Source organism: Mycolicibacterium aurum, assembly GCF_900637195.1.
In the GTDB taxonomy this organism is placed as follows: domain Bacteria; phylum Actinomycetota; class Actinomycetes; order Mycobacteriales; family Mycobacteriaceae; genus Mycobacterium; species Mycobacterium aurum.
Genome location: NZ_LR134356.1, coordinates 4,534,357 through 4,646,984, shown reverse-complemented (window position 1 = coordinate 4,646,984; position 112,628 = coordinate 4,534,357). Strand labels below are relative to the sequence as shown.

Annotated in this window: 118 protein-coding genes (2 of these 118 only partly in view); 61 read left to right on the top strand and 57 right to left on the bottom strand. The window is 67.6% G+C overall.

Features of this window, described 5'->3' with window-relative positions:
- Positions 1-1,065, top strand: partial view of an RNA 5'-3' helicase PhoH2 gene (locus tag EL337_RS21780; RefSeq protein ID WP_232786920.1) — the 3' portion only. Its footprint begins 306 nt before the window's first position; only the last 1,065 of its 1,371 coding nucleotides appear in the window; the start codon falls outside the window, past its left edge; its stop codon occupies positions 1,063-1,065.
- 91 nt (positions 1,066-1,156) lie between these two features.
- Entirely contained in the window at positions 1,157-1,870 is a 714-nt protein-coding gene (locus EL337_RS21775; protein WP_083443282.1) for a polysaccharide deacetylase family protein, read from the top strand.
- A 15-nt stretch (positions 1,871-1,885) separates the two neighbouring features.
- Here the strand turns inward: EL337_RS21775 and EL337_RS21770 are convergent, their stop codons facing one another.
- From EL337_RS21770 to glpX, 3 genes are all read right to left on the bottom strand, one after another.
- A complete protein-coding gene (locus EL337_RS21770; protein WP_048635211.1) occupies positions 1,886-2,107 on the bottom strand; it encodes a hypothetical protein in 222 nt (73 codons plus the stop codon).
- A 138-nt stretch (positions 2,108-2,245) separates the two neighbouring features.
- Positions 2,246-3,673 carry a class II fumarate hydratase gene (locus EL337_RS21765; protein WP_048635210.1) on the bottom strand — a complete coding sequence of 476 codons (1,428 nt, stop codon included), beginning with the start codon at positions 3,671-3,673 and terminating at the stop codon, positions 2,246-2,248.
- A gap of 23 nt (positions 3,674-3,696) precedes the next feature.
- Positions 3,697-4,758 carry a class II fructose-bisphosphatase gene (gene glpX / locus EL337_RS21760; RefSeq protein ID WP_048635209.1) on the bottom strand — a complete coding sequence of 354 codons (1,062 nt, stop codon included), beginning with the start codon at positions 4,756-4,758 and terminating at the stop codon, positions 3,697-3,699.
- Positions 4,759-4,812: 54 nt separating this feature from the next.
- Between glpX and EL337_RS21755 the strand changes: the two genes are divergently transcribed.
- On the top strand, positions 4,813-5,550 hold the full coding sequence (locus EL337_RS21755) for a DUF4245 domain-containing protein (RefSeq protein ID WP_048635208.1): 738 nt from the start codon (positions 4,813-4,815) through the stop codon (positions 5,548-5,550).
- A gap of 15 nt (positions 5,551-5,565) precedes the next feature.
- Positions 5,566-6,363 carry a dienelactone hydrolase family protein gene (locus EL337_RS21750; protein ID WP_048635207.1) on the top strand — a complete coding sequence of 266 codons (798 nt, stop codon included), beginning with the start codon at positions 5,566-5,568 and terminating at the stop codon, positions 6,361-6,363.
- On the opposite strand, the gene EL337_RS21745 is transcribed toward EL337_RS21750, so the two are convergent.
- The 3 genes from EL337_RS21745 to EL337_RS21735 are packed head-to-tail and all read right to left on the bottom strand — an operon-like array spanning position 6,364 to position 9,240.
- A complete protein-coding gene (locus EL337_RS21745) occupies positions 6,364-7,575 on the bottom strand; it encodes an AI-2E family transporter (RefSeq protein WP_048635206.1) in 1,212 nt (403 codons plus the stop codon).
- A 40-nt stretch (positions 7,576-7,615) separates the two neighbouring features.
- Positions 7,616-8,455 (bottom strand): SDR family NAD(P)-dependent oxidoreductase, encoded by an 840-nt coding sequence (locus tag EL337_RS21740; RefSeq protein ID WP_048635205.1) that lies wholly within the window; start codon positions 8,453-8,455, stop codon positions 7,616-7,618.
- Complete coding sequence (locus EL337_RS21735) at positions 8,452-9,240, bottom strand: SDR family NAD(P)-dependent oxidoreductase (RefSeq protein ID WP_048635204.1); 789 nt, start codon at positions 9,238-9,240, stop codon at positions 8,452-8,454. Before EL337_RS21735 ends, EL337_RS21740 begins: the two co-directional genes overlap by 4 nt.
- An 89-nt stretch (positions 9,241-9,329) precedes the next feature.
- Here EL337_RS21735 and EL337_RS21730 point away from each other — a divergent pair, with 89 nt between their 5' ends.
- Complete coding sequence (locus EL337_RS21730) at positions 9,330-9,794, top strand: SRPBCC family protein (RefSeq protein WP_048635203.1); 465 nt, start codon at positions 9,330-9,332, stop codon at positions 9,792-9,794.
- Between the two features lie 11 nt (positions 9,795-9,805).
- Here the strand turns inward: EL337_RS21730 and EL337_RS21725 are convergent, their stop codons facing one another.
- Positions 9,806-10,402, bottom strand: a complete 597-nt coding sequence (locus tag EL337_RS21725; RefSeq protein ID WP_048635255.1) for a dihydrofolate reductase family protein — start codon at positions 10,400-10,402, stop codon at positions 9,806-9,808.
- Between the two features lie 162 nt (positions 10,403-10,564).
- Here EL337_RS21725 and EL337_RS21720 point away from each other — a divergent pair, with 162 nt between their 5' ends.
- The gene (locus EL337_RS21720; protein WP_053086874.1) at positions 10,565-12,895 is read left to right on the top strand and encodes a putative bifunctional diguanylate cyclase/phosphodiesterase; all 2,331 of its coding nucleotides are present in this window, start codon (positions 10,565-10,567) and stop codon (positions 12,893-12,895) included.
- On the opposite strand, the gene EL337_RS21715 is transcribed toward EL337_RS21720, so the two are convergent.
- From EL337_RS21715 to EL337_RS21680, 8 genes are all read right to left on the bottom strand, one after another.
- Positions 12,892-13,770, bottom strand: a complete 879-nt coding sequence (locus EL337_RS21715) for a formylglycine-generating enzyme family protein (RefSeq protein WP_048635202.1) — start codon at positions 13,768-13,770, stop codon at positions 12,892-12,894. The two genes, EL337_RS21720 and EL337_RS21715, sit on opposite strands and share 4 nt — an antisense overlap.
- Positions 13,763-14,683 (bottom strand): HAD family hydrolase, encoded by a 921-nt coding sequence (locus EL337_RS21710; RefSeq protein WP_048635201.1) that lies wholly within the window; start codon positions 14,681-14,683, stop codon positions 13,763-13,765. The genes EL337_RS21715 and EL337_RS21710 overlap by 8 nt, the downstream gene beginning before the upstream one ends.
- Positions 14,684-16,234 (bottom strand): arylsulfatase, encoded by a 1,551-nt coding sequence (locus EL337_RS21705; RefSeq protein WP_048635200.1) that lies wholly within the window; start codon positions 16,232-16,234, stop codon positions 14,684-14,686.
- A gap of 89 nt (positions 16,235-16,323) precedes the next feature.
- The gene (locus EL337_RS21700; protein ID WP_048635199.1) at positions 16,324-17,055 is read right to left on the bottom strand and encodes an alpha/beta fold hydrolase; all 732 of its coding nucleotides are present in this window, start codon (positions 17,053-17,055) and stop codon (positions 16,324-16,326) included.
- A gap of 44 nt (positions 17,056-17,099) precedes the next feature.
- Positions 17,100-18,224: a 3-beta-hydroxysteroid dehydrogenase gene (locus EL337_RS21695; protein ID WP_048635198.1), complete on the bottom strand. Its 1,125-nt coding sequence runs from the start codon at positions 18,222-18,224 to the stop codon at positions 17,100-17,102.
- Positions 18,225-18,287: 63 nt separating this feature from the next.
- Positions 18,288-18,500 carry an exodeoxyribonuclease VII small subunit gene (locus tag EL337_RS21690; protein ID WP_048635197.1) on the bottom strand — a complete coding sequence of 71 codons (213 nt, stop codon included), beginning with the start codon at positions 18,498-18,500 and terminating at the stop codon, positions 18,288-18,290.
- A complete protein-coding gene (xseA, locus tag EL337_RS21685) occupies positions 18,497-19,768 on the bottom strand; it encodes an exodeoxyribonuclease VII large subunit (protein WP_048635196.1) in 1,272 nt (423 codons plus the stop codon). The genes EL337_RS21690 and xseA overlap by 4 nt, the downstream gene beginning before the upstream one ends.
- Complete coding sequence (locus tag EL337_RS21680; RefSeq protein ID WP_048635195.1) at positions 19,765-20,358, bottom strand: lipid droplet-associated protein; 594 nt, start codon at positions 20,356-20,358, stop codon at positions 19,765-19,767. The genes xseA and EL337_RS21680 overlap by 4 nt, the downstream gene beginning before the upstream one ends.
- 52 nt (positions 20,359-20,410) lie before the next feature.
- Here EL337_RS21680 and EL337_RS21675 point away from each other — a divergent pair, with 52 nt between their 5' ends.
- Both EL337_RS21675 and EL337_RS21670 read left to right on the top strand, forming a co-directional pair.
- Positions 20,411-21,412, top strand: a complete 1,002-nt coding sequence (locus tag EL337_RS21675) for a 4-hydroxy-3-methylbut-2-enyl diphosphate reductase (RefSeq protein WP_048635253.1) — start codon at positions 20,411-20,413, stop codon at positions 21,410-21,412.
- A gap of 48 nt (positions 21,413-21,460) precedes the next feature.
- On the top strand, positions 21,461-23,209 hold the full coding sequence (locus tag EL337_RS21670; RefSeq protein WP_048635194.1) for a penicillin-binding transpeptidase domain-containing protein: 1,749 nt from the start codon (positions 21,461-21,463) through the stop codon (positions 23,207-23,209).
- On the opposite strand, the gene EL337_RS21665 is transcribed toward EL337_RS21670, so the two are convergent.
- The gene (locus EL337_RS21665; protein WP_126316648.1) at positions 23,206-24,291 is read right to left on the bottom strand and encodes a DUF6542 domain-containing protein; all 1,086 of its coding nucleotides are present in this window, start codon (positions 24,289-24,291) and stop codon (positions 23,206-23,208) included. The genes EL337_RS21670 and EL337_RS21665 overlap by 4 nt on opposite strands.
- An 82-nt stretch (positions 24,292-24,373) precedes the next feature.
- Here EL337_RS21665 and ychF point away from each other — a divergent pair, with 82 nt between their 5' ends.
- Positions 24,374-25,447 carry a redox-regulated ATPase YchF gene (gene ychF, locus EL337_RS21660; RefSeq protein WP_048635367.1) on the top strand — a complete coding sequence of 358 codons (1,074 nt, stop codon included), beginning with the start codon at positions 24,374-24,376 and terminating at the stop codon, positions 25,445-25,447.
- Positions 25,448-25,473: 26 nt separating this feature from the next.
- Here the strand turns inward: ychF and EL337_RS21655 are convergent, their stop codons facing one another.
- Together EL337_RS21655 and EL337_RS21650 are read right to left on the bottom strand one after the other, a co-directional pair.
- Complete coding sequence (locus EL337_RS21655; protein WP_048635357.1) at positions 25,474-26,076, bottom strand: class I SAM-dependent methyltransferase; 603 nt, start codon at positions 26,074-26,076, stop codon at positions 25,474-25,476.
- 92 nt (positions 26,077-26,168) lie between these two features.
- The gene (locus tag EL337_RS21650) at positions 26,169-26,717 is read right to left on the bottom strand and encodes a TetR/AcrR family transcriptional regulator (RefSeq protein WP_048635356.1); all 549 of its coding nucleotides are present in this window, start codon (positions 26,715-26,717) and stop codon (positions 26,169-26,171) included.
- A gap of 187 nt (positions 26,718-26,904) precedes the next feature.
- Here EL337_RS21650 and EL337_RS21645 point away from each other — a divergent pair, with 187 nt between their 5' ends.
- Positions 26,905-28,125: a cytochrome P450 gene (locus EL337_RS21645; RefSeq protein WP_048635366.1), complete on the top strand. Its 1,221-nt coding sequence runs from the start codon at positions 26,905-26,907 to the stop codon at positions 28,123-28,125.
- A gap of 131 nt (positions 28,126-28,256) precedes the next feature.
- Positions 28,257-29,117, top strand: coding sequence for a DUF4344 domain-containing metallopeptidase (locus EL337_RS21640; RefSeq protein WP_048635365.1), 861 nt, complete (start codon positions 28,257-28,259; stop codon positions 29,115-29,117).
- A gap of 22 nt (positions 29,118-29,139) precedes the next feature.
- Here EL337_RS21640 and EL337_RS21635 read toward each other — a convergent pair whose 3' ends face one another.
- A complete protein-coding gene (locus EL337_RS21635; protein WP_048635355.1) occupies positions 29,140-29,634 on the bottom strand; it encodes a nitroreductase family deazaflavin-dependent oxidoreductase in 495 nt (164 codons plus the stop codon).
- 44 nt (positions 29,635-29,678) lie between these two features.
- The gene (locus tag EL337_RS21630; RefSeq protein WP_048635354.1) at positions 29,679-29,915 is read right to left on the bottom strand and encodes a hypothetical protein; all 237 of its coding nucleotides are present in this window, start codon (positions 29,913-29,915) and stop codon (positions 29,679-29,681) included.
- Positions 29,916-30,040: 125 nt separating this feature from the next.
- Between EL337_RS21630 and EL337_RS21625 the strand changes: the two genes are divergently transcribed.
- Entirely contained in the window at positions 30,041-30,541 is a 501-nt protein-coding gene (locus EL337_RS21625; RefSeq protein WP_048635353.1) for a hypothetical protein, read from the top strand.
- 2 nt (positions 30,542-30,543) lie between these two features.
- On the top strand, positions 30,544-31,011 hold the full coding sequence (locus EL337_RS21620) for an SRPBCC family protein (RefSeq protein ID WP_048635352.1): 468 nt from the start codon (positions 30,544-30,546) through the stop codon (positions 31,009-31,011).
- A 35-nt stretch (positions 31,012-31,046) separates the two neighbouring features.
- Here EL337_RS21620 and EL337_RS21615 read toward each other — a convergent pair whose 3' ends face one another.
- Both EL337_RS21615 and EL337_RS21610 read right to left on the bottom strand, forming a co-directional pair.
- Positions 31,047-31,619, bottom strand: coding sequence for a hypothetical protein (locus EL337_RS21615; protein WP_048635351.1), 573 nt, complete (start codon positions 31,617-31,619; stop codon positions 31,047-31,049).
- Between the two features lie 102 nt (positions 31,620-31,721).
- Complete coding sequence (locus EL337_RS21610; RefSeq protein ID WP_048635350.1) at positions 31,722-32,396, bottom strand: guanylate cyclase; 675 nt, start codon at positions 32,394-32,396, stop codon at positions 31,722-31,724.
- A gap of 42 nt (positions 32,397-32,438) precedes the next feature.
- Here EL337_RS21610 and EL337_RS28785 point away from each other — a divergent pair, with 42 nt between their 5' ends.
- Positions 32,439-32,600 (top strand): hypothetical protein, encoded by a 162-nt coding sequence (locus EL337_RS28785; RefSeq protein WP_170216930.1) that lies wholly within the window; start codon positions 32,439-32,441, stop codon positions 32,598-32,600.
- Here the strand turns inward: EL337_RS28785 and EL337_RS21605 are convergent.
- The 4 genes from EL337_RS21605 to EL337_RS21590 all read right to left on the bottom strand — a co-directional run bounded on the left by EL337_RS21605 (position 32,567) and on the right by EL337_RS21590 (position 38,784).
- The gene (locus EL337_RS21605; RefSeq protein WP_232786924.1) at positions 32,567-33,376 is read right to left on the bottom strand and encodes an adenylate/guanylate cyclase domain-containing protein; all 810 of its coding nucleotides are present in this window, start codon (positions 33,374-33,376) and stop codon (positions 32,567-32,569) included. The two genes, EL337_RS28785 and EL337_RS21605, sit on opposite strands and share 34 nt — an antisense overlap.
- Before the next feature lie 91 nt (positions 33,377-33,467).
- Positions 33,468-34,796 carry an HNH endonuclease signature motif containing protein gene (locus EL337_RS21600; RefSeq protein WP_048635349.1) on the bottom strand — a complete coding sequence of 443 codons (1,329 nt, stop codon included), beginning with the start codon at positions 34,794-34,796 and terminating at the stop codon, positions 33,468-33,470.
- 131 nt (positions 34,797-34,927) lie between these two features.
- The gene (locus tag EL337_RS21595) at positions 34,928-37,867 is read right to left on the bottom strand and encodes an aminotransferase (RefSeq protein ID WP_048635348.1); all 2,940 of its coding nucleotides are present in this window, start codon (positions 37,865-37,867) and stop codon (positions 34,928-34,930) included.
- A gap of 56 nt (positions 37,868-37,923) precedes the next feature.
- Entirely contained in the window at positions 37,924-38,784 is an 861-nt protein-coding gene (locus EL337_RS21590; RefSeq protein ID WP_048635347.1) for an alpha/beta fold hydrolase, read from the bottom strand.
- Positions 38,785-38,885: 101 nt separating this feature from the next.
- On the opposite strand from EL337_RS21590, the gene EL337_RS21585 reads away from it, so the two are divergent.
- From EL337_RS21585 to EL337_RS21525, 13 genes are all read left to right on the top strand, one after another.
- Positions 38,886-39,491, top strand: coding sequence for a TetR/AcrR family transcriptional regulator (locus tag EL337_RS21585; RefSeq protein ID WP_197724139.1), 606 nt, complete (start codon positions 38,886-38,888; stop codon positions 39,489-39,491).
- Between the two features lie 91 nt (positions 39,492-39,582).
- A complete protein-coding gene (locus tag EL337_RS21580; protein WP_048635346.1) occupies positions 39,583-40,056 on the top strand; it encodes a VOC family protein in 474 nt (157 codons plus the stop codon).
- A 166-nt stretch (positions 40,057-40,222) separates the two neighbouring features.
- The gene (locus EL337_RS21575; RefSeq protein WP_048635345.1) at positions 40,223-40,990 is read left to right on the top strand and encodes an MlaE family ABC transporter permease; all 768 of its coding nucleotides are present in this window, start codon (positions 40,223-40,225) and stop codon (positions 40,988-40,990) included.
- A complete protein-coding gene (locus tag EL337_RS21570) occupies positions 40,987-41,841 on the top strand; it encodes an ABC transporter permease (RefSeq protein ID WP_048635344.1) in 855 nt (284 codons plus the stop codon). Before EL337_RS21575 ends, EL337_RS21570 begins: the two co-directional genes overlap by 4 nt.
- Positions 41,842-41,844: 3 nt before the next feature.
- A complete protein-coding gene (locus tag EL337_RS21565) occupies positions 41,845-43,308 on the top strand; it encodes an MCE family protein (RefSeq protein ID WP_048635343.1) in 1,464 nt (487 codons plus the stop codon).
- Between the two features lie 61 nt (positions 43,309-43,369).
- Entirely contained in the window at positions 43,370-44,401 is a 1,032-nt protein-coding gene (locus EL337_RS21560) for a virulence factor Mce family protein (protein WP_048635342.1), read from the top strand.
- On the top strand, positions 44,398-45,771 hold the full coding sequence (locus EL337_RS21555; protein ID WP_048635362.1) for an MCE family protein: 1,374 nt from the start codon (positions 44,398-44,400) through the stop codon (positions 45,769-45,771). Before EL337_RS21560 ends, EL337_RS21555 begins: the two co-directional genes overlap by 4 nt.
- Complete coding sequence (locus tag EL337_RS21550) at positions 45,768-47,117, top strand: MCE family protein (RefSeq protein WP_048635341.1); 1,350 nt, start codon at positions 45,768-45,770, stop codon at positions 47,115-47,117. Before EL337_RS21555 ends, EL337_RS21550 begins: the two co-directional genes overlap by 4 nt.
- Complete coding sequence (locus tag EL337_RS21545) at positions 47,114-48,268, top strand: MCE family protein (RefSeq protein ID WP_048635340.1); 1,155 nt, start codon at positions 47,114-47,116, stop codon at positions 48,266-48,268. Before EL337_RS21550 ends, EL337_RS21545 begins: the two co-directional genes overlap by 4 nt.
- A 1-nt stretch (position 48,269) precedes the next feature.
- On the top strand, positions 48,270-49,730 hold the full coding sequence (locus EL337_RS21540) for an MCE family protein (RefSeq protein ID WP_048635339.1): 1,461 nt from the start codon (positions 48,270-48,272) through the stop codon (positions 49,728-49,730).
- A complete protein-coding gene (locus EL337_RS21535; RefSeq protein WP_048635338.1) occupies positions 49,694-50,410 on the top strand; it encodes an Rv1363c family protein in 717 nt (238 codons plus the stop codon). The genes EL337_RS21540 and EL337_RS21535 overlap by 37 nt, the downstream gene beginning before the upstream one ends.
- Positions 50,407-51,108 carry an Rv1363c family protein gene (locus EL337_RS21530; protein ID WP_170216929.1) on the top strand — a complete coding sequence of 234 codons (702 nt, stop codon included), beginning with the start codon at positions 50,407-50,409 and terminating at the stop codon, positions 51,106-51,108. The genes EL337_RS21535 and EL337_RS21530 overlap by 4 nt, the downstream gene beginning before the upstream one ends.
- 22 nt (positions 51,109-51,130) lie before the next feature.
- A complete protein-coding gene (locus EL337_RS21525; RefSeq protein WP_048635336.1) occupies positions 51,131-52,393 on the top strand; it encodes a hypothetical protein in 1,263 nt (420 codons plus the stop codon).
- An 18-nt stretch (positions 52,394-52,411) separates the two neighbouring features.
- Here the strand turns inward: EL337_RS21525 and EL337_RS21520 are convergent, their stop codons facing one another.
- Positions 52,412-53,083: a TetR/AcrR family transcriptional regulator gene (locus EL337_RS21520; protein ID WP_048635335.1), complete on the bottom strand. Its 672-nt coding sequence runs from the start codon at positions 53,081-53,083 to the stop codon at positions 52,412-52,414.
- A 68-nt stretch (positions 53,084-53,151) separates the two neighbouring features.
- Between EL337_RS21520 and EL337_RS21515 the strand changes: the two genes are divergently transcribed.
- The 4 genes from EL337_RS21515 to EL337_RS21500 all read left to right on the top strand — a co-directional run bounded on the left by EL337_RS21515 (position 53,152) and on the right by EL337_RS21500 (position 58,072).
- On the top strand, positions 53,152-54,606 hold the full coding sequence (locus tag EL337_RS21515) for a carotenoid oxygenase family protein (protein WP_048635334.1): 1,455 nt from the start codon (positions 53,152-53,154) through the stop codon (positions 54,604-54,606).
- Positions 54,607-54,679: 73 nt separating this feature from the next.
- Entirely contained in the window at positions 54,680-55,591 is a 912-nt protein-coding gene (locus EL337_RS21510; RefSeq protein ID WP_126316646.1) for a hypothetical protein, read from the top strand.
- A 95-nt stretch (positions 55,592-55,686) separates the two neighbouring features.
- Positions 55,687-56,208: a DoxX family protein gene (locus tag EL337_RS21505; protein WP_048635332.1), complete on the top strand. Its 522-nt coding sequence runs from the start codon at positions 55,687-55,689 to the stop codon at positions 56,206-56,208.
- Positions 56,209-56,329: 121 nt separating this feature from the next.
- A complete protein-coding gene (locus EL337_RS21500) occupies positions 56,330-58,072 on the top strand; it encodes a DUF3556 domain-containing protein (RefSeq protein WP_048635331.1) in 1,743 nt (580 codons plus the stop codon).
- Positions 58,073-58,198: 126 nt separating this feature from the next.
- On the opposite strand, the gene EL337_RS21495 is transcribed toward EL337_RS21500, so the two are convergent.
- Positions 58,199-58,990, bottom strand: a complete 792-nt coding sequence (locus EL337_RS21495) for a FadR/GntR family transcriptional regulator (RefSeq protein ID WP_048635330.1) — start codon at positions 58,988-58,990, stop codon at positions 58,199-58,201.
- A 196-nt stretch (positions 58,991-59,186) separates the two neighbouring features.
- On the opposite strand from EL337_RS21495, the gene EL337_RS21490 reads away from it, so the two are divergent.
- From EL337_RS21490 to EL337_RS21475, 4 genes are all read left to right on the top strand, one after another.
- Complete coding sequence (locus EL337_RS21490) at positions 59,187-60,506, top strand: acetyl-CoA hydrolase/transferase family protein (RefSeq protein ID WP_048635329.1); 1,320 nt, start codon at positions 59,187-59,189, stop codon at positions 60,504-60,506.
- Positions 60,507-60,609: 103 nt separating this feature from the next.
- Positions 60,610-61,755: a thiolase family protein gene (locus tag EL337_RS21485; RefSeq protein WP_048635328.1), complete on the top strand. Its 1,146-nt coding sequence runs from the start codon at positions 60,610-60,612 to the stop codon at positions 61,753-61,755.
- 56 nt (positions 61,756-61,811) lie between these two features.
- A complete protein-coding gene (locus tag EL337_RS21480; RefSeq protein ID WP_048635361.1) occupies positions 61,812-62,558 on the top strand; it encodes an enoyl-CoA hydratase-related protein in 747 nt (248 codons plus the stop codon).
- A 28-nt stretch (positions 62,559-62,586) separates the two neighbouring features.
- A complete protein-coding gene (locus EL337_RS21475; RefSeq protein ID WP_048635327.1) occupies positions 62,587-63,729 on the top strand; it encodes an acyl-CoA dehydrogenase family protein in 1,143 nt (380 codons plus the stop codon).
- Between the two features lie 57 nt (positions 63,730-63,786).
- Here the strand turns inward: EL337_RS21475 and EL337_RS21470 are convergent, their stop codons facing one another.
- From EL337_RS21470 to EL337_RS21460, 3 genes are all read right to left on the bottom strand, one after another.
- On the bottom strand, positions 63,787-64,503 hold the full coding sequence (locus EL337_RS21470; protein ID WP_048635360.1) for a fasciclin domain-containing protein: 717 nt from the start codon (positions 64,501-64,503) through the stop codon (positions 63,787-63,789).
- Positions 64,504-64,630: 127 nt separating this feature from the next.
- Entirely contained in the window at positions 64,631-65,218 is a 588-nt protein-coding gene (locus EL337_RS21465; protein WP_048635326.1) for a TetR/AcrR family transcriptional regulator, read from the bottom strand.
- Complete coding sequence (locus tag EL337_RS21460) at positions 65,215-66,174, bottom strand: SDR family NAD(P)-dependent oxidoreductase (protein WP_048635325.1); 960 nt, start codon at positions 66,172-66,174, stop codon at positions 65,215-65,217. The genes EL337_RS21465 and EL337_RS21460 overlap by 4 nt, the downstream gene beginning before the upstream one ends.
- A 79-nt stretch (positions 66,175-66,253) precedes the next feature.
- Between EL337_RS21460 and EL337_RS21455 the strand changes: the two genes are divergently transcribed.
- Genes EL337_RS21455 through EL337_RS21445 form a run of 3 tightly spaced genes read left to right on the top strand, consistent with a single transcriptional unit; the run spans position 66,254 to position 68,691 of the window.
- A complete protein-coding gene (locus tag EL337_RS21455; protein WP_048635324.1) occupies positions 66,254-66,775 on the top strand; it encodes a gamma carbonic anhydrase family protein in 522 nt (173 codons plus the stop codon).
- A 57-nt stretch (positions 66,776-66,832) separates the two neighbouring features.
- Positions 66,833-67,978 (top strand): NAD(P)H-binding protein, encoded by a 1,146-nt coding sequence (locus tag EL337_RS21450; RefSeq protein ID WP_048635323.1) that lies wholly within the window; start codon positions 66,833-66,835, stop codon positions 67,976-67,978.
- Positions 67,975-68,691, top strand: coding sequence for a CPBP family intramembrane glutamic endopeptidase (locus EL337_RS21445; RefSeq protein ID WP_048635322.1), 717 nt, complete (start codon positions 67,975-67,977; stop codon positions 68,689-68,691). Before EL337_RS21450 ends, EL337_RS21445 begins: the two co-directional genes overlap by 4 nt.
- Here EL337_RS21445 and tet(V) read toward each other — a convergent pair.
- Both tet(V) and EL337_RS21435 read right to left on the bottom strand, forming a co-directional pair.
- Positions 68,688-69,950: a tetracycline efflux MFS transporter Tet(V) gene (gene tet(V) / locus EL337_RS21440; RefSeq protein WP_197724289.1), complete on the bottom strand. Its 1,263-nt coding sequence runs from the start codon at positions 69,948-69,950 to the stop codon at positions 68,688-68,690. The two genes, EL337_RS21445 and tet(V), sit on opposite strands and share 4 nt — an antisense overlap.
- A 132-nt stretch (positions 69,951-70,082) precedes the next feature.
- Complete coding sequence (locus tag EL337_RS21435; RefSeq protein ID WP_048635321.1) at positions 70,083-70,901, bottom strand: enoyl-CoA hydratase; 819 nt, start codon at positions 70,899-70,901, stop codon at positions 70,083-70,085.
- Positions 70,902-71,025: 124 nt separating this feature from the next.
- On the opposite strand from EL337_RS21435, the gene EL337_RS21430 reads away from it, so the two are divergent.
- From EL337_RS21430 to EL337_RS21420, 3 genes are read left to right on the top strand one after another with little or no spacing between them, the layout of a single operon-like run.
- Positions 71,026-72,120, top strand: a complete 1,095-nt coding sequence (locus EL337_RS21430; protein WP_048635320.1) for a CaiB/BaiF CoA transferase family protein — start codon at positions 71,026-71,028, stop codon at positions 72,118-72,120.
- A gap of 34 nt (positions 72,121-72,154) precedes the next feature.
- Positions 72,155-72,907, top strand: a complete 753-nt coding sequence (locus tag EL337_RS21425; RefSeq protein ID WP_048635319.1) for a 3-hydroxyacyl-CoA dehydrogenase — start codon at positions 72,155-72,157, stop codon at positions 72,905-72,907.
- A 28-nt stretch (positions 72,908-72,935) separates the two neighbouring features.
- The gene (locus EL337_RS21420) at positions 72,936-73,928 is read left to right on the top strand and encodes an NAD(P)H-dependent flavin oxidoreductase (protein ID WP_048635318.1); all 993 of its coding nucleotides are present in this window, start codon (positions 72,936-72,938) and stop codon (positions 73,926-73,928) included.
- An 89-nt stretch (positions 73,929-74,017) separates the two neighbouring features.
- Here the strand turns inward: EL337_RS21420 and EL337_RS29195 are convergent, their stop codons facing one another.
- Both EL337_RS29195 and EL337_RS21410 read right to left on the bottom strand, forming a co-directional pair.
- Complete coding sequence (locus EL337_RS29195) at positions 74,018-74,149, bottom strand: hypothetical protein (RefSeq protein ID WP_109860276.1); 132 nt, start codon at positions 74,147-74,149, stop codon at positions 74,018-74,020.
- 107 nt (positions 74,150-74,256) lie between these two features.
- Positions 74,257-74,766 (bottom strand): DoxX family protein, encoded by a 510-nt coding sequence (locus EL337_RS21410; RefSeq protein ID WP_048635317.1) that lies wholly within the window; start codon positions 74,764-74,766, stop codon positions 74,257-74,259.
- A gap of 194 nt (positions 74,767-74,960) precedes the next feature.
- Between EL337_RS21410 and EL337_RS21405 the strand changes: the two genes are divergently transcribed.
- The 4 genes from EL337_RS21405 to EL337_RS21390 all read left to right on the top strand — a co-directional run bounded on the left by EL337_RS21405 (position 74,961) and on the right by EL337_RS21390 (position 79,670).
- A complete protein-coding gene (locus EL337_RS21405) occupies positions 74,961-77,267 on the top strand; it encodes an MMPL family transporter (protein ID WP_048635316.1) in 2,307 nt (768 codons plus the stop codon).
- A complete protein-coding gene (locus EL337_RS21400; RefSeq protein WP_048635315.1) occupies positions 77,264-77,953 on the top strand; it encodes a TetR/AcrR family transcriptional regulator in 690 nt (229 codons plus the stop codon). Before EL337_RS21405 ends, EL337_RS21400 begins: the two co-directional genes overlap by 4 nt.
- Entirely contained in the window at positions 77,934-78,572 is a 639-nt protein-coding gene (locus EL337_RS21395) for a class I SAM-dependent methyltransferase (protein ID WP_048635314.1), read from the top strand. The genes EL337_RS21400 and EL337_RS21395 overlap by 20 nt, the downstream gene beginning before the upstream one ends.
- A 108-nt stretch (positions 78,573-78,680) precedes the next feature.
- A complete protein-coding gene (locus EL337_RS21390) occupies positions 78,681-79,670 on the top strand; it encodes an IS481 family transposase (RefSeq protein ID WP_126316644.1) in 990 nt (329 codons plus the stop codon).
- Here the strand turns inward: EL337_RS21390 and EL337_RS21385 are convergent.
- The gene (locus EL337_RS21385) at positions 79,667-80,383 is read right to left on the bottom strand and encodes an NAD-dependent deacylase (protein WP_170216928.1); all 717 of its coding nucleotides are present in this window, start codon (positions 80,381-80,383) and stop codon (positions 79,667-79,669) included. The genes EL337_RS21390 and EL337_RS21385 overlap by 4 nt on opposite strands.
- 36 nt (positions 80,384-80,419) lie before the next feature.
- Here EL337_RS21385 and EL337_RS21380 point away from each other — a divergent pair, with 36 nt between their 5' ends.
- Positions 80,420-80,785 carry an Rv1152 family transcriptional regulator gene (locus EL337_RS21380; RefSeq protein WP_048633484.1) on the top strand — a complete coding sequence of 122 codons (366 nt, stop codon included), beginning with the start codon at positions 80,420-80,422 and terminating at the stop codon, positions 80,783-80,785.
- Here EL337_RS21380 and EL337_RS21375 read toward each other — a convergent pair whose 3' ends face one another.
- Both EL337_RS21375 and EL337_RS21370 read right to left on the bottom strand, forming a co-directional pair.
- Positions 80,786-81,622, bottom strand: a complete 837-nt coding sequence (locus EL337_RS21375) for a class I SAM-dependent methyltransferase (protein WP_048633483.1) — start codon at positions 81,620-81,622, stop codon at positions 80,786-80,788.
- Between the two features lie 25 nt (positions 81,623-81,647).
- Positions 81,648-82,490: a class I SAM-dependent methyltransferase gene (locus tag EL337_RS21370; protein ID WP_048633482.1), complete on the bottom strand. Its 843-nt coding sequence runs from the start codon at positions 82,488-82,490 to the stop codon at positions 81,648-81,650.
- Between the two features lie 31 nt (positions 82,491-82,521).
- On the opposite strand from EL337_RS21370, the gene EL337_RS21365 reads away from it, so the two are divergent.
- Positions 82,522-82,965 (top strand): PPOX class F420-dependent oxidoreductase, encoded by a 444-nt coding sequence (locus EL337_RS21365; RefSeq protein ID WP_048633481.1) that lies wholly within the window; start codon positions 82,522-82,524, stop codon positions 82,963-82,965.
- A 17-nt stretch (positions 82,966-82,982) separates the two neighbouring features.
- The gene (locus tag EL337_RS21360; protein ID WP_048633480.1) at positions 82,983-83,168 is read left to right on the top strand and encodes a DUF5302 domain-containing protein; all 186 of its coding nucleotides are present in this window, start codon (positions 82,983-82,985) and stop codon (positions 83,166-83,168) included.
- 1 nt (position 83,169) lies between these two features.
- Here the strand turns inward: EL337_RS21360 and EL337_RS21355 are convergent, their stop codons facing one another.
- From EL337_RS21355 to EL337_RS21310, 10 genes are all read right to left on the bottom strand, one after another.
- Complete coding sequence (locus EL337_RS21355; protein WP_048633479.1) at positions 83,170-84,471, bottom strand: acyltransferase family protein; 1,302 nt, start codon at positions 84,469-84,471, stop codon at positions 83,170-83,172.
- A 35-nt stretch (positions 84,472-84,506) separates the two neighbouring features.
- Positions 84,507-85,664, bottom strand: coding sequence for an MFS transporter (locus tag EL337_RS21350; RefSeq protein WP_053086845.1), 1,158 nt, complete (start codon positions 85,662-85,664; stop codon positions 84,507-84,509).
- Between the two features lie 178 nt (positions 85,665-85,842).
- Complete coding sequence (locus tag EL337_RS21345; RefSeq protein WP_048633478.1) at positions 85,843-87,474, bottom strand: monocarboxylic acid transporter; 1,632 nt, start codon at positions 87,472-87,474, stop codon at positions 85,843-85,845.
- Positions 87,471-87,821 (bottom strand): DUF485 domain-containing protein, encoded by a 351-nt coding sequence (locus EL337_RS21340; RefSeq protein ID WP_048633507.1) that lies wholly within the window; start codon positions 87,819-87,821, stop codon positions 87,471-87,473. Before EL337_RS21340 ends, EL337_RS21345 begins: the two co-directional genes overlap by 4 nt.
- A gap of 183 nt (positions 87,822-88,004) precedes the next feature.
- Entirely contained in the window at positions 88,005-89,747 is a 1,743-nt protein-coding gene (locus EL337_RS21335) for a sodium/solute symporter (RefSeq protein WP_048633477.1), read from the bottom strand.
- Entirely contained in the window at positions 89,744-90,118 is a 375-nt protein-coding gene (locus tag EL337_RS21330; RefSeq protein ID WP_048633476.1) for a DUF485 domain-containing protein, read from the bottom strand. Before EL337_RS21330 ends, EL337_RS21335 begins: the two co-directional genes overlap by 4 nt.
- Positions 90,111-90,914: a LytR/AlgR family response regulator transcription factor gene (locus EL337_RS21325; RefSeq protein ID WP_048633475.1), complete on the bottom strand. Its 804-nt coding sequence runs from the start codon at positions 90,912-90,914 to the stop codon at positions 90,111-90,113. Before EL337_RS21325 ends, EL337_RS21330 begins: the two co-directional genes overlap by 8 nt.
- A 3-nt stretch (positions 90,915-90,917) precedes the next feature.
- A complete protein-coding gene (locus EL337_RS21320; RefSeq protein WP_048633474.1) occupies positions 90,918-92,147 on the bottom strand; it encodes a sensor histidine kinase in 1,230 nt (409 codons plus the stop codon).
- A gap of 268 nt (positions 92,148-92,415) precedes the next feature.
- Entirely contained in the window at positions 92,416-93,099 is a 684-nt protein-coding gene (locus EL337_RS21315; protein ID WP_126316642.1) for a GAF and ANTAR domain-containing protein, read from the bottom strand.
- 450 nt (positions 93,100-93,549) lie between these two features.
- The gene (locus EL337_RS21310; protein ID WP_048633472.1) at positions 93,550-93,852 is read right to left on the bottom strand and encodes a DUF732 domain-containing protein; all 303 of its coding nucleotides are present in this window, start codon (positions 93,850-93,852) and stop codon (positions 93,550-93,552) included.
- Positions 93,853-94,006: 154 nt separating this feature from the next.
- Between EL337_RS21310 and EL337_RS21305 the strand changes: the two genes are divergently transcribed.
- Entirely contained in the window at positions 94,007-94,582 is a 576-nt protein-coding gene (locus EL337_RS21305) for an HhH-GPD-type base excision DNA repair protein (RefSeq protein ID WP_048633471.1), read from the top strand.
- A gap of 70 nt (positions 94,583-94,652) precedes the next feature.
- Here the strand turns inward: EL337_RS21305 and EL337_RS21300 are convergent, their stop codons facing one another.
- Together EL337_RS21300 and EL337_RS21295 are read right to left on the bottom strand one after the other, a co-directional pair.
- Positions 94,653-95,036: a recombinase family protein gene (locus EL337_RS21300; protein WP_048633470.1), complete on the bottom strand. Its 384-nt coding sequence runs from the start codon at positions 95,034-95,036 to the stop codon at positions 94,653-94,655.
- A 31-nt stretch (positions 95,037-95,067) separates the two neighbouring features.
- Positions 95,068-95,727 carry a nitroreductase family protein gene (locus EL337_RS21295; RefSeq protein WP_048633469.1) on the bottom strand — a complete coding sequence of 220 codons (660 nt, stop codon included), beginning with the start codon at positions 95,725-95,727 and terminating at the stop codon, positions 95,068-95,070.
- A gap of 51 nt (positions 95,728-95,778) precedes the next feature.
- Here EL337_RS21295 and EL337_RS21290 point away from each other — a divergent pair, with 51 nt between their 5' ends.
- Complete coding sequence (locus tag EL337_RS21290; protein WP_066835917.1) at positions 95,779-95,925, top strand: DUF1059 domain-containing protein; 147 nt, start codon at positions 95,779-95,781, stop codon at positions 95,923-95,925.
- Positions 95,926-96,007: 82 nt separating this feature from the next.
- Here the strand turns inward: EL337_RS21290 and EL337_RS21285 are convergent, their stop codons facing one another.
- The gene (locus EL337_RS21285; protein ID WP_048633468.1) at positions 96,008-97,027 is read right to left on the bottom strand and encodes an Rv1157c family protein; all 1,020 of its coding nucleotides are present in this window, start codon (positions 97,025-97,027) and stop codon (positions 96,008-96,010) included.
- Between the two features lie 64 nt (positions 97,028-97,091).
- Entirely contained in the window at positions 97,092-97,694 is a 603-nt protein-coding gene (locus tag EL337_RS21280) for a hypothetical protein (protein WP_048633467.1), read from the bottom strand.
- A gap of 168 nt (positions 97,695-97,862) precedes the next feature.
- Here EL337_RS21280 and EL337_RS21275 point away from each other — a divergent pair, with 168 nt between their 5' ends.
- A complete protein-coding gene (locus EL337_RS21275) occupies positions 97,863-99,095 on the top strand; it encodes a mannosyltransferase (RefSeq protein ID WP_083443141.1) in 1,233 nt (410 codons plus the stop codon).
- Here the strand turns inward: EL337_RS21275 and EL337_RS21270 are convergent.
- Positions 99,043-99,324 carry a 4a-hydroxytetrahydrobiopterin dehydratase gene (locus EL337_RS21270; RefSeq protein ID WP_048633465.1) on the bottom strand — a complete coding sequence of 94 codons (282 nt, stop codon included), beginning with the start codon at positions 99,322-99,324 and terminating at the stop codon, positions 99,043-99,045. The genes EL337_RS21275 and EL337_RS21270 overlap by 53 nt on opposite strands.
- 27 nt (positions 99,325-99,351) lie before the next feature.
- Between EL337_RS21270 and EL337_RS21265 the strand changes: the two genes are divergently transcribed.
- The 3 genes from EL337_RS21265 to EL337_RS21255 all read left to right on the top strand — a co-directional run bounded on the left by EL337_RS21265 (position 99,352) and on the right by EL337_RS21255 (position 100,525).
- A complete protein-coding gene (locus EL337_RS21265) occupies positions 99,352-99,744 on the top strand; it encodes a (deoxy)nucleoside triphosphate pyrophosphohydrolase (protein ID WP_048633464.1) in 393 nt (130 codons plus the stop codon).
- Between the two features lie 150 nt (positions 99,745-99,894).
- The gene (locus tag EL337_RS21260) at positions 99,895-100,230 is read left to right on the top strand and encodes a hypothetical protein (protein WP_048633463.1); all 336 of its coding nucleotides are present in this window, start codon (positions 99,895-99,897) and stop codon (positions 100,228-100,230) included.
- A complete protein-coding gene (locus EL337_RS21255; RefSeq protein WP_126316640.1) occupies positions 100,208-100,525 on the top strand; it encodes a hypothetical protein in 318 nt (105 codons plus the stop codon). Before EL337_RS21260 ends, EL337_RS21255 begins: the two co-directional genes overlap by 23 nt.
- Positions 100,526-100,531: 6 nt before the next feature.
- Here the strand turns inward: EL337_RS21255 and EL337_RS21250 are convergent, their stop codons facing one another.
- Positions 100,532-100,804 carry a hypothetical protein gene (locus EL337_RS21250; RefSeq protein WP_048633506.1) on the bottom strand — a complete coding sequence of 91 codons (273 nt, stop codon included), beginning with the start codon at positions 100,802-100,804 and terminating at the stop codon, positions 100,532-100,534.
- A 124-nt stretch (positions 100,805-100,928) separates the two neighbouring features.
- Positions 100,929-101,096, bottom strand: a complete 168-nt coding sequence (locus EL337_RS21245; protein ID WP_109860152.1) for a hypothetical protein — start codon at positions 101,094-101,096, stop codon at positions 100,929-100,931.
- 55 nt (positions 101,097-101,151) lie between these two features.
- Between EL337_RS21245 and typA the strand changes: the two genes are divergently transcribed.
- Positions 101,152-103,053, top strand: coding sequence for a translational GTPase TypA (gene typA / locus EL337_RS21240; protein WP_048633505.1), 1,902 nt, complete (start codon positions 101,152-101,154; stop codon positions 103,051-103,053).
- Positions 103,054-103,232: 179 nt separating this feature from the next.
- The gene (locus EL337_RS21235) at positions 103,233-105,059 is read left to right on the top strand and encodes an ABC transporter family substrate-binding protein (RefSeq protein WP_048633504.1); all 1,827 of its coding nucleotides are present in this window, start codon (positions 103,233-103,235) and stop codon (positions 105,057-105,059) included.
- On the opposite strand, the gene EL337_RS21230 is transcribed toward EL337_RS21235, so the two are convergent.
- Positions 105,043-106,278 (bottom strand): chloride channel protein, encoded by a 1,236-nt coding sequence (locus tag EL337_RS21230; protein WP_048633461.1) that lies wholly within the window; start codon positions 106,276-106,278, stop codon positions 105,043-105,045. The two genes, EL337_RS21235 and EL337_RS21230, sit on opposite strands and share 17 nt — an antisense overlap.
- 61 nt (positions 106,279-106,339) lie before the next feature.
- Between EL337_RS21230 and mshB the strand changes: the two genes are divergently transcribed.
- From mshB to EL337_RS21210, 4 genes are all read left to right on the top strand, one after another.
- Positions 106,340-107,194 carry an N-acetyl-1-D-myo-inositol-2-amino-2-deoxy-alpha-D-glucopyranoside deacetylase gene (gene mshB, locus EL337_RS21225; protein ID WP_048633503.1) on the top strand — a complete coding sequence of 285 codons (855 nt, stop codon included), beginning with the start codon at positions 106,340-106,342 and terminating at the stop codon, positions 107,192-107,194.
- Between the two features lie 114 nt (positions 107,195-107,308).
- Positions 107,309-107,770, top strand: coding sequence for a hypothetical protein (locus tag EL337_RS21220; protein ID WP_048633460.1), 462 nt, complete (start codon positions 107,309-107,311; stop codon positions 107,768-107,770).
- A gap of 93 nt (positions 107,771-107,863) precedes the next feature.
- On the top strand, positions 107,864-110,443 hold the full coding sequence (locus EL337_RS21215; RefSeq protein WP_048633459.1) for a bifunctional FO biosynthesis protein CofGH: 2,580 nt from the start codon (positions 107,864-107,866) through the stop codon (positions 110,441-110,443).
- 117 nt (positions 110,444-110,560) lie between these two features.
- Positions 110,561-111,469 (top strand): fumarylacetoacetate hydrolase family protein, encoded by a 909-nt coding sequence (locus tag EL337_RS21210; RefSeq protein WP_048633458.1) that lies wholly within the window; start codon positions 110,561-110,563, stop codon positions 111,467-111,469.
- A 41-nt stretch (positions 111,470-111,510) separates the two neighbouring features.
- Here EL337_RS21210 and EL337_RS21205 read toward each other — a convergent pair whose 3' ends face one another.
- Positions 111,511-112,056: a YceI family protein gene (locus tag EL337_RS21205; protein ID WP_048633457.1), complete on the bottom strand. Its 546-nt coding sequence runs from the start codon at positions 112,054-112,056 to the stop codon at positions 111,511-111,513.
- Between the two features lie 97 nt (positions 112,057-112,153).
- Between EL337_RS21205 and EL337_RS21200 the strand changes: the two genes are divergently transcribed.
- A protein-coding gene (locus tag EL337_RS21200; RefSeq protein WP_048633456.1) for a glycoside hydrolase family 16 protein crosses the window boundary here: on the top strand, positions 112,154-112,628 show its 5' portion. Its footprint extends 278 nt past the window's final position; the window shows 475 of its 753 coding nt (coding positions 1-475); it begins with the start codon at positions 112,154-112,156; the stop codon falls past the right edge of the window.

The following is a 112,628-nucleotide window of genomic DNA, read 5'->3' as shown; positions in this document are numbered from 1 at the left end:
ATGCAGGTCGAACTCAATCACAGCGATCCGTCGGTGCTGCCCGCCGGCTTCCGCAACGACAGCAACGACGCCCGAATCCTCACTGTCGCAGCCAATCTCGCCGCGGAGGGTAAGCGGGTGACGCTGGTGAGCAAGGACATTCCGCTCCGGGTCAAGGCGGGAGCGGTCGGCCTGCTCGCTGACGAGTACCACGCGCAGGACGTCATCACCTCCGGCTGGACGGGTATGGCCGAGGTGGAGGTGCCCAGCGAGGATATCGACACGCTGTTCGCCGAAGGTGAGATCGACCTGGAAGCTGCCCGAGACCTGCCCTGCCACACCGGTATTCGGCTTCTGGGCAGCAACTCGCACGCTCTGGGTCGAGTCAATCCCGACAAGCGGGTGCAGTTGGTGCGCGGTGACCGCGAAGTGTTCGGCCTCCGGGGAAGGTCAGCCGAACAGAGGGTTGCGCTCGATCTGCTGCTCGACGAGTCCGTCGGCATCGTGTCGCTGGGCGGCAAGGCCGGCACCGGAAAGTCGGCGCTGGCACTGTGTGCGGGTCTTGAGGCGGTGCTGGAGCGGCGCACTCAACGCAAGGTCGTGGTGTTCCGGCCGCTCTACGCCGTCGGCGGACAGGAGCTGGGCTATCTGCCCGGCAGCGAGAGCGAGAAGATGGGGCCGTGGGCCCAGGCCGTCTTCGACACCCTCGAAGGCCTCGCCAGCCCGGCCGTCCTCGAGGAAGTCCTCTCACGCGGGATGCTCGAGGTGCTGCCACTGACCCACATCCGCGGACGCTCACTGCACGATTCGTTCGTGATCGTCGACGAGGCCCAGTCGCTGGAGCGCAACGTGCTGCTGACCGTGCTGTCGCGGCTCGGCGCGGGGTCGCGGGTGGTGCTGACCCACGATGTGGCGCAGCGGGACAACCTGCGCGTCGGACGCCACGACGGCGTCGCGGCAGTGATCGAGAAGCTCAAGGGCCACCCGCTTTTCGCGCACATCACCCTGCTGCGCAGCGAGCGGTCGCCGATCGCCGCGCTGGTCACCGAGATGCTGGAGGAGATCAGCCCCGGCGCCCTGCCCTGATCGCGATTTCGGTGTACTTGGTCAGCGTCAGGTTGACCAAGTACACCGAAAGCGGAGGGGTCGGTAGGCTGCGTGCGTGCGGTGGCGGTGGATGGCGACTCTGCTCGTCGCGGTGCTGACATGCGGCACGCCCGCCGCACCCGCCCACGCGGATATCGTCGACTGCGCGCAGGTCAAATGCGTGGCGCTGACGTTCGACGACGGACCGGGCCCTTTCACCGATCGGCTGCTTCAGGTCCTGCGCGCCGCTGATGCCAGGGCGACGTTCTTCCTGATCGGCGACAAGGTGGCCGCCGACCCTGCCGCCGCCAGACGGATCTCCGACGCCGGCATGGAGATCGGCAACCACACCTGGCAGCATCCCGACATGACGACGCTGCCGCCCGACGAAGTCGCCGACCAGTTCCGTAGGGCCACCGCTGCCATCGAGGCCGCGACGGGCCGACGACCGACGTTGGTGCGCACCGGTTTCGGAGCCGTCAACGACGCCGTGCTGGCCGAGGCGGGCCGGCAGGGATTGGCCGCCGTGAATTGGGACGTCGTCGGATTCGACTGGCAGAACGACACGAACATCGCCGCCACCCGCGCCGTCCTGATGAGCCAGATCGAGCCGAACTCCGTGGTGCTGCTACACGACACCTTCGCGTCGACGGTCGACCTGGTCGAGCAGTTCATCCCCGTGCTCAAGGCCAACGGCTACCACCTGGTGACCGTCTCGCAGATGCTCGGCCCTCGGGCGCCGGGCAGCCTGTACGGCAGCCGCGACAACGGCCCACCGGTCCACGACCTCGTGGAGGTCCCGTAGCCGGCGTGCGGCAGGTCAGCGCTGCCTGCGCCCTTCCACCAGAAACCACCCCGCGGCCGCCGCGCCGGACATCGCCAGCATTCGATCCGCACCTCGGCTGTGCCGAGCCTTGGACAGATCCACCAGCGACGCAAGCCCCAGCATGACGAGGCCGGTCCGCAGGGCGGGCTGACTCGTCGCGGTGGTGACCAGGGCGGTCGAGTTGGCTGTGTGTGCGGGGTCGAGGTGAGCGGACACCGCGCCTCCTGGTTCGAAACGGTGGGAGGACCCGCCGTCGGGCCTGGGCACGACGGCGAGTCCGATGCTCCCGAGATTCTGCGCCTGTCATGACGATTCGTCAGGCTTTTGCCGGATCTCCCCGGCGCGAATTATGGGCTAGGAGTCGCCCGGCTTCACCTTCGCCATCGCCAGCACGTCAAGCCGCTTGTCCAGCTCTTCTTCGGAGAGCTTGTCGCCGATCAGGCCGCGGTCGATGACCGTCTGGCGGATGGTCTTGCGCTCCTTGAGGGCCTCCTTGGCGACCTTGGCGGCCTCCTCGTAGCCGATGGCGGAGTTCAGTGGCGTGACGATCGACGGCGACGACTCGGCCAGCTCACGCAGGTGCTCCTCGTTGGCGACCAGGCCGTCGATGCATTTGGTGGCGAACAGCTTCGACACGTTGGCCAGCAGCGTGAAGGATTCCAGCACGTTGCGCGCCATCATCGGGATGTAGACGTTGAGCTCGAAGGCTCCCGACAGGCCGCCGACGGTCACGGCCGCGTCGTTGCCGATGACCTGCGCGGCCACCTGGGTCACCGCCTCGGGGAGCACCGGGTTGACCTTGCCCGGCATGATCGAGCTGCCCGGCTGCAGGTCGGGCAGCGCCAGCTCGCCCAGGCCGGTCAGGGGGCCCGACCCCATCCAGCGGATGTCGTTGGCGATCTTGGTCAGCGACACGGCGATCGTCTTGAGCGCGCCGGACGCCTCGACGAGGCCGTCGCGCGCCGCCTGGGCTTCGAAAGAGTCCACTGCCGTGCGCAATTCCGCGATCCCGGTCTGGTCGACGAGGACGTCGACCACCTTGGTGCCGAAGCCGTCGGGAGCGTTGAGGCCGGTGCCGACCGCAGTGCCGCCGATGGCCAGCTCACCGAGCCTGGGCAGCGTGGCCTTGACCCTTTCGATCCCGGCCTGGATCTGGCGCGCGTAGCCGCCGAATTCCTGGCCGAGGGTCACCGGGACGGCGTCCATCAGGTGGGTGCGGCCGGACTTCACCGTGGTCCGCCACTGCCGAGCCTTGACCTCCAGCGACTCGTGCAGCACCTCGAGCGCCGGAATCAGATGGCGCACAGCTGCTTCGGTGGCGGCGATGTGGGTGGCGGTGGGGAAGGTGTCGTTCGAGCTCTGCGAGCGGTTCACGTCGTCGTTGGGGTGCACCGTGACGCCATTGGCTGCGGCGATACTCGCAATGACCTCGTTGGCGTTCATGTTCGAGCTGGTGCCCGACCCGGTCTGGAACACGTCGATCGGGAACTGGTCGTCATGCTTGCCGTCGGCGATCTCGGCAGCCGCGGCGATGATGGCGTCCGCCTTCTCGGCGTCCAGAAGGCCGAGGTCCTTGTTCACCTGGGCGCATGCACCCTTGAGCAGGCCGAGCGCGCGGATCTGGGTGCGCTCCAGCGGCCGGAACGAGATCGGGAAGTTCTCCACGGCGCGCTGGGTCTGGGCCCGCCACAGCGCATTCTTGGGCACCCGGACTTCGCCCATGGTGTCGTGCTCGATCCGGAATTCGCCAGCGTCATTCGAAGCAGCGGCGTCGGTGCTCATGTATGTCCTTCTGTGTCGATTGGTTACGGCAGCGGATGGGCGGCGGTCATGTCGCCGAGGAAATCGACCGCCGAGTATTCGTTGAGCTTCGAGAGCCGGTGATAGGCCTCGATCATCCGGACGGTGCCGGACTTGGAACGCATGACGATGGACTGCGTGGTGCATCCGCCGCCGTAGTACTGCACACCCTTGAGCAGGTCGCCGTCGGTGACCCCGGTGGCGGAGAAGAAGACGTTCTCGCCCGAGACCAGGTCCTCGGTGGTCAGCACCCGGTCCAGGTCATGGCCGCGGTCGAGCGCCTTCTGGCGTTCGGTGTCGTCGGTGGGCGCGAGCTGGGCCTGGATCGCTCCGCCCATGCAGCGGATGGCGGCAGCGGTGATGATGCCCTCAGGGGTGCCGCCGATTCCGGCAAGCAGATCGGTCCCCGATCCGGGACGGCAGGCGGCGATCGCGCCGGCGACGTCGCCGTCGGAGATCAGCCGGATGCGGGCCCCCGCCTCGCGGACGTCGGCCACGAGTTGCTCGTGCCGGGGGCGGTCCAGCACACACACCGTCAGGTCGTGGACGGTCAGATTCTTCGCCTTCGCGACGCGGCGGATGTTCTCGCCGATCGGGGCGGTGATGTCGATGACGTCGACGGCGTCGGGCCCGACAGCGATCTTGTTCATGTAGAACACCGCCGACGGATCGAACATCGCGCCGCGCTCGGCCACTGCCAGCACCGAGATGGCGTTGGGCATGCCCTTGCTCATCAGGGTGGTGCCGTCGACGGGGTCGACGGCGAAGTCGCACTCCGGTCCGTCGCCGTTGCCGACCTCTTCGCCGTTGTAGAGCATCGGCGCGTTGTCCTTCTCGCCCTCACCGATGACCACGACACCGCGCATCGAGACCGAGTTCACCAGCTCCCGCATGGCGTCGACGGCGGCGCCGTCGCCGCCTTCCTTGTCGCCACGACCGACCCAGCGGCCCGCCGCCATGGCGCCCGCCTCGGTGACGCGCACGAGCTCGAGCGCGAGATTTCGGTCGGGTGCTTCACGTCGTGACACCGATGGGCCGCTTGCGTGAAGGGGATCCGCAGAAGTCATGCGCAGATTCTCCCATTAGCAGAGTCGTGTTCGGGAGCTGGGATACTGGCTGGCATGACGACGACGCCCGAACCGGGTCACGAGGTCGCAGGCGGCCCGGGCCGTGAGCCCGACGCCGCAGGCCGCGACGCCTCCGACGCGTCGGTCGCCGGCTACGCCGTCCCGGCCGCCAAGCCCGCGAAACCCCGTCTTCTCCAGGACGGCCGCGACATGTTCTGGTCGATGGCTCCGCTCGTGCTGGCCTGCCTGGTCCTCGCCGGAGTGCTCGGGATGTGCTCGTTCGCCCCGACCGGTCCCGGGGCAGGGCCGGTGCCGGAGTACGACGCTCCCGCCGCCCTGCAGGCCGACGCCGACGCGCTCAAGATCCCGATCCGGGTGCCGCAGCTGCCCGACGGCTGGCGCTCCAATTCGGGCAGCCGCAAAGGTATCGAGGGGGGCCGGACCGATCCGGTGACCGGGCAGCCGGTGCGCGCCGTCGGGTCCGTCGTGGGCTACCTGACACCGAGCGGCATGTACCTGAGCCTCACCCAGAGCAATGCCGACGAGGACAAGCTGGTGTCGTCGTTCAGCACCGAGCTGGTGCCCACGGGTACCCAGGACGTCGACGGGACACGGTGGGTGGTCTACGAGGGCGGGGAACGCGACGGCAAGCCCAACGAGCCGGTATGGACCGCGCAGGTCCGCGGCCCGACCGGCCCTGCTCAACTTGCCATCACCGGCGCCGCGGGTACGGATGAGTACCGTACGCTGGCGGCGGCGACGCAAACCCAGACGCCGCTGCCGGTCACGTAACCCCAGGGAGACGCCATGTCCGCTCCGGAATCCGATCTGACCGGGTGGACCGCCGAGGCGTTCACCGCCGCAGGGTTCACCCACGACGTCTACCGCAAGGGTGCCGGTCCCGGGGTGGTGCTTATCCCCGAGATGCCCGGGTTGCATCCCGGCGTGCTGGCTCTCGGTAACCATCTGGTGGACAACGGTTTCACCGTGGCCGCGCCGTCGCTGTTCGGGACCCCCGGTGCGCCCGCGCTGCGTCCCGGCGCCCTCCCGGTGCTGCTGAAGGGCTGCGTGACCAAGGAGTTCGCGGCGTTCGCCACCAACGCCGATCGTCCTGTGGCGCACTACCTTCGGGCGCTCGCACGTGACCTCAACGCCACAACGCCGGGCAAGGGCGTCGGCGTCATCGGCCAGTGCTTCACCGGCGGCTTCGCGCTCGCCGCGGCGGTCGACGAGAGCGTCCTCGCCCCCGTGATGAGCCAGCCGTCGCTTCCGCTGCCGCTGACGCCGAAACAGCGCCGCGACCCCGGACTGTCCGAGGGTGAGCTGCGGATCATCGAGCGGCGCGCCGCCGACGAGGGCCTGTGTGCAATGGGTCTGCGATTCAGCGAGGACGCGATGTCGCCGGGGGAGCGCTTCACCACGCTGAAGGCGCGGCTCGGCGACGCCTTCGAGGTCATCGAGATCAATTCGAAGAAGGGCAACCCGGACGGGATCAGCCGGTCCGCCCATTCCGTGCTCACCGATCAGGTGCGCGAGATCGACGGGAACCCCGCTTACGAGGCGCGCAAGCGTGTCGTCGAGTTCCTGAAGGAGCGGCTGGTCTGATCAGGCCGGGGCGGCCGCCGGTTCGGCGTCGGCCTCTGGGTCCGGTTCGGTGCGGGTCGCGGCCTTGCCGGGCAGGATCCGGCGCCACCACGGCGTCTGCCGCTCGGCGTCGTCGTCGGAGCGGTCGGCCGCGGTACCGGTGAGCGAGTCCGTCGACGCGTCCTTGTAGACCACCAGGTACACGCTGATCGTCGTGACGATGATGATCATCAGCACCGGCCCGAGCACGATCCCCCAGAACCCGAACATCTTCAGGCCGGCGAACACGGCCAGCAGCATCAGTGCCGGGTGCAGGTGTGCGCTTCTGGGGACGAGGAACGGCCGCAGGATGTTGTCGATGCTCGTGACGACGATGACGTGGAACGCCACCACGAAGATGCCGCCGCCCACATTGCCGAAGACGGCCATCGCGATGCCGATGGGGATGGTCACGATGCCGCTGCCGAGCGGGATGAAGGACAGGGCGGTCAGGAAGATGACGAGCATGAAGAACCCGTCGTGGAAGCCGGCGATGTAGATCGAGATCGCGCCGGCGACGCCCTGGAACGAGGCGATGATGAACTGGCCCCGCACCGTCGCCGACACCATCGCCCCGACCTTGGCCAGATAGATGTCGGAGACCTTTTCCCCCAACGGATTCAGGTCACGGAACAGGGATACGACACTGTCGCCGTTGGTGAGCAGCGCGATGAACACGTACAGGAAGATGACCAGCGCCGTGACGGTCGAGGCGATGCCGCCCACCGAGTCGCGGGCGAACTCCAGCGCGAACTGGCCGGCGCCCTGCCCGAGCTTGGTCGCGGCGTCACGGACGGAATCCGGCGTCAGCGTGGTGTCGATGAACGGGACTCGGGCCAGCAGCTGGTTGATCGACGCCAACAGTCGCTCGGCAAGGGCGGTGAAGTCGGTCTGCTCCACCCAGTGACTCACGCTGGTCACCATCTGACTGATCTGCAGGAAGGCCAGAAAGATCACGCCCGCCAGCGGGAGCGCCACCGTGGCGACCGCGGCGAACAGCGTCACCGTCGCGGACAGCCCGACGTTCATCCTCGCGCGTAGGCGTTGATAGAGCGGCCGGAACAGATACGCCAGCACCGCGGCGATGGCGATCAGCAGCAGATAGCTGCGCAGGAAATAGGCTCCGACGCCGAGGGCGACCACCGTCAGCACGGCCAGGGCACGCTTCTGGGTGAGGGTGAAGTCGTCCTTCATCGCCCGCCTTTCGGCCCTCCCGCCACTGCCGAAGCAAACCCTATCCCGTGTCGACGGTGCCCGGCGGTGATCCGGCGACCTGGCGCGAGCGCTGATCGCCGACGAAGCGCATGGCCAGCCGGTTCATCAGCGTCGGAGCCGCCCTGGCCAGCAGCCACTGGGCATGGGCCACAGACGGTTTGACCAGGATCGCCTTGTTCTTCTCGATGGCGCGCAGCGTGTCACGGGCCAGTCGGTCGGCGTCGTAGGGTTTCCCGCCCTGGGCTTGCAGGAAGTAATCCCGGCCGACGAAACCGCCGACCGAACCCTTGTCCAGGATCGGGGTCTCCACGGCGGCGGGGCACACCACCAGCACACCGACCCCGCGCGGGACCGCTTCGGACCGCAACGCCATCGACATTCCGACGACGGCGTGCTTGGTCGCCACGTAGCTGGTGACCTGGCCCGCTGCGGTGAGGCCGGCCATCGACGCGGTGTTGACGATGTGACCGTGGCCCTGCCGCAGCATCTGCGGGTAGGCCGCCGCGACGCCGTGCACGACCCCGCGGATGTTGATGTCGATGATCGCGTTCCACTGGTCGAGGGTCAGCAGTTCGGTGTCACCGCCCCAGACGATTCCGGCGTTGTTGAACAGCAGGTCGAGTCGCCCCGATCGGGCGACGACGTCGTCCACGGTCGACTGCACGGCAGCGCTGTCGGTGACGTCCAGACGCGCGGCCCTGGCCCGTGGCCCCAGGGTCGAGACGACGTCCCCGGCGGCGCGCTCGTCGATGTCGGTGCAGAGGACGTGCGCGCCCGCGAGGTCCAGCGCGCGGCACAGCGCGGCACCGATCCCGGACCCACCCCCGGTCACGATCGCGTGCTTGCCGGCAAAGCTCATGAGGACTGTTCCATCAGCCGCATGACGTGCCCCATGACATCGGGATAGCGCTTCAGGTGTGCGCCGCCATTGATGTCGAGCACCTCACCGGTGAGCCATGACGATCCCGGAGAGCACAGGTACACAACGGCATTGGCGATGTCCTCGGGGGTACCGGCACGGCCGAGCGCGGTGTTGTCGACGTAGTCCTCGACGACGCCGGGAACCGACGCCGCGGCTGCGGTGAGCGGCGTGTGCACGAAGCCGGGAGCCACCGCGTTGACCCGGATACCGCGCGGTCCCATCTCGAGTGCCGCGACCTGGGTCAGCATCGACAGACCGGCCTTGGCGGCGCAGTACGCGCTCATCCCTGCCGCGGGTTGCCTGCCGTTGAGCGAGCTGATCTGGACCAGGGAACCGCCGTCCCGCAGGTGCCTGCCCGCGTGCTTGGCGACGATCATCGCGCCGTTGAGGCATACGTCGATGACGGCGCGGAAGTCGGCGACCGGCATCTCGGTGATCAGACCGACATTGCTGAAGCCGGCGCAGTTCACCGCGATGTCGAGCGGGCCGACGCCGTCGAACAGTCGCTGCACCGAGTCTTCGTCGGTGACGTCGACCACCGCGTGCGCGGCACCCAACTCGGCGGCGCGGTCGCGGGCGCCGTCGGCGTTGAGGTCGGCGACGACCACCCGGCATCCCTCGGCCGCCAAGGCCCGGGCGGTGGCCCACCCGATGCCGGAGGCGCCGCCGATGACCACGGCCGTTCGGTCTGCTCTCGACACCGGCTCGCTACCGTTGCTCATTCAGTGGACCCTCCGACGGTGAATTAGAACGTGTTCTAACGTCACACTCGGGGGTGGAAAGCGCAATACCGAATGGCAGACTCGCTGGTGTGACCGAATTCAAGAGATCCGAGTTCGTTTTCGTGTCTGTGCCGCCCGACGAGCTCTACACGCTGGTATCGGATGTGACCAGGACGGGCGAGTGGAGCCCCGTCTGCCGGGCCTGCTGGTGGGACGACGGTGACGGACCGAGGGTCGGTGCCTGGTTCACCGGTCGCAACGAGACGCCCGAGCGGACCTGGGAAACCCGCAGCCGGGTGGTCGCCGCGGACCCGGGGCGGGAGTTCGCCTGGGAGGTCAACGACGGCTGGGTGCACTGGGGATACTCGCTGGCGCCGCAGGGGTCGGGCACCCAGCTCACCGAATCGTGGGAGTTCCTCCCCAAGGGCATCGCCGGGTTCCACGAGCGGTTCGGGGACGCCGCCGAGGCCGAGATCGAGAAGCGCAGCGAGGCCGCGCGGCTCGGTATCCCCGCCACGCTTGCGGCGATCAAGAAGACGGCCGAAAGCGCCTGACGCACAAGCGGTTACTGCAGGTGGGTCTTCGCCTCGTCGTAGCCACCGGTCGGGGCATCCGTGTCGCGTGTGTAGATGAGGTGAAGGACGCCGGTCTCGAATACGTTGGACCGCAGCAACGTCAGGGGAATCGGCTCGCCCTCGTCGAAAAGCCGCTCACCGCTGCGCACCGCGATCGGGTGCACCAGAAGGTGGAGTTCGTCCAGCAGCCCGGCGGTCAGCAACTGCCGGACGATCGACACCGATCCGCTCATCGCGATGTCATTGCCGGGCTGGTGCTTCAACGCGGTGACACCGTCGACGAGTTCGCCGGTCAACTGTTCGGAGTTGCGCCACGAGAACCGCAGCGCCTGGCGGGACACCACGATCTTGCGGGCGTCACCGATGATCTTCGCGAACGCGGCGTCGTCTCCACCTTCGGCCTCGCGGTCCGGCCAGGCGCCGGCGAAGCTGTCGTAGGTGACGCGACCAAGCAGCAGGGTGTCGGCCGCGCCGAGTTGAGCTGACACGGCCTGACCCATCTCGTCGTTGAAATACGGGAGGTGCCATTCGGGGTCCTCGGTGACACCGTCGAGCGAGATGAACAGGCTTGCGGTGATCTTTCGCAACGGAAACTCCTTGAGGTGGTGGGTCAGGCGTATGGACCGGCGGAGTGGCGAAAGTTCATCGAGCGCCGGTTTCAGCAAACCGAAGTTGGTACGCCTCTTGTGTATTAGCCTCGATATTCTTCTCGGAAGGGGCGTTTCAGGCAGGACGGAGCAACAAATGCCGTGGTAGAGCGGACTAGTGACAGACGGTGGCGTTGGGCATGGCCGTGGCTGTGGCCGCCCGTCGTGGTGACCGTCGGGCTCGCCGTGCTGCTGATCGTCGACGACGGCCGTCCGGTCGTGCCCGTCATCGACGATCTCACCATTCTCGGTTTGTCGACGTACACCGCCGCGTGTGCCGCGCTCGCCGCCCGGTCAGCGGCGGGACGCATCCGTATCGCCTGGGCGACGATGGCCGTGGCGGTGGGCGCATGGGCGGTGGCCGATCTCATCTGGTTCGTCTGCGAATACGTGCTGTACGTCGCGCCGTTCCCGTCGCCCGCGGATCTCTTCTACCTCGCCTCTACGGTGCTGGCCGTTCCCGCCGTGCTGGCGATGGCGCCGTTCAGCGACGGATCGAAGCGGCAGACACAACTGCGTATCGCCCTCGACGGAATCACTGTGGCGCTGTGCACGTTTCTGCTCGCCTGGCTTCTGGCGCTCAACCACGTCTACGACACCTATCGCGACGACAAATTCGCCATGGGGCTCGCCCTGCTGTATCCCACTGCCGACATGGTGGTTCTGGCGGTGGCTGTGGCGGTTCTGGCGCGGGTGGAGGCGCGCCAGCGAGGGGTCGTGGGACTGCTGGTCGTCGCGTTCGTCATGATGACGATCACCGACAGCGCCTTCGCGTACGCCGTGGCCGAGGGCAGCTACGACGAGGCCAGTCTCATCGACATCGGCTGGGCGGTGTCTCTTGTCCTGATCTGCGCGGCAGCGCTGATGAGCAGGCGGATGCCACCGCCGCGCACCCAGACCCGGTCGGCGCCGTCCAACACCGCGCTGTGGGCACCCTACGTTCCGCTACTGCTGGCGGGCACGATCGGACCGCCGGTGATCATGGCCGGGCTCGAGCAGTTCGTGATACCGGTGATCGTCGTCGCGGTCTGTCTCAGGCAGGCGGTGGCGGCCTGGGAAAATCGTGAATGGCAGCGGGCCGCCGATGAGCGGGCCCTGCGAGATCCGTTGACCGGCCTGGCGAACCAGAACTTGTTCGGTGATCGGCTGAGGCACGCGATGATGCTGCGGACGCCGTACGACCGCCCAGTGATGGTGGTGGAGCTCGACCTCGACGACTTCAAGTTCGTCAACGACAGCGTGGGGCATCCGGCGGCCGACGAGTTGTTGAAGCACGCCGGGGAAAGGATCACGGCGTGCGTACGGCCCGGCGACACCGTCGGCAGGCTCGGGGGAGACGAGTTCGGCTTGCTGATGGAGGGGGACCCCGACGATTCCCGTCGGGTTCTTGAGCGGGTGGTCGCCACGTTCGACGAACCTTTCACCGTGGACGGACAAGAGGTGTCGATCCGGGTCAGCGTCGGGGTCGCGGTGGCGTCACCGGCGGATCTCGACGTCACGGCCGAGACCCTGGTGAAGCGCGCCGAAATGGCCGTGCATGCTGCAAAGCGGTCGCGGTCGGTGCGAATTCGAACGTTCGATGCCGAGATCGCCTCCGCGGAGACCGATGCCGTCGACACAGCGGACGTCGGCACCGGCAGGGTGCCGACAGCGGGTGCCGCCAAAGTGCGGCTGCTGGGCGAACTGCGCCGCGCCATCGACAACGGCGATCTACGCCTGGTCTATCAACCCAAGGTCGATCTGCACACGGGGCGCGTAGTCGGGGTGGAGGGACTGCTGCGCTGGCCGCACCCGCACCTGGGTCTGCTGAGTCCGGACGCGTTCATGCCGCTGATCCGCGAGCACCGATTGATGCAGCCGGTGACCGACCTGGTGATCGTCAAGGTTCTCGACGACGCCGCGCGGTGGGCTGCGGCAGGGGTGCAGATGCCCGTTGCCATCAACCTGTTCGCACCCTCGCTGCATGACACCCGGCTCCCCGCCGCGCTCAGGGCAGCTAGCGACGCCCGGCGCCTGCCGCCCGATCTGCTGACCGTGGAAATCACCGAGGATCTCGTCCTCGACGATCTCGATCTGGTCATCGGGGTACTGGCACAGCTGCGTGAACATGAGATACGGGTCGCCATCGACGATTTCGGCAGCGGATACTCGGCGCTGTCCTACCTGCGCGATCTCGTGATCGACGAGATCAAGCTCGACCGTCCCTTCATCGCATCGGTGACCACCGACCACCGCGCCGCCGCGGTGGTCCGTGCGGTGATCGACCTGTCGCACGGCCTCGGGATGACGGTTGTCGCCGAGGGGATCGAGGATTCCGCGACGGCCTGCTGGCTTCGCGACACCGGCTGCGACGTCGGCCAGGGCTACCTGTTCGGCAGACCGATCGAGGCCGCCGCGGTGCCCGAGTTGGCGACCGTGGTGTCGATCGTCTAGTGCGTGACGCAGCGGAAGCCGATGTGGCTCATCCCGGTATCCACCATCTGCGGCCGGCGGGCAGCGGGTCGGTAGCGCATGCAGTAGCTGTCCGCGCACAGGAACGAACCGCCCTTGACGACCTTGCGGGGAATCGCGAACTGCGGCTGAGAAGGGTCGTAACTGTCTGCGGCGCAACAGGGTTGATCGGTCCGGGTCGGTCCGTACCAGTCGACGGTCCATTCCCAGACATTGCCGGCCATGTCGAACAGGCCGTAGCCGTTGGGTGGAAAGCTGCCCACAGGTGCCGTCTGGCCGTAGCCGGTGTCGGGTAGATACGGGAACTCGCCGTGCCAGTAGTTGGCCAGCCTGCTCCCTGCGGGTTCGGGCTCGTCGCCCCACGTGTAAACGGCGCCGACCAGCCCACCCCGGGCTGCGACCTCCCATTCGGCTTCGGTAGGTAGCTCGTGGCCGGCCCACTGAGCGAACTCCGCGGCATCCTCGAAGGCCACGTGCACCACCGGATGATTCCGGCGGTTCCGCAGCGTCGACCGTGGCCCGCGGGGATGATCCCAGCAGGCACCCGGCGTCCACGCCCACCACTGGCTGAGGTGGCGCAGATCTACCGGACCGGCGGTGCGCCGGAACACCATGGAACCGGGCTGCAGGTTCTCCGGCGGGGCGCCGGGGTAGTCCTCGGCGCGCAGCGGGCGCTCGGCGACGGTGACATAGCCTGTGGCCGAGATGAATTCGGCGAACTCCGCGTTGGTCACCTGATACTTCTGAATCCCGAAGCCGTCTACCGTGACCTCACGGGCCGGGCCCTCTTCCGGGTAGTCGTTGTCGGCCCCGACCACGGTAGTCTGGGCCGGGATCCACGCGAACCTGTCAGTCACTGAAGACGGTCACCCAGTCGTTCTTCATGCTCACCACGCTCCAGCCGAACTCGCCTGCATGCTGCAGTGCGCGTTCGGCGCCTGCGAGATAGTCGAATTCGCGTTCGGCGTCGTCGTGGCGGACCAGCAACCGCAGGGCAGCCTGGCCGGGGCGGCCGGAGTACATCAGCATCTCGTCGTCACCGTTGGAGTTTCCCGCGGACAGGATCGGTCGGCGACCGATACGATTCCAGATACGCACGGGCTTCTCCGGGCCGTCGTCGAAGACGTCGAGTGCCGGCTGGATCAGCAGATCGCCGTGGCCGTCCCTGCCGTCGAACTTCAGGCCCTGGGAGCTGCCGACAACACGCTCCGGCGGAATGCCGTAGATGGTCCCGGTGATCGGTCGCATGAAGTCACGTCCGCCGCCGGAGACGATGTAGCAGACGAAGTGATGCGCTTCCAGGTACCGCATCAGGTCCACCATGGGTGTGTATACGCAGCTCAGATATGGCCTGCCCAGCGTGGGATGGGCAGCCTCGGTGAAGAAGGCGTTCACCAGCCCCGCATGGTCTTCCACGCGCATCGACTGGTGTAACGACATCACCGCGCCGGCAAGAACTTTCAGGTCGGAGTCATCACCTTGGTAGTGCTTGGTGATGGCGCCGCCGAACCAGTTCAGGTCACCTGCGACCGCCGCGCGGTAAGGTTGCTGCGCCGCGAGTGCGGTGTCGGTGGCGGCCTTGGCGACCAGTCGGCGGACGATGAAGTCGAGCTGGATGTACATCGGCTTCTCGCACCACAGCGTGCCGTCGTTGTCGAAGACCGCCACACGCTCCTCGGGCGCGACGAAATCGGGGCCGTCGCCGGTGACACGGTCCACGAAGTCGACGATCGCCGACTTCGTGGGGCCGTCGTTCCAGGTGTCGAGCATCTAGTCCTTCGCCAGGAACTCGTGCAGCTTTTCCAACGCTTGGTCGATGGTGAAACTCGCCGGTGGGTGTCGCGGGGGAAACTCCTTGAAGGATTCCAGGAACTGCGTGACGATCACGCTGGCGTAGAAGACGAGGAAGGCGCGTCGGATCATCCAGTCGTAGTAGGTGTTCGACGTGATGTCGGCCCGTTCGAACGGATCGGTGCGCAGGTTGAACAGCTTGGGTACCCGCAGCGGTGTGAACGGCTCGGCCCACACCGCGAGTGTGCCCTGGCAGCGCTGCTCCTGGAAGACCACCTTCCAGTTGTCGAACCGCAACCCGAGTACATCGCCGTCGTCGGAGAAGTAGATGAATCCCTGACGTGGACTCTTCTCGTCGGCTCCGGTCAGGTAGGGGAGCAGGTTGAAGCCGTCGATGTGCACCTTGTATTCGGTGTCACCGTCGGCACCGGCCTTGTGCCCCTTCTTCAGTTTCTCGACGATGTCGGGGTCACCGGCTGCGGCGAGAAATGTCGGCAGCCAATCATGATGCTGCACAATCTCGTTCGAAATCGAACCGGGCGCGATTTTACCCGGCCAGCGGATCATCTCGGGCACCCGGAAGGCGCCCTCCCAGTTGGTGTTCTTCTCGCTGCGGAAGGGTGTCGTGGCGCCGTCGGGCCAGGTGTTGGCGTGCGGACCGTTGTCCGTGGAGTAGATGACGATCGTGTCGTCGGCTATTCCGAGTTCGTCGACGGCATCCAGAATCTGACCGACGTTGCGGTCATGGTCAATCATCGTGTCGTGGTAGGGCGACTGCCAGCGCCCGGCCTGTCCGATGCTCTCCGCCTTCGTATGGGTGAACACGTGCATGTGCGTCATGTTCATCCACACGAAGAATGGCGTGCCGTCGTCGACCTTGCGTCTGATGAAGTCGACGCACGCTTCGGTCGTCTCGTCGTCGATCGTCTCCATCCGCTTCCTGTTCAGCGGTCCGGTGTCCTCGATCCGTTGCTTGCCCACAGGGCCCCACCGGGGATCGTCCGGCTCGTCCGAGACGTCGTCGGTTGCCCAGCTTCGGATCACGCCACGCGGACGCGCCGCTGCGTACATGCGCGGGAACTGATCTTCGGACGGGTAGTCGGGGTTCTCGGGTTCTTCCTCGGCGTTGAGGTGGTAGAGGTTGCCGAAGAACTCGTCGAACCCGTGGACCGTCGGTAGATGTTTGTTGCGGTCGCCGAAGTGGTTCTTGCCGAACTGGCCCGTGGCGTAGCCGAGCGGCTTGAGAAGCTCGGCGATGGTGGGATCGTCAGCGGCCCAACCGATGTCAGAACCCGGCACCCCGACTTTGCTCATTCCGGTGCGGTAGACACTTTGACCACTGATGAATGCGGCACGACCCGCAGTACAACTTTGCTCACCGTACGAGTCGGTGAAACGCATACCCTCTTGGGCAATTCGATCGATGTTCGGGGTGCGATAGCCCATGAGTCCGTCGCTGTAGCAGCTGAGATTGGTGATTCCGATGTCGTCACCCCAGATGACGAGAATGTTGGGCTTTCCGTCCGGCATTGCGACTCCTCTACCCGTTCGACCTGAGCCCGACCCTAGGTCGTCGACGGATGCCGGTCAGCTGAATCGCGGAAGCCCCTCGCCCGGGATCATCGAGAATGTCGTTGGGCGTCGACACCGTCGACGTGCTCGCGCACCAGGCTCGGATACCGGCCCCGCTCGGGCCTGAAGATGTCATGCGGCGAGTCGGCGAACTCGTGCAGTGTCGCGCCCGGGAACAGGCTGCGGTACCGGGACCAGGCCGCGTCGTCGACCACCGGGGTGCTCGGACTGCGAACGACCAGCAGCGGAGGCTGCCAGTGCGCCAGCGGTTCCCAGAAGGACTGCGTGCGGGCGGACCGCAATATGGCGACCGCGGCGTCGCGATCGACGCGCTCGCTCACCGGAGTCCCGCGCCAACGCCCGTCGAGCAGGCCGACGATGACGTCGTCGGGAAGCTCGATCTCCTCGGGTACGTAGTCGCCGATCGCGACGGACCGCACGCGCTCGACATTCGCAAGGGCCCACAGCAGGGCGTACGGCGTCCCCCGCGAGAACGTCATCAGATGTACCGGACCCGTGGTGATTGCATCGACCACCGCGCCGACGTCGCCGGCGAGGGCGTCCGAGTCGAACGGTCCGTCGGGTGCCGTGCTGCGTCCGCGGCCGCGGAGCTCCACGACGAGGGTCCGCCGACCGAGCGCCGGCAGTATCTCGGTGTAATCGTCGGCGACACAGGTGAAGCCGGGCACGAAGACGACGGGAGCGCCTTTGCCGTCCCCACCCGAATCGAGGTAGTGGATGCGAGCGCCACCGTGGTCGATGGAGTGGAACTGCGACATGAGCCTCCCATGGGTCGTCATCACATGATGACGACCTGGAAGCGTCAGCCCTTCGGCGGCACCGGGGCAGCGGCCGACACCGCGGGTTGAGCCGCGTCGGCCTTCATCCGGTGGAACAGCTCGACGTAGTAGGGCATGCACTGCTTCAGCGCCTGCTCTGTGGTGAACAGCGGCCGATAGCCCAGGTCACGCTCGGCCTTGGCGATCGAGAAGTAGTTGTCGAGGTAGATCCGTTCCACCGCAAGCGGTTCCAGCAGCGGCTTGGGCAGCCCGAACCGGAAGTGCAGGAACTGCCAGAGGGTCATGGCGAACCACACCAGACGTCCGGGCACGCGGAACGTCGGGAACGGCTGGTCGCAGGCTTCCACCACCGGCCGCGCGAACTCGAACATGTTGATCGGCTCGCCGTCGTTGATGAAGTACGCCTGGCCGGGCGCGGTCCCGCCCTCGACCAGGTGCTGCGCGGCGAGGATGAATCCGTGCACCAGGTTGTGGACGTACGAGTTGTCGAGCTTGATGTCCTTGCTGCCCACCAGCACCTTCACATGTCCGGCGAGCACGCTTTCGAAGACCTTGCGGAACATCGTCTGATCGCCGCGACCCCAGATGCCGCTGGGTCGGATCGAGCAGGTGAGCATCCCCGATACGCCGTTCTGGGACAGCACGAACTTCTCGGCCACGACCTTGGTCTCGGTGTACAGATCGTTGAACCGATCGGTGTACGGCAGGGTCTCGTCGCCGCCGGAGATGGGTTGGCCGCCCATCACCACACTGTTGGACGCGGTGTAGACGAAGCGCTGCACGCCCGCCTTCTGCGCCTCGCGCACGAGATTCTGGGTGCCGGTCACGTTGACGGCGAAGCTGCGCTGCCGGTACTCCTCGGTGACCGAGCCTCCGCCCATCAGATCGATGACGGCCGCGGTGTGGATGACGGTGTCCGCCCTGCCCGCACCGGTGCCGACGGCGGCGGCGACGTCCTCGATGTTGGTGATGTCTCCCACGAGCACCTCAAGACGCGGATGTCCGGGCAGGGGAGTCGGCACCCGGTCGAACGAGCGGACCTCCAGACCCCGGTCGAGGAGTTCGGCGACCAGGTTGGCCCCGACGAAGCCGGAGCCGCCGGTGACCAGGACCCGGCCGAGTTCAGTCTGCAGCGTTGCATCACTCATGGCGGCGAGAATAACTGAAACGTGTTCCAATTTCGAGGCTCTGGGCGGATGATCGTTTCAGATTCACACGTCAGCGTCGTCGTTGACCGCCAGCGCCTTCTCCACTCGCTCGCGTGCGCCAGCTAAGTGTTCCTCGCAGCGTTTGGCCAGCTGTTCGCCTCTTTCCCACAGTTTCAGCGACGCATCCAGGTCCAGCCCGCCGTGCTCGAGACGGTCCACCACCTCGATCAGCTCGTCGCGCGCTTCTTCGTATCCGAGTTCACTAATAGGCTTCATTCTGGTTCTCCATGACTGCCCTCGCTGATCGCGGTGACTGCTCCGTCGGCGACGCGCACCCGCAGTCGGGTGCCTGCGGGGGCGTCGGCGACCGAGTGCAGCACCTGCGGCAGTCCCGCCTCGGGCAGTGTCTGCACCACCGCATACCCGCGCGCCAGTGTCGCCGCAGGCCCCAGCGTGGTCAGCCGGGCCGCGAGATGGGTGATGCGGGTGGATTCGGTCGCGACGAACCGGGAGACGTCGCGGCGGGCGGCCGCGCGTAAGCGGTGGATCTCCTCGGCGCGCGCATCGATGGCGGCCAGCGGGCGGGCCAGCACCGGCCTGCTCCGCAACTGGGTCACGGTGTGGGACTCCCGATTCACCCAGTTGCGCAGCGCGCGGGCACTGCGGCGCCGCAGATCGGTGACGAGCGCCTGTTCTGCGGCGGCGTCGGGCACGATGCGTTTCGCGGCGTCGGTGGGTGTCGCCGCCCGCACGTCGGCGACCAGGTCGGACAGCGGGTTGTCCGGCTCATGGCCGATCGCGCTCACCACGGGCGTGGTGCACCGGGCGATCTCGCGGCACAGCGTCTCGTCGGAGAAAGGCAGCAGATCCTCCACGCTGCCCCCGCCGCGGGCCAGCACGATGACATCGACCTCGGGGTCGGCGTCGAGGTCGCGCAGCGCCGCCACGATCTGGGGAACCGCGTTCGGTCCCTGCACCACGGTGTTGCGCACGGCAAATCGGACAGCCGGCCACCGGCTGGAGGCCACGGCCGTGATGTCGTGCTCGGCGGCGGACGCCCGGCCGGTGATCACCCCGATCGTGGACGGAAGGAACGGGATAGGGCGTTTCAGTCGCGGATCGAAGAGACCCTCGGCGTCCAGCAGTCGCCGCAACCGCTCGATACGGGCCAGCAGTTCGCCGATGCCGACCGCCCTGATCTCACTGACGCGCAACGAGAAGGTGCCGCGCCCGGTGTAGAAGTTGGGCTTGCCATAGACGATGACCTGGGTGCCGTCGGTCATCTTGACCGGTGCGTTGACGACGAGGTCGCGCGGGCAGGTCAGCGACAGCGACATGTCGGCAGCCGGGTCGCGCAGCGTGATCCACGCGGTGTTGGAGTTGGGGCGCAGCGTCAACTGCGCGATCTGGCCCTCGACCCAGACGGCACCGAGCTTGTCGATCCATCCCGCGACACGGATGGCGACCCCGCGCACGGGGTAGGGGTTGTCCGCCGACTGCCCGGGCGCCGCGTCGCTGCCCGTGTCCCGGCTCGCCGAGGTCACTTCGCCGACGCGCGCGTGATCCTGTTGGCCAGCAGCGTCTGATAGGGGGCGCGCGCCTTGGTGGACTCCTCGTATGCGAGCAGCGCTTCCAGATCGGGGACGCGCAACGTCGTCAACCGCGCGCGCAGCTGCGCCAGCGTCAGCGACGCGTAGTCGATCTCGCCGACGATCTCCGGGGCATCGGAAGACACAGCGGGCGGACTGTCCGGCGTCTCGGCGTTCGCCGACGCCTTCGCCGCGTCCGGCTCGCCGCTGAACAGCGCGAAGCGTCCCTCCGTCAGCCGCTCTCCGTCCCGGACCGGCAGCTCGACCACGTCGGCGTCGCCGGCGTCGCCTGACGCACCGGTGTCCTCGTCGAAAGTCGCCCACTCCGGTTGCTCGTCCTTGGGCGGGAAGATCGACTCCAGCGTCTCGTCGCCCTTGATCACCAGGACGGCGACATCCTGTTGCATCTTCATGACCAGCTGCGCGATCTGGCTGGCCACGGTCATGGGGTACATCAGGATGGTCTGGGGAAGCTTGCGGGTCTCCTCGATAGCGGTCACCGCCGCGCCCACGAGCAGCCGGACCCCATACGGTGCAGTTGACATGGCGACAGCCTACGGCTGGGCGTTCGGCGTGGCAGGTAAGTACCCTGGAGCCATGCCGCCGACAGTCAACATGGGGATTCCGGGTGCCGCGAGCTCGGTAGTCGAGCGGACGACCGGCAAACGGGTCCTGCTCGCCGAGCCGCGCGGATACTGCGCCGGCGTGGACCGGGCGGTGGAAACCGTCGAACGCGCCCTGGAAAAGCACGGAGCGCCGATCTACGTCCGGCACGAGATCGTGCACAACCGCTACGTCGTCGACACGCTGGCCAAAGCCGGCGCCGTGTTCGTGGAGCGGACCGACGAGGTGCCCGAGGGCGCGATCGTGGTGTTCTCGGCGCACGGTGTCGCGCCGACCGTCCACGTCGAGGCCGCCGAGCGCAATCTGCAGACCATCGACGCGACGTGCCCGCTGGTGACGAAGGTGCACAACGAGGCCAAGCGGTTCGCCCGGGACGACTACGACATCCTGCTGGTCGGCCACGAGGGTCACGAGGAAGTTGTCGGCACCGCCGGTGAGGCGCCCGACCACGTGCAGGTGGTCGACAACCCCGACGCGGTGGACAACGTCACGGTGCGCGACCCCGACAAGGTGATTTGGCTGTCGCAGACCACGCTCAGCGTCGACGAGACCATGGAGACGGTGCGACGGCTGCGGGAGAAGTTCCCGACGTTGCAGGATCCGCCCAGTGACGACATCTGTTACGCGACGCAGAACCGTCAGGTAGCGGTCAAGGCCATGGCTCCCGAGTGCGAGCTGGTGATCGTCGTCGGCTCGAAGAACTCATCGAACTCGGTGCGTCTGGTCGAGGTGGCGTTGGGCGCCGGATCCGACGCGTCCCACCTGGTCGACTACGCCGAGGACATCGACCCGGCGTGGCTGGACGGGGTCACCACGGTCGGCGTCACCTCCGGTGCATCGGTACCCGAGATCCTGGTCCGCGGCGTGCTCGACCGGCTCGCCGAACACGGCTTCGACGTGGTGCAGCCGGTGACCACCGCGAACGAGACACTCGTGTTCGCGCTGCCGCGGGAGATCAGGGCCGCCCGGACCTAGCGGGTACGTTCGAGCCCCGTGGAGGGTCTGCGCCGTGAAGTCCGAAGAATGTCGATCGTCGTGCTGGCTGCCGTGCTGCTGTTGGCCGGCTGCAGCACTGCCGAAGACCGGCTGGAGAGCACGGTCAGCGGCTTCGCCGATGCGCTGAGTCGGGCCGACGCCCCGGCAGCGGCAGCGCTGACGAGCGACGACGCTGCGGCCTCGGACACCCTCGCCAAGCTTTTCGGCAGCCTCGGCACGGACGTGCGCTTCGAGGTGACCGCGACCGAACGGCAGGAGAATGCCGCGACGTTCACATTGGCGGCCACCTGGAAGTTCGGGCCGGAGAAGCGCACCGAGTGGACCTACACCACCGAGGGCACCGCGAACGCCGAGGGCGACGACTGGCGGATCCAGTGGCAACCGGACACCGTCGCGCCCGGCCTCGGCGAAGGCCCGCTGTCCTACGGCACCCTCGTTCCTCAACCGGCTGCCCGGGTGCTGGACCGCACCGGCGCCGAACTGCTCACCCAGCACATCGTCACCCTGGTCGACCTCGCTCCCGGTGCCGACGTCACCGCCGTTGCGGCACTGCTGAATCCGATCGCTCCCACCATCACCCCCGAGTCGCTGAGCAGTGATCTCGCGGCCGCTGCGGGCAAACCCGTCACCGCCATCACCCTCCGCGAGGAGGATCTGACGCCCATCCAGGCGCAACTGTCGGCGCTGCCGAACGTGACGCTGCGTCCGCAGACCAGACTGCTGGCCACCGATCGCGCGCTCACCTCACCGACGCTGTCGGGCCTGTCGGAGCTGTGGCAGCAGCGCACCGACGCGGCCGCCGGATGGGCGGTGACGGCGGAGACGGAGACGGGCCCACGGCAGGTCGGCGGCCAGGACGCCAAGCCCGTCGGCGACATCGCCAGCACCCTCGACAGCGGTATGCAGCTCGCCGCCGAGGCGGCGCTGGCCCCGCTGCCCACCCCCGCCACGATCGTGGCCATCCAGCCGTCGACGGGCCACCTGCTGGTCGTGGCGCAGAACGCGCCCGCTGACGCCCAGGGGCCGATCGCGCTGACCGGTCTCTATCCGCCCGGCTCGACCTTCAAGACGGTGACGGTGTCGGCGGCACTGCAGGCCGGGCAGGTGACGCCGGACAGCATCGTCGCCTGCCCGGGCACCGAGAACATCGAAGGCAGGCAGATCCCCAACGACGACAACTTCGAGCTCGGCGACGTTCCCCTGCATACGGCGTTCGCGAAGTCGTGCAACACCACCATGGGGCGCCTCGCGGTCAACCTGCCGTCGGACGGACTGACGAAGGCGGCCGCGCAACTCGGCCTCGGCATCGACTACGTGGCGCCGGGCATGACGACCGTCACCGGCAGCGTGCCGGTCGCCGACACGTCGGCGCTGCGCGTCGAAGAAGGCATCGGGCAGGGCAAGGTCACCGCGTCCCCCTTCGGGATGGCGCTCGTGGCCGCCACTCTGGCGCACGGCACCGTTCCCGCGCCGGCGATCGTCGAGGGTCAGCCCGGGGTGCCCGACCGCACCCCAGAACCGCTGCCGCCGAACGTGGACGAGCAGGTGCAGGCGATGATGCGCGAGACGATCACCAACGGCACCGCCACCCAGTTGCAGGACATCCCCGGTCTGCTCGGCAAGACCGGCACCGCCGAATACATCGACGACCAGCATGCCCACGGCTGGTTCGTCGGCATCAGCGGCGACCTCGCGCTCGCGGTGTTCGTCAGCGATGCGGGCAGCTCGGCGCCGGCTGTCGACGCGGCGGGCCAGTTTCTGCGCGCGACGGGCTAGATGTCGTATTCCCAGCGGTCGGCGTCGCGCTGCGGCCGTCGGCGCGGCCGGTACTCGGGCTGATCGTCGGGCTCGTCGCCCCCGCGGTACCGCACCCGCGAGATCGGGTGGTGCGTGCTGGTGCCGCTCGGGGTGAACGGATCGACGGGCTCGTACTCGTCGTAGCGGCTGCGCCGCTGCGGACGCTCGGTCCGCGGCGGCCGCGGGCGCTCGTACCGATCCTCGCGGTCGTACTGCGAGCGCCGTTCGCGGGGCGGGACGGGGTCGCGCGGGTCCCGCGATGTCGGCCGGGGACGGCGACGCCGCTCGGCCGGCACGTCCCGCGGGTCGTCGGCCGGTGCGGGCCTGCGCCTGCGCGGCCGGTCGGCGATCGGCTCGTCGCTGTCGGGCTCCGCTGCGCGGGCATGCCGCGACCGCGTGGCGGCGCGCCTGTCCGGCCGAGCTCCACGAGCCGACCTGGCGGCGGCCTGCTTCGCCGCCCCGGTGCGCCTGCGGTCGGACGCCCGGCGCGGGCGCGGCTGCTCGTCGGCGGCCTCGGCCTCGGTGTCCGAGGCGCCGCCCAGGAGCGAGGACAGCGTCGACGACAGCCGCCCACTGCGGGGGCGCGCGGCCGGCTCGTCGGTAGCGGCGGCGGCGCCGGCAGTGGCGGCCGACTTGCCGAAGTACCAGCGGGCCAGGCCGATCAACAGAACCGCCGCGGACGTGAAGAACATCAGCGGGAATCGCTGGATCAGCGGGTAGCCGCAGTTGATGAGGATGTCCTTGATGCCCTGGATGTCGCCGCTGCGCATGAGGAAGTAGGCGGCGGGAACGGTGACGAACAGCACAAGCGGCGGTTGGATGACCGCGGTGAACAGGCCGGCCTGTTGCACCGCGAGAACCGCGATGAGGCAGCCGATCACGTACAGCACGGCGAACACCGTGGTCAGATCTTGACCACCGGATCCAGCGTCGAAAGCGAACCCCACCAGCGACGCGATCACCGCAGTCAGCACCGCTCCCCACCACGGAATGCCTGCGATGTTCGGGTGCGCGGAACGGTGATCGGCCGCTACCGACGGCCGTGCGCGCTGTCCTGCCACAGGTCGACCGTACCGGCTCCGACATGTTGACGCCGCAAGCGAACGCCTGCGTGGCGGTCACATTGCCTACACTGTGGACCCCGTGGGCCTCAACCTTGGAATCGTCGGATTGCCGAACGTTGGCAAGTCAACCTTGTTCAACGCGCTGACACGCAACGACGTGCTGGCCGCCAACTACCCGTTCGCGACGATCGAGCCGAACGAGGGCGTGGTCGCGCTCCCGGATCCGCGCCTGTCGGAGCTGGCCAGGATGTTCGGTTCGGAGAAGATCGTGCCTGCGCCGGTCACCTTCGTCGACATCGCCGGCATCGTGAAAGGCGCCTCCGAAGGGGCGGGGCTTGGCAACAAGTTCCTGGCCAACATTCGGGAGAGTGACGCCATCTGTCAGGTGGTGCGGGTGTTCGCCGACGACGATGTCGTGCATGTCGACGGCCGGGTCGACCCCAAGTCGGATATCGAGGTGATCGAGACCGAGCTGATCCTCGCCGACATGCAGACCCTGGAGCGGGCGCTGCCGAGGCTGGAGAAGGAAGCGCGCACCCACAAGGACCGCAAACCGGTGCACGAGGCGGCGGTGGCGGCCGAGGCTGTGCTCAACACCGGCAAGACCCTGTTCTCGGCCGGGGTCGATGTGACGCTGCTGCGCGAGCTCAACCTGATGACCTCCAAGCCGTTCCTCTACGTGTTCAACGCCGACGAATCGGTGCTCACCGACGAGGCGCGCGTGGCCGCGCTCCGCGAGCTGGTGGCCCCCGCCGACGCGGTGTTCCTGGACGCGAAGATCGAGGCGGAGCTGCAGGAGCTCGACGAGGAGTCGGCCGCCGAGCTTCTCGAGTCGATCGGCCAGACCGAAAAGGGTCTTGATGCGTTGGCGCGCGCAGGTTTTCATACGCTGAAGCTGCAGACCTACCTGACGGCGGGTCCGAAGGAGGCCCGCGCCTGGACAATTCACCAGGGCGACACCGCGCCGAAGGCGGCAGGGGTGATCCACTCCGATTTCGAGAAGGGTTTCATCAAAGCCGAGATCGTGTCCTTCGAGGATCTGCTGGAAGCCGGATCGATGGCCGCTGCCAAGGCCGCGGGCAAGGTCCGGATGGAAGGCAAGGACTACGTGATGGCCGACGGTGACGTAGTGGAGTTCCGCTTCAACGTGTAGTGGGATTCCGCTTCAACGTCTCGATGTCATTGGGCGCGCAGGGCGAGAGCGGCGTGCGGTCGGACTTGATCCGTCCCCCGTCGTCGCAGGCGATCTACCTCCACGAATCCCGCCGCCGACACGGTCTCTGACATTTCTTCGATGGGCCAGCGATATGCGGTTGTGACCTTGTGCTCGAAAGGCTCGACGTCCTCACCTTCGAAGAAACCGATCACGAGAGTTCCGTTGTCGGACAACGTCGTATGGAATGTGCGGAGAACCTCTGCGAGGGTGCTCGGTTCGTAGTGGATCAGGGAATACCAAGCGAGAATCCCGCCTAAGGATCCCCCTGGCACATCGAGCGGGCACATCGAGTTGACGGCGAATTCGACTTCGGGCCAGTTCGCGCGGGCGCTCTCGATGAACGCTGGTACCAGGTCGATCCCCATCGCCTTGAGGCCGAGATCCGTCAAGAATCCGGTGAGGTGGCCGGGTCCGCAGCCGGCATCGAGAATCGTGCCATCACATCGCGCGAAGTTCCGTCCGAGGAATCGGAGATCGTCAGGATGGACATGAGTGACGGCGCCGAACATTCGTATGTAGGCATCGGACACCTCGGTGTACCGGCGCCTGACGACGAAGTCCGTCATGAAGCCGACTCTAGGCGGCGCGTCTGCTCATGACCCGTGGCGTTCATCGACTTTGAAATCTGATGAATTGCTTCAACGTGCAGAAGACCAGCTCACCGGTCGAACGCCGGTGACACGAACCGCTGCAATATGTCGGCCTCGGTTCGTTCATCGCCGACGGGGAAGTAGGCCATCGACATCACCACATGGACGATCCACAGTGCAGCCGCGGGGTCGTCGTCGGTGATTCCGCTGAGCTCGGCGGCCAGCGCACTCAGGACCGGTGAGGAGTGCAGGCCGCTCAACTCTGGTGCCGTGCTCGAACTCATCATCAGTCGCCGAATCGGATCGGACCGGATCTGCTGCAGTGCCACAGCGATGGCCTTGACCACCCGCGCAGAGCCGCTCAGGCCGGTGACCTCGCGCCGAACGGTGTCGGTGATGCCGGTCGCGATGCGGAGCAGCACGGCGTCGCGGATGTGGGACTTGCCACCGGCGTAGCGGTAGATGGTGGCCCTCGAACAGTGCACCCGCTCGGCCAAGGCGTCGATACTGAACGCGTCCAAGCCCTCTCGGAGCACCAGGTCGACAGCGGCGGCGTAGATGCGCTCAGCCGCTGCCTCCCGACGGTCCCCGCCCACTACCCAATCCTCGCGAACCACCTGTGCACTCCCTGCGCCGTCTCGGAACCATCTTCTCAGATCTGAGACGAATCCTGATTCCTATCTCACCGTTCGCGCAGGTCCGCAGCCACCGCTGAGACGACCGCGACTCGGTGCGCCAGTCGGCAGTCTCAACTTCGTCGTCACTGGTTGACCCCGTCGCGGATGATCCATCAGCGTGGACCACATGACACGGCTCAACGGTGCGCTCGGCATCGCGTTGTTCGATGACGAGTACATCCAGGACCCGTATCCGCTGTACGAGCGTCTGCACGCAGAAGGGCGGGTCCACCGCATCGGTGATTCGGACTTCTATGCGGTGACCGGATGGGACACCGTGAATGAGGCGGTGACACGGTGCGATGACTTCTCCTCGAATCTGACGGCGACCATGATGCGTGACGCCGATGGCGCGGTGGTCCCGTTCCCGATGGGAGAACTCGGCGGTCCGACGCAGGCACTCGCCACTGCCGATGATCCCGCGCACGCCGTGCACCGCAAGGCGCTGATACCTCAGTTGGCAGCCAAGCGGATACGGGCCGCTGAGCCGTTCATCTCCGAGACGTGTACCAGCATCTGGGAAACCGGCGTTCGGGGTGGGCGCATCGAATGGATGGGCGCGATGGCCAACCGCCTGCCCATGATGATCGTGGGACGTATCATCGGAGTTCCCGACGAGGACATCGACAAGATCGTTCGGTGGGGTTACGCCGCTACACAATTCGTGGAGGGACTGGTCACCCAAGAACAACTCGGCGACGCCGGTGTCGCGGTCATGGAACTCAGCGGGTACATCACCGCGCAGTTCGAGCGCGCCACCGCCGACCCTCAGGGCGACCTGGTCGGCGACCTCGCCACGGCATGCGCCTCAGGTGAGTTGGACCCGATCGCCGCACAGGTCATGATGATCACGCTGTTCAGCGCGGGAGGTGAGTCCACTGCTTCGCTGATCGGTTCGGCGGCATGGATTCTGGCCAACCACCCGGCAATCCAGCACGAGGTGCGGGAGCAGCCGGAGTTGCTCGGCGCATTCCTGGAGGAAGTGCTGCGCTACGAGCCGCCGTTTCGCGGTCACTATCGACACGTCGTTCGTGACACCGAACTGGGCGGGGTGGCATTGCCGGCCGGCTCGCGTCTGCTGCTCCTGTGGGGCGCGGCCAATCGCGATCCCGCGCACTTCGATGAGCCCGGCCAGTTCCGGCTCGACCGGCCCGCCGGGAAAGGTCACATCAGTTTCGGGAGGGGGGCGCACTTCTGTGTCGGTGCCTCTTTGGCGCGATTGGAGGCCACGGTCGTGCTCCGGCAGTTGCTGGAGCGCACCACACTGGTTCGGGCCGCCGAGACGGGACGCTGGCTGCCCAGCCTCCTGGTGCGTCGCCTCGACTATCTGGAACTAGCAGTCACCTAGGGCGTGGAGTCCCGCCTCACCGTGCGATCCCCTGACGACGATGGTCTCGGCAAACCGGGTGGGCGAAGGCGCCGTATGTCATCATCATGCTGGTCCCGACCGGGGGGCGCGAGGTGCGGGGGAGGAACGTCGTGATCGCTTGGCGCGCGGGTGGGGTGTTCGCGGCGGCACTGCTACTCGCCGGGTGTGGCAGCGCGCCGGAGCAAAATAGCTCTGCGCCAACGCAATCGGAGACAGCTACCGCAACGGCGACGGATGCGCCTGCCGTGGACGAGGCGACCGACGAAGGCGAGATGACCGCCGCCTACGAGGCGGCGTCCACCTCGGAGGCGGAGAACGGTCGCCGACTGATGGAGGATGCGGAGCTTCTCCAGGGTCTCGCTGCATCGGTCAACGAGACGTTCAATCTGCCGTCTGACGTTCGGCTGCTGGGGCAACAATGCGGCGACCCCAACGCGTTCTGGGATCCCAGCGAGCAGGCGGTGGTTCTCTGTTACGAGGACGCCGATTTCGCCGAGAACGTCTTCGCCGAAAACGGGGATCCCGACCCCGTGGACGCTGCGCTCAACGCCGAGATCGGCAGTTTCTATCATGAGCTCGGGCACATGCTGATCGACCTCTACGACCTTCCGATCACAGGCAGGGAAGAAGACGTGGCCGACCAACTCGCTGCGTTCGTGTTGCTGTCAGAGGATGACAACGGCACGGTCGATCCTGAGTCGGTGAAAGTGGTCCGTGATTTCGCCGGCGAGTTCCGCGCCTTCGCCGAGCAGGAGGGCGAGGTCGGCGAATCGCAATTCGCCGGCGGTCATTCGCTCAACCAGACCCGGATGTACAACCTTCTGTGCTGGGCGTACGGCGCCGACCCCGAGGGCAACGCCGGCATGGTCGACAACGGTGAACTACCGCAGGACCGCGCCGAACTGTGCGAAGACGAGTACGCCAAGATGCAGTACGGCTGGGCGACGCTGCTGGATCCGTACGTGAAGTGAACCGGCTACCCTCGGCGCATATCTAGCGCGGCGTCAGCCGGAATATCGGGATCTGGCGTCCGGTGTTCGCCGTCTGGTCGCGATAGTCGCCGTAACCGGCATAGACCCGCTCGGCGAGCTCGTACAGCCGCCGGTACTCCTCGGCATCGGTCACCTGGGTTGCGGTGAACGGTTCCTGGCCGAACGTGCAGTCCGGGTTGGCCTTCAGGTTGTAGTACCACTGCGGGTGCTTGCTGCCGCCGAAGTTGGACGCGACCAGGATCACGTCGGAGCCGTCGTGGAAGTACGTGAGCTGAACCTCGCGGGGCTGGCCTGTCTTGGCGCCGGTTGTGCGCAGCGGTGCGTTGACGATGGGCCCCATGTTCACCCGTCCGCTGGTGAGGCGGAACAGCAGCGGATCGGTGCGGCGGGCCACGTGGCGGGCGAGGAACTGCCCCACACGGGAGCGTCCGAAACGGACGCCCTGCTCGTATCGGGATCCCCGTCTTCTGTGGGGGTCGACATAGCGCAACGGCATGGACGCAACCTACCTTGACCGGGTCGGCCGCCCGGCAGGCGTGGTCACCGCCCGATCGGCCGCGGCAGGCGATGGCGTGCGATCGCGGGAAACCGCCGTCGGACGGTGCGCTCAAGCCTGCCGGCCGCCACCAGTGCGATGAAGCCGACGGCCTGCCTGCCCAGCGCGGCCCGGCTGGTGCGTTGCCGCCACGACGGAGTCCTCTGACCTGCACGACGACCGAGGACGTAGCCGATGCACAACGCCGCCACCAGGGCCGCAAAAACGCCGAGCGCCGTCACCAGGTCGAGCTTTCACGCTAGTTGTCGCAAAGAGGTAACAAACGAGATACACCTCGTCTTTGCACGTTGAAGTATTGTGTCAACACAGCGAGGTGCGCGGAGAGCGACGATTCTGAGGTGTGTGGATGACTGAAGGTCTTACTGGTTCCGGCGATGATCAATTGCCCGACGAGGAAACCTCTTCAGTGCGCTATCTGCATCCTCAGTACTCTGCGCCAAGGACCCATCACTACAACGAACTGCTCTCGCGCCTGGTCGGCTACCCGCTGCAGTCGGTTCATTTCAGCGCCAGCGATGTCCAGTTCGGTTTCGGGTCCACCGAGTCGCCCGACGTTCCCGTCCTCACCTGCGAGGTGATGCCGGTGGTGGTCACGCCGGGCGGCCCCATCGCCGACGGACAAGTGGGCTACGCCGACGCCATGCGGTCCCTGATCGGTGACGACGTGGTCGCCACCGCTGAGGCGCCCGGCGAGGGCCTGCGCATCGAGTTCGCGGAGCGCGCCTTGGAATTGCGTCCGACTGTCGCAGAGGTGGTCAGTCCGGTGATCGCGCTGCTGTCCGATTTCGGAGACGGCCGGTCGATGAGCTGGCTTCCCGGCGGCGAGGCCTTCGAGTACCTGCGCTAGGTATGGGACGCACCGACACCGCATCCCGGATTGTCGACGCATCGCCCGAGCGCGTGTTCGCCGCTTTTGTCGACCCGGAGGCACTCGTCCAGTGGCTGCCGCCATCAGGGATGACCGGCCGGTTCGACCATTTCGAAGCCCGAGCGGGTGGCTCCTATCGGATGATCCTGACCTATGTCGACGACCCGGTGGGAAGCGCCAAGTCGTCCGCCGATACCGACGTCGTCGAGGGGCGGTTCACCGAGATCGTGCCGGGCCGCCGCGTTGTGCAGGAGAATGTGTTCGACTCCGGCGACCCCGCGTTTTCGGGAACGATGATCATGTCCTGGACGGCGCTCCCGGTTGCGGGTGGCACCCGCGTCGACATCCGCGCTGACGATGTCCCTGTCGGAATCTCACCGGATGACCATGTCGCCGGGATGAACTCATCACTGGACAATCTCGCTCGTTACCTCGCCACCCAGTCATAGCGCGACGTCGTCGCTGTCTGGGTCGGAACCTCTGGTCAACCAGCCCGGTACTCGACAACAGAGTCACGGCTCTGCAGGGACTCACCGGAGATCACGACCAACTCCGTCGGAGAGAGGCGGTAGGTCGTGCCGGCGTTGCGCGCCTCGAACCCCGCGGAGATCGGCCGTACGTCGTCGAGTTCCAGTGATGCCCCGTCATGTAGGCGCATTCCCTGATACTGGTAGTTCCCGTCCGCGTTCTGGCACACCACCATCGCCGACCGCTCGGTGCGGGCGATCGCTACGGCACGCTGACTGGAGTCGCAGCGTGCAGTGGAGTCGACGAAACCGCTGGCATCCATCGCGAGGGCCGGTGTCCGTGGCTGCGGCGGGGCGGGTTTCGGCTCGGCTGCAGCAGGCGCGGAAACCCACTGAGAAACGGTATCCGGTTGAGCGGGAATGGATTGCACCTGCGGAACCTGGTCGCCGTCGGAGTCAAGCATCACGAACACCACGCCGAGTGTGGCGATCGACGCGACGACGATGGAGATCGCTGATGTCCTGGCGCTGAACAGGCCGCGCGCCGGCTGTTCATCTGCCGGGGCTGTGTCGTCCGTCGATCTCGGCATTCCTGCGCTCCCTCGGGTGCCGATGGGTCTGCTGAGACTCAGCAAAGCACCTTGACGTGCGAAAATGCGCGATATCGTTCGGCGTTTCGCGCAAGGATCGGGCTAGAGGTGCACGGCGATTTCATCGCCGAGTTGGTACGTCTCGGTCAACGGCAAGGTGTCGCCGCTCCAGAACTTGCCGGGGTCGAACCAGTTGTAATGCTTCTCGGTCTCCAGCAGGCCCATCTCTTCGTAGGCGATGGCGACGGTCTCGGCGCAGTAGGCGGTCTCCAGACTGGTCTTGGTCTTCTCCTTGCGACGCTCAACTGATTGCCGAACCTTTTTGTGGACGAACGGAATTCCGCGAGTGAAGTCGGCGGCGTTCGGGAGCCGGCCCCGCATCCAACGTCCGGTCAACCGCGCCGTGGACGGGAACGGCGTGCCGTCCATCCGGGCGATCACCCGGAGCAGGCGATCCTCCTGGTCGCGGCTGGCATACGGCGTGAGCTGACGCAGCCAGCAGCGCTGGTCGTAGCTGTTGATCCACCGTTCGACGGCCTGTCGCAGGTCGTTGAGCTGCACCCCGCGGTGGTTCGTGCCCGTCCACAGGTCCAGCAGTTTGTCGCCGAGTTCGGCGTGCCAGATCAGCGGAGGCATGTCGTCGATCGCGACGGTCATCCCAACGTGGTTCACGGGGCTGTTGGTCATCGACTGGATGGCCCGATCCGGCCCCGAGTGCCCGCGAAACAGCCAGATATCGCCCGTTCGGGTTTCGTCCAGCGCGCGTTGTAGAGACACGGTGCTTGGATTCACCCCCGCAGCTTATGCAGACTGATGGGCATGCGTGGGATCTGGAAGTGGGTCGGGCTAGCCGGTGTCGCCGGCGTCGTCGCAGGTGGAGCGCTGGTGGCGCGTGATCAGCGGCGCCGCAACGCCTACACCCCGGACGACATCCGAGCGCGCCTGCATCAACGGCTCGACGAGGCCGAACGCACCGGGTAGAGCGTGTGCGAGCCGGAGAAACCCTTGAGCTCGGCCTCCCGCTCGTCGTCGAAGGCGATGTCCTCGCACTCGGCGGAGCTCTCGACGGCCTCGCACACCGCTGCGCTGACCAGGATCTCACCGCCGTCGGCCTGTGCGGCCACCCGTGCGGCCATCGCCACGTTGCGGCCGAAGAGGTCGTCGCCGCGCAGCACCGATTTTCCGGTGTGGATGCCGATCCGAACGCGAATGCCGTTGGGCTGCTTGTCCAGTGAGCGTTGGATGTCGATGCCGCACCGCACCGCCTGCTCCGGGCGGGTGAACGCCACCATGAAACCGTCGCCCTGGCTCTTGACCACATAGCCGTCGTGCTTGTCGACGAACCTTCGGACCGATCTGTCGTGCTTCCCGATCAGCCTGACGTACGCGCGATCTCCGATGCGTTCGTTGAGGGCGGTGGACTCCTCGATGTCGGAGAACATGATCGCCACCCGACCGCCGGGCGCCAGCCTCGCCAGGTCGGGCCGCTCGACCTCGGCCCAGTCGGCGAGCTCCTCGATCGAGGACCGTACCGCTGCGCCGAAGCCATCGCGCCGCAGGATGTTGGCGGTCTCCCACACTGTCTTGACGGCCCTGGTTCCGCCGGAGACCAGCATCTGCCGGGTGTCGAGGCGGCGGCGCAGTTCGTCGGCCTCCTCCTGCGCGGTCTTCAGTCGCCGTGACTGCACCGCCAGTGCCACAGCCAGGCCGGCGGTCACCACCGCCAGCAGGCACAGCACGATCAGCGTTCCGGTCACCGGTCCAGTATTGGATGCTGGTGGCGTGACGCTCGCCAAGGCCCCTTGGTTCGCGAGTCGTTTCACGCACGACGGTGGTGTGCGCGTCGCCCTAGGGCCCGTCATCGTCTTCGGGCAGGAGGTAGCGCTCGGGGTGGTGGTAGCCGTTGACGCGGTCTTGGCTTGTGTCGAGGTCGGGTGGTGGGTGCCATTCGGTCTGGTTCTTCTTGTTTTTGCGGGTGCGCCAGCCGGTGGTGTCGAGCATGCGGTGGTCTTGGGGGCAGGCCAGGGTCATGTCGTCGACGTTGGTTTGTCCGCCGTCGGTCCAGTCGGTGACGGCGTGGTGGGCTTGGCACCAGTAGCCGGGTGCGGTGCAGCCGGGGCGGGTGCAGCCGCGGTCGCGGGCGTGCAGCACGATGCGCTGCGCCGCGGAGGCGAGCCGTTTCGTGCGGGCTAGATACAGCGATTGGCCGGTGTGTTTGTCGTAGATGTACAGGTAGTGATGCGCGCGGGCGGCCATGCGGATCAGGTCGGGCATCGGGAGTAGGGAGCCGCCGCCGGTGACCGCGACCCCGGCGCCTTTTTCCAACTCCTGCAAGGTGGTGGACACGATCACGGTGACGGGGAGGCCGTTGTGGGTGCCGAGTTCTCCGGATTCCAGCGCTCGGCGGCCGATCGCGAGGAAGGCGTCGTGGTGGCGTTGGGCAGCGGTACGAACATCGGGGCCCGGGCTGTCGGGGTTGTTGTGGCCGGGGGCGGCTTCTTTGGCGAAGATTGCGTCCCAGATGGCCAGGGCTTCGGCGGTCATCCAGCCCGAGATGGCGGCGGTTCCGTCGGGCTGCTGTGGCCCGACTCGCACGCCGCGCTTGGCGGCCCGCTCCCGTTCGCGCTCCTCGGGTGCGGGTCCGTCCTGATCGATACACGCCAGCAACCGTCTGGCGGCGGCATCGAGGTTGTCGGGATCCAGCCCTGCCGCAAGCTCGGCCAGCTGAGCGTCGGCGGCGGCGCGGGTGTCGACATCGACCCAGGACGGCAACGCTTTGTGGAAGCGCTCGATGACCTCAAGATGCTCGACATCGAGTTCCCCGCGGGCTTGGATGGCAGCGGTGGATTCCCACAGCGGCGGCAACGGCTCGCCGGTGAAGCTCCGGCGTGGGCCCAGCACCTTGGCCCGGGCAATGCGGCGTTTGGCCTCGGCGCTGGTGATCCGCAGCGCTGTCGTCAGGACTGCAGGCCAGGTTTTCTCGCCCAACCGGCACGGCTCGGTCTCGGCGGTCAGGCGCGCCAGCGCGCGGTGCTCCAGCGCGGGCACCGCGCGCACCACCGCACTCACCTGTGCCAGCAGGCTGATCAGTTCGCGGTGGGACAGCTCGTCGCAGGCCGTCGACAGCACCGCCAGCTGCTCACCGATGGTCGCGACCGCCTCCGACACCCCATCCATACATCGAACACTAGTTCGACACACCGACACACCCTGTGACACCAGGGCATCCCCGTGACCACAGAAACCCAAGTGACAGAAGAAAATTCAGAGATCTGCCGCGTAACCTGACAACGGCTGCGTCGGCGGGTCTACCAGCCTTCGGTGAGTACGCGGTCGAGCGTGTCGACATAGAAGTCCGCAGCTTCCACGTCCAGACACAGCGGCGGCTTCGTCTTGAGGATGTTCGAGTGATCGCCGGTCGGCTGAATGATGACGCCGAGATCGAGCATGCGCTCACAGATGGCTGACGTCTCCTCCGGCGCGGGTTCCAAAGTGGTTGGATCGCGGACCATCTCGACGCCGAGGTACAGACCGAAGCCGTGCACCGTGCCAACCAGCGGGTGCCGGTCACGGAGCTGCTCCAACCTGGATTTGAGGTGGCCGCCGACGTGTAGGGCGTTCTCCTGCAAGCCTTCATCGCGGAGCACATCCAGCACGGCCATTCCGATCGCGCATGACAGCGGACTGCCGCCGGTCGACGAGAAGAAGTAACCCTGGCTGGAGAACGCCTCCGCGACCGCGCGGCTGGTGATCACCGCGCCGAGTGGATATCCGTTGCCCACCGACTTCGCCACCGACACGATGTCGGGCACAGCGCCCTGCTGCTGGAACCCCCAGAACCACTGGCCCAGACGGCCGTAGCCGACCTGCACCTCGTCGGAGATCGCCAGCCCGCCTCCCGCGCGTACCGCGGCGTAGACCTGCCGCAGATAGTCGTCGGGGAGCGCCATGCCGCCTGCGTTGCCGTACACGCTTTCGCAGATGAACGCGGCCGGCGGACGGCCGTCGGCGACCAGCGCTTGGATCTGGTGCACCGCATCGGCGGCGTACCGCACGGCGTCGGCCCCGCGGTACTTGCCGCGGAAGCTGTTCGGGGACTCCACGGTGTGCACCCAATCAGGGCGGGTGGCAACCGCATTCGGGTTGTCGGCGGTCGATGTCGACACGGCATCGGTGCCATACGTCCACCCGTGGTAGGCCTCGCGCATGGCCACCACGTCGCGTCGCCCGGTGGCTGCGGTCGCCAGACGTATCGCCAGGTCGCTGGCCTCGGACCCGGAGTTGACGAGGAACACGGTGTCCAGCGGTTCGGGCAGCAGTCCCGCCAACCGCTCGCTGAACTCGACGACGGACTGGTAGTTGAATCGCGAATTCGTGTTGAGCTTGCGCAACTGGCGCGACGCGGTGTCGGCGATCCGCGGGTGCGCATGCCCGAGCACCGTGACGTTGTTGACCATGTCGAGGTAACTGCGACCCTGCGTCGACATCAGGAAATGCCTTCGGCCACGCTCGATCTGGGGCGGGGTGCGGTAGTAGAACTCCTGCACGGGCGCGAAACTGGCGTCCCGTCGAGCCAACAGATCGCCGCCGGCGTCCCGCACCAGCGGCGCCAGTCCGAGCACGGGCCGGGGATCTCTGGCGCACGCCAGCCACCCCGGCGCCACCTCGGCGCCGACGAAGTGCGGTGCGACGGGTGCGCCTGCGGGCCGCACGCTGAGACCGATGCGCTGGTGGGCCAGGGCGCGCCCCACCACATCGCCTGCGCGTACCGCCCCACTCACAGATTCTGTCGCGCCCCTCAGCGTCAGCTCGAAGTCCTCGCCGCGCAACGTGATCGATCCGGTGCCTTCCGTCACCTCACCGTCCCACGGCGCGGCGAGGTCGGTGTCGGTGGCGACCCACAGGTCGATGCCGGTGGCAACGACATCGGGGGAGTCCTGGCTCAGTCGCGGAGCTCGGCACAGCCTCGCCTCCCCGAACCGGGTGACCACCAGGGAGGCGCCGCTGCGCAGTGCGGCCGTGGCGGATTCGCCCTCCACATCTGCGGGCAGCACGCCGGAGTCGTCGAAGGCGTCGTCGTAGAGATCTGAGGTGGTGGACAGATCCAGCGTCACCACCGCCGACCTGGGGACCGCCATCAGCTGTGACTGCACCGGTACCGCGGCGGCCGGTTCCGAGAGCCCGAGCGCGGCTTTGATCACCGCCGTCATCACGTCGACCGGAATCGATGTGGCGAGTTCGAACATCCGCCTCTCGTCGTCCGATTGCTCGGTGACGTAGTCGTTGTCGGGATCGAGGACGGCCTGCTGAGCGCCGCTGACGATCAGCACCGCCGTGCGCAGGACCAGCAGCGGCCACAGTGCCTCGGCCTCGGCGCCCGAGAGCGGACGCACGGCATGGAACGCCTGGATCGCCGGCAGGACCGACGTCACCCGGGCGCCGACATGTCCCAGTACCGACGACGCCGTGATGGCGAGCTCGGACACCGCCCAGGTATGGGACAGGTCGCCGAAGTCGATGACACCGTCGGGGTGTCGCGCGCCGTCTTCGGACACCACCACGTTGGCATCGGTCAGGTCGATGTGGGCGGCCTGCTGTGGCAATTGCTCATCGAGCGGCGCGATGCGCGCCCACGCCTCTCGGGCCGCCGTCTCCAGCCGGGGGCGCAGCTCGTGGTCGCTGACGTGATGGCTGAGCTCGTCGACCACATCCATTCCGAAACGCAGATCCCACTGCAGGATTCGGTCCAGGCCGGGATGGCGGAAGTCGGCCAGCGCGCGGCTCACCCGCCCGGCGACGTCGCCGAGCCCGGCGATCGACTCCGGTGTCAGGTAGCCGGTCTGCAACAGGGTTCCCCCCGGCAAGTACTTCAGCAGCCGGACGTATGCCGTCCCGTCCACCAAACCTGCCACCGCCGTGCACTTCTCGCCGTCGGAGTTCAGTAGCGGCACTGCCACACGCAACGTGGGTTCGGCGTCGGAGATCAGTTGTGCGGCGGCGTCCTGCGCGGCGAGCTCCGTCGCGGTGAAGGCCGGGTTTGCGACCTTGAGGACACCGAGGACCGTGCCGTCGGCGTCGTGCACGGTGAAGTTCTTGTCCTGCTGGCTGCCCAGCGAGGTGACGCGTGCGGTCAACCCGTAGTAGGTGGACAGGATGTCCTGTGCCTGTGCCTCGGTGACCTGAGGTGCGGGGAGCTCACGTTGCTCCAGGAAGTTGAAGCCCGCCGTGGAATCGGTGCCCATGGTCATCTGTCCCCCTGTCCTACGGGCGGGAGGTGCCCCCACTTCGCGCGGCCGCTCATCGGTCACCGCAGCACGAACCGGGCGACGACATCGGAGAAAGCATCGTTGTCGTCGCCGGCGGCCGTGTGCCCCGCCCCGGACAGCTCGGCGAACTCGGCGTGGGGGACTTTGGCCAGAAAGTCCTGCACCGCTTCCTCACTCACCACATCGGAGAGCTTGCCGCGAATCAGCAGGATCGGGATGGTCAGTTCGATGGCGGCCTGCTCCAGTGCCTCGACCCGCACGAACGGATCCTCGGTCGGTTTGGTCAGGAACGCCGGATCCCAGTGCCAGTACCAGCGGCCGTCACGGTGGCGCAGGTTCTTCTTGAGGCCCTCTGGGCTGCGGGGCTTGGTCCGGTGCGGCAGATAGGCGGCGACGGCGTCGGCCGCCTGCTCCAACGAGTCGAAGCCGTGGACGTGGCTGAACATGAAGTCGCGGATCCTGGCGCTGCCGTCCTTCTCGTACCGCGGCACCACGTCGACCAGGACGAGCTGGCTCACGACGTCGGGTCCGGCCTCTCTGGCCGCCAGGATCCCGGTCAACCCACCCATGCTGGCGCCGATCAGCACCGTCGGGCGCCCGATCTGGTGCAGGACCGCGAGGGTGTCGGCGCACAGCGCCTCGACGGTGTAGGTGGCCTCGGGCGAGCGGTCGCTGTCGCCGTGCCCGCGGCTGTCGAGCGCGACCACGTGCAGGCCCTGCGCAGCCAGGATCTGGCCGGTCTTCTTCCAGGAAAACCGATTCTGACCGCCGCCGTGCAGCATCAGCACCGAGGGAGAGCTCGAATCGGAGGCCCCGCCGTTCCATTCGTCGGCGACGAGCGCGAGATCGTCTGTGCCACGAAAGGTCACGGTCTTCGGTTCGCTGCGGGTAGTGCTCACAGGCGTCCTTTCGGCTGGCCCCGGGCAGATTACGTTACCGAGGGCCCAGTTGCGGCAATCCGGGGACCCGGGGGAGTGCTCAGTCCCTAATATTGACGGCTGTGCAGCCTGGAGCGGACCGCGACGACGAGCGTCGCCGCATCATCGAGGCTGCCTACCGCTGCCTGCTGGCGCAACGCGCCGGACCCGTCCCGATGTCGGCGATCCTGAGCAGCGCCGGCCTGTCGAGCAGGGCGTTCTATCGCCACTTCGTCTCCAAGGACGACCTGTTCCTGGCGCTGCTCCACCAGGCGGGCGCGGTGCTCGTCGCCCACGTGAACGGCGTCGCCGAGGCCGCGGTGGGCACCCCGGTCGAGCAGCTCGCCGACTGGATCGGCGAGATGTTCGACTCGATCGTCGACCCGGAACAGCTCAGGCAGCTCACCGTCATCGACTGCGACCAGGTTCGGGCGGCCAAGGGCTACCGCGAGATGCGGGAACGGTTGCACGTGGAACGGGAACGGTCGCTGACCGAAATCCTGCGCCGGGGTCACGACGACGGTTCGTTCCCGCTGGTCGATCCGGAGCCCGACGCCGTGGCCATCAATGCTGTCGTCAGCCGGGTGATGGCTCATCAGAATGCGCACGACGTGCAGTCGGTGAAGCAGGCGCAGGCCCGGGTGCTGGATTTCGCGCTGCGGGCGGTGGGTGCGGTGACGCCGACGTAGCTCGTCGATGAGTTTCCTTACCTCACGGGGTCTTCTTCGGTGCCGAGGTGATCGGCGACAACCGAGGACATCCGACGAGTAAGGACCCCCGATGCCCACCATCACACCGTCGTTGTGGTTCGACAACGACCTCGAAGAGGCGATGGCCTACTACCTGGCGATCTTCCCGAACTCGTCGATCGAGACCATCGAGCGCTACACCGACGCGGGGCCGGGGACCCCGGGCGACGTGGTGTCGGCGACGTTCACGCTCGACGGGCAGCGCTTCACCGGGATAAACGGCGGGGCGGTGTTCGCGTTCACGGAGGCGGTCTCGTTCGTCATCGACTGCCGTGATCAGGCCGAAGTCGACTACTACTGGGATCGCCTGGTCGCCGGAGGCCAGGAGTCGCAGTGTGGCTGGCTCAAGGACCGGTACGGGCTCAGTTGGCAGGTTGTGCCACGTCGGCTCACCGAGCTCACCTGCGATCCCGATCCTGCGCGGGCGGCGGCAGCCACCAGGGCGATGCTGGGGATGCGCAGGATCGTCATCGCCGAACTCGACGAGGCGGTTTCCGGCCTCTAACCGGCAGTGCGGCACCGGCGCTGCGGGCTCGTGTTGCCCGGCCAGAATTTGTTGATATACGGTTCACGGCGTCCTCCGCTGTGTACTCTCAGCCACACCCAGCTGGGCCAGGCCGGTTGTCGGAGGATGTATGGCGGCGAGGTGCAGACGAGGAAGGACCCGTTAGATGGTCGCTTCCGGCGTGATCGCCAAACCCGTACGTGCCTTCGGTGGCTTCTTCTCGATGGCCATGGACACCTTCGCGGCGATGGTCAGGCCGCCCTTCGCATGGCGCGAGTTCATCAGTCAGTCCTGGTTTGTCGCGCGAGTGTCGATCGTGCCGACACTGATGCTGACCATTCCGTACACGGTGCTGCTGACCTTCACGTTCAACATCCTGCTCAAGGAGTTCGGCGCAGCTGACTTCTCGGGCACCGGCGCTGCGTTGGGCACCGTGCGCCAGATCGGCCCGATCGTGACCGTGCTGGTGGTCGCGGGTGCGGGCGCGACGGCCATGTGCGCCGACCTCGGGGCCCGGACCATCCGCGAGGAGCTCGACGCGCTGCGCGTGATGGGTGTCAATCCCATTCAGGCGCTTGTCGTTCCGCGCGTGCTGGCGGCCACCCTGGTGTCGCTGGCGCTGTCGGCGACAGTGATCCTGGTCGGCCTGGCCGGCGCATACTTCTTCTGCGTGTACATCCAGAATGTCTCGCCCGGGGCTTTCGCGTCCGGCCTGACGCTGATCATCGGCGCCACCGACGTCTCCATCGCGTTGGTCAAGGCGGCACTGTTCGGGCTGTCGGCGGGCATGATCGCTTGCTACAAGGGCATTTCGGTGGGTGGCGGCCCGGCCGGTGTCGGTAACGCGGTCAACGAGACCGTGGTGTTCACTTTCATGGCGTTGTTCGCGATCAACATCGTGGCAACCGCTGTCGCGGTGAAGGTGACGATGTGACGGTCTCCAGGCCACATTCCCAGTTCCCTTGGCTCAAGGCACGGTTCCGCGCGGTCGCCGGTCCGTGGAACCAGGTCGGTGTGCAGACCAAGTTCTACGGACGCACCCTGAAATCGGTCGGCACTGCCGTCACGCACTACCGGGTCGAACTCATGCGGCTCATCGCGCAGATGGGTTTGGGCTCAGGTGCGTTGATCGTCATCGGCGGTACCGTCGCGATCGTCGGCTTCCTCACCGTGACAACCGGTGCACTGGTCGCGGTGCAGGGCTACACCGACTTCGCGGAGATCGGCGTCGAGGCGCTCACCGGTTTCGCGTCGGCGTTCTTCAACGTGCGGCTGATCGCGCCCGCCACCACCGCCATCGCCCTGTCGGCGACCATCGGTGCCGGCGCCACCGCACAGCTGGGTGCCATGCGGATCAACGAGGAGATCGACGCGCTCGAGGTGATGGGCATCCGCAGCGTCGCGTTCCTGGCCTCCACCCGCGTTGTCGCCGGACTGCTCGTGGTGATCCCGCTGTACTGCGTCGGCGTGCTGGCGTCGTTCTGGGCGGCGCGATTCGGCACGACGGTCATCTACGGCCAGTCGACCGGCGTCTACGACCACTACTTCCGGACATTCCTGAATCCGATCGATCTGTTCTGGTCGTTGATCCAATGCGTCGCGCTCGCCGTCGTGATCATGCTGGTGCACACCTACTACGGTTTCACCGCGCGTGGCGGCCCGGCAGGCGTCGGAGAGGCGGTCGGACGCGCGGTCCGGACGTCGCTGATCGTGTCTGCGTTCGTGCTCGTGATGATTTCGCTTGCGGTCTACGGGCAATCCGGCAACTTCAACCTGGCGGGCTGAGGGATGGACGACGAAGGCCTGCATCCAGCGTGGTGGACGCTCGTGCTCGTCGCGGTGGTTGCCGCGGCGGTGTGGCTGACGTACGCGTTGTTCACCGGAACGTTGAAGTCCACGGTCCCTGTGACATTGACGTCCGACCGGGCGGGCCTGGTGATGGAGACCAACGCCAAGGTCAAGCTGCGTGGTGTGCAGGTGGGCCGGGTGGCGGACATCTCGGTGACAGGGCAGGAGAACCCGCCGGTCGCGTTGCGCCTGGAGATCGACCCGGACAAGGTCCGGTTCATCCCGGCCAACGTCGAAGCGCAGATCCGTGCGACCACGATCTTCGGCGCCAAGTTCGTCGACCTGGTCTTCCCCGACGACCCGACCGGCAGTCTCGAAGCCGGCCAGGTACTGCAGTCACGCAATGTGACCACCGAGGTCAACACCGTGTTCGAGAACCTCGTCGCGGTCCTGGATCAGATCGATGCGGCCAAACTCAACAGCACCCTGTCCGCTTTGGCCGAAGGCGTCCGCGGCCAGGGAGAGCGGATCGGCCAGGCCACCACCGACGCCAACGAGGTCCTGCTTGCCCTCAATCCGCGCAACGAGACCATCACCGCCGACCTGCGTTCGCTCGACGCCTTCAACCAGACCTACAGCGCTGCTGCACAGGACATCCTGACGACGCTGGACGCGGCGAGCACCACCAGCACCACCGTGGTGAGGCAGTCCAACGAACTGGATGCGTTGCTGCTGTCCACCATTGGGCTGTCGAACAGCGGCATCGGTCTGCTGGCGCCCAGCCAGGAGAACCTGATCCGGGCCGTCAACGTGCTGGCGCCGACGACCAACCTGCTGCTCAAGTACAACCCCGAGTACACCTGCCTGCTGCTGGGCGCCAAGCACCTCCTCGACAACGGTGGCTATGAAAGCCCCGGTGGCAACGGTCGTTCGTTGGTGCTCGATGCCGGGCTGGCCTTCGGCGACGATCCGTACCACTACCCGCAGCATCTGCCGATCATCGGCGCCAAGGGTGGCCCGGGCGGTAAGCCCGGCTGCGGATCACTGCCCGACGTGTCGAAGAACTGGCCGGTGCGAAATCTGGTCACCAACACCGGCTTCGGAAGCGGCCTGGACTGGCGCCCCAACCCGGGCATCGCCTTCCCGACCTACGCCAACTACTTCCCGGTGACCCGCGCCGTGCCGGAACCGCCCAGCATCCGCAACAACTTCGGCGGGCCTGCCATCGGACCGATCCCGTACCCCGGTGCTCCGGCCTACGGCGCGCAGCTCTACGCGCCGGACGGCACGCCGTTGTGGCCCGGGCTGCCGCCGGCGCCCCCGCCAGGGGCTCCGCGGGACCCAGGTCCGCGGCCCGGCTCCGAGCCGTTCATCGTGCCCAATCCGGCTCAGCTGCAGCCGACCGCGGTGCCGTACCCGTTCGTCCCGCCGCCGGTTCCGGCCCTGCCCGGACCGCCCCGCTAGAACTCGCATACCGAACCGACAGGCGCCCCCGGCGCCCCCGAAACGCACAGAGAGGTAACCGATGTCAGTCAGTATCCGGAAAGACGCGACGCGACTCGGCGCCTTTCTGGCGGTGTGCCTGCTCGGCGTGTTCGGCCTGTACGCGGTCTTCGGGCAGATGCGTTTCGGCGAGAAATCCCATCAGTACCGCGCGGAGTTCATCAACGTCACGGGGCTGGAGACGAACGACTTCGTCCGGATCGCCGGCGTCGAGGTCGGCAAGGTCACCGGTGTCGAGATCCAGCCCGACACCTCGGCGCTGGTCGAGTTCTCCGCCGACGATTCGGTGGTGCTCACTGCGGGCAGTCGGGCCGTCATCCGCTACGACGATCTGATCGGCGGCCGCTATCTGGCTTTGGAGGAAGGCGCGGGCGGGACGCAGAAGCTCAACGCCGGCGACACCATTCCACTGTCCCGCACCTCACCCGCGCTGGACCTCGACGCGCTGATCGGCGGGTTCCGCCCCCTGTTCCAGGCGCTGAATCCCGAACAGATCAACGCGCTGTCGGGACAGCTCATCACGGCACTGCAGGGGCAGGGCGGGACCGTCAACTCGTTCCTGGCGCAGACGGCGGCGCTGACGAGCACGCTGGCCGACCGCGACCAGTTGATCGGCGACGTCATCGTCAACCTCAACACCGTGCTCGGCTCGCTCGGCGATCAGAGCGACCAGTTCGGGAAGGCCGTCACCGCACTGTCGGAACTCGTCGAGGGACTGCAGGCCAGGGGCGAGGAGATCAGTGGCGGCTTGGCCTACACCAACGCGGCAGCCACCAGCATCGCCGATCTGCTGTCGCAGGCCCGCCCGCCGCTGCAGAAGGTGGTCCGTGAGACCGACCGGTCCGCGGGGATCGTGGTGGCCGATGCCGACTACTTCGACAACGTCATCAACACGCTGCCCGACGCCTACCAGGCGCTGGCGCGGCAGGGCATCTACGGGGATTTCTTCAGCTTCTATCTGTGCGACCTCGTGATCAAGACCAACGGCAAAGGCGGACAACCGGTTTACATCAAGGTCGCCGGCCAGGAGAGCGGGAGGTGTGCGCCGCGATGAAGCCGTTCAGTGAACGCAATCAGTTCGTCATCGGCGCCGTCGGTCTCGGGGTCACCGCGGCGATCGTGCTCGGCGCGGTGAACTACGACAAGCTGCCGTTCGTCGACCCGGGCCGCGAGTACACCGCGCACTTCGCCGAGGCCGGCGGGCTGACCGATGATGCGGCCGTGCAGGTTTCGGGATTCAAGGTCGGCCAGGTCAAGTCGATCGAACTGGACGGTCCGCAGGTGCTCGTCACGTTCACCGTGGACAAGGACATCCGGCTCGGTGACCGTACCGAAGCCGCGATCAAGACCAAGGGGCTGCTGGGCACCAAGATCCTCGAGGTCGTCGCCCGCGGCGACGGCCAGCAGGATGGCACCATTCCGATCGACCGCACCACGTCGCCCTACCAGTTGCCCGATGCCCTCGGTGAGCTGGCGACAACCATCAGCGGCCTGAACACCGACCAGCTGTCCGAGTCGCTTCGCGTGCTCTCGGCCACGTTCGCGGACACGCCGCCGCAACTGAAGATCGCGGTCGAGGGCGTCGCACGTTTCTCCGAAACCCTCAACGAACGCGACGCCGAACTGCGTGGCCTGCTCGCCAATGCGAACAAGGCCACCACGGTGCTGGCCGAGCGCAGCGACCAGGTCGTCAGCCTCGTCTCCGACACCAACGCTCTGCTGGCCGAACTGCAGAATCAAAGTGCGGCAATCGATCAGATCTCCGGCAGCATCTCCGCGCTCAGTGAGCAACTGCAGGGCTTCATCGGCGAGAACCGGGCCACGTTGAAGCCGGCGCTGGACAAGCTCAACGGGGTGTTGACGATTCTGGACAACCGCAAGGAACGGCTACAGAAATCACTCAAGCTGCTGAACCAGTACTCGCTGTCGTTGGGCGAGTCGGTGTCGTCGGGTCCGTTCTTCAAGAACTACATCTCCAATCTGCTGCCCGGTCAGTACCTGCAGCCGTTCATCGACGTGGCCTTCTCCGATCTCGGCCTTGACCCGAACGTGCTCCTACCGTCCCAGCGGTTCGATCCGCAGGTCGGACAGCCCGGCACCCCGGCGATGCCGGTGCCGTTCCCGCGGACCGGCCAGGGTGGTGACCCGCGCATGACGCTTCCCGACGCCATCACCGGAAACCCCGGCGATCAAGGGTGCGGCCCGGGCGGGCCGGGCGGCCTTCCTGCGCCCGGCCCCACCGGTTGCTACCCCTACCGCGAGCCGCTGCCCGCGCCGCCTCCCGGTGGTCCGCCGCCGGGTCCGCCGGCGCTGGCGCCGCCCGGGATCGCCTCCGTCCCGGACCCCGACCCTGGCGTGGTGTCGGTGCCCGCTCCGGGTGAGGCACCTCCGCTCGTTCCCGTTCCCGGGGAGGGCACGCCATGAGAAACCCGAAGACGTGGGTCGGCATCGTGCTGGTGCTGCTGCTGGTCGCGGGCGTCGCGATCCTGGTGCGAACCACCGACAAGGTCAACAGGATCAACGTCGTCGCGTACTTCGACAACAGCAACGGCATCTACGTCGGCGACGACGTCCGGATTCTCGGGGTGCCGGTCGGCAGCATCACCTCGATCGAACCCGAACCCGAACAGGTGAAGATCTCGTTCTGGTACGACAGCCGCTACGACGTGCCCGCGGAGGCGAACGCCGCGATCCTGTCGCCCGCGCTGGTGACCTCGCGTGCCATCCAGCTCACGCCCGTCTACACCGGCGGGCCGGTGATGGGCGACAACACCGTGATCCCCAAGGACCGCACCGCTGTTCCCGTCGAATGGGATCAGGTGCGGGGTCAGCTGGAACGGCTCAGCGAGACGCTGCAGCCGACCGAACCCGGCGGGGTCAGCCCCTTGGGATCGGTGATCAATACGACCGCGGACAATCTGCGGGACCAGGGTGCGAACATCCGGGAGACGGTCATCAAGCTGTCGCAGGCATTTTCGGCCCTCGGCGACCGCAGCACCGACATCTTCTCCACGATCAAGAACCTGGCGATCCTGGTGTCGGCACTGCAGGACAGCACGGACCTGATGCGCCAACTGAACCAGAACCTGGCGTCGGTCACCGGGCTGCTGTCCGGACCCGACGAAGTGGCCAGCGCGGTACGGGATCTCAACGCCGTCCTGCCGCAGGTGCAGTCCTTCGTCGCGGAGAACCGTGACGCGCTGGGCACGACGTCGGAGAAACTGGCGGGTGTGACAACGGCGCTCAACGAGAGCCTGGACGACGTCGAGCAGTTCCTGCACAGTGCGCCCAACACCTTCCAGAACTACGTCAACATCTGGCAGCCGGCGCAGGGCGGCGCGAGTGCCATCCTGGCGGTCAACAACTTCGCCAACCCGATCCAGTTCCTCTGCGGCGCAGTGCAAGCTGCTTCTCGCCTGGGCGCCGAAGAGTCGTCCAAGCTGTGTGTGCAGTACCTGGCCCCGATCATGAAGAACCGCCAGTACAACTACCCGCCGCTGGGCCTGAACCAGCTGGTCGGGGCGTCGACGCGGCCGAACGAGCTGACCTACAGCGAGGATTGGCTGCGGCCGGACTACATTCCTCCGCCCGGTCCGGCGCAGGCGGCCCCGCCGCCGGCACCTGCTCCGCTGACCGGCGATCCGGCGACACTGCCTCCGGGGCAGGGGCCGTTGCTGCTCAACTCGCCGCCGCTGGCCGCAGAGGCTCCGCTGCCGACGAACCCCAACGACGGTCTGATGGGCATGATGGTTCCCGGAGGTGGCTCATGACCGCCGCATCCGTGCGCACCGGGGCCGGCGTCGCGGTGCTCGCCGTGGCTCTGTTGGCGTCCGGATGTGGTTGGCGCGGGCTGAATTCCGTCCCGCTGCCGGGAACCGAGGGCGGCGGTCCCGGTTCCTTCACGATCCAGGCGCAGATGCCCGACGTCGACAACGTCGAACGCAACTCCCGGGTCCGCGTCGGTGACGTCAACGTCGGCACCGTCACCGAGATCGAACGCCAAGGCTGGAACGCGTTGGTGACGATGACACTCGACGGTGATGTCGTGTTGCCCGCCAACGCAACCGCCAAGATCGGCCAGACCAGCCTGTTGGGCTCACAGCACATCGAGTTGTCGGCCCCCGCCAACGAGCCGCCGGAAGGCCGCCTGAAAGAGGGCACGCTGATCCCGCTCGAGAACGCCGGCGCGTTCCCCACCACCGAGCAGGCCCTGGCCGCCGTGGCGCTGCTGCTCAACGGTGGCGGTCTGGGCAACATCGGCGACATCACCGAGGCGCTCAGCGTCGCCTTCACCGGCCGGGAGAACGACCTCCGCAGCCTGATCGAGCAACTCGACATCGCGATCGGGCACCTCGACGACCAGAAGAACGACATCATCACCACCTCGGAGAGCCTCGACAATCTGATCGGGCAGATCGCGGACCAGAAGCCGGTGGTGGACAAGGCGTTACGGACGATCCCCGATGCGCTGGCGGTGTTGCGCGACCAGCGCGACCAGCTGTCGGAGACCCTGGTGCAGCTCGGCAGATTCAGCGCACTGGCCGCCGACTCGGTCAACCAGACCAAGGAAGCGCTCGTCCAGGAACTCAAAGACCTGGGCCCCGTGCTGCAATCGCTGGCCGATGCCGGGCCTGCGCTCACCCGGTCGCTGAGCTTCCTGCCGACGTTCCCCTTCCCGAAGGAGACGCTGACCAACTGGCTGCGGGGCGACTACGCCAACCTGTCGCTGATCGTCGACCTCACACTGAGCCGGATCGACCAGGGTTTCTTCACCGGCACCCGGTATGAGTGCAATCTGACCTGGCTGGAGTTGCAGTGGGGCCGCACGATCGGGCAGATGCCCAGCCCGTGCAACCACAACGTCCCGCCACCTGGCGGTAACCCGCTGGTTGCGCCGTACCGCTGGGATCAGGGGCCATGACATGCGCGTGACACGACAGATGGTGATCCAGCTCGCGATCTTCTCCCTGCTGGCCACAGTGGCCCTGGGGATCATGGTCTTCGGCTACATGCGCGTGCCCGCGATGGTCGGCATCGGCGAGTACAAGGTGACCCTCGAGCTGCCCGAGACCGGCGGCCTGTACCAGCGGAGCAACGTGACCTACCGCGGGTCCCAGGTCGGCATCGTCGACAGCGTGGACCTCACCGACACCGGTGTGCAGGCGGTGATGTCACTGAACTCGGACGTCAAGATCCCCGCCGACCTGATCGCCTCGGTGCGCAGCCAGTCGGCGGTCGGCGAGCAGTTCGTGGAGCTGGTGCCGCAGAGCGGTACCGGACCCGAACTCCGCGACGGAGACGTCATACCCCGGGACCGGGCGAGGGTGCCACCGGACGTCAACTCCGTCCTTGAACTCACCAACAGCGGTCTGCGGGCGATCCCGCAGGAGAACCTCAGGACCGTCATCGACGAGTCCTACCTCGCCGTCGGCGGGCTCGGTCCGGAACTGCGGCGGTTGGTCAACGGTGCGACGACGTTGTCGATCGACGCCAGGGCGAACCTGGATTCGCTGACGACCGTCATCGACCAGGTCCAGCCGGTGCTGGACTCCCAGACCGACACCTCGGGTTCCATCCAGGCGTGGGCGTCGAACCTGGCGAGCATCACCGGCCAGCTGCAGCGTGAAGACCAGTCGGTGTCGGGCGTGCTCAGCAGCGGGCCCGGTGCGGCCGAAGAGGTCCGAGCGCTGTTCGACCAGCTGCAGCCCACGCTGCCGATCGTGCTCGCCAACCTGGTCAGCGTCGGCGAGGTCGCGGTCACCTATCAACCGAACCTTGAGCAGCTGCTGGTGCTGCTTCCGCAGGGCACCGCGGTCACCCAGGCCGTCGGCGTCGCCAAGAACGGGACCAAACAGGACTACATGGGTGACTACCTCACCCTGAACCTCAATCTCAACATTCCGCCGCCGTGCAACACTGGCTTCCTGCCGCCCCAGCAGCAGCGGCCCCCGACGTTCGAGGATTACCCCGACCGGCCGGCGGGCGATGTGTACTGCCGCGTGCCGCAGGACGGCGCGTTCAACGTGCGCGGCGCGCGCAACATCCCGTGCGTGACGGTGCCGGGTAAGCGCGCACCCACCGCGAAGATGTGTGAGAGCAGCGAGAATTACGTGCCGTTGAACGACGGATACAACTGGAAGGGCGACCCGAACGCGACGTTGTCCGGGCAGGCAGTGCCGCAGTTGCCGCCCGGCTCACCGCCTGCAGACGTGCCTCCGCCGCCGGGGCCTGCTCCGCCACCGGTAGCGGCCGCCGAATACGATCCGGCGAACGGCACGTACGTTGGACCGGACGGACGTGTCTACACACAGTCCAATCTGGCCCAGGGGCCCACAGAGGAGCGAACATGGCAGACGATGCTGCTGCCCCCGACGGGGAACTGACGAAGCCGGACAGCTCGGCTTCGGAGGGCAAGTCCAGCGCCGTCGAACCACAGTCGGAAGCCGTCGATGAGGCAACCACCGACGCCGAAGTCACCGAAGACGCCGACGTCACCGACGACGCCGACGTCGTCGAGGACACGGACGCCGATCCGGACGACGCGGAGGCGACGGCCGACGTCGCTCCGGCCCGCACCCCGATGTCGCATGTCAAGCTGGCGCTGATCGCGGGCATCGTCGGCGTGCTGGCGCTGGCGAGCCTCGCCGGCTGGCTGGGTTACCGGACCTATGAGTCCAACCGCGCCGAGGAACAGCGCGCCGTCTTCCTGCAGGTGGGCCGTCAGGGCGCGCTGAACCTCACCACGATCGACTGGCAGAGCGCCGAGGCCGACGTCCAGCGGATCCTCGACTCGGCGACCGGCACCTTCTACGACGACTTCCAGCAGCGGGCAGAGCCGTTCGTCCAAGTGGTCAAGCAGGCGCAGTCGAAATCCGTCGGCACCGTTGCCGAGGCCGGTCTGGAATCCGCCAGCGCGGACGAGGCTCAGGTTCTCGTCGCGGTGACGGTACAGACGACCAACGCGGGCGCACCCGAACCTCAGCCGCGGGCATGGCGGATGCGGATCTCGGTTCAGGAAATCGACGGCCAGGCCAAGGTGTCGAACGTGGAGTTCGTGCCGTGACCAAAGACGTGAGAGACGACGACACAAAAAACGACGAGGCAGCAGCGATCGTGCAGGACGACGACACCAAGGACGACACCAGGGACGACGTCAAAGACGACACCGGGACCGAAACCGAGGCCGACGCCGACGTGGCCGTCGAGGACGAGATCGGCGATCCGGACGTCGAAGAGTCCGAGACCGGCGACCGGCCCGCGGTCCCCGCCAAGGACGGCATTGCGTGGTCGCGCGTCATCGCGTTCATCGTGCTGCCCGCGCTGGCACTGGTCCTCGCGGCCGGTGCCGGATATCTGAAGTGGATGGACAACTCCGTCCGCAACAGCGAGCTGGCCGCCGTCACCTCGGTGCAGGCCGCGCGCGACGGCACGATCGCGCTGCTGTCCTACACGCCCGCCGAGGTCGAGCAACAGCTCGGTGCGGCCCGGGATCTGCTGACCGGCGAGTTCCGGGACTCCTACACATCGTTGACAAACGACGTGGTGATTCCCGGCGCCAGGGAGAAGCAGATCGCGGCGGTCGCGTCGGTGCCCGCGGCGGCATCGGTGTCGGCGACGCCCGACGAGGCGGTGGTCCTCCTCTTCGTGAACCAGACGGTGACGGTGGGACCAGACGCGCCTACCGACACCGCGTCGAGCGTGCGCGTGACGCTGGAGAAGCACGGCGACCGCTGGCTGATCTCGAAGTTCGACCCGGTGTAAGAGCCGCCCGAGCCTGAGACACATGGTGCCGCGGCGGCTCGCAGCGGTCGACGCCCAGATGTACTGGATGTCGGCGGCGGTCCCCAGCGACCAATTCCTGCTGTACGCGTTCGACGGTGCGACTGCCGACCTGGATCGGGTGGTCGGCACCCTGATGGACAGGGCGCGGGAGTGCGACGATCTGAGACTGCGCATCGATGACGCCGCGTTCTGGACGTATCCGGTCTGGCAGCAGCGGCCGGTCGGTATGGACCAGTTCGTTGTGCACGACGACGCCGGTGCCGCGTGGCCAGATCTGTTGGCGGCGGTGACGGCACTGGTCGGCGACCAGCTCGATGCCCGCGCGATGACGTGGCGGCTGCACATCTTTCCCGCCGTCGACGACGTACCGGGCTGTGCCGGTGCCGCGACCGTGGTGGTCGTGCAGATCAGCCACGCACTCGGCGACGGCATCCGGTCCTCCGCGATGGCGGCCCACCTCTTGGGCCGGTCCGGCCCACTACCGCGGGTCACGCCGGTGCGGTCACATCCAGGGTTGCTTGCCTCTCGTGCGGTCGGTGCGGCACGGGCGCATCGGCGGCTTGTTCGCGATACCGACGCGGGACTCGTTCCGCCGCCGTCTATTCCGCGGCCCCCGCTGCGCACCAACGCGCGACCCGCCGGTGCGCGGAAGCTGCGCGTCGTGGTCCGTCCACGACGCCGGTCCCGCGGGGCGCCCACGGTCACCGTCGGCGTGCTCTCCGCGATATCGGGTGCGCTGGCTGCTCACCTGCGCGCACTGGGCGACGACCCCTCGCAACTGGGCGCCGAAGTGCCCATGGCGAACTCAGGATCCCGACCCGCCAACAACCACTTCGGCAACGTCACCGTCGGGCTGTACCCGGATCTGGCGGCCGGACCGCGGGAGTCCGCGATCGCCGCGGATCTGCAGCAGCGCCGCCGCCGGTCCGGGCATGCGGCGATGCCGGCCGAACGCGCAGCGCTCGCGGCCGTTCCCGCTCCGGTACTTCGTTGGGGCGTCGGCAAATTCGATCCGGACGCCCGTGCGGCCACGGTCTCGGGCAACACGGTGGTGTCCAGTGTCAATCGCGGCGCCTGCGACCTGCGGTTCGGCGGAGCGCCCGTCGTCTTGACCACAGGCCTGCCGGGGCTCTCGCCGATGATGGGTCTGACGCACGGCGTGCACGGCATCGGTGACACCGTCGCGGTGAGTGTCCACGCGGCCGAGTCCGCGATCGGCGACATCGACGCCTACATCGAGCGTCTGGAATGGGAACTGGGCTAGCTGTCCGGGCCGGTGCGCCTAGCCCGCGGCGACGCTGGCGACAACCTTCTCCATCGACTGCGCCGCCGCGTCTCGGTCGTCGCCCATGCCCACCAGGGTGTCGATGATCAGCGGCCCCAGGATCTGGCTGAGGCCGTGGCCCTCGTTGCCGAAGAAGCCCGCCATCTCCAGCATCACCGCGCCGTGGTTGATGCTCCACAGCCGGCCTGCCACGGCGACCTCGTCGTCGTCGCGAATCCGGCCCGCGGCCATCATCCGGCGCACTGCGGTGTGCAGCGCCCCGAACGACGTCGCCCATTCGGCACGGTTGGTCGCGGTGCCCGTGACGGTGATGTCCGAGCGGAACTTTGCGAGCGAGGCCGGTACCGCCGCACCGAACATCGCCTGGTATCGCTGGGGATTGGCGAGGGCGAAGCGATGGTAGGCCAAGCCCATCGCGAAGAAGTCGGCTACGGGATCGTCGGTGTGGGGGACCTCGGTCAGCGCCTGGGTGAAGCGGACGAACGCTTCGATGGCGATCGCGTCCAGCAGTTCGGTCATACCCCCGAAGTGGGTGTAGAGGGCCATCGTCGACGTCCCCGCCGCGGCGGCGACGCTGCGCGCGCTCAGTGCGGCAAGCCCGTCGCGTTCCATCATCTGCACCCCGGCCGCGACAAGTCTGTCCCGCACGGCCTCCGGTTCTGCACGCATCGTTGCCATGGTGCCATAACGGTGTTATACAAGACGTGCTTATAACGCTGTTATACGGAGGTTCGGCGATGGCGAACAAGTATCTGGAGGGCGCTCTGGCGCCGATATCCCAGGAGTACACGCTGACCGACCTCGCGGTGACGGGGCGGATCCCGGACTATCTGGACGGGCGCTATCTGCGCAACGGACCCAACCCGATCGGCGAGATCGATCCCGAGCTCTATCACTGGTTCCTCGGTGACGGCATGGTGCACGGCATGCGGATCCGTGACGGCCGCGCCGAGTGGTACCGCAACCGCTGGGTCCGCGGGCCGCAGGCGGCGCGGCTGCTGGGCGAGCCGGAGCCGCAGCGCAATGCCGGAGTGTCCTCGGTCGCGGCCAACACCAACGTGATCGCGCACGCGGGAAGGATTCTGGCGATCATCGAAGGGGGCGCGGCCAATTACGAGCTGACCGACGAACTCGACACGGTCGGAGTGTGCGATTTCGACGGAACGCTGACCGGGGGATACACCGCCCACCCCAAGCGGGATCCGGACACCGGTGAACTGCACGCCGTCTCCTACAGCATGATGCGCGGAAACACCGTGCAGTACTCGGTGATCGGCACCGACGGCCGTGCCCGGCGCACCGTGGACGTCGAGGTCGGCGGCGCTCCGATGATGCACGACTTCTCGCTGACCGAACGGCACGTGGTGTTCTACGACCTGCCCGTCACGTTCGACCCGCGCCGGGCGGTCGCGATGTCTGTTCCGCGTGCTCTGCAGCTGCCGGCCCGACTTCTGTTGTCCGCGTTGATCGGTCGCGTGCGTATCCCCGACCCGATCGCAGCGCGCAGCCCGAAGTCGACGACAGCCGAGTACAACTTCCCCTACTCGTGGAATCCGCGTTACCCTGCCCGGGTCGGCGTCATGCCCCGCGAGGGTGGCAACGCCGACGTCCGCTGGTTCGAGGTCGAGCCGTGCTACGTCTTCCATCCGATGAACGCCTACGATTCGCCGACCGACGACACTGTCGTCCTCGACGTGGTCCGGCACCCGAAGATGTTCGCCACCGATCTGCGCGGGCCGGACGAAGGCCCGCCGACGCTGGAGCGGTGGACGGTCGATCTGGCGGCAGGCAAGGTGCGGGAGTCGCGCATCGACGATCGTGCCCAGGAGTTCCCGCGGGTCGACGAACGACTGGTGGGCAAGCGCCATCGGTACGGCTACGCGCCGCACTTCGTCGACGGCATCTCCGGCGGCGCCTCCGGCGACTGCCTGCTCAAGCACGACTTCGTCGGCGGCGGCAACGTCACGCGTTCCTTCGGGGTGGGAAAGTCGCTGGGGGAGTTCGTCTTCCACCCGTCGTCGCCGGACGCCGCCGAAGACGACGGCGTGCTCATGGGCTACGTGTACGACCGGGCGAACGACCGCAGTGCGCTGGCCATCCTCGATGCGGCCACGCTCGAGGACGTCGCGGCCGTCGCCCTGCCGCACCGGGTCCCAGCTGGTTTCCACGGAAACTGGGTTCCTGCTGCATGACCCGTTCTGGGTAGACCTACTCAAGCGGTCGCCACGCCGCAGGGTGAGACTTGCCGATATGTGGTGTGGGCAGATGCGTCGGATTGCTGCGATGGTCATGGTCGCGATCACCATCGTCGGCTGCACGCCCGACCGCAGTGCGGACGCCGACCGGATCAGGGTCGAGCTGCAGGGCATGCCCGGCGTGGCGGCGATGAATGTCGCCTACATCAACGACTTCGAGAACGGTGCCAACCTCAGCATCGACCTGGACATGACGCGGGCGACAGAACCCGAGATCGGCGCGGCCGCGCACCGCGTCGAGGAACTGGTCGGCACCCAGTTCAGCGACCACCGCCAGAAGACGACGATCACCGTCGCCGACCGGGCCGGCATCGAATACAGCGCAGGCAAATCGCCGGAGTACATCGTCACCGTCGCACAACTGCTACGCGGCCTGCGGGTCCGCAGCGGCGCCGGGACGATCGAGTGGCTGCAGGTGGGCGGGCCGCCGAACCTGGAGATCTGGGACTCACCCGAGCCCGACGCAGATCTGCGGGCTGCGCTGGGTGGCCTGTCCACCGTCGTACCCACACCCGCCGACGGAGTCGTCTACGTCAGGTCGGGCGCCTATCGGGAACGGAGCGGCTGGAACGTCGCGCTGCCGTTGACCCACGCCCAGATGGACATGATCGTCGGTCAGCGGGACCGGTTGCCCGTCATCGTCTTTCAGGTCGACGTCCTCGCCGCAGCAATCAGTGGCCTGACTGTTGACCTGGGCGCGCCAGACGAGGCCTACGGGAACGCGCTCGCGGTCGTCGCCGCGGTGGCGCCGACCAGGGCTCATCCGGTCACCGTGGAATGGCGGATGACGGGCGACGCGCCCGCCGAGGTCGCGAGTTTCACCGCCTGTGCGCCCGCAGAGTTCGCACCGCCGCCGGTGTCGGGATTCGCCCAGCTCAAAGAGCGGCTGGAGGACCAGTTCGCCGGCTGCGGTCCGGCCTGATCAGCCAGGACTCATGAGTCCGCGCCTCGCGGAGCCATGCCCGAGCGTGAGAGGGGGGTGAGCGGTGACGTGACAGATGTTCTAAGTTCTGTTACATGACTGCCTACGACGTCGGAGTCCTGATCCTGCGTGTGGTGCTCGGCCTGACCATGGCCGCCCACGGTTACAACAAGTTCTTCGGCAAGGGCGGGCTGGCGGGAACCGCCGGCTGGTTCGACAGCATGGGGATGAAGCCCGGCATGTTCCACGCCCGGGTCGCGGCGACCACCGAGATGGCTGCCGGGCTGGGCCTGGCCGTCGGTCTGCTCACCCCCGTTCCGGCCGCCGGCTTCGTCGCGCTGATGTTCGTGGCGGCGTGGACCGTGCACAAGGACAACGGCTTCTTCATCGTCAAGGAGGGGTACGAGTACAACCTGGTGCTGGCGGCGTCGGCCGTGGGCATCGCGACCATCGGTGCGGGCCGGCTCAGCCTCGACCACCTGCTGTTCTCCGGCAGCGGCGTCTACGACTACCTGCACGGCTGGTGGGGTCTGCTGATCGCGTTGGTGCTGGGACTGGCCGGCGGCATCGGCCAGCTGGTGATCTTCTACCGCCCACCGGCCAAGACGGGGGCGTAGCGGCTCCGCGGGCGGGGGCACTGCCCGCGAGCAGACGCAAACTCGCACGCTCGGGCCGAAATCATGCGATTTCGTGTCTGTTCGCGCCAGTTGAACTGGAACACGTTCTAGTCTGACCGGCATGGGTTTTCTCAAGCAGGACGCGCCCGTCGTCGACTACGCCGAATGGAGCAAGGGCACCCGGGCCGAACGGATCATCCCCATGGCCCGGCATTGGGCCGAGGTCGGCTTCGGCACGCCGGTGGTCATGCACCTCTTCTACGTGGTGAAGATCCTCCTGTACGCCCTGGTGGCGTGGCTCATCGTGCTGAGCACGGCCGGGATCGACGGCTTCACGAACGTGGCGGCCTGGTACCACGAACCGATCGTGTACCAGAAAGTCGTCCTCTACACGATGCTGTTCGAGATCGTCGGGCTCGGCTGCGGGTTCGGACCGCTGAACAACCGCTTCTTCCCGCCGATGGGCTCGGTGCTGTACTGGTTGCGGCCCAAGACCATTCGGTTGCCGCCATGGCCCGACCGCGTTCCGCTGACGAGGGGGGACTCGCGAACGCCGCTGGACGTCGCGCTCTACGGCGCCCTGCTGGTGGTTCTCCTCATCGCTCTGTTCTCGGATGGCACCGGCCCTATTCCGGAGATCGGCTCCGAGGTCGGCGTGCTGCCGGTGTGGCAGACCGTGGCGATCGTGGTGTTGTTGGCTGTCGCCGGTCTGCGGGACAAGGTGCTGTTCCTGGCTGCCCGAGGCGAGGTGTACGGCTCGCTGGCGGTGTGCTTCCTGTTCAGCGGGGCGGACATCATCATCGCCGCCAAGCTGGTGTGTCTGGTGATCTGGATCGGCGCGGCCACGTCGAAGCTGAACAAGCACTTCCCGTTCGTCATCTCGACGATGATGAGCAACAACCCGGTGATGCGCCCTAAGTGGATCAAGCGAAAGTTCTTCGAGCACTTCCCCGATGATCTGCGTCCCGGTCGGGCGTCGCGGGTGCTGGCCCACTTCAGCACCGCGATCGAGATGCTCGTGCCGCTGGTGCTGTTCTTCTCCCACGGCGGGTGGGTGACGGCCGTCGCCGCGTTCGTGATGATCTGCTTCCACTTCGGCATCCTGTCGGCGATCCCGATGGGCGTGCCGCTGGAATGGAACGTCTTCATGATGTTCAGCGTTCTCGCGCTGTTCGTCGGCAATGCCGGAGTGGGCCTCGGGGATCTGCAGAGTCCCTGGCCCATTGTGCTGTTCGCCGTCGTCGCGGGCACGGTGGTGGTCGGAAACCTGTTTCCGCGCAAGGTCTCCTTCCTGCCCGGGATGCGGTATTACGCCGGCAACTGGGATACCTCGCTGTGGTGTGTGAAACCGTCGGCGGCGGAGAAGATCAGCACGGGCATCGTCGCGATCGCTGCGATGCCGGCCGCACAGATGGAGAAGTTCTACGGCAGCAAGGAAACTGCCGAGATGTACCAGTACATGGGGTACGCATTCCGGTCGTTCAACACCCACGGCCGGGCGATGTTCACGTTGGCGCACCGGACCATGGCCGGATACAACGAGGACGACTATGTGCTGACCGACGGTGAGCGGATCTGCAGCACCGCGATCGGATGGAACTTCGGCGACGGCCACATGCACAACGAGCAGTTGATCGCCGCCCTGCAGAAGCGGTGCCACTTCGAGCCGGGCGAGGTGCGGGTGCTGTTGCTCGACGCGCAGCCGATCCACAAGCAGCGCCAGGAGTACCGCCTCGTCGATGCCGCCACAGGCGAGTTCGAACGCGGTTACGTAATGGTCGCCGACATGGTCACGCGCCAACCGTGGGACGACACGGTGCCGGTGCAGGTGACGTGGAGCAAGGGCGGCGCCGACGCGCCCTGAGCTTTCCCGTCATCGCGGGTGGAATGCGGCGGCGAAAGTCGCATTCTGCAGACGCCTACCCGAACGTCCGCTGCACAAGGTGGATTTCGCCGCGGTAGCCGTCATCCGCCGCGCGATGGCTGACCCTCAGCCCATCACGTCGCGGACGGGCACACTCTCCAGGCCCGTCAGCAGCAACTCCCGTGACGTATCGAGGTGTTTGCGCCAGTGCGCCTCGGCGCCCGGGGCGTCACCCGCGCGCAGGAACTGCATGAGCTTGCGATACGACCGCATCAGCTTCTCGTAGTCGGCCTTCGAGACCGGGCGACGTTCTTTGAACACGAAAGCCGTGTGCCTGACCGTGATCTCGTGCAGCATCCCAGCGACGATGGCCAGCGTGGCATTGCCCGACAGCTGCACCACGCGCAAATGAAAGGCACCCGTGGCCTCGGCGAGCCGCGCCGACTGATGACCGTCGGCGACGAGAACTTCGAGCATCTGCTCGAGCTCGTCGAACGCCGCGGCCGTACCGGACTCGGCGAGCAGGCGCGCGGCCATCGGCTCGATGCCCGACTTCGCGGTCAGCAGATCGGCGATCGTCGCGCCCGACAGTTCCAGCAGCAGCCCTGCCGGCCGGGCCACCACCTCGGGGCCGGGCACCCGGACCCGAGCACCGGTGCGCGATCCTCGGCGCACTTCCACCAGACGCTCGGACTCCAGTACCCGGACGGCTTCCCGCAGCGTCGGGCGGCTCACGCCGAAGTGCGCCATCAGCTCCGCCTCGTTGGGCAGGAAGTCGCCGTCCTGCAGCTGCCCTTCGACGACCATCCGGCGCAGCGTGCCTGCGACCAGCTCGGCGGTCTTGGGGGAGCGCACGGCAGCGCGCGACGCGACCGCGTCCGGCCCGATCATCGGGGCCAGCGGTGTATTGCGAGCCACTGCACCCTCCTCGCGGGTCGACCTCGTGCACCTCAGCTGTGCAACTCAGTAAACCATGTGGGGTCAGCGCCGAATGTCCGAACGGCATCCGTGCAGGTGGACGTCGATTGTGCCAGCTCACCGGGGTCGTGACGAATCTGCGCCGGACACTTGGAGATCGCCGAAGCTGTCGCCGCGCGCATGGCAGGGTAGCCGCATGCCACAGGAGTTGACGGCCGACGAGGCTGCTGCGCGACTGCGAACCACCGACACGCTGGGCATCCCGCTCGGGCCCGGCCAACCGCCGGCACTGCTGCGCGCTCTCGGCGAGCGCGACGACTGGACCGACCTGCGCGTCTACGGCGCGCTCCTGGCCGTCGGCACCGACCTGTTCTCGCGTGGAGGCGTGCACTACCTGTCGGGCTTCTTCGGTCCGCTGGAGCGGGCGCTGCGCGACAGCGGCGCCGATATCGAGTTCACGCCTGCGGACTTCCGGAGGTTCGGGCCCTTGCTCGAACGGCAGGCGCCGCGCGTGATGACGACGGTCGCGGCGCCGCCCGACGCTGACGGCTGGTGCTCGCTGTCACTGCATGCGGGCGGCACCATCGACGAACTGCGCCGCGCGGGCGCCGATCCCGATCGTGTGCTCGTCGTCGAGGTCTCGGAGGCGTACCCGAGGACCTTCGGGTTGGGCACGCAACACCGCCACGCACTGCACGTCGATGAGATCGACATCCTGGTGCACTCCACCGACGCGCCGCTCTCTCTGCCCGCACCGCCACCGAGCGACGCGGACAAGGCGATCGCCCGGCACGCGGTCTCCTTCATCCGCCCCGGAGCGACGCTGCAGACCGGGATCGGCTCGATCCCGAGCCAGATCGCCACGCTGCTGGCCGAGGGGGACGGCGGCGACTACGGGCTGCACAGTGAGATGTTCACCGACGGCTGTATGCAGCTGCACCGGGCCGGCAAGGTGTCCAACGCCCGCAAGGGCCTCTATGACGGCGTCAGCGTGACGACGTTCGCGTTCGGGTCACCGGAGCTCTACACGTGGCTGGACGGCAACGCCGACGTCGCCTTCCTGCCGGTCGAGATCGTCAACTCGCCCGAGGTGATCGCCGCCAACCGCAGCATGATCTCGATCAACGGCGGACTTGCCGTCGACATCCACGGTCAGGTCGTGGCCGACACCATCAACGGCAACCAGTTCAGCGGGATCGGCGGCGCGGAGGACTTCGTGGCGGGCGCAGGCCTGGAGCTGACGGACCGGTCGCTGATCTGCCTGCCGTCGACGTTCGGCGAGGAGGGCGACCTGAAGTCACGGATCGTGCCGTGGTTCGGGCCGGGAGCGGTGATCACGACGCCGCGTCATCATGTCGACGTCATCATCACCGAGTTCGGCGCGGCGGAGTTGGAAGGATTGACCGTGCGCCAACGCGGTGAGGCGCTCGCGGCCATTGCGCATCCGCAGTTCCGTGACGACCTGCTGTCGGCGTCCGAACGCGCCGCGAAGGGCCGTTCACCGGTCGCCGGATAGGAGGTCCCCGGAGTGGGACTGACACCTACCAACCAGTAGGTTGACCTAGTAAACCTTGTTCGTTTACGTTCGAGGAAAGACCCGTCAATGAAGGAGTATCTCCATGGCTGAAGCCGTCATCGTCGAGGCCGTTCGGTCGCCAGTCGGCAAGCGGAACGGCGGGCTGTCCGGCGTGCACCCGGGTGAACTGTCGGCGCAGGTGCTCAACGGCCTGGCCGAGCGTGCGGGCATCGACCCCGCGATCGTCGACGACGTGATCTGGGGGTGCGTGATGCAGGCCGGCGAGCAGGCGCTCGACATCGCGCGGACCGCCGTCCTGGCCGCGGGCTGGCCGGAGTCGGTGCCCGGCGTGACCGTGGACCGCCAGTGTGGGTCCAGCCAGCAGTCGGTGCACTTCGCTGCCGCCGGCGTGGTCGCGGGCCACTACGACGTCGTCATCGCCGGTGGCGTCGAGTCGATGTCCCGGGTACCCATGGGTTCCTCGCTGGCCAACGGCGGCCATCCCTACCCGGAGGCGTTCCGAGGCCGGTACAGCCAGACCCCGAACCAGGGCATCGGCGCCGAGATGATCGCCGACCAGTGGGGACTGAGCCGCACCGACCTGGATCAGTTCTCGCTCGGCTCACATGAAAAAGCCGCTGCAGCACAGGATTCCGGCGCTTTCGATGACCAGATCGTGGCCATCAAGGACCAGGACGGTAACCCCGTGCTCAAGGACGAGGGCATCCGTCGCGGCGGCACCATCGAGTCGATCGGCAAGATCAAGCCCGCCTTCAAGGAAGACGGCGTGATCCACGCGGGCAACAGCTCGCAGATCTCGGACGGCTCCGCCGCGCTGCTGTTCATGTCCGCCGAGAAGGCGAAGTCGCTGGGGCTCAAGCCCCTTGCCAAGGTGCACACCGCGGTGCTGGCCGGCGCCGACCCGGTGATCATGCTGACCGCGCCCATCCCGGCCACCCAGAAGGCGCTGCAGCGGTCCGGTCTCTCGCTGGACGAGATCGGGGTGTTCGAGGTCAACGAGGCCTTCGCGCCGGTGCCGATGGCATGGCTGAAGGACATCGGTGCAGACGAGAAGAAGGTGAACCCCAACGGGGGCGCCATCGCGCTCGGCCACCCGCTGGGTGGCTCCGGAGCCCGGATCATGACCACGATGCTCTACCACATGCGGGACAAGGGAATTCAGTACGGCCTGCAGACGATGTGTGAGGGCGGGGGCCAGGCCAACGCGACCATCCTGGAACTTCTGTGACCGACACCGGAGAGGCCGCCGCTCCGGGCGCTCTGGTCGAGCGCCGCGGCAAGGTCATGATCGTGACGATCAACCGTCCCGAGGCCCGCAACGCCATCAACGCCTCGGTGTCGATCGCGCTGGGTGACGCACTCGACGAGGCGCAGCGCGACCCCGACGTGTGGGTGGTCGTGGTCACCGGCTCGGGCGACAAATCCTTCTGTGCCGGAGCGGATTTGAAGGCGCTGTCACGCGGCGAGAACATCGGCCACCCCGACCATCCCAAGTGGGGCTTCGCCGGATACGTGCGCCACTTCATCGACAAGCCGACCATCGCGGCGGTCAACGGCACCGCGCTGGGCGGTGGCACCGAACTGGCGCTGGCCAGCGACCTGGTGGTGGCCGGGGAGAGCGCCAAGTTCGGGCTGCCCGAGGTGAAGCGCGGGTTGATCGCGGCCGCGGGCGGTGTCTTCCGCCTGGTCGACCAGATGCCCCGCAAGGTGGCGCTGCAGATGATGTTCACCGGAGAACCGATCACGTCGGCCGAGGCGCTGTCGTGGGGTCTGATCAACGAGGTGGTCCCCGACGGGACCGAGCTCGACGCCGCCCTGGCACTCGCCGAGCGGATCACGGTCAACGCCCCGCTGGCGGTTCAGGCCAGCAAGCGGGTCGCCGTCGGCTCCGACGACGGCATCGTGGCCGCCGATGAACCGGGCTGGTCCAGAACGATGCGGGAAGTAGGCGTCGTCTTCACCACCGAGGACGCCATGGAAGGGCCGCTGGCCTTCGCGCAGAAGCGCGCGCCGGTATGGAAGGCCAAGTAAGCCAAGTACGCCAACTGGAGGAACACACATGAAGCGAACGATCTACGACGCCGAGCACGAAGCCTTCCGGGACACTGTCCGCGGCTACATCGACAGCGAACTCGTCCCCAACGCCGAGAAGTGGGAGGCCGACCGCCTCGTCGACCGGTCGGCCTACGTGGCCGCGGGCAAGCACGGGCTCATCGGGTTCAACATGCCCGAGGAGTTCGGCGGTGGCGGAACCGATGACTTCCGGTTCAACGCGATCATCGACGAGGAGATCGCCAGAGCCGGGGTGCCCGGACCCGGGCTTAGCCTGCACAACGACGTCGTCGCGCCCTATTTCAAGGATCTCACCACCGACGAGCAGAAGCAGCGATGGCTGCCGGGGATCGCCAGTGGCGAGACGATCATCGCGGTCGCGATGACCGAACCCGGCGCGGGCAGCGACCTCGCGGGCATCCGCACGTCGGCCGTGCGCGACGGGGACGACTGGATTCTCAACGGCTCCAAGACCTTCATCTCGTCGGGCATCAACAGTGACCTCGTCGTCGTCGTCGCGCGCACCGATCCCGAGGCGGGCCACAAGGGCTTCACGCTTCTGGTGGTCGAGCGGGACATGCCCGGGTTCACGCGCGGCCGCAAGCTCGACAAGATGGGTATGCACGCCCAGGACACCGCCGAGCTGCACTTCGAGAACGTGCGGGTGCCGAACGCCAACGTGCTGGGCAAGGAGGGACGCGGCTTCTACCACCTGATGCAGAATCTGCCCTCAGAGCGGTTGTCGATCGCGATCTCCGCGATCGCCGGCGCGCGCGAAACCTGGCGTCAGACACTGCAATACGCCAAGGATCGCAAGGCCTTCGGGCAGTCGATCGGCAGCTTCCAGCACAACCGGTTCCTGCTCGCGGAGATGGACACCGAGCTCGACGTCACCGAGCAGTACGTGGACCGGTGCCTGCAGGCCATCGTCGACGGTGAACTGACCGCGGTCGAAGCCGCCAAGGCCAAATGGTGGGCGACCGAAGTCGCCAAGAAGGTCGTCGACCAGTGCGTGCAGCTGCACGGCGGCTACGGCTGGATGATGGAGTACCGCGTGTGCCGTGACTACGTCGACGGACGCATCATGACGATCTTCGGTGGCACGACGGAGATCATGAAAGAGATCATCGGCCGCGATCTGGGCCTCTGAGACAAGCGATTTCGGTGTAGTTGGTCAAGCTGATGTTGACCAACTACACCGAAGTCGTCAGCTGATGGGTGCTTCGGCGGCGGGCAGCGCCGGCGTGGTGGTCGCCGGAGTCGTGGTCTCCGCCGTGGTGGTGGTCTCGGTGGTGCTCGTCGTGGTCGGCGTGATCGGCGCGGGCGCCTCGGCCGGGTTCAGCACCGAGTCGATGATGTAGATCCGGGCGTTCTGCGCCGTGATGCCTCCGCAGACCACCTTGGCGGTCTCGTTGACCTGGATGTCGCCGCCGGAACCGGTCACCTCGACCTCGGTGCCCTCCTGCGTCGGACGCTGGCCCTTGACATCGTCGGGACCGAGCAGGCCGAGGAACGCGTGGTAGTACACCAGCGTGGTCAGCGCCGCGGCGTCGGTGCGCAGCACCTCGAGCTGCTCGGGCGGCAACGCCGCGAACGCCTCGTTGGTGGGCGCGAAGATCACGTAGGGGCCGTTGTCGAAGACGCCGGCCACGTTGACGGCCGGGTTCAGCTGGCCCGAGACGGCGGAGCTGAACGTCGAGATGTCGGGAATGCTGGACAGGGCGGTGCTGACGGGCAGGTTCGCCAGACCCTTCCAGTTCGGCAGAGCCTCCTTGAACGCGCCACAGTCGGGCCCCTGCGGGTCCGGGATTTCGACCACCGGGGCGGCCGGCTCGGCGTAGGCGTTGACGGCCAGCGGAACAGACATGGCGATCGCGGCGGCACTGAGGGCGACGCCGACGGCCTTGCTGGTGCGGGTCTTCACGTTGGGCTCCTTCACACTTGTCAATCGCCTGGATGGTATGTGCACGAATTGGTAACGACCAAGTCGAGAATGCGCGGCGACGGCGCGGACGAGGCCGCAACCACCCCTCTGAGCAGGGAGTTCGCAGTCAGGAAGTTTCCGGCAACAAGGTCGTGACAACCCGGGCCAACTCGTCGGCCATGCCCTCGAACGTCGCCGCCCCCGAACTGGCCTGCACCATGGCCCCCACCAGGCCGAACTCAAGCGTCTGAGCGACCTCCGGCCAGGCGTCGGAGCGCAGCACCGTGCGCACCCGCCGGTGCAGTTCGGCCTGAATGCGCCTGCGGATCGGCTGCACCGTCTTGTCCTGGGAGATCATCGCGCTCGAGCATGCTGCGGCCAGGCCCGGCCGGTCCGCCGGCAGCATCACCAGCTGGTGGAACAACGCCACCACCCGCGTGCGCGCGGACTCCTCCACGTCGACCGCCAGCGGCGCGTCGCGCAGCAATCCCAGGTAGACCTCGGCGACGATCGCGTCCTTGGACCGGAAATACGCACACAGGTCGCTGTGCGCAACCCCCGCCCGGTCCGCGATCTGGCGTGTGGTCAGGTCGTCGAAGGACTGGTCGCGCAACAGGTCCACGGTGGCGTCGAGGACGGCGCGCACCACGTCATGGTCGTCGCGGTCGCGATCACCATACGAGCGAAGGTAGATGACCTTCGCGGGTGGATTCACGCACTTGAGCCTAGGCTCGGCGCGCTCCGCGTGCAGAGTCGCTCCGAAAGGTCCCACAGGGTCAGCGCCCTGGATTCGTCCACCGCATACGGCGCGGCCTGCCGGATCGCGCAGTCGGACAGGTAGACCCCGCCCGCGCCGTCCAGGTCGTCGCTGACGGCCGCCCACACCTGCGTGGCGGCGCCGTGCTCGGGCGTCGTGAACTGCGTACGGAAGTCCGTCGGGGGCTCGGAGGTGTCCTTCTTCCGCGACGCCGCCGAGCGGTTGAGGCTGGCGAAGTCGTCATTGGTCATGTGCCGCGCCAGCGAGGTGGCCACGATCCCGGGGTGCACCGCGAACGCGCGGACACCGCTGTCGCGCAGTCTGCGGTCCAGTTCGACCGCGTGAAGGACGTTGGCGGTCTTGGAGGCGCCGTACGCCGCGAACTTGTCGTAGTCGCGGTGTTCGAAGTTGGGGTCGTCGAAGTCGACGTCGCTCATCCGGTGGCCCTCGGAGGACAGCACCACCACCCGGGCGCCGTCGGCGGCCACGAGCGCGGGGAACAGCAGCCGGGTGAATTCGAAGTGGCCCAGATGGTTTGTGCCGAATTGTGTTTCGAAGCCCTCGGCGGTTCGGCCGAAGGGGGTGAACATCACGCCTGCGTTGTTCATCAACACGTGGACCACGGGAGTCAGCTCGCTGATCTGCTCGGCGGCGGCCGCGACGCTGGCCAGCGACGTCAGGTCCAACGGCACCAGGGACAGGCGCGCGTCGGCGACCTCGGCGCGTACCCAGGTCTCGGTCTCGGCCAGCGCGTCGGCATTGCGTGCCGCCAAGATGACGTGCGCACCGGTGGCGGCCAAAGCCCTGGCGGATTCCCGGCCCAGGCCTGCTGAAGCGCCGGTGATGACGCAGGTCTTGCCGGTGAGGTCGATGCCGTCGACGATGTCGAGTGCAGTTGCTGACGTCGTTGTCACGTGCTGAGGATCGCACGTGGCGTCGCCGCTGCGGTCACTAGGTCCTCCGGTGCGGAGGTCCCGTCCTACGATGACGGCCATGGCCGAGCCACTGATCCTGACCATCGCAGGACACTCACCCGATCTGCATCCCGACAGCTGGGTAGCCCCCAACGCCACCGTGGTGGGCCAGGTGATCATGGCTGCCGGCGCGAGTGCGTGGTACGGAGCGATCCTGCGCGCCGAGGCCGAACGCATCGAGATCGGGGCGGGCACGAACATCCAGGACGGCGTGACGATTCACGTCGATCCCGGTTTCCCGGCCCGCATCGGTGCGGGTGTGAGCGTGGGGCACAACGCGGTGCTGCACGGCTGCACGGTCGAGGACGACTCGCTGGTCGGGATGGGCGCGGTGGTGCTCAACGGCGCCGTGGTGGGTTCCGGGTCGCTCATCGCCGCGGGAGCGGTGGTGCCGCAGGGCGCGGTGATCCCGCCGGGCTCGATGGTGGCCGGTGTTCCCGGCAAGGTCCGGCGTCAACTCGGCGACGATGAGATCGCGGGCATCCGCACCAACGCGACCCTGTATCAGGAGCTGGTCAAGCTGCATCGGGACGCGCAGTGACAGGGCTAACGTCCCACGTCAGGTTCTGATCGGGCGCGCCGGGGTACAGGGCTTAACGTGGAATCTGCTCGCATTCTGGTCACCGGCGCCACCGGATACATCGGCTCGCGCCTGGTGACAGCGTTGCTCGAAGACGGTCACCAAGTTGTCGCCGCCAGCCGAGACGTCGAACGGCTGGCCGACTTCGGCTGGTACGACGACGTCACCGCGGTGACCCTGGATGCGCACGACGAGATCTCGGCCAAGCAGGCGCTCACCGAGGCCGGACCCATCGACGTCGTCTACTACCTGGTGCACGGCATCGGGCAGCCCGGTTTCCGCGAGGCCGACAACAAGGCCGCTGCCAACGTCGCCTCCGCCGCCAAGGCGGCGGGGGTACGTCGCATCGTTTATCTGGGCGGGTTCGTACCCGACAGCCGTACGCTGTCTGAGCACCTGGCCAGTCGCGCCGAGGTCGCTGCAGCTCTCACCATCGAGGGCGGTCCGGACGTGGTGTGGCTGGGTGCCGCGATCGTGATAGGCGCGGGCTCCACATCGTTTGAAATGCTTCGCTACGTCGCCGACCGCTTCCTGGTGTTGCCGATGCCGGAATGGTCGGCGAACCCGATCGATCCCATCGCGATCAGCGACGTGCTGTACTACCTCGTCGCGGTCGCGGACGAGAAGGTGCCCGCCGGGTCCTACGACATCAGGGGTGCCGAGACCACCACCTACGGCGACCTGCTGCGTACCTACGCGCGCACCGCCGGAATCTGGCGGCAGCCTGTCGCGGTGTACGGCATCGAGACCAGCCTGGTGTCGAAGGTGACCGGCCTCATTCTGCCTGTCCCCGGCGGTCTGGCTGCGGATCTTGTTGAATCCCTTGACTATCCGATGATGGCGTCGACGAACGACCTCGGCGACTTCGTCCCCGCGCCGCCCGATGGACCGGTCACCGTCGAGGACGCCATGCGTCGGGCGGTGACGAGTCCGCCGCGGCGCCCGGTCAACGAGCTGGGCGATCCGCACCATCTGGCCGACACCGATCCCCAGTGGGCCGGCGGGGACACGCTGCGACTGCAGAAACTGGCAGGCGCGGTCACGCCGCCGTTCGTACATCCCGTCCTCGGTCTGATCGGGTTCGTGCCCGGCCCCGTCGCCGCGGCTGTGCGCACCGGGCTGGATCACGTGATCGGACTGGTGCCGAAGGTGATGCCGGCGTGAGCACCCCGACCCGCCGCGGATGGCCCAAGGAGTGGCTGCGCGTAGCCCGCACCAAGGCCAGGCCGTACAACGAGACGCCCGGAGTGGTCACCCGTCGCAAATTCATCGTCTCGGTCGTCCTGCTCATCGGAGCGGCCCTACTCGGCTACTCGCTGAGCAGACCCCCCGGCGACAACTCATTCGTGTGGCTCACCCTCGCGCTGGCGGGTGTCTGGGCTTTCGGCGCCTTCGCGTCCGGCCCGCTGCATATGGGGCACCTGAACTTTCGGGGTCGCAACCAGCGGCCGGTGATCACCGGTGTCGCGGTGGGGCTGGCTCTCGGGGCGATCTTCGTCGTCGGAGGTCTGGTAGCCAGGCAGATCCCCGGGGTGAACGACTACATCAGGCAGGTGCTGGAGTACTCCAACGCCGCCCCGCTGTATCTGATGGTGTTCATCACCGTCATCAACGGGCTCGCCGAAGAGATGTTCTTCCGTGGCGCGCTCTACAGTGCGCTGGCGAAGTACCGACCGGTCCTCGTCTCGACCGTGCTGTACGTCATCGCGACCGCCGCCACGACGGGCAACCCGATGCTCGGGTTCGCCGCGATCATCCTCGGAACCGTCTGCGCCCTCCTGCGCCGCTCCACCGGAGGAGTGCTCGCACCGATGCTGACCCACTTCGTGTGGGGCGTGGTCATGGTGCTCGCACTTCCTCCGATCTTCGGCGTCTAGCGAAGCGGATGCGCCAGCTCGTCGCGGCGCATCTTGGCCGCCCACATCGCGACGCCGCCGAACAGCACCGGCAGGCCGCCGGCGGCCAGGAAGATCGCCTCCATCGGAACGACTTTCGACAGCGGACCCACGATCGCGAACGACACCGGCATGAATGCCAGCGAGACGAAGAAGTCCAGACTCGACACTCGGCCCAGCATCTCCGGGGGCACCCGCCGCTGCAGCAGCGTGCCCCAGATGACCATGCCCGCACCGTCGGTGACGCCGATGACGAATGTCGCCAAGGCCATCAACGGGAACGACGACGTGACGCCGACGACCGCCAGCGGGATGGAGCCCACGCTCCACATCACCATCATCACCGTGAGATACCGACGCGGTAGCCGCCTCGACGACACCGCCAACGCGCCCAGCGCGCTGCCCATGCCGAAGAACGCCAGGATGAAGCCGTAGGTCTGGGCGCCGTGGTCGAACCTGTCGGCGACGACGAACGGCAGCAGCACCTCGATCGGGCCGAGGACGACGAGCACGAACAGGCTGGCGAACAGCAGGGTCCACAGCAGCCACGGTGTCTGCAGCACGAACGCGCAGCCGTCCAACAGATCCCGGAGCAGGTGCGGACGGTCGTGCTGCACCTCGGTTCCGGTGACCACCGGTGGCCGGGTGGCCACCAGTAGTACGAAGCCGACACCGAACAGCACGGCCACCACGGTGGCCCCGGCCGCAGGGAACGTGGCACCGATCACAAGGCCGGCCACCGCGGGCCCGGCCGCGCGCTGAAACACCGGGCGCACAACACCTTCCACGCCGTTGGCGGCCAGTAGCTGCTCGGCGGGCAGAATCCTCGGCAGGATCGCGCTGTACGCCGGGAAGAAGAACGCCGCAGCGATACCGAGCGCCGCGGCCGCCACGGCCATGTGCCAGATCCTCAGTGCACCAATGAGCCCGAGTGCGGCGACCGCCGAAGTGACCGCCGTGTTGACGGCCGCGACGACGAGAATGATGCCGCGCTGGCTGAGCCGGTCGGCGGCCAGTCCGCCGACCAGCACGAACGACACCAGACCGGCACCCAGGCAGGCGGCGACCAAGGACAGCGACGTCGGATCGTTGGACAGTTCGATGACCTGCAAGGCCATCACGACGGCCCACATACCCTCGGCGAAGATCGACAGGGACACCGCCGCGATCAGAAGGCGATACTCGCGGAACCGGAAGGGTGCGAGCACACGCCAGCCGCCGGGGGCCACCGGCGCCTCGATGTCGAATTGCGTACTCACCGAACGATGGTCGCGCACGACCTGCCGTCGAGTCGAACGATTTTCCGCCGCCCACGGGCGATTTGGGTGTAGTCGGTCACGCTGACGTCGACGAACTACACCGGAATCGCTATGTCAGGAGTCGGTGAAGGTCGCGGCCCTGCGCTGCTGGAACGCCTTGGTGCCCTCGCGAAAATCGTGAGAATCCAGCAACGCCAGCTGGCCCGTCTTCTCCAGTTCCAGCGCGCTTTCCAGCTCGGTGAGCGTCGCGGCGTTGATCGCAGCCTTGGTCTTGCGCAGTGCGACGGCCGGGCCCGACACCAGCGTGCCGATCACTGTGTCGACCTCCGCGGCGAGATCGTCGGCGGGATGGACAGCACTGACCAGGCCCCAGTCGTAGGCTTCGCGCGCGGTGATGCGCTCGGCCAGCAGGGCCATCCGCATCGCCCGGATCCGGCCCACCGCGGCAGCAATCAGTGCCGACGCGCCACCGTCGGGCATGAGCCCGATCTTCGTGAACGCCAGCATGAAAAACGCCTTCTCCGAGGCGAGTACGACGTCGCAGGCCAGCGCCAGCGAAACGCCGACTCCGGCCGCCGCACCGTGGACGACCGCGACGGCGGGCTGCGGCAGCGCGGCGATCGCGCGGATGCAGCGGTTGGCCGCATCCAGTACATCGGCGGGGGTGCCGGTGGCGCCGGGGTTGGCGTGGTCTTCCTCGCTGATCCCGGCGCCCGAGCAGAAGCCGCGTCCCGCTCCGCTGACGCGGACCACCCGCACGCGGGAATCGCCTGCCGCACGTTCCAGTGTCTCGGCGAACGTTCGGAGCATCGGAGCGGTGAGCGAGTTCAGGCTGTCCGGACGGTTGAGGGTCACGGCGAGCACGCCGTCGTCGAGGCTGACCGTGAGGTCGTCGATGCACTGATAGATCTCGGCACCCGAGTCGATGGTCATGCACGCACCTTCTGGTCTGAGGAGGGTCTTTGCGGCAGCTGAAGACCCATGGCCGATCCGACTTGGTTATACAAGTAAGCTATGTCGCGGTCAACCGAGCGACTGGGACGAAGGGCGGTTAGGCATGGCTGGACCACTGCAAGGACTACGGGTCGTGGAGCTGGCCGGCATCGGTCCCGGCCCGCACGCGGCAATGATTCTCGGCGATCTCGGAGCAGACGTCGTCCGCGTCGAGCGCCCGGGAAAGGGCCCCGGCCCCGCGACCAAACCGGGCGGCGACTACCTGCTGCGCAACCGGCGATCGGTGGCCGCCAACCTCAAGAGTGACGAGGGACGCGAGCTGGTCCTGAAACTGATCGCCAAGGCCGACGTGCTGATCGAGGGCTTCCGGCCCGGTGTCACAGAACGGCTCGGGCTAGGTCCCGAGGACTGCGCCAAGGTCAACGAGAAGCTGATCTATGCCCGGATGACCGGCTGGGGTCAGGACGGTCCGCGCGCCCAGCAGGCGGGTCACGACATCAACTACATCTCGCTCAACGGCGCGCTGCATGCGATCGGTCGCGCGGGCGAGCGCCCGGTGCCGCCGCTGAACCTGGTCGGCGATTTCGGCGGCGGGTCGATGTTCCTGCTCGTCGGCGTGCTCTCGGCACTGTGGGAGCGGGAACGTTCCGGCAAGGGCCAGGTGGTCGACGCCGCGATGGTGGACGGCTCGAGCGTGCTGTCGATGATGATGTGGGCGTTCCGCGGCATGGGCATGTGGAGTGACGAGCGTGGCGTCAACATGCTCGACACCGGCGCGCCGTACTACGACACCTACACATGTGCCGACGGACGCCACGTCGCCGTCGGAGCGATCGAGCCGCAGTTCTACGCCGAAATGCTCAAGGGGATCGGGCTGGACGGCGCCGATCTGCCCGACCAGAACGACATGGGCCGCTGGCCGGAGTTGCGGGCCGCCTTCACCGAGGCGTTCGCGGCACACGACCGCGATCACTGGACGAAGGTGTTCGCCGGGACCGATGCGTGCGTGACGCCGGTGCTGTCGTTCGGCGAGGTGGAGTCCGAGGCGCACAACACCGAGCGCCACACCTTCTACTCCGAGAACGGATCGCTGTACCCGGCCCCTGCGCCGCGGTTCTCCCGCAGTGCCCCGTCCGTTCCGAAGGCACCGGGTGTGCCCGGAGCGGACACCGAAGCTGTTCTGCGGGACTGGGTTTAGTCAGCAAGTCAAAGGTCAGGAAAGGAATCTATCTGTGGAGATCAAAGACGCCGTGGCTGTCGTCACCGGGGGTGCCTCCGGGCTCGGCCTTGCGACGACGAAGCGACTGCTCGACCGGGGCGCCTCGGTCGTCGTCATCGACCTCAAGGGTGAGGACGCGGTCAAGGAACTCGGTGCGCGCGCCAAGTTCGTCGAAGCCAACGTCACCGATCCCGAGCAGGTCACCGCCGCGCTGGACGCCGCCGAGGAGATGGGCCCGCTGCGCATCGACGTCAACTGCGCAGGTATCGGCAACGCGATCAAGACCCTCGGCAAGGACGGACCATTCCCGCTCGACGGTTTCCGCAAGGTCGTCGAGGTCAACCTCATCGGCACGTTCAACGTGATTCGCCTTGCCGCAGAACGTATCGCCAAACAGGAGCCGATCAACGGTGAGCGCGGCGTCATCATCAACACGGCGTCGGTCGCCGCGTTCGAGGGCCAGATCGGCCAGGCGGCCTACTCGGCGTCCAAGGGCGGCGTCGTCGGCATGACCCTGCCGATCGCGCGTGACCTCTCGCGCGAGTTCATCCGCGTATGCACCATCGCCCCCGGCCTGTTCAAGACCCCGCTGCTCGGCTCGCTGCCCGAGGAGGCGCAGGCCTCCCTCGGCAAGCAGGTGCCCCACCCGGCCCGCCTCGGTGACCCCGACGAGTACGGCGCGCTGGCGGTGCACATCGTCGAGAACCCGATGCTCAACGGCGAGACGATCCGGCTCGACGGCGCCATCCGCATGGCTCCCCGATGAGCGCTCGCGCGAAGAGGAAAGGGAACCGATGAGCATCACGACGAAGTTCACCGAGACGTTCGGTGTCGAGCACCCGATCGCCCAGGGCGGCATGCAGTGGGTGGGCCGCGCGGAACTGGTTGCGGCCGTGGCGAATGCGGGTGCTCTGGGTTTCATCACCGCGCTGACGCAGCCGACGCCGGCGGACCTGGCCAACGAGATCGCCAAGACGCGGGATCTGACGGACAAGCCGTTCGGGGTGAATCTGACGATCCTGCCCGCGATCAATCCGCCGCCCTATGACGAGTACCGGCAGGTGATCGTCGACGCCGGTATCAAGATCGTCGAGACGGCGGGCTCCAACCCGGCTCCGCACCTGCCGATGTTCCACGACAACGGCATCAAGGTGCTGCACAAGTGCACCTCGGTGCGCCACGCGGTGAAGGCCCAGTCGCTGGGTGTGGACGGCATCAGCATCGACGGATTCGAGTGCGCCGGTCACCCGGGTGAGGACGACGTTCCCGGCCTGGTGCTGATCCCGGCGGCTGCCGACAAGATCGAGATCCCGATGATCGCCTCGGGCGGCTTCGCCGACAGCCGGGGCCTGGTGGCGGCGCTGGCGCTGGGGGCTGACGGCATCAACATGGGATCGCGGTTCATGTGCACCGTCGAGTCCTGCATCCACCAGAACGTCAAGGAAGCCATCGTGGCCGGGGACGAGCGGGGGACGGAGCTGATCTTCCGCAGCCTGCACAACACCGCGCGGGTGGCTTCGAATGTGGTCTCGCGTGAGGTGGTCGACATTCTCAAGGCCGGCGGTCAGTTCGAGGACGTCAAGGATCTGGTGGCCGGCGTGCGCGGCCGCAAGGTGTTCGACGACGGCGACATCGACGCCGGCATCTGGACGGTCGGGACGGCCATGGGGCTGATCAACGATATTCCGACGGTCGGAGACCTGGTGTCGCGGATTGTGGCCGAGGCGGAGGAGATCATCAGCGGTCGACTGGCGGGGATGGTCACGCCGGTAGCGCAGCGGGTGTAACAGCCGACGCTCTTCGGGCACCACAGAGGTGCGAAGGTGTCAGGCAACACCGAGATGGAGGAACGCGCGCCCACAGGGCGCGCGTTCTTTCACACTGCGGTGGGTAGGGCCTGCTCGTCGTCGAGCTGCTCCGAGGTCAGACCCTCGACGAGATAATCGCCGTGGTAGAGAGCCTCGAAATCAACCTTGATGACATCAGCACTGGTGTCGTCGATCCACATGTACTGGACAGTAACCACCGCGTCTAAGGATTCTTTGAGCCTCCTCTCGGAGAACTGTGGCAATTCTTACCGCCGGGTAGGTTCGCGGCCTTACCGACGAGTAGCAGTCAGGCCGCGGGAGCAGGCTCGATGGCGGTGACGTGGATGGGATTGGTGCCGTAGAGCGCCACCCACGTCACGATCGCAGCAATGAAGGCGAGCGCCAGCAGGGCCAGCTTCACCCGCGGTGACCAGTAGATACGCGGGAAAACCCGGCGGTCGACGGAGTAACTTCCCGCCCCGGCAAACAACAGGGCGGCTCCGCCGAGCCCGATGAGGAACGGCACGTTGAACGGCTCGGACCAGAACGCGCCACCCGAGACGTTCACAGCCCATGCGCAGAGCATCGAGCTGAGTGCTGCACAGCCTGCCAACGGGGTGAGCAGCCCGAGAATAAGGGCGACGCCGCTGAGGGTTTCCGTCGCGGTGACCATGAACGCGGCGAATGCCGGCAGACGCCAGCCCGCGTCGGTCAGAAACTGCACGGTCATCGGGAAGTCGGCGACTTTGATCAGTCCCGCCTGCAGAATCGCCGCGCCGATGCCGAGGCGAAGGACCAGCAGGCCGATGTCGACCATGTCGATTGGCCCCTGTGCGTGCGTGTCCGCCCTCCCGGCCGATGTCGAGGCCTGGGGAGTTCTCTGTCCGGTCGTGTCGGTCATGCCTGATCGACCAGCGGCCCGTCCGAAATTCATCGCGACAACCGTTGACCGCGCCAGGTTATCGCTGATAACTTAGCGCCGTTATCCCAGGCCCAGGAGGACCTCCGCCGGTGTTGCACCGTATTGCACTGCTTGCCATCGCGGCGCCGCGACGCGTGCTCGTGACCGCACTGCTGATCATGATCGCCTGCGGTGTGTTCGGGGTGCCCGTCGCCAAGCAGCTGTCCGCCGGCGGATTCCAGGACCCGACCTCGGAGTCCGCGCGGGCGACCCAACTTCTCGTCGACAAGTTCGGCCAGGGTGACATGGAACTGGTCATCAGCGTCACCTCCGACGACGGCTTCGACGCTGCCGCCGCGCGGTCGGTGGGTACCGATCTCGCGGCGCGGCTGGCGGACTCGCCGCACGTGGGTGCGGTCACCTCGGCGTGGACGGCACCGCCGCCCGCAACGCCGGCCCTGGTCAGCAAGGACGGTAAGACGGGTCTCATCGTGGCGGGCATCACCGGCGGCGAGAGCGGGGCGCAGAAGCACGCCAAGGCGCTCACCGACGAGCTGGTGCACGACCGCGACGGGGTCACCGTGCGCGCGGGCGGCGTCGCGATGACCTACGTGCAGATCAACACCCAGAGCGAGAAAGACCTCCTGATGATGGAGGCCATCGCGATACCCCTGAGTTTCGTCGTGCTGGTGTGGGTGTTCGGTGGCCTGCTCGCCGCGGCGCTGCCGTTGGCCGTCGGTGCCTTCGCGATCCTCGGGTCGATGGCGGTGCTTCGTGGTTTCACGATGGTCACCGACGTCTCGATCTTCGCGCTCAACCTGTCCATCGCGATGGGCCTGGCGTTGGCCATCGACTACACACTGCTCATCATCAGCCGCTACCGCGACGAACTCGCCGCGGGCCACGACCGCAACACCGCGCTGGTCCGCACGATGGCCACGGCGGGTCGGACGGTGCTGTTCTCGGCGTTGACGGTCGCGTTGTCGATGATCGCGATGGTGCTGTTCCCGATGTACTTCCTGAAGTCGTTCGCGTATGCCGGCATCGCCGTCGTCGGGTTCGCCGCGCTGGCGGCGATCGTCGTCGCGCCCGCAGCGATCGTGCTTGCCGGCGACCGGCTCGACTCCCTGGACGTGCGCAAGCTGGTGCGCCGCATGCTCGGCAGGCCGGAGCCGGTGGACAAGCCCGTCGAGCAGATGTTCTGGTACCGGTCGACGAAGTTCGTGATGAGACGCTCCATCCCGATCGCCACCGTCGTCGTCACGCTCCTGCTTCTTCTCGGCGCGCCGTTCCTCGGCGCCAACTGGGGCTTCCCGGACGACCGGGTGCTTCCCGATACCGCATCTGCGCGCCAAGTCGGTGACGACCTCCGGGAGAACTTCGCCGTCGACTCCTCCAACAACGTCGTCGTCGTACTGCCCGACGCCGACGGTGTGACTCCCGACGAGCTCGACGGCTACGCCGCCGAACTGTCCCGCGTCGAGGACGTCTCGTCGGTGTCCGCGCCCGGAGGCACCTTCGTCGACGGCGGCATGGCCGGACCTCCCTCGGCGGCAACAGGACTGGCCGACGGAAGCGCATTCCTCACCATCGGCAGCACGGCACCGCTGTTCACCGACGCGTCGGAGACCCAGCTCGACCGGTTGCACGCCGTTGCGCCTCCCGGTGGCCGGGACGTCCAGCTGACCGGTCTCGCCCAGATCAACCGCGACAGTGCCGATGCCATCACGTCCCGGCTTCCCACGGTGCTCGCCGTGATCGCGGCCATCACGTTCGTGCTGCTCTTCCTGCTCACCGGCAGCGTGGTGTTGCCGCTGAAAGCGTTGGTGCTCAACGTGTTGTCGCTGACCGCGGCATTCGGTGCACTGGTATGGATCTTCCAGGACGGCCATCTCGGCGCATTTGGCACCACCCCAACCGGCACCCTGGTGGCCAACATGCCGGTGCTGCTGTTCTGCATCGCGTTCGGCTTGTCCATGGACTACGAGGTGTTTCTGGTCTCGCGCATTCGCGAGTACTGGCTGGCTGCCGGAGCCGGGCGGCCGGCGACATCGGGCGACGCCCGGACCGCCGCCGACAACGACGAGAGCGTGGCCCTCGGCCTGGCCCGCACAGGGCGGGTGGTCACCGCCGCGGCACTGCTGATGTCGATCTCGTTCGCTGCGTTGATCGCGGCGAAGGTGGCGTTCATGCGGATGTTCGGTGTCGGCCTGACGTTGGCCATCCTGGCCGACGCCACGCTGGTCCGGATGCTGCTGGTGCCCGCCTTCATGCACGTGCTGGGTCGCTGGAACTGGTGGGCGCCGGGACCGCTGGCCAGGCTCCACGAACGCATCGGTTTCAGCGAGACCCTCGACGACAAGACCCTGCCGGCGCCGCCCGTGCCCGAACGCTCCGTCCCGACCGGGCAGGCGTGAACGTGCCGCGGCGGCGCCGTGCCCCGCGCGGGTCCGGGGACCAGCTTCGAGACGACATCCTGGACGCCACCACCGAGCTCCTGCTGGAAACCGGTGATGCCGCCGCCGTGTCGATCCGGTCGGTGGCCCAGCGGGTCGGTGTGACGCCGCCGTCGATCTATCTGCATTTCGCCGACAAGACCGCGCTTCTGGACGAGGTGTGCTGCCGGTACTTCGAGAAGCTCGACGACGAGATGCAGGCCGTCGCGGGGGCCTACACCGGGGCGATCGACGTGCTGCGGGCACAGGGCATGGCTTATCTGCGTTTTGCGCTGAAAACCCCTGTGCTGTACCGCATTGCGATGATGGGGCACGGACAGCCCGGCAGTGACGTCGACGTCGCGCTGAACAGCTCGGCCTTCGGGCACCTGCGCGCGACGGTGCAGGCGCTGATCGCGGAGGGAACATATCCTCCCGGTGACCCCACCACGCTGGCATTGGAACTGTGGACGGCCGTCCACGGCATCGCGGCGATGTTCATCTCGCGCCCGTACCTACCCTGGGGGGACATGGAGCAGTTCGGCGATCGCCTGATGCGGTCGGTGTGCAGCGGCCACATCGTGTCAGGGGCAGTCCGGCCGGGCGAGCCACCGCAGGAGGTCGTCGGCTGGTTGAAGGAGGTTGCTGGTGAGCGACAGCGTCGATAACCCGTTTTTCGCGCGGCTCTGGACGGCGATGTCGTCCCGGGAACCCGAATCCCTCCGGCGTCTGCGGCGGGAGAACCTGGCCGGGCTCACCGGCCGCGTTCTCGAGGTCGGTGCCGGCACCGGAACCAACTTCGAGTTCTACCCCGGCACCGTCACCGAGGTGGTGGCCGTCGAACCGGAGCGCCGGCTGGCGAACCTGGCCCGCCGGGCCGCGTCGCAAGCCGCCGTCCCGGTGACCGTCAGCGGCGACACCGTCGAGCAGTTCGCGGACGCGCAGCCGTTCGACGCGGTGGTGTGCTCGTTGGTGCTGTGTTCAGTGGACGACCCGAAAGCGGTTGTCGAGCAGCTGTTCTCATGCCTCAAGCCGGGGGGTGAGCTGCGCTATCTGGAGCACGTGGCCAGTGTCGGCGCACGGTCCAGACTGCAGAAGGTCGCCGACGCCACCGTCTGGCCGCGGCTGCTGGGCAACTGTCACACCCATCGTCGCACCGAGGACACGATCGTCGGCGCCGGGTTCCGGGTGACCGGCGCCCGCCGCGAATGGACGTTCCCCGCGTGGGTGCCGGTGCCGGTGGCCGAGTTCGCCATCGGGGTGGCGGTGCGTCCTGCGCAGACCTAGCTGTACTGACCACGGACGTTAGGTACGGCGTGGTGAGGTGACAAGGCGAAGACCTCCGAGTGAAGTGCGAGCTGTCTAGGAACGCACCAACCCACCTCGGAGGTCTTCGTGGTTCACCGTAATGCCCCTTTGTCCGAAACGGGTCGCTTGAGGCTGGCTCGGTGCATCGTCGATGATGGCTGGTCGCTACGCCGCGCGGCCGAACGATTCCAGGTATCGGTAGGCACCGCCGTCCGTTGGAGGGACCGCTACGTCGAGCTGGGCGAGGCCGGAATGGCCGACCGCAGCTCACGACCCCATCGCAGCCCCAACCGCACCCCGACACGGACCGAACGCCGCATCATCGGGGTGCGCGTCACCCGCCGTTGGGGACCGGCCCGAATCGCCTACCTGCTGCGACTGAACGTCTCCACGGTGCACAACGTGCTGCGCCGCTACCGGATCGCCCGACTGCGCTGGCTCGACCGCGCCACCGGCCGCGTCGTGCGCCGCATGGAATCTGCGGCGTGCGGTGATCTGGTGCACGTCGATGTCAAGAAGCTGGGAAAGATCCCCGCCGGCGGCGGCTGGAAGATGCTGGGTCGCTCCGCAGGTAAGCGCAACGCCCAAGCCGACAAGACCGGAGCCACCAATAAGTACCGACAGCCGTTGCGGGGCTATCACTTCCTACACACCGCGCTGGATGCGCACTCCCGTCTGGTCTTCTCCGAGATGCTGGCCGATGAACGCAAGGAGACCGCCTCCGAGTTCTGGGAACGCGCCAACGCCTGGTTCGTCGAACAGGGAATCATTGTTCGAAAGGTGTTGACTGATAACGGATCTTGCTACCGGTCGCATGTATTCCGCAAGGCGCTAGGCGATGACATCGAACATCGGCGCACTCGACCCTATCGGCCGCAGACCAACGGGAAGGTGGAGAGATTCCACCGGACCCTGGCCGATGAGTGGGCCTACGCCCGGCTGTACACCAGCGACCAACAACGCTGCCAGGAGTACCCGCGATGGCTGCACAACTACAATCACCACCGCGGCCACACAGCACTCGGCGGTCAACCACCAGCCAGCCGCGTACCTAACCTCTCAGGTCAGTACACCTAGCCGAGCAGGGCGGGCAGCCGCTGCAGCAAGCCGGGAAGGACGTGTGCGGCGTTCTCCCGCAGGCACACCGTCGCACTCGCCGACAGCGGTGTCGGCTCGGGGTTGACCTCGATGACCGGGATGCCGTGGGCCACGGCCAGCTCGGGCAGACCCGCGGCCGGATAGACGACCGATGACGTGCCGACCACCACGACCAGGTCGGCGTTGACGACGGCGTCGACCGACTGTTGCCAGGCGTCGTCGGGGAGCGGCTCGCCGAACCACACGACATTGGGCCGGATCAGCCCGCCGCAGGCCGCGCAGCTGGGCGGATCGACGGACTCGACCGGCTCGGGCATGTCCGGGACCGCGTCCAGATATGCCGAACCGCATTGGTCGCAATGGAATTCAAACAGGCTGCCGTGCACGTGGTGCACCCGGTTGCTACCCGCACGCTCGTGCAGATTGTCGACGTTCTGGGTGACCACGTGCACGTCGGCGTAGTCCTCCCACGCCGCCACGGCGCGGTGGGCGTTGTTGGGGTCGACCGCGTTCATCATGTGGTGGCGCCACAGGTACCACGCCCACACCTTCTCCGGGTGGGCCTGCCAACCCTGGGCGCTGGAGATCTCGTACGGGTCCACCTTGGCCCAGAGCCCGGTCTCGACGTCACGAAACGTCGGCACACCGCTCTCGGCGGAGATCCCCGCGCCACTGAATACCGTCACCTGCACTCCACCAAATTAGCCGCTGTGGGTGATACTGGGCACGTGGCCGAGTTGGGGGATTGGGTACGCGTAGATCCGCACGCTGCCAGGCCGCTGTTCGACCAGCTCAGAACGCAGATCATCGCAGGTGTCCGGGATGGGGAGCTCGCCCCGGGGACCCGGCTACCGACGGTCCGTGAGCTGGCCGGTCAGATCAACCTGGCAGTCAACACCGTGGCACGGGCCTACCGGGAGCTCGAAGCCGCGGGGATTCTGGAGACGAGGGGGCGTTTCGGGACGTTTGTCGCACGGGCTGACCCGGCGGACGCGGCGATGGCGACCGCGGCGCACACCTACGTCTCGACCGCCAAGGCGCTCGGCGTCACCAAGGGCGACGCACTGCGGTACGTGGAGACGGCCTTCGGCTGATCAGCCGAACTCGAGCAGCGTCATCGTCGGCCTGATCGGATCGAGCAGGGGGACACGTTGCGACGTCCACAGCAGGGCGTTGATCAGCATCCCGCGGGCGCGTTCGGCAGGCACGTCGTGGACGGCGCGCACACCGGGCACGGTGTTGACCAGGTCGGCGGCCTCGGCCACCGACAGCGTGAACGGCATCGACGGCACCCGGTACCGCAGTGACGTCCGCAGGCCTCGGCGGGTCAGCGCGGCCGTTCCCGACGGTGGCAGGTCGAACATCATCCGCCCGCCGGGAAACCGCGCCGCGCACGCGGTGATCAGCGCCATGGCCTCGTGCGGTTGCAGGTACATCAGCAGGCCCTCGGCGGTGATGAACACGCCGTCATCGGCATTGACCTCGTCCATCCAGCTGAAGTCCAGCGCCGACTGCGCGATCACCTGTACCCGGTCCGAGGCCGGCAGCAACTTGCTGCGCAGCTCGATCATCGGGGGCAGGTCGACCGTCACCCACCGGAAGTCGTGGCCGACGTCGTTACCCGGCGCGTCGAGCCGGTAGAAGCTGGTCTGCAGGCCCTCGGCGAGCGCCACCACCGTCGCCTTGGGCCGGTCGAGCAGGTAGCGACGTGTTGCCTTGTCGAATGCCAAGGCGCGCAACGCCATATCCTGACGTCGCATGAAGCCGAACTTGGCGAAGTCGAAGTCGATCGAGTCGACGAGGTGAATCGCCATCGGATCATCGATGAGACCATCGGGTCGTCGGGCCTCGGTGGCCCGGACCATCAGCGTCATCAACGCGGTCTCGGATACCCCGCTCAGGTCGGCGGTGTGTTTGCCGGTGTCGGTCATCGATTCATCCTTCGCGGTGTTGTCGTCATGCGCCGAATTCGAGCACGGTCAGACTCGGACGGGACCTGCGCAAAACTCCACGATCCAGTGGGGGCCAGGCCGACACCTTGAACAGCCCCCGACCCGGCGGAAGCGGCTGTTCGTGTGCCGCGGTCACGCCGGGGATGCGCCCGGCGAGTGCGAGACTTTCGTCCGCGCTCAACGCGAACGGCATGGGCGGAGCGACGTAACGGCCGGAGAGCTTCATGCCGCGCAGCGTGCGGCGGCTGAACCAGTGCGGGATCGAGTCGAACATCATGGCGCCGCCGGGGAAACGGCGCGCGCAGTCGCGGATCAGGCCGAGCGCGTCGTCGGGCTGCAGATACATCAGCAGTCCCTCGGCGGTGATGAACACGCCGTGCGTGTCGTCGACCCGATCCATCCAGCTGCGGTCGAGGGCCGACTGGGCGATCGGGACGATGCGCTCGTCGGCGGGGAGAACCTCGGCGCGCAGGGCCATGACCGGCGGAAGGTCGATGGAGTACCAGCGTGACCCGTCGATCACATGCTGGTGGTCGAGGCGCCAGAAACTGGTCTGCAGACCTTCGGCGAGCGCCACCACGGACGCCTGCGGGTGGCGTGCCAGATAACCGCGGGTGGCGTCGTCGAACGCCCGGGCGCGCAGGGCATGCGGCTGGCCGGGACGGCCGAACTTGTCGTAGTCGTAGTCGATGGTGTCGAACACGGTGATCGCCCACGGATCGCGAATCACTCCGTCGGACCGCTTGGCCTCGGCGGCGCGGTTGCGCAATGTCCACAGCGTGGTGGCCGAGACGCCGTCGAGAACGCTGCCGTCGATCGGAGATAATCGGTGCACTCCATCGATCATTCCAGGCGCCCGGAAGTCGTAGGCTCGTGCCATGACGCGCGATGTCTTCGATGACAAGCTGCTGGCGCTGCTCGCAGGCAACTCGCTGGGTGTGCTGGCCACGCTGAAGTCCGATGGCCGACCTCAGCTGTCGAACGTCTCGTATCACTTCGACGCCCGCGCGCTCACGATCACGGTGTCGATCACCGAACCGAGGGCGAAGACCCGCAATCTGCGCCGCGATCCGCGCGCCGCGATCCACGTGAGTTCCGACGACGGTTGGGCCTACGCGGTGGCCGAAGGCGACGCCGTGCTGACTCCGCCGGCCGCCAACCCGGATGACGACACCGTCGCGGGGCTGGTCGAGCTGTACCGCAACATCTCGGGCGAGCACGAAGACTGGGACGACTACCGCCGGGCCATGGTCGACGACCGCCGGGTACTGATGACGCTGCCGATCTCTCATGTGTACGGCATGCCGCCGGGGAAGCGCTGACGGATTACGCTGCGTCCATGGCATCGAATGAGTCCGCCGCCTCCGGCGAGGACGACAACAAGCGCAAGTTCCGCGAGGCGCTAGAGCGCAAGAACGCCAAGGCGTCCAGCGGTGCCGCCCCCAAGGACGGCGGCAGCAAGCAATCGCGCGGCGCGCATGGCCCCGTCGAGAACCGCCGGGAGTTCCGCCGCAAGAGCGGGTAGGTCAGTCTCCGCGTCGTTCATCGGCGAGCAGTCGGGCCGCGACCAGCGCGGCGACCATCGCGGCGACGCAGTACAGGCCGGCGTCCTTGAGTCCCCAGCCGACCGACGCCAGCGTCGCCGCACCGGCGACGCACAGCAGCACGCCCACCGCGGCGCTGCGCCTCCCCGGCCTCGCGACGAATCCGCCGTCCCACCGCGGGAGCGGACCGTTTTCCAGCGGCCGGAGTGCGACGAACGCCGCCGCCACCGCGACCGTCATGATCAGCAGCTGAAAAACCGACAGCGCAAGGAAGTTCGGCGCATGCGGATCGAAGCGCGGATACCCGAGGTAGGCGAAGGCCAGATGCATGCCCAGCAGCAGCGGGATGTGCCAGAGATACAGCGTCATCGCCCCTGAGTTCCCGATCGCCGTCAGCCACCAGACGCGGGGTCGCCGCGCCCACCGGGTGATCGCAGGAGCTGCCGCGATTGCGCACGCGCACAGCATGATCGCGTGTCCTGCGAGCAGCAGGGACGGCGGTGACATGTTCTTCAGTTGCTGGGTCTCGATGCCGACGAGGCTGAGTTCATAGGGGCCCAGCGCGACGAGGGCGACGTTCACCGCGAACATCGCGACTGCGACGGCGAGCGCTGTCCTCGCGCTCAGCAGCGCGCGCCGGTACGCGACACCGAACATGCCGGGTATCAACCACATCGCCAGGTTGAGGTAGCCGAACAGCGGCCACACCTCGGTGGTGATCCGGATGGCGTCGACGGCCGCCACGAGGCAGTAGACGGTGCCGGCGGCCACCACGAAACGGCCCGTCGTCGTGATACGTGCCAGTGCCGGCACCGCGGCGAGCACCAGAACGTAGGCGCCCAGAAACCACAGCAGCTGCGTGGAGATGCCCGCGATCGGCTCGTACACGTGCACGGGTAGCACCCACCGCAGCGCCGTCAGCGTCACCGCCCAGAAGGCCAGGTAGTAGAACACCGGTCGGTACAGGCGGGTGCACCGGCGCATCAACCAGTTGCCCCAGCTGGTGCCGGGCGTCCACGACTGCACCGTCGCCGCGACACCGGCGAAGAAGAACAGCGGCATGATCTGGAAGATCCACGTCAGCGCCTGGAACACCGGCGACGCGGTGAGCAGGTTGTCCCAGATGAAGACGTTGTCGCGGATCATGCTGGTGGCCATCACGGTGTGGCCGATGACCACACCGACCAGCGCCACGATCCGTATCACGTCGATGGCCCGGTCGCGGTCGGGCGGCGTACCCGCTTCCACGTCGCCGGGACTCGGGAACAGCGTGGCGGCGCTCATGTCGCCCACAGTAGGGGCGCTCGGGCGTCGCGGGTCTAGGTAGTTGTACCTGGTTCGGCGAGCTCAGGGCGTCGGCGACGTTCCTGGATGAGGATGGCGATCAGGCACAGCAGCGCGAGCACCCCGACGATCGCGGCGAACATCTCACCGGCGGCCTCGAGGCCCCACTGCTGGGCCGCGGCACCCATCCCGATCACCGGCAGTGACAGTGCCACGTAGGCCACCAGGAAGTAGGTGGAGCTGACCTCGGCGCGGCGGTCGGGCGGCGTGTGCTCGGACACGGCGGCCAGCCCGCGGCCGAAGCTCAGCCCCTGACCCGTGCCGGCCACCAGGGCCGCCACGATCAGACCCCATAGGGACGAAAAGACCAGGGCCGCAAACAACATGGCCATCGCCACCACCAGCAGCGCGCTGCCGACGGCGACGGCGCGCTGCGCCTCGACGCGTACGGCGGCCGGCGCGACCAGTGCGGCGGTCAGCACCATCAGGCCGGCCACGCCGCCGGCGACGGCGTGGTTGTCGACGCCCATCAGCGTCGAGACGAACGTCGGTGCGACAGAGGCGAACATCGCGTTGACGGCGAAGCCGGCGAAGGCCGCGGTGGCGGCCACTGCGAACACCGCCCGCGTCTGGGGCGGTACCGAGAGTCGCTGGACGCCGAGGCGGCCGTGCCGTTCGGCGGTCTCCGGTACCCGCAGGACGGCCGCGACCGCGACGACGACCAGTGCGGTGTGCAGTGCGAAGCTCAGATGCAGCGGCGCGGGCGCATACTGGATGAGAACGCCCGCCACGATGGGGCCGAGGCCGAGACCGCCGAGATTGGCCAGCGTGGCTATCGCAGCCGCGCGGGTACGCCAGTGCGCGGGCGCGGACTCCACGATCGCCGCTGTCGCGGTGCCGGCGAAGATCCCCACCGAGACGCCGGAGAGCACCCGGCCGACCAGAAGCACAGGCACGGAATCGGCCACCAGGAACACCACCGAGCTGGCGATCGCCACGCCCGCACCCGCCACCAGCATCGGTTTGCGGCCGATGACGTCGGACCACCGCCCGAACACCAGTAGCGCCGCCAGCACCGCGCCCGCGTAGGTGGCGAAGATGATCGTGGTGGTGAGCACCGAGAAGTGCATCCGGTGGCCGTAGAGCTCGTACATCGGCGTCGGCAGCGTGGCGCCGATCATGACAGCGGCCATCGCGTAGGTCAGCAGCGCGAACCCGTACCTCCGCGGCGCCGCCGGGGTCCCGTCGGACGGGCGGTTTGCGGCGATCTGCTGGACTGCGGGCACGGTGTGCTCAACGCCCAACCGCCGAAACGGTATTCCACGCGGCCGGGGCCGGTTGGTCGCGGAATACCGTTTCGGCGGAAACGAACTAGTGGACGACCGCCTTCTCGGCGCCGATCCCCGTCAGCGACCGGACCTCCATCTCGGCGGCGACCTTCGGGTCCTCATCGTCGGGCGACGTCAGGGTGCCGATGATGCCGAGGAGGAAGGCCAGCGGGATGGACACGATGCCCGGATTGGCCAGCGGGAAGAAGGCGAAGTCCGCGCCGGGGATCATCGCTGTCTTCGAGCCGGACACCGCGGGGGAGAAGACGATCAGAATGATCGTCGAGATGAGACCGCCGTACATGCTCCACAGCGCGCCGCGGGTGTTGAACCGCTTCCAGTACAGCGAGTAGACGATCGTCGGCAGGTTCGCCGCCGCGGCCACCGCGAAGGCCAGCGCCACCAGGAACGCGACGTTCTGCCCGTTGGCCAGGATGCCCAGCCCGATGGACAACGCTCCGAGCACCACAGCGGTGATCCGCGACACCCGTACCTGCTCGGCCTCGGTGACCTTGTGGCCCTTGCGCAGCGTGGCGTAGATGTCGTGCGCGAAGGACGCCGACGCGGTGATCGTCAGACCGGCAACCACCGCGAGGATGGTCGCGAACGCCACCGCCGAGATGACCCCGAGCAGGATCACGCCGCCCAACTCGAAGGCCAGCAGCGGTGCCGCCGAGTTCACGCCGCCTGCCGCGCTGAGAATCCGGTCGGGACCGACCAGCGCGGCCGCCCCGTACCCCAGCACCAGCGTGAAGAGGTAGAACGCGCCGATGAGCGCGATGGCCCATACGACGGAACGGCGTGCCTCCTTGGCGGTGGGCACGGTGTAGAAGCGCATCAGCACGTGCGGCAGCCCCGCGGTGCCGAGCACCAGGGCGATCGCCAGCGAGATGAAGTTGATCTGCGAGGTCAGGGAACCGCCGTACTGGGCGCCCGGCGCCAGCACGTCGCGCTCGGCCACCCCGGCGGTGGTGGCACCGCTGATCGCCGACTGCGCGGCACCGAGGATTTCGGAGAAGTTCAGCCCGAACTTGGCGAACACCATGATGGTCATGGCGCCCGCGCCGGCGATCAGCAGGACGGCCTTGATGATCTGCACCCATGTGGTGCCCTTCATGCCGCCGACCAGGACGTAGACGATCATCAGGATGCCGACGACGGCGATGACGACCGATTGACCCGCCCGGCTCTGGATGTTGAGCAGCAGCGCCACCAGGCCGCCGGCACCGGCCATCTGTGCCAGCAGGTAGAACAGCGACACCGTCAACGTGTTGGTGGCCGCGGCGAGGCGGACCGGCCGTTGCTTGAGTCGGAAGCTCAGCACATCGGCCATCGTGAATTTGCCGGTGTTGCGCAGCAATTCGGCCACCAGGAGAAGAGCGACCAACCAGGCGACCAGGAAGCCGATGGAGTACAGGAACCCGTCGTAGCCGTACACCGCGATCGCGCCTGCGATGCCGAGGAAGCTGGCGGCCGACAGGTAGTCACCGGCGATCGCGATGCCGTTCTGGGTGCCCGAGAAGCCGCGTCCGCCGGTGAAGAACTCGTCGGCGGTGGCGTTCTTCTTGCTCGCCCGGATCACCACCACCATCGTGACGATGACGAACAGGCTGAAAATGCCGATGTTGGCGATCGGGTTGCCGACCACTTCGGACTGAGCCAGGACGGTGGTCATCGGAGTTCTTCCTCCAGGTCGGCGCGAATCTTGCTGGCGCGCGGGTCGAGTTCACGGTTGGCGAAGCGCACGTACAGCCCGGTGATCAGAAAGGTCGACAAGAACTGGCCCAGCCCGATGATCAGGCCGATGTTGATGTCGCCCCACACCCGGGTGCCCATGAAGTCGCTGGCGAAGGCGCCGAGGGCGACATACACGGCGTACCAGATGAGGAAGATGGCCGTCATGGGAAAGACGAAGCGGCGCAGCCTACTTCGAAGCTCCTGGAACTCGGGGCTGGCCTGCACTTCGAGATAACGTTCGCCACTGATTGCTTCCGGGCGAATAGGTTGATCTGTCTCGGACACCTTGCTCTCACGCTCCTGACTGAAGTGAACCGGCTCTCCGGAGAACCTAGTTGAGATGTGGGTCACATACCCAACGGGTACGCACGTCATACGGTGAGGCCCGGAGTCGCTGCGGTGAGCGGTCGATCGCCGACGACGAACGGCGGGGGCGGCTCACCCTCAGTGGCTGGTGTCCGCGCGAGCTCACCCCTTCGGCATCCGCTCGATCACCATCCCAAGGTTCTCGGGCACATGCATCCGGGCGAATGTCTGCGCGACATCGGCAGGCACGGTCGCGCGCGTCAAGCGGCTCACCAGGATCATCGTCGCGAACGCGAGCGGGACACTGACCGCGGCGGGGTAGCCGATCAGCACGGCGGGCCAGCCGCCGAGCGCGGCCTCGTCGATGCCGCCGGCCACGGCGACGGTGACCGCGCCACCGGACAGCAGGCCGCCGACCACCAGCCCCCATGTCGCGCCCATCGCCGTCAGCCCCCGCCACCAGATCCCCAGCACCAGCAGCGGACACAGCGTCGACGCGGCGACCGCGAACGCCAGACCCACGCTGCGGGACAGTTCCACTCCACCGGACGCCGCCAGCGCCAGCGGAATCGGGATCAGGCCGCCGATCAGCGCGGCCAGCCGGAAATCGCGCACCCGGCCCGGCAGCACGTCGGTCGCCAACGCGCCCGCGAAGCTCACCAGCAGACCCGACGACGTCGCCAGGAACGCGGCGATGGCACCGGCCGCCACGAGCGCGGCCAGCAGCTGTCCCGCGACCCCTCCGATCGCGGAACCCGGCGCCAACAGCACTGCCGCGTCGGCGGTTCCGGTGATCAACAGCTGCGGCACGTACAGGCGTGAGAACACGCCCAGCAACGTGGGGAACAGATAAAACAGCGACAGCAGCGCGATCACCGCGAGCGCGGTGCGCCGCGCCGCGCGCCCGTCGGGATTGGTGTAGAAGCGGACGAGCACATGGGGCAGTCCCATGGTGCCCAGGAACGTCGCCACCATGGTCGCCACCACCTGATACAGCGGGTGGCTCCCGCCGAGGCCACCGCCCGAGGCGATCCAGTCCGAACCCGCACTCGGGGTGCCCGCGACGACCGGGGTCGCCGCGCCCTCGGCGAGATTAAGAATGCTGCCGGCCGCCAGGGTGTGCTCGCCGGCCGAACCGATGGTCGCGCCCTCGACCCGCCGGCCGTCGAGCGTGCCGGTCACGGTGATCCCCGCGGGTGCGACGACCTGGACGACGACATCGGTCTCGATCGCGACGGTGGTGTCCTGCTGCACCGACGGGGGCAGCGGCCCACCGAGCTCGCCACCGCGGTCGGAGAGGAACAGTCCGGTCAGCGCGAGTGCGGGGATGGCGACCGCGGTGAGCTTGAGCCAGTACTGAAACGCCTGGACGAAGGTGATCGAGCGCATCCCGCCCGCCACCACGTTGGTGATGACGATGGCACCGACAGCCACGGGGCCCAGCCAGACCGGAACGCCCAGAAGTGTCTTCAGGGCCAGGCCTGCGCCCTGGTACTGGGGCACGAGGTAGAAAATGCAGACCACGACGACGACGAGCATCGCGACCTTGCGTAATCGTGCCGAGCCGAGCCGGAACTCGGCGAAATCGGGGACGGTGTAGGCGCCGGACCGGCGCAGCGGCGCCGCCACGAACAACAGCAGACCCAGATAGCCCGCGGTGAATCCGACCGGATACCACAGCGCATCGGCGCCGTACTTGGCGATCAACCCTGCCACGCCGAGAAACGATGCCGCCGAGAGATATTCGCCGGAGATCGCCGCGGCGTTCCACTGTGAGCCGACAGTGCGCGACGCGACCAGGAAGTCCGACGTCGTCCGGGAGAACCGCACGCCGTAGGCGCCGATCGCGACCGTGGCGACCGCGGCCGCGAGCAGGGCGGCAGCCGTCAGCGCCGTGTTGGTCATGGTTCGGCGTCGACGACGCCGACGAAGTCCCGCTCGCCCTGCTCGGCCAGCCGAACATAGAACCAGCCGATTCCGTACAGCAGCGGGTACACCATTCCGGCCAGCACCAGCCAGTTCAGCCGCAACCCGAACACCGTGATGGCGCCGAGGCCGGGAAAGATCGCGTTGAGCAACGGAATGGCGCCGATGAGGCCCACCACCACCGCTGCCAGCCGTAGCGCCAGGCCCAGCTGGGCGCGGACCAGCCCGCGCACCAGGGCGTCGCCCACCTGGGTCTGCTCCTGGACCTCGACGCGGGTGCGGACCATGCGCGCGCCGCGCCGGTGCGCCAGGACCACCCGCTGACGCGCGGGACGCTCGCCGCTAGTCATCGGCACTCCCGGCGGGTCGCAGATTGCGCATCGGGTTGCGCACCAACCGATCGCGCAACTCGCGGGCCTGCCGTCGGCTCACCGGTAGCTCGACCGCCGGCGACGCACCGTTGGCCCGCAATCGCACCAGCACCGCGCCTTCGGTGGTGCGCAAACCTGTGACCAGGCGCAGCGCCACCAGGTAGGAGCGGTGCACCCGCTGGAAACCATGTTCGGCCCAACGGGTTTCGAGAGTGCTCAGCGGGATGCGGACCAGATGGGCGCCCGAGGCCGAGTGCAGCCGGGCGTAGTCGCCTTCGGCTTCCACCCAGCCGATGCTCTCGCGGGGTACCAGGTGGGTGACGCCGCCGAGCTCGGCCGGGATGACGTCGGAATCCGGCTCCCTGGAATCGATTTCGGCGGGCTCTTCGCCGACAGGCGCGACAGCCTGCGTCGACGTGACGCGACGGATGGCCTCGTCGAGACGTCCTTCCCGGATCGGCTTGAGCAGATAGTCGACTGCGCCGACGTCGAAGGCGGCGACGGCCTTGTCGTCGTGCGCGGTGACGAAGACGATGGCCGGCCGCTGGCTGTAGTTGGCCAGCACGCCGGCGAGCTCGATGCCCGAGAGGCCAGCCATGTTGATGTCGAGGAACACGGCGTCGATGGCACGTTGATTGAGTTCCCGCAGGGCGGACGTCGCGTCCCCCGCGCGGAACACCTCGGCGATGCAGGGGTGCTTGCCGAGCAGGTAGGCGAGTTCGTCGAGAGCGGGCGCTTCGTCGTCGACGGCGAGCACTGTGAGCGGTCTGGTCACGGCTCACTCATTTCGACCCACCCCGAACCCACCTCCGCTGGCCCGCACTCCCGACCGGAACTTCGGCACCCGCATGATGACTTTGGTGCCCGCGCCGATCGCCGTTTCGACCACCAGACCGTAATCGTTGCCGAACGCTGCGCGCAGCCGATGGTCGACATTGGTGAGCCCGACATGGGCCCCCGTACCGTCGGCTGTCGGAGTCCCGTCGGACAGGGCGTCGCTGGGCCCGACCCGCAGGGCGTCCGGGTCCATCCCGATTCCGTCATCCTCGACGGTGATGACGCAGTCGGAACCCTCGTCGCGGGCGATGAGTTCGATCGATCCGCTGCCACGCCCGGCGAAGCCGTGCCGCACCGCGTTCTCCACCAGTGGTTGAAGCGCCAGGAACGGCACGACGACCGTGAGGACTTCCGGCGCGACCTGCAGCCGCACTTTCAGTGCCGCGCCGAATCGGGCGCGCTCCAGCGTGAGATACCGGTCGATGTTGCGTAGCTCGTCGGCCAGGGTGGTGAATTGGCCTGCGGCACGGAACGAGTAGCGGGTGAAGTCGGCGAATTCGAGGATGAGCTCGCGGGCGCGGTCGGGGTCGGTACGCACGAACGACGCGATCGTGTTGAGCGCGTTGTAGATGAAATGCGGGCTGATCTGCGCCCGTAATGCCAGGACTTCGGCACGGTCGAGTCGCGCCCTGGAGGCGTCGAGTTCGGCGAGTTCGGTCTGGCTGGCGGCGTAGCGAGCGACTTCGCCGACGGCGCCGAGCATTCCGGGTCCGGGTGTCCGGGTCGTCACGACCACGAGGACGCCCAACAGGTCGCCGGCCTCGGCCAGGAGCGGTTGCGCGACCACCGCGGACGTCTTGGCGTGTGTCATCACTCGGCGCTCACCGGAGATCGACTGCCCCGCTGCGCGGTCGCACGCGTCGAGCAGTTCGTCGGCCCAGATCAGATCCTCGTCGGGGTCGCGCGCCAACAGCTGGCCGTCACCGCCGAACAACGCCAAGCCGTCCGCGCCGGTGAGGTCCCGCAGGAAGGGGGCCGCGGTCCGCGCCGATTCGGTGTCGAGGCCGCGACGCAGTGCCCTGGCAGCCAGCGACGCGGTGTGCAATGCAGCGTGCACCGCACGTTCGGTGGGCGTCGCCACGACGCGTCGGGTCCGTACGGCAGCGAGGACAGCGGCGACGGCAAGGAGGATCAGTGTCGCCGTCAATGCGATCGCGAGCTCGCCGGACATCTGTTCCTTCGCTCCTGGCGTGGTTGGCCCCACCCTAGACCGACCCGTGCGGCGAAACAGTCTTATCCGGTGCCATCATCGCGGCTTCGTGAGCCGGGATTCGTCAGGTGCGGTAACCCGGTCGGCCGCTGTCTGCTCAACGCGGGCTGCCTGTCGGATCACCTCGCGGCACGTGCGGCGCAACCCCCGCCTGCGGATGTGCCGCTGCAGAACGGGTGCCCGGTCGAGAGGCGATCAAACCCGTGGGCGCCGTGGGCGCGGCGACAGCTCAGAAGGTGTCGATGATCCGTTGCGCGATTGTCCGCAACGGAATGTTGCCCGTCTGGGACAGTTCGCGGAGCATCCCGAAGGCGCGGTCGGCGTCAATCGTGTAGTGGTTCATCAGGATTCCCTTCGCCTGCCCGATGAGGTCCCTGCCTGCCAGCGCCGTCTTGAACTGCTCCATGCTGACTGCCGTCATCATCGCGACGGTGGCCATGGTGGCCAGGAGCGCGCCCATGGCCTCGCTCTCGCGGTCCACCGTGCGTGGCTCGCGGCCGAACAGATTCAATGCACCAAGCTGGTTGTGGTGAGGAATCAGCTGATAGGACAGCGTTCCGCGTACGCCGGCTGCTGCCGCAACCGCAGCGAATGCCGGCCATCGATGCTCGTCACGCATGTCGGTGCAGCGGATCATCGCCCCTCTGGCGGCCGCTTCCAGGCATGGTCCTTGCGCGAGGCTCAGCTGCGCAGCATCAAGCTCGACGATCAGCGCCGCGGTGGCCGCCACCGAACGCGCCTCGCCGCCGTGCATGACCAGGACGTCGGCGAAATCCACGCCGTCGATCAGCTCCACGGCGCTGCCGGTGATGCTCGCCAAGGTGCGTTCGAGCGCGGTGTCTTTGGCATCGCCCTTGATCAGCTCGACCATCGCGGAACGGATCGGATCTTCGACTTTCACAGGTTGGGTCACTGAACTTCTTCCTGGGCGGTGGATCAAGAATCCGCGGTGAACCCTGGTTGTCTCTGCCCGGATGCGCTCGGACTGCCGAGCGCCGTGGCGCCCCAACCGCAGCGGCGTTGCTACGAAAACGGGGGAGAGGTGTTCGATCACGAAGGGTTCGGCTGGTCGGCTCGGCCTATTGGCACTTTCTAGTCTGCGGCGGGGTGCTAACGGCGACTAGGGACACGACCTGGCTGCGGTGACAACGAGGCCAACAATACAGGATGTGCGGGATCCTGACGCTGACCAGCTGCCGTCCCGGGATCCGTGTGCACTGCTGGTTGGCCTGCCCGTCGATCAGCACGTGGCGATGCGATGACGCCAGGCTCGGCGGCCGCTGATCGGCCGGACGGCGTGTCAAAGGCCCTGCTGCCAGCCGATTTTCGTTCTGCCAGTGGGTGCGCAGCGTCGCGGTGTCAGTTACTGGATCGGGCAGGCGTACGTCCGGGCGACGTCCATCACCCGCTCCTGAGCTCCGGGGCCGATCACCCCTTGAGCGGCCAATTCCAAACCGATGTAGCCCGGTATGCCGCCGACGCACGCTTGGTGGGAAACGCGCCACGCAGTATCCGGATTGAGGTTGTAGCCGTTGCGTTGCAAGCCCTGGAGATATGCGTCGAATTCCGGCGTCCCCTGATCCGGTATCGCGTTGGCTGTGGCGGCCAGCGTCATTGCGGCAGCTACCGCGACCACAAGAGCTGCAAGCACCCGCGTCATGTCCATCCCCCTCGGATATGTGCCCCGACCTGTGGGTACACGGTCGCACACTCCAGCGTCACAGACCCCGGAATCACCTCTGCTCGCCGCCGTTGCCGGCCCCCGGGAATCGCGGTGCCGCGCACTCACCGACCTGCTGCAGACGCTTTAGACTCACGGCGTGGCGAAACTGCAGTTAGTTCAGGAACCCGCGGCAGACGCGCTGCTGGAGGCCAACCCCTTCGCGCTGCTGGTCGGGATGCTCCTCGACCAGCAGATTCCGATGGAGGTCGCGTTCGCCGGCCCCAAGAAGATCGCCGACCGCATCGGCAGCTTCGATGCGGGCGTGATCGCGGACCACGACCCCGACGCATTCGCCGCGCTGTGCGCGCAAACGCCTGCGGTGCATCGCTTTCCGGGTTCGATGGCCAAGCGGGTGCAAGCGCTGGCGCAGGTGGTCGTGGATGAGTACGGCGGCGATGCGACGGCGCTGTGGTCCGACGGTGCCGACGGGCGGGAGGTGCTGCGTCGCCTCAAGGCGCTGCCCGGATTCGGTGAGCAAAAGGCCAAGATTTTCCTGGCCCTGCTGGGCAAGCAGTACGGCGTCACCCCGACCGGGTGGCGCGCGGCGGCCGGTGACTATGGCAAGGCGGGGTCGCACATGTCGGTCGCTGATGTGAAGGATCCGGGCTCGCTGCAGAAGGTGCGGACGTACAAGAAAGAAGCCAAGGCCGCAGCGAAGGCCGCCAAGGCCTGAGCCATGGATGGGGCGAAGGCCGCCAAGGCCTGAGCCATGGATGGGGCGAAGGCCGCCAAGGCCTGAGCCGTCAGATCCGTGAGTCGCTGCGTCCCGCGTCGAGTGCCGCCAGTTCACTGAGGACCTGCGCGACGACGCGTCCGGTGGAGGTGGCGGTGTCGAGCCCGTTCTGCAGGCAGCGCAGCGTGATCCCGCGGGTGGTCAGATCGGCGACGGTCTGCGTCACCTCGGATACCGAGCGACCCATGTGTTCGAGTGCCGTCACCACCACCACGTCGCCGGAGCGGGCATAGCTCAGCAGTGCGAGCAGTCCGGCGCGGACTTTGTCCGTCGATCCCGCGGTTCTGTCGGTGAAGATGCGCTTGGGGTCCACGCCGTCGGCGGTGAGCGCCGCGAGTTGCTCGTCGAGGTCGCCACCGCCCACGGCGGTGGCATAACCCAACGTGACGGTCACCCTTCCAAGGTCTCACGACGAGGGCACGGCGTCACAGAGACTCGCCGTCGAACGCCTCCCGGGTGGCGAACTCCGACACCGGCCTGCGGGTCAGCCTGCTGACCTGGTGCTGCGGTCTGCCGAGGGGCAGCACAGCTGCGACGGCAAAGTCGGCGGGGATACGCAGCAGCGCCTTCACCCGCGTTTCCTCGGCGACGGCCATGGTGGTCAGGACGCCGCCGAAGCCCTCGTTGCGCGCGGCGAGCAGCACATTCCACACGAACGGGTAGATCGACGCGCCCGAGACCATGCCGATCCTGTCGAGGTCCTGATCGAACGCGGCCACCACGGCCAGGTCGACACACACCACGAGGACGACGGCGGAGGTCAGCAGCGGCGTGGACAGTTCGTCGGGCACGTCGGTGGCGGCGAGCTGTTCGCCGGTTACCTGCATGGGCTGCAACGGGTTCCATGGTCCCTCGCCGTTGCGCTGCTGTGCGATGTAGCGCCGGGCTCCCGTCACGCACAGTGCACCGAGGGCTTCGCGGGTGCTGCGGTCGCGCAGCACGATCACGCGCACACCCTGCCGGTTGCCGCCGCTCGGCGCGAACCGCGCGTTGTCCAGGATCCGCTCCAGGACGTCGTCGGGGAGGGGGTCGTCGGTGAAGCGTCGTACCGCACCGGTCGTGCGCATCACGTCGTACAGGTCCATGTCGACGATCTTGTCTTATGGCGCGGCGAACGCTGTGCCATTGTTGGACTCATGAAGACCCACCTCAACTGCCCGTGCGGCGAAGCGATCACCGGTAAGGACGAGGAGGACCTCGTCGAGAAGGCGCAGGCTCACCTGTCCGAAGTGCATCCCGGACGCGAGTACGACAGGGACGCCATCCTGTTCATGGCGTACTGACACAGACACGAACGTGCATTCCCTGTAGTCGAGTCTCGGGTTCGACTACAGGGAATGCACGTTCGCGGTAAAGGTGGCCGGCTCAGGGGACGACGGTGGACCCGATCGTCGGCATGAACTGGCACTGCTTCTCGGTCGTGGTGACCTGACCGAACACCGTCGACATGATGCTCCCGGACCCGGTGTCGGCGATCGCGGTCAGCGTGGTCGGTCCGTTCGGGTTCAGATCGGGCCGGGGCTTGAGCGTGACGCTGCCCGACTTGCCGGTGGTGAGGTTCACCCACGTGGCGTTGAGCGGCAGCTTCTGTTCTGCGGCCGGTCCGGGTGTGCCGATCGCGGTGAACACGTAGGCCGTCTGACCGGGGCCGGGTCCGGGCAGCGGGATGGTGGCCGGACCCGCCACCGAGATGGCGGTCGCGAGCACGTTGCCACCGTCTGACAGGCACCCGTTGCTGATCGACGGATACAGGAAGTCCTGCGTCACCGGCGCATCCGGGCCGAATCCGGGTGCCGCGGCCACCGGTGTCGCGACCTCGGCCCCCGGTGCAGGCGCCGGCCCCGGTGCAGGTGCCGGGCCAGGTACGGGTGCCGGCCCCGGGGCGGGGACTGCGGCCGGCACGACCCCCGGTTCCGCAGCGGCCGCCGGCGCGTGCGCGACCTCGGGCAGCGCCATCGGGGCGGCGTCGGCCTCGGGACCCAGGACGTGGGCGGGATTGACGCCGGCGGGCAGGTGCGCCTCGGCGCCGGGCACCGCGCCGGTGGCAGGCACGTGGGCGACGGGCTGCGCGACGAACTGGTTGACCGCCGAGGCGACGTCACGCGACGGCTGCGGCGCCGCCATGTCTCCGGCGAACACCGCTGCCGCCGCCATCAGCATCGACGCCGCATTGGTGGGATCGGACGCGGCCTGCTGGATCACCGGCCCGAGGCTCTGCATCGCGGGCAGTCCGGGAGCCTGCAGCCCATCGATGGGCAGTGGCGCGCCCGGCACCGGAGCCGCCACCGGGTCGGCGTGAGCTGCGCTGGTCACGCCGACCATCAGCAACGCGGCGGAGGAGCACACCGCAAGTGTGGTGGTGAGCATCGTCCTGGTCGTTGACATGAGTCCCCAATACATCGGTGGTTGCTGGTTGGTGAGGGTCCGGTACGCGTTACTGCTCAGCGCGTCACGGCAGAGCCGCGAGTGGGGTGAACAGCGTCGGAGCGGCCGGCGCCGGTGCCGGCGCAGCCACGGGGGCCGGGGTCGTGGTGCCTCCGGGCAGCAGGCCGGCCAGCGGGTTGCCGGCGGGCAGCAGCGACGCGAGCCCACCCGCGGGGAGTCCCAGGGATTCGGTCAGACCGTCCAGCGGTGACGTCGCAGGAGCCGACGCTTCCGAGGGGGGCACGGTCGTGGTGTTGCCGACCGGCACCAGGCCCGGCAGCGCGGGTGTCACCGGTGCTCCGGGAACCGTGCCCTGCATCGTGTTGATCGGCTGCGGCAGGTTGATCGACGCAGTGGCCCCCGGGCCCGACACCGGCGTCGCGGGCGTGGTGGTCGCCGTCGCCGCGGGCGCCGTTCCCATCACGTTGGCGAAGGTCTGCATCAGCTGGGTGGCGGCCGCCGGGTTCGCGGCGAGCTGCTGCAGGAACGGCAGCCCGGGAACCGCGGGCGCGGGGGCCGGAGCCGGTGCGGGCTGCGCGACCGCCGCGGCACTGAACGCCACGGCAGCCGAAACCGCCCCAGCTGCGGCGATCATCGTTGTTGCGAACAGTTTTCGAGTGCGGTGCATGAACGTCTCCCATTTCCGTCGGTGGCGCTGCTAGCCGTGAATGACTCCGATGGCAGGCCTGCACCCGAAGCTAGCCTGTTACTGGAGTTACTCAAGTGACACGTGTGGCATTTATGCAACCGTTACTGATGTGAAGGCCGATGGTGACCGCTCGCTAGAGTCGGGCGGATAAACACCACCGAATCCGGCGCGGCGACCACGGGCTCCCGCGCCGCCGCGCGACTGGCGACAGCGGCGCCCGTGCTGCTGATCCTCAGCATCGCCGCGCGGCTGGCATGGACCTACCTGGTGCCCAACGGCGCCAACTTCGTCGACCTGCACGTCTACGTCTGCGGCGCTGCGGAGCTGGACGGTCCCGGCACGCTGTACGACTACGTCTACGGCGACCAGACGCCGGACTTCCCGCTGCCCTTCACCTATCCGCCGTTCGCCGCGGTGGTGTTCTTTCCGCTGCACCTGCTGCCGTTCGGCGTGGTGGCGTTCCTCTGGCAGCTGGGCACCATCGCCGCGCTGTACGGCGTCGTCCGGATGAGCCAGCGGTTGCTGTCACCCTCACCCGACCGGCGGGTGGCCATGCTGTGGACGGCAGTCGGGATCTGGACCGAGCCGCTGCGGAGCACCTTCGACTACGGCCAGGTCAACGTCCTTCTGGTGCTCGCGATCCTGTACGCGGTCTACTCGTCACGGTGGTGGCTGTCGGGCCTGCTGGTCGGACTGGCCGCCGGTGTGAAACTCACGCCCGCAGTCGCCGGCCTGTACTTCGTCGGGGCGCGGCGCTGGGCGGCCGTGCTGTTCTCCGCGGTCGTGTTCGTCCTCACCATCGGCGTGTCGGCACTCCTGGTGAGCGGGCAGACGCGGTTCTACTTCACGCAACTGCTCGGTGACGCGGACCGCGTCGGCCCGGTCGGGACGTCGTTCAACCAATCGTGGCGCGGCGGCATCTCGCGGATCCTGGGCTACGACGCCGGATTCGGCCCGCTGGTGCTGATCGGTATCGCGCTGACCGCCGTCCTTGCCGTGCTCGCCTGGCGCGCGATCGGCGGGGCGAACGATCGCCTCGGCGCGATAGTGATCGTCCAACTGTTCGGCCTGCTGCTCTCGCCGATCTCGTGGACACACCACTGGGTGTGGCTGCTCCCGCTGATGATCTGGCTGCTGCACGGCCCGCTGCGCGCCCAACTGGGCGCCCGCGTGCTCGGGTGGGGCTGGCTGGTGCTCACCCTCGTCGGGGTGCCCTGGCTGCTGAGCTTCGCCCAGCCGACGATCTGGGTGATCCCGCGGCCCTGGTATCTGGCCTGGGCCGGCCTGGTGTACCTCGTCGCCACGCTGGCGACGCTCGCCTGGATCGCTACCCGAGGATCCCGTCGATATCGCGGGCCATCTGCACGTCCTTGTCGGTGATCCCGCCCTCGGAGTGTGTCACCAGTGCGAAAGTCACTGTCCGCCAACGAATATCGATGTCGGGGTGATGGTCTTGCGCTTCCGCGTGCTCCGCGACGCGCTTGACGGCGTCGATGCCGTCAAGAAATGCCGGAAACTCCACCGACCGGCGTAACGCACCGTCGGCCCGCTCCCAGCCGTGAAGCCCGGGGAGCGCGGCGTCCACTTGGTCATCCGTCAACACAGCCATGGTGTCGAAGGTATACCGTCTGGCCTGATGCCGAACCTGACCGTGGTGGCGGGCGCGCTCATCGAGCGCGCGTCGCTTCTGGTCGCGCAGCGGTCCCGGCCACCCGAGCTGGCCGGGCTGTGGGAACTGCCCGGCGGCAAGTTGGCTCCGGGCGAAAGTGATCGGGCCGGGCTGGCGCGCGAACTGCGCGAGGAGCTCGGCATCGACGTGACGGTGGGCGACCGCCTCGGCGAAGACGTCGCACTGAGCGCGAGCGTGACGCTGCGTGCCTACCTCGTGACACAGGTTGGCGGCGAGCTGCAAGCCATCGACCACCGCGCCCTGCGCTGGGTGGCCGCGGATGACCTTGCCGACCTGCCGTGGGTGCCCGCCGACCGCGCATGGCTGCCCGCTCTGCGTGAGGCGTTGCGGTTGTCGTGACGTCCTGTGCCACAGGATCATTCACACGGTGTCGGGGCGATTCGCGAATCGCAGGCGCGCGGCCACTGCGTGTTGCCGGTGTCAATGGGGGCAAGTGCGGTGTGCGCGTGGGAGAGTTGCGTCGTCCCGGCGAGCACCGCAAGGAGTGACGTGAGCGAAGTCGACGACTCTCGCGGACCGGCCCGGGACGAGCGTCTGTGGAAGGCCGCCACGTGGTCGGCCCCGCTGGCCATCCAAGCCGTCATCGCCCTCACGGCCGTCGTCGCCTGGGTGCTCAGCAAGGTGGCGTTCACGTCGGACGACGTCCTGGCGAGCACCCTGCTTCTCACCGCGACCGGGATCGCCGTCACGGTGTCCCTGGCGGCCGGTGGAGTTCTGCTGACGCGGAGGGCGGCGACAGAGCGGGGGTATGGCCTCGGCCTTCTGGCGTCGGCCGTCGTGGTGATGATCGGAGGGGTCGGTCTTGCCTTCACGTTCTTCGATTGACGGCCCGCACGCCGCCACGGTCGCCCGCTACGGTCCCGCCGGCTTCTGGGCGTGTGTGCTGAACATGCTGGTGCTCGAGCTGATCACCTGGTTCCTGATGCCGATGTGGGTCTTCGTTCCCTTCATCGTGCTGCCGCTCGTGGCGGTCAACGCGGTGATCGCTTACGGCCTGACCAGGATTCGCGCTGCGGCGCAGATCGGACACGGGATGCTGATCTCGTGCATCGCTGCGCCCCTGTCACTCGCGCTGGCCTTCGGCGCCATCATCGTCTTCGGCGCCGCCGAGCCGCTCTAGGGCGCACTAGTAGTGCAGGCGATCCCTGGCGACCCGCACGTCCGCCCGGCGATCCGGGTGGGCGATCGCGTGGATCGGATGGGTCAGCACCGGGTGGCGGCACTGCGGGCAGGAGGCCCGGTTCTTGTTCGCCGAGCTGAATGTCAGGTGGCGACACTCGGCACATCGCACGACATAGAAGGCGCCGACCCAGTTGGCCAGGCCGAGAAAGATCGCGAGCGTGGTCAACGTCGCGAGCACGGTGACCAGAACAATGGTGAGAATCGAATAAACCGTCATGATGGGCAACCTCCGGAACGCCTGACGGATGGCATCCACGGTACGCCCGGAGAGTGCGGTCCGGCCCGGTAATCGGAGGCGGAAATCGCGCTGACGAGCGTCGTCCCCCGCGCCGAATTCGCCGTCAGGCCTTGCGGGCGCGCTTGTAGACGACGGTCAGATCCTTACCGCGGATTCCGTTCAGTTCCGCCTTGTGGACCTTGTGCAGCACCAGGGGGCAGCGTTTGCAGCGGGGCTTGCTTCGGCAACACTTCTTCTTGGGCTTGACCCCGGCAAACTTGCTCTGCTTCAAGTGAGCTGTCTCTCTCGTTTTCGTGATCGGTGCACTGCACTGCGACAATCACGACGTGGAATCACGCCCCGATTTTCGTAACGTCGCCATTGTGGCTCACGTCGACCACGGCAAGACGACCCTGGTCGACGCCATGCTGCGACAATCGGGGGCCCTCAGCCACCGCGGTGACGACGCGATCGAACGCCTGATGGACTCCGGTGACCTGGAGAAGGAAAAGGGCATCACCATCCTGGCCAAGAACACCGCCGTGCACCGGCGCCACGCCGACGGCAGCATGACCGTGATCAACGTCATCGACACCCCCGGCCACGCCGACTTCGGTGGCGAGGTGGAACGCGGTCTGTCCATGGTCGACGGGGTGTTGCTGCTGGTCGACGCATCGGAGGGCCCGCTGCCGCAGACCCGCTTCGTGCTGCGCAAGGCCCTGACGGCGCATCTACCGGTGATCGTCTGCGTCAACAAGACCGACCGTCCCGACGCCCGCATCGCCGAGGTCGTCTCCGAGAGCCACGACCTGCTGCTCGACGTGGCCTCCGATCTCGACGAGGAAGCACAGAAGGCGGCCGAGTTCGCACTCGGACTGCCCACGCTGTACGCCTCGGGCCGCGCCGGCATCGCCAGCACCACCGAGCCCGCGAACGGGGAGAACCCCGAGGGGGAGAACCTCGACCCGCTCTTCGACGTGCTGCTCGAGCACATCCCGCCGCCGCAGGGTGATCCGGAGGCGCCGCTGCAGGCGCTCGTCACCAACCTCGACGCGTCGGCGTTCCTGGGACGCCTCGCGCTGATCCGCATCTACAAGGGCCGCATCCGTAAGGGCCAGCAGGTGGCGTGGATGCGCGAGGTGGACGGCCACCCCGTCATCACCAATGCCAAGATCACCGAACTGCTGGCCACCGAGGGTGTGGAGCGGACCTCCACCGACGAAGCCGTCGCCGGTGACATCGTCGCTGTCGCCGGCATGCCCGAGATCATGATCGGCGACACCCTGGCCGACGTCGAGCATGCGCACGCGCTGCCGCGCATCACGGTGGACGAGCCGGCCATCTCGGTGACCATCGGAACCAACACCTCCCCGCTGGCCGGCAAGGTGTCCGGGCACAAGCTGACCGCACGAATGGTCAAGGCGCGCTTGGATTCCGAACTGGTCGGCAACGTCTCGATCAAGGTCGTCGACATCGGCCGCCCCGACGCGTGGGAGGTGCAGGGCCGAGGCGAGCTGGCGCTGGCCATCCTGGTCGAGCAGATGCGCCGCGAAGGATTCGAGCTCACCGTCGGCAAGCCGCAGGTGGTCACCCGGACCGTCGACGGCAAGCTGCACGAGCCGTTCGAGGCGATGACGATCGACTGCCCCGAAGAGTTCGTCGGTGCCGTCACGCAGTTGATGGCCGGCCGCAAGGGCCGCATGGAGGAGATGGCCAACCACGCCGCCGGCTGGGTGCGGATGGACTTCATCGTCCCCAGCCGCGGACTGATCGGGTTCCGGACCGACTTCCTCACGCTGACCCGCGGCACCGGCATCGCCAACGCGGTGTTCGAGGGCTACCGCCCCTGGGCGGGCGAGATCCGGGCGCGCCACACCGGCTCGCTGGTCTCCGACCGCACCGGCAAGATCACGCCGTTCGCAATGACCCAGCTGGCCGATCGCGGCCAGTTCTTCGTCTCTCCTGGTGACGACACCTACGAGGGTCAGGTGGTCGGCATCAATCCGCGCGCGGAAGACCTCGACATCAACGCGACCCGCGAGAAGAAGCTCACCAACATGCGGTCGTCGACCGCCGACGTCTTCGAGACCCTGGCGCGCCCACTGGAGCTGGGCCTCGAGCAGGCCATGGAGTTCTGCGCAGAGGACGAGTGTGTCGAGGTCACGCCGGAGATCGTCCGGGTGCGCAAGGTGGAGCTGACGGCGTCGCTGCGCGCCAGGGCCAAGTCGCGCGCCAAGGCTCGCGGCTGACCGCTCACCGAGGGTGCGCAGCGGGCGGACATCCGCGCCGCCGCCCGCCCTGGACCCACAGCCGACGGACGCCGGCCGGCGCAGGCCGAACCCGACGTTCCGCAGAGCGCGCCACGGCGGTCGATACCCTGAAGAGCGTGCCGACCGCCCGCCGCTTGCTGACCTGCGCGGTCGCGCTGATGTTGGTGCTGACGGGATGCACCGTGAGCCCGCCCCCCGCGCCGCAGAGCACCGACACCACCGAGTCCACGCCGCCGCCGCCGATGAAGGCCACGCAGATCATCATGGCCATCGACTCCATCGGTCCCGGCTTCAATTCGCACCTGCTGTCCGACCAGTCCCCGGTGAACGCTGCGATCAGCTCGCTGGTGCTGCCGAGCTCGTTCCGGCCGATTCCCGACACCCGGACACCGACCGGATCCCGCTGGGAGATGGACTCCACGCTGCTGGAATCGGCGGAGGTCACCAGCGAGGAACCCTTCACCGTCACCTACAAGATCCGTCCGGAAGCCCAATGGACCGACAACGCGCCGATCGGCGCCGACGACTACTGGTATCTGTGGCGGCAGATGGTCAGCCAGCCCGGCGCAGTGGACCCCGCGGGCTACGACCTGATCACCGGGGTGCAGTCCGTCGAAGGCGGCAAGACGGCGGTCGTGACGTTCGCCCAGCCCTACCCGGCGTGGCGGGAGCTGTTCAACGACATCCTGCCCGCCCACATCGTCAAGGACGTCCCCGGCGGATTCGCCGCCGGACTCGCCCAGGCGCTTCCGGTGACCGGCGGACAGTTCCGGGTGGACACCATCGATCCGCAGCGCGACGAGATCCTGCTGGCCCGCAACGACCGCTATTGGGGTGAGCCCGCCACCCCTGATCTGATCCTGTTCCGTCGCGGTGGATCAGCGGCCGCGCTGGCCGACTCGATCCGCAACGGCGACACCCAGGTCGCGCAGGTGCACGGAGGGTCCGCGGTGTTCGCGCAGCTCTCGGCGATCCCCGATGTCCGGACCGCGCGCATCGTCACGCCGCGGGTCATGCAGATGACGCTGCGGGCCCAGCAGCCGACACTGGCCGACATCCAGGTCCGCAAGGCCATCCTCGGCCTCGTCGACGTCGACCTGCTGGCCGCTGTCGGCGCGGGCGACGACAACACCGTGACGCTGGCGCAGGCACAGGTGCGCTCGCCGTCCGATCCCGGCTATGTGCCGACCGCTCCGCCCGCGATGACGCGCGAGGAGGCGATGGCCCTGCTCGGCGGCGCCGGCTACCAGATCGAGCAGCCCGAGACGTCCACCCCGCCCTCGCCCGGCGGCCCGCCGGACAACAACCGGGGCCGGCTCACCAAGGACGGTGAGCCGTTGACGTTCGTCGTCGGCGTCGCCGCCAACGACCCGACCGCGGTCGCGGTCGCGAACACCGCCGCCGACCAGCTGCGCAGCGTCGGTATCGCGGCGTCGGTGTCGTCGCTGGATCCCGTGACGCTCTACAGCGACGCGCTCGTCAACAACACCGTCGACGCGGTCGTCGGTTGGCATCCGGCCGGCGGTGACCTGGCGACTGCGCTGGCGTCGCGGTACGGCTGCCCCGCGTTGGAAGCGACGGCGGTGGAAACCAGCCCGGGCTCACCGTCGCCCACGACGGATCCGCCGCCCGCACCGTCGTCGCCGCCACGGACCCAGACCACCCAGCCCACTCAGACCACCCAGACGTCGCCCACCCCGGCGCCGGAAGCCGGTCAGCTGGTGCAGGCCCCGAGCAACATCACCGGCATCTGCGACAGCCGCATCCAGCCGCGAATTGATGCGGCGCTGGCGGGCACCGCCGATATCGGCAGGGTGATCGACGAGGTCGAGCCGCGGTTGTGGGAGATGTCGACAGTGCTGCCGATCCTGCAGGACACGACCATCGTCGCCGCCGGTCCCAGCGTTGCGCACGTCAGCCTCACCGGCGCGGTCCCGGTCGGGATCGTCGGCGACGCAGGCAGCTGGGTCAAGCTTCCGCAGTAGCGTCCTGACGCCGCCGGCGCAGCTCCACGAGGCCGTACGACGCGAACGCTCCGACGGCGAACACCAGCAGCAGCCATAGCGGCGGCCGCGCGAGTTCCCAGACGAACAGCGCCGCGAACAACGGCGACCGCTGGGTGATCGCCAACACGCCAGCGGCACAACTCAGCGACACGGCTGCCACATGCAGGTCGGTGCCCGCCCACTGGTTGAGCGCCAGCGCCACCAGCGACCCGGCGGCGGCCCCGGTGGCCAACGCCGGTGTGAGGAGGCCGCCCACGGCCCCCGCCCGCAGAAACAGCGTGGTCAGCAGCGGTTTGAGCAGCAGTATCAGCCCCGCGGACGTGAGCGTGAGCCCGCTGCTCATGCTGACCTGCAGGATGCTGCGACCGTTGCCGGGCAGTTCGGGGAGCCAGATCGAGCAGACGCCGGTCAGCAACCCAGCCGCCGCGATGCCCGGAATCACCATCCAGGAGCGCAGCTTCCATGTCGGGGCGGAGTCCATCACGCGGCCGAACGCCAGCCCCACCGCGGCGGCGAGCGGGGCGAGCGCCAGCGCCAGGAACCCGAGCAGGTAGGACAGGTCGGCCTGCGGCCAGGACAGCGGATGCTCCAGATGGGTGACGGGTGCGGCCACGGCGACCGCGATGCTCGACGTGATCAGCGCAGTCCCGAGAGCCCGCGGCTGCCACGTGCCCAGCAGGATGCGCGCGGCGAACACCGCTCCGCCCAACGGCACGCTGTAGACCGCCCCGAGGCCCGCACCGGCCGCGCACGCCAGCAGAATCCTGCGGTCTGCGGCGGTGAGCGCGAGGCGGGCGGTCCCGATGTCGCTCCAGGCGGCGGCCAGCTGACGCGGCGCACCTTCCCGGCCCAGCGAGGCGCCCGCTCCGACGAGCAGCACCTGCAGGGCGGCGTCGAGCGTGAATGCCGCCCGCGGCACCGGTCGCTGCCCGCTCAGCGTCGCCGACAACGGCGGCACCTCGCAGCGGCGCCGAAGCGCCCACCACCCCCACCCGGCCAGCGCACCGCCGAGCATCGGGCCGACGGCGCGCCGGACCGGACTGCTGCTTTCCACTCCGCTGAGCAGCGTGCCGAAATCGTAGTGGTAGGTGAGGTGCTCGACGCCGTGCAGCAGGAGCGTGGTGGCTGCCCCGGCCACCCCTGCGAGCAGGCCGACGACCACGACCGCGCACCCGAACTGCACGGCGCGGCGGGTCACCAGGGGAATCTATGCCAGGTCGGGCGACGGCGACGGCAGAAGAACGGGCAAGCTGTCTCAGATGGAGACCGCGCGACTGCTTTTCGTCCATGCCCATCCCGATGACGAGACCATCACCACCGGTGCCACCATCGCGCACTATGTCGCCCGCGGCGCACAGGTGCAGGTCATCACATGCACGCTCGGGGAAGAAGGTGAGGTCATCGGCGATCAGTGGGCCCAGCTGGCCGTCGACCACGCCGACCAGCTCGGCGGCTATCGCATCGGCGAACTGACCGCGGCGCTCGCCGCGCTGGGGGTGGATCGTCCTCGGTATCTGGGCGGGGCGGGGCGCTGGCGTGATTCCGGGATGGACGGCACGCCGGCGCGGCAGCAGCAACGGTTCGTCGACGGTCACTTCGCCGAGCAGGTCCGGCTGCTGGCCGAGGCCATCGACGAGCTGCGCCCGCACGTCGTCGTCACCTACGACGAGGACGGCGGCTACGGACACCCGGACCACATCCACACTCACCGGGTCACGACGGCCGCGGTGGCGGCGTCGACCTGGGAGGTGCCCAAGTTCTACTGGACGGTGACGTCGGCGACGGCCCTGGCGGACGGACTGAACGCGATGGGCGACGTGCCGCAGGGGTGGATCAGGGTGTCCGCCGAGGATCTGCCGCAGTTCGGTTTCGCCGACGACGCGATCGACGCGGCGCTGGACCTGACCGAGCACGAGGCTGCCCGGGTGGCGGCGCTGCGGGCGCACGCCACGCAGGTGAGCGTCGCACCCGACGGGCGCAGCTTCGCGCTGTCGAACAACCTGGCGCTGCCCATCGATTCGACCGAGTACTACGTGCTCGCCGAGGGCACCGCGGGCCCACGCGACGAGCGCGGCTGGGAAACCGATCTGCTGGCGGGGCTGAGTCTGGGTTGACACGGCCCCGACCGGGTAGGCTGCCCGCAACTGACCGCGCACGGAGGGGAACGACATGGACCCGGACCTGGATCCCAACCTGCAGCACTGGCAGGACCGCCTCGACAGCTTCCAGTGGGTTGTCGGCTCGCTCGTCTCGGTGCTCGACAGCATTCCGACCTGACGACGCCGACCCTGCCGGCGTCCGACCGGCTCCGATTCCTGGTCCTGGCCGCCCTCGGTCTCGACGGCGTGCTGTCCGCCCTGATGGCGGTGTTCTTCCTCCCTCTGCGTATCGGCCCCGTGCCGTTCCCCATCAGCGCGTTGATCAGCGGTGTCCTGAACGCCGCGATGGTGTGGGTCGCGCTGCAGTGGACGTCCAATCCGCGGCTCGCCGCGCTGCCGCTGTGGACGTGGCTGGCGACCGTCGTCATGTTCACCATCGTCAACCCGGGCGAGGACATCGTCTTCGGCGGGACCGGGATCATGGAATTCGGACCGGTGCTGCTGGTCGCGCTGGGGGCGCTGCCGGCCGCGTGGATGCTCATGCGTCAGCCCCCGACCGCCGGGGCGGGCTCCACCCGCGGCGTCAGGTGACTACTGTGATCCCCATGTCCCGATGGCGAGCGCACTCTGTTTCAGATAGTGGGACGCGCGGATGATCCGCGACGACGCCGGGGTTACAGGGAAGTGGCTCTGAACACCCAGCGCGGCGCTGATCTGCCCAGCCCGGTGCTTCCCCCCAAGTCCGGCACGCCAACTCCTGCCGCCCTCCGTCGAGTGCTGCGGCGCGCCCGCGACGGGGTGGCCCTGAATGTCGACGAGGCCGCGATCGCGCTGACGGCGCGTGGCGACGACCTGGCCGACCTGTGCGCGTCCGCGGCGCGGGTTCGTGATGCGGGCCTGGAGGCCGCAGGCCGGCGCGGCGCGTCGGGGCGGCTTCCGGTCAGCTATTCGCGCAAGGTCTTCATCCCGGTGACCCACCTGTGCCGCGACACATGTCACTACTGCACGTTCGTCACGGTGCCCGGGAAGTTGCGCGCCGCCGGCAAGGGCATGTTCATGGAGCCCGACGAGATCCTCGACGTGGCCCGCCGCGGCGCCGAAATGGGTTGCAAAGAAGCGCTGTTCACCCTCGGTGACCGGCCGGAGGCGCGCTGGGACGAGGCCAGGCAGTGGCTCGACGAACGGGGCTACGACTCCACGCTGGACTATGTGCGGGCCATGGCGATCCGGGTGCTGGAAGAGACCGGGCTGCTGCCGCATCTCAACCCCGGTGTCATGTCGTGGTCGGAGCTGTCACGGCTGAAGCCGGTGGCCCCGTCGATGGGCATGATGCTGGAGACCACGTCGAGGCGGCTGTTCGAGACCAAGGGCCTGGCGCACTACGGCAGCCCCGACAAAGATCCCGCGGTGCGTCTACGGACGCTCGACGACTCGGGCCGGCTGGCGATCCCGTTCACCACGGGACTGTTGGTGGGCATCGGTGAGACCCTGACCGAGCGCGCCGAGACCGTGCACGCGATTCGCCGCTCGCACAAGGAGTTCGGGCACGTCCAGGAAGTGATCGTGCAGAACTTCCGCGCCAAGGACCACACCGCGATGTCGTCGACGCCGGATGCGGGGCTGGACGATTTCCTGGCCACCATCGCCGTCACGCGACTGGTGATGGGCCCCAAGGTCCGGATCCAGGCGCCGCCGAACCTGGTGTCCCGCGAGGAGTGCCTGGCGCTGATCGGCGCCGGTGTGGACGACTGGGGCGGTGTCTCACCGCTCACGCCCGATCACGTCAACCCGGAACGGCCGTGGCCCGCACTCGACGAACTGGCCGAGGTGACCGGCGAAGCCGGCTACGACCTGGTGCAGCGCCTCACCGCGCAGCCGCAGTACGTGCAGGCCGGCGGCGGGTGGATCGACCCACGGGTGTTCGGCCACGTCGCGGCGCTGGCCGATCCCGACACCGGCCTGGCGCTCGACGTCAATCCGGTCGGTCGGCCGTGGCAGGAACCCGACGAGGCCACGGAGTCGCTGGGGCGCACCGATCTGCATTCGGCCATCGACACCGAAGGCCGTCTGACCGAAACCCGCAGTGACCTCGGCGATGCGTTCGGCGACTGGGAGTCCATCCGGGCCAAGGTCGAAGAGCTCGCGGCGCGCGCGCCGGAACGTATCGACACCGATGTGCTTGCGGCGTTGCGCTCCGCGGAGCGCGACCCGGCGGGTTGCTCGGACGACGAGTACCTTGCGTTGGCCACCGCTGACGGTCCCGCGCTGGAAGCCGTTACCGCACTGGCCGATTCGCTGCGGCGCGACGTCGTCGGCGACGACGTGACGTTCGTGGTGAACCGCAACATCAACTTCACCAACATCTGCTACACCGGCTGCCGGTTCTGCGCGTTCGCGCAACGCAAGGGCGACGCCGATGCCTTCTCGCTGTCGACCGACGAGGTCGCCCAGCGCGCATGGGAGGCGCACGTCGCCGGGGCCACCGAGGTGTGCATGCAGGGCGGCATCGACCCCGAACTGCCCGTCACCGGCTACGCCGACCTGGTGCGTGCGGTCAAGGCCCGGGTGCCGTCGATGCACGTGCATGCGTTCTCGCCGATGGAGATCGCCAACGGTGTCACCAAAAGCGGCATGTCGATTCGCGAGTGGCTCACCTCGCTGCGGGAGGCCGGGCTGGACACCATCCCCGGGACCGCCGCCGAGATCCTCGACGACGAGGTGCGCTGGGTGCTGACCAAGGGCAAGCTGCCGACGTCGATGTGGATCGAGGTCGTCACCACCGCGCACGAAGTGGGACTGCGCTCGAGCTCGACGATGATGTACGGCCACGTCGACACCCCGAAGCACTGGGTGGGCCATCTGAATGTGCTGCGGGGCATCCAGGACCGCACCGGCGGGTTCACCGAGTTCGTGCCCTTGCCGTTCGTGCACCAGTCCTCGCCGCTGTATCTGGCGGGGGGCGCCCGACCCGGTCCGACACACCGCGACAACCGTGCTGTGCATGCCCTGGCGCGGATCATGCTGCACGGCCGGATTCCCAGCATCCAGACCAGCTGGGTGAAGCTGGGCGTCGAGCGCACGCAGGTGATGCTCAACGGCGGCGCCAACGACCTCGGCGGCACGCTGATGGAAGAGACCATCTCGCGGATGGCGGGTTCGGAGAACGGCTCGGCCAAGACGGCCGCGGAGCTCGTCGCCATCGCCGAGGGCATCGGTCGCCCGGCGCGGCAGCGCAGCACCGACTACTCACCTCTGGCCGCCTGAGCTCTCCCGCGCGAGCGTGCGTGTCTGCGGGCGACACGCCGGCATCTGGGCGCACCATGCGCACGCTCGCGGCCCGCGAGCGCGCACGGTGCACCGCCCGGCTGGTAGGACGGACGCATGAAGCTGCGCCGCGTGATCGTCGATGACCGACTGGAACTGCAGGCCCTCGCTGCGGACGGATCCTGGGGGCCCGCGCCGGATCCGTCGGTGCTCGGCGGCGCGGTGTTCGCCCCGGACTGGGAGCTGGCCAACGCCTATCGTCATCAGGATCTGTCGGGGCACGTGCTGCCGTGTCAGCCGGCGTCATTCCGCGACTTCATGGTCCACGAGAAGCACGCCGTCGACGCGGCCCGCGGGCTGGTGGGCCGCTTCATGCCGGCCGCCGCACCGGTGGCCGCGGCCTTCGAGAAGCTGACGAAGAAGACGTTCCCGCCGTTCAAGCCGAAGCCGCTGTTCTACCGGCAGCCGATCTACTACATGTCGAACCATCTGAGCTTCGTGCCCAGCGGAACGCCGGTGGCGTTCCCGTCGTACTCCGCCGCGCTGGACTACGAACTGGAGATCGGCTTCGTCCTCAAGGCTCCGCTGTACAACGCGACCCCGACGGAGGCGCTCGGGGCCATCGGCGCATTCGTCGTCGTCAACGACCTGAGCGCCCGCGACGTCCAGCGCGCCGAGATGGTCACCGGACTGGGGCCGCAGAAGGCCAAGCATTTCGCGTCGTCGATGTCGGCCGTCGCCGTCACCGCCGACGAGATCCTGCCGCACATCGACAACCTCAGCGGCACGGTCGCCATCAACGGCCGCACCGTCAGCACCGTATCCAGCGCCGGGCCGCAGTGGGGGATAGGCGACATGCTGGCGCACGCATCACGTGACGAAAAACTCTATCCCGGTGAGCTTTTCGCGACAGGAACGCTTCCCGGCGGCAGCGGTATGGAGAACGGTCACTGGCTGAGTCCGGAAGACACGCTCACGCTCACCATCGATCAGATCGGCGAGATCAGCCACCGCGTCACGCCCTGAAGCCGCTGCGGCGGTACCGCAGCGGCTTCGTGGGCGTCGCGTTACGCCTGCTTGAGAGCTTCGATCTCCAGCGTGATCGTCACCTTGTCGCCGACGACGGCGCCGCCGGTCTCCAGCGGCATGTCGATGTCGATGCCGAAGTCTTTGCGGTTCAGGACAACCGACGCCTCGAACCCGGCCACCTCACCGTGTCCCATGCCCGGGTTCACTCCGTTGAACTCGAGGTCCAGGGAGATCGGCTTGGTGATGCCCTTGAGCGTGAAATCGCCGTCGAGAACATAGCGGTCGCCGTCGGCGCGCACGCCGGTGGACACGAACGTCGCGACCGGGAACTTCTCGGCGTCGAAGAAGTCTGCAGCCTTGAGGTGGGCGTCGCGCTGCTCGTTGCGGGTGTCGATCGAATCCACGGCGATTTCGGCGCTGACCGACGGGGTGCCGTCCTCGGCGACGGTGATCGCGCCGCTGAAGGTGTCGAACACACCTCGAACCTTGCTCACCATGAGGTGACGTACGGAGAAGGCGACGGAGGAGTGGACGGGATCGATCGCCCAGGTGCCGGTGGGCAGTTGCGTGGTGGCGGTGGTCATGACGTGCCTCTTTCTCGAACAGGGGGCCGGCGGCGCCGACGGGTACACATCCTAAACGGACCATAGTCCGAATCAATTCCCGGGCTATTCTGCCGAGGTGCCGAGCGTCCCTTTCGACGAGCGATTCCGCCGCCTCGACTCCGCCGTCTGGACCGCGGCCTACATGCCCGCATGGAGCTCGCGTGATGCGGCCGCTGCCACGTTCGACACCGGCCCCGACGGGCTTGATCTGTCGATCCCACTCGCCCAACCACTGTGGTGTCCGGACCTGCACGACGGGCCGCTGCGCGTCTCGGCGGTCCAGAGCGCGAATCGCTCGGGACCGGTGGGATCCACCGACGCGCCTCAGCCGTTCCGCGATGGTCTGGTCGTGCGCGAGGAACAACCCACCGTTCTCGGTTTCGTGCCGCAGTTCGGCACCATCTCCGTCACGTGCTCGGCGCAGCTGAGCCCGCGCTCGATGTTCTCGGCGTGGATGGTCGGCCTGGAGGACGAACCCGACCGGTGCGGCGAGATCTGCGTGATGGAGATCTTCGGTGACACCGTGGTCGACGGTCGCGCGGCGGTGGGGC

Bases quoted from the DNA above. Each gene is read 5' to 3' on its own strand.
- EL337_RS21775 (WP_083443282.1), top strand. From the start codon at position 1,157: ATGGCGACTCTGCTCGTCGCGGTGCTGACATGCGGCACGCCCGCCGCA.
- EL337_RS21765 (WP_048635210.1), bottom strand. From the start codon at position 3,673: ATGAGCACCGACGCCGCTGCTTCGAATGACGCTGGCGAATTCCGGATC.
- glpX (WP_048635209.1), bottom strand. From the start codon at position 4,758: ATGACTTCTGCGGATCCCCTTCACGCAAGCGGCCCATCGGTGTCACGA.
- EL337_RS21755 (WP_048635208.1), top strand. From the start codon at position 4,813: ATGACGACGACGCCCGAACCGGGTCACGAGGTCGCAGGCGGCCCGGGC.
- EL337_RS21750 (WP_048635207.1), top strand. From the start codon at position 5,566: ATGTCCGCTCCGGAATCCGATCTGACCGGGTGGACCGCCGAGGCGTTC.
- EL337_RS21745 (WP_048635206.1), bottom strand. From the start codon at position 7,575: ATGAAGGACGACTTCACCCTCACCCAGAAGCGTGCCCTGGCCGTGCTG.
- EL337_RS21740 (WP_048635205.1), bottom strand. From the start codon at position 8,455: ATGAGCTTTGCCGGCAAGCACGCGATCGTGACCGGGGGTGGGTCCGGG.
- EL337_RS21735 (WP_048635204.1), bottom strand. From the start codon at position 9,240: ATGAGCAACGGTAGCGAGCCGGTGTCGAGAGCAGACCGAACGGCCGTG.
- EL337_RS21710 (WP_048635201.1), bottom strand. From the start codon at position 14,683: ATGCTCGACACCTGGAACGACGGCCCCACGAAGTCGGCGATCGTCGAC.
- EL337_RS21705 (WP_048635200.1), bottom strand. From the start codon at position 16,234: ATGCCGGACGGAAAGCCCAACATTCTCGTCATCTGGGGTGACGACATC.
- EL337_RS21700 (WP_048635199.1), bottom strand. From the start codon at position 17,055: ATGTCGCAGTTCCACTCCATCGACCACGGTGGCGCTCGCATCCACTAC.
- EL337_RS21695 (WP_048635198.1), bottom strand. From the start codon at position 18,224: ATGAGTGATGCAACGCTGCAGACTGAACTCGGCCGGGTCCTGGTCACC.
- EL337_RS21690 (WP_048635197.1), bottom strand. From the start codon at position 18,500: ATGAAGCCTATTAGTGAACTCGGATACGAAGAAGCGCGCGACGAGCTG.
- EL337_RS21680 (WP_048635195.1), bottom strand. From the start codon at position 20,358: ATGTCAACTGCACCGTATGGGGTCCGGCTGCTCGTGGGCGCGGCGGTG.
- EL337_RS21675 (WP_048635253.1), top strand. From the start codon at position 20,411: ATGCCGCCGACAGTCAACATGGGGATTCCGGGTGCCGCGAGCTCGGTA.
- EL337_RS21670 (WP_048635194.1), top strand. From the start codon at position 21,461: ATGTCGATCGTCGTGCTGGCTGCCGTGCTGCTGTTGGCCGGCTGCAGC.
- EL337_RS21655 (WP_048635357.1), bottom strand. From the start codon at position 26,076: ATGACGGACTTCGTCGTCAGGCGCCGGTACACCGAGGTGTCCGATGCC.
- EL337_RS21645 (WP_048635366.1), top strand. From the start codon at position 26,905: ATGACACGGCTCAACGGTGCGCTCGGCATCGCGTTGTTCGATGACGAG.
- EL337_RS21635 (WP_048635355.1), bottom strand. From the start codon at position 29,634: ATGCCGTTGCGCTATGTCGACCCCCACAGAAGACGGGGATCCCGATAC.
- EL337_RS21625 (WP_048635353.1), top strand. From the start codon at position 30,041: ATGACTGAAGGTCTTACTGGTTCCGGCGATGATCAATTGCCCGACGAG.
- EL337_RS21620 (WP_048635352.1), top strand. From the start codon at position 30,544: ATGGGACGCACCGACACCGCATCCCGGATTGTCGACGCATCGCCCGAG.
- EL337_RS21615 (WP_048635351.1), bottom strand. From the start codon at position 31,619: ATGCCGAGATCGACGGACGACACAGCCCCGGCAGATGAACAGCCGGCG.
- EL337_RS28785 (WP_170216930.1), top strand. From the start codon at position 32,439: ATGCGTGGGATCTGGAAGTGGGTCGGGCTAGCCGGTGTCGCCGGCGTC.
- EL337_RS21600 (WP_048635349.1), bottom strand. From the start codon at position 34,796: ATGGATGGGGTGTCGGAGGCGGTCGCGACCATCGGTGAGCAGCTGGCG.
- EL337_RS21595 (WP_048635348.1), bottom strand. From the start codon at position 37,867: ATGACCATGGGCACCGATTCCACGGCGGGCTTCAACTTCCTGGAGCAA.
- EL337_RS21580 (WP_048635346.1), top strand. From the start codon at position 39,583: ATGCCCACCATCACACCGTCGTTGTGGTTCGACAACGACCTCGAAGAG.
- EL337_RS21575 (WP_048635345.1), top strand. From the start codon at position 40,223: ATGGTCGCTTCCGGCGTGATCGCCAAACCCGTACGTGCCTTCGGTGGC.
- EL337_RS21565 (WP_048635343.1), top strand. From the start codon at position 41,845: ATGGACGACGAAGGCCTGCATCCAGCGTGGTGGACGCTCGTGCTCGTC.
- EL337_RS21560 (WP_048635342.1), top strand. From the start codon at position 43,370: ATGTCAGTCAGTATCCGGAAAGACGCGACGCGACTCGGCGCCTTTCTG.
- EL337_RS21555 (WP_048635362.1), top strand. From the start codon at position 44,398: ATGAAGCCGTTCAGTGAACGCAATCAGTTCGTCATCGGCGCCGTCGGT.
- EL337_RS21550 (WP_048635341.1), top strand. From the start codon at position 45,768: ATGAGAAACCCGAAGACGTGGGTCGGCATCGTGCTGGTGCTGCTGCTG.
- EL337_RS21545 (WP_048635340.1), top strand. From the start codon at position 47,114: ATGACCGCCGCATCCGTGCGCACCGGGGCCGGCGTCGCGGTGCTCGCC.
- EL337_RS21540 (WP_048635339.1), top strand. From the start codon at position 48,270: ATGCGCGTGACACGACAGATGGTGATCCAGCTCGCGATCTTCTCCCTG.
- EL337_RS21535 (WP_048635338.1), top strand. From the start codon at position 49,694: ATGGCAGACGATGCTGCTGCCCCCGACGGGGAACTGACGAAGCCGGAC.
- EL337_RS21525 (WP_048635336.1), top strand. From the start codon at position 51,131: ATGGTGCCGCGGCGGCTCGCAGCGGTCGACGCCCAGATGTACTGGATG.
- EL337_RS21520 (WP_048635335.1), bottom strand. From the start codon at position 53,083: ATGCGTGCAGAACCGGAGGCCGTGCGGGACAGACTTGTCGCGGCCGGG.
- EL337_RS21515 (WP_048635334.1), top strand. From the start codon at position 53,152: ATGGCGAACAAGTATCTGGAGGGCGCTCTGGCGCCGATATCCCAGGAG.
- EL337_RS21510 (WP_126316646.1), top strand. From the start codon at position 54,680: ATGCGTCGGATTGCTGCGATGGTCATGGTCGCGATCACCATCGTCGGC.
- EL337_RS21505 (WP_048635332.1), top strand. From the start codon at position 55,687: ATGACTGCCTACGACGTCGGAGTCCTGATCCTGCGTGTGGTGCTCGGC.
- EL337_RS21500 (WP_048635331.1), top strand. From the start codon at position 56,330: ATGGGTTTTCTCAAGCAGGACGCGCCCGTCGTCGACTACGCCGAATGG.
- EL337_RS21490 (WP_048635329.1), top strand. From the start codon at position 59,187: ATGCCACAGGAGTTGACGGCCGACGAGGCTGCTGCGCGACTGCGAACC.
- EL337_RS21485 (WP_048635328.1), top strand. From the start codon at position 60,610: ATGGCTGAAGCCGTCATCGTCGAGGCCGTTCGGTCGCCAGTCGGCAAG.
- EL337_RS21480 (WP_048635361.1), top strand. From the start codon at position 61,812: ATGATCGTGACGATCAACCGTCCCGAGGCCCGCAACGCCATCAACGCC.
- EL337_RS21475 (WP_048635327.1), top strand. From the start codon at position 62,587: ATGAAGCGAACGATCTACGACGCCGAGCACGAAGCCTTCCGGGACACT.
- EL337_RS21455 (WP_048635324.1), top strand. From the start codon at position 66,254: ATGGCCGAGCCACTGATCCTGACCATCGCAGGACACTCACCCGATCTG.
- EL337_RS21435 (WP_048635321.1), bottom strand. From the start codon at position 70,901: ATGACCATCGACTCGGGTGCCGAGATCTATCAGTGCATCGACGACCTC.
- EL337_RS21430 (WP_048635320.1), top strand. From the start codon at position 71,026: ATGGCTGGACCACTGCAAGGACTACGGGTCGTGGAGCTGGCCGGCATC.
- EL337_RS21420 (WP_048635318.1), top strand. From the start codon at position 72,936: ATGAGCATCACGACGAAGTTCACCGAGACGTTCGGTGTCGAGCACCCG.
- EL337_RS29195 (WP_109860276.1), bottom strand. From the start codon at position 74,149: ATGTGGATCGACGACACCAGTGCTGATGTCATCAAGGTTGATTTCGAG.
- EL337_RS21410 (WP_048635317.1), bottom strand. From the start codon at position 74,766: ATGGTCGACATCGGCCTGCTGGTCCTTCGCCTCGGCATCGGCGCGGCG.
- EL337_RS21375 (WP_048633483.1), bottom strand. From the start codon at position 81,622: ATGACCGACACCGGCAAACACACCGCCGACCTGAGCGGGGTATCCGAG.
- EL337_RS21370 (WP_048633482.1), bottom strand. From the start codon at position 82,490: ATGATCGATGGAGTGCACCGATTATCTCCGATCGACGGCAGCGTTCTC.
- EL337_RS21365 (WP_048633481.1), top strand. From the start codon at position 82,522: ATGACGCGCGATGTCTTCGATGACAAGCTGCTGGCGCTGCTCGCAGGC.
- EL337_RS21360 (WP_048633480.1), top strand. From the start codon at position 82,983: ATGGCATCGAATGAGTCCGCCGCCTCCGGCGAGGACGACAACAAGCGC.
- EL337_RS21355 (WP_048633479.1), bottom strand. From the start codon at position 84,471: ATGAGCGCCGCCACGCTGTTCCCGAGTCCCGGCGACGTGGAAGCGGGT.
- EL337_RS21350 (WP_053086845.1), bottom strand. From the start codon at position 85,664: ATGGCCGCTGTCATGATCGGCGCCACGCTGCCGACGCCGATGTACGAG.
- EL337_RS21345 (WP_048633478.1), bottom strand. From the start codon at position 87,474: ATGACCACCGTCCTGGCTCAGTCCGAAGTGGTCGGCAACCCGATCGCC.
- EL337_RS21335 (WP_048633477.1), bottom strand. From the start codon at position 89,747: ATGACCAACACGGCGCTGACGGCTGCCGCCCTGCTCGCGGCCGCGGTC.
- EL337_RS21330 (WP_048633476.1), bottom strand. From the start codon at position 90,118: ATGACTAGCGGCGAGCGTCCCGCGCGTCAGCGGGTGGTCCTGGCGCAC.
- EL337_RS21320 (WP_048633474.1), bottom strand. From the start codon at position 92,147: ATGTCCGGCGAGCTCGCGATCGCATTGACGGCGACACTGATCCTCCTT.
- EL337_RS21310 (WP_048633472.1), bottom strand. From the start codon at position 93,852: ATGGACATGACGCGGGTGCTTGCAGCTCTTGTGGTCGCGGTAGCTGCC.
- EL337_RS21295 (WP_048633469.1), bottom strand. From the start codon at position 95,727: ATGGACCTGTACGACGTGATGCGCACGACCGGTGCGGTACGACGCTTC.
- EL337_RS21290 (WP_066835917.1), top strand. From the start codon at position 95,779: ATGAAGACCCACCTCAACTGCCCGTGCGGCGAAGCGATCACCGGTAAG.
- EL337_RS21285 (WP_048633468.1), bottom strand. From the start codon at position 97,027: ATGTCAACGACCAGGACGATGCTCACCACCACACTTGCGGTGTGCTCC.
- EL337_RS21280 (WP_048633467.1), bottom strand. From the start codon at position 97,694: ATGCACCGCACTCGAAAACTGTTCGCAACAACGATGATCGCCGCAGCT.
- EL337_RS21270 (WP_048633465.1), bottom strand. From the start codon at position 99,324: ATGGCTGTGTTGACGGATGACCAAGTGGACGCCGCGCTCCCCGGGCTT.
- EL337_RS21265 (WP_048633464.1), top strand. From the start codon at position 99,352: ATGCCGAACCTGACCGTGGTGGCGGGCGCGCTCATCGAGCGCGCGTCG.
- EL337_RS21250 (WP_048633506.1), bottom strand. From the start codon at position 100,804: ATGACGGTTTATTCGATTCTCACCATTGTTCTGGTCACCGTGCTCGCG.
- EL337_RS21235 (WP_048633504.1), top strand. From the start codon at position 103,233: ATGTTGGTGCTGACGGGATGCACCGTGAGCCCGCCCCCCGCGCCGCAG.
- mshB (WP_048633503.1), top strand. From the start codon at position 106,340: ATGGAGACCGCGCGACTGCTTTTCGTCCATGCCCATCCCGATGACGAG.
- EL337_RS21210 (WP_048633458.1), top strand. From the start codon at position 110,561: ATGAAGCTGCGCCGCGTGATCGTCGATGACCGACTGGAACTGCAGGCC.
- EL337_RS21205 (WP_048633457.1), bottom strand. From the start codon at position 112,056: ATGACCACCGCCACCACGCAACTGCCCACCGGCACCTGGGCGATCGAT.